The 84,109-nt window shown below is 58.7% G+C and carries 92 protein-coding genes, 1 tRNA gene, 1 pseudogene and 2 riboswitches (1 of these 96 running past the window's edge); of the genes and pseudogenes, 41 read left to right on the forward strand and 53 right to left on the reverse strand.

The features are described 5' to 3' along the window. Nucleotides 1-112, reverse strand: the beginning of a protein-coding gene (locus tag J7394_RS15615; protein ID WP_209254267.1) for an NAD(P)H-dependent oxidoreductase subunit E. It extends 1,592 nt beyond the left edge of the window; the window shows 112 of its 1,704 coding nt (coding positions 1-112); the start codon lies at nucleotides 110-112; its stop codon lies beyond the left edge, outside the window. A gap of 85 nt (nucleotides 113-197) precedes the next feature. Beyond that, nucleotides 198-1,079 carry a LysR family transcriptional regulator gene (locus J7394_RS15620; RefSeq protein ID WP_209254424.1) on the reverse strand — a complete coding sequence of 294 codons (882 nt, stop codon included), beginning with the start codon at nucleotides 1,077-1,079 and terminating at the stop codon, nucleotides 198-200. Nucleotides 1,080-1,238: 159 nt separating this feature from the next. Here J7394_RS15620 and J7394_RS15625 point away from each other — a divergent pair, with 159 nt between their 5' ends. Next, nucleotides 1,239-1,595 carry a nuclear transport factor 2 family protein gene (locus J7394_RS15625; RefSeq protein WP_209254269.1) on the forward strand — a complete coding sequence of 119 codons (357 nt, stop codon included), beginning with the start codon at nucleotides 1,239-1,241 and terminating at the stop codon, nucleotides 1,593-1,595. A gap of 22 nt (nucleotides 1,596-1,617) precedes the next feature. Here J7394_RS15625 and ychF read toward each other — a convergent pair whose 3' ends face one another. Further along, nucleotides 1,618-2,715, reverse strand: a complete 1,098-nt coding sequence (gene ychF, locus J7394_RS15630) for a redox-regulated ATPase YchF (protein WP_209254271.1) — start codon at nucleotides 2,713-2,715, stop codon at nucleotides 1,618-1,620. A 199-nt stretch (nucleotides 2,716-2,914) separates the two neighbouring features. On the opposite strand from ychF, the gene J7394_RS15635 reads away from it, so the two are divergent. From J7394_RS15635 to J7394_RS15665, 7 genes are all read left to right on the forward strand, one after another. After that, a complete protein-coding gene (locus J7394_RS15635) occupies nucleotides 2,915-3,403 on the forward strand; it encodes an acyloxyacyl hydrolase (protein WP_209254273.1) in 489 nt (162 codons plus the stop codon). A gap of 79 nt (nucleotides 3,404-3,482) precedes the next feature. Further along, nucleotides 3,483-4,274, forward strand: a complete 792-nt coding sequence (gene trpA / locus J7394_RS15640; RefSeq protein ID WP_209254275.1) for a tryptophan synthase subunit alpha — start codon at nucleotides 3,483-3,485, stop codon at nucleotides 4,272-4,274. Between the two features lie 134 nt (nucleotides 4,275-4,408). Further along, nucleotides 4,409-5,575, forward strand: a complete 1,167-nt coding sequence (locus J7394_RS15645; protein WP_209254277.1) for an alpha-hydroxy acid oxidase — start codon at nucleotides 4,409-4,411, stop codon at nucleotides 5,573-5,575. A 234-nt stretch (nucleotides 5,576-5,809) separates the two neighbouring features. Continuing rightward, entirely contained in the window at nucleotides 5,810-6,463 is a 654-nt protein-coding gene (locus tag J7394_RS15650) for a 50S ribosomal protein L25/general stress protein Ctc (protein ID WP_209254279.1), read from the forward strand. 137 nt (nucleotides 6,464-6,600) lie between these two features. Next, on the forward strand, nucleotides 6,601-7,284 hold the full coding sequence (pth, locus tag J7394_RS15655) for an aminoacyl-tRNA hydrolase (protein WP_209254281.1): 684 nt from the start codon (nucleotides 6,601-6,603) through the stop codon (nucleotides 7,282-7,284). A gap of 81 nt (nucleotides 7,285-7,365) precedes the next feature. Beyond that, nucleotides 7,366-8,529 (forward strand): serine hydrolase, encoded by a 1,164-nt coding sequence (locus J7394_RS15660; protein ID WP_209254283.1) that lies wholly within the window; start codon nucleotides 7,366-7,368, stop codon nucleotides 8,527-8,529. Between the two features lie 10 nt (nucleotides 8,530-8,539). Further along, the gene (locus tag J7394_RS15665) at nucleotides 8,540-8,917 is read left to right on the forward strand and encodes a DUF2237 family protein (protein WP_209254285.1); all 378 of its coding nucleotides are present in this window, start codon (nucleotides 8,540-8,542) and stop codon (nucleotides 8,915-8,917) included. A gap of 137 nt (nucleotides 8,918-9,054) precedes the next feature. Here the strand turns inward: J7394_RS15665 and trpB are convergent, their stop codons facing one another. From trpB to J7394_RS15710, 9 genes are all read right to left on the reverse strand, one after another. Beyond that, nucleotides 9,055-10,302: a tryptophan synthase subunit beta gene (gene trpB, locus J7394_RS15670; protein ID WP_170377715.1), complete on the reverse strand. Its 1,248-nt coding sequence runs from the start codon at nucleotides 10,300-10,302 to the stop codon at nucleotides 9,055-9,057. Nucleotides 10,303-10,370: 68 nt separating this feature from the next. Then, nucleotides 10,371-10,706, reverse strand: coding sequence for a hypothetical protein (locus J7394_RS15675; protein ID WP_209254288.1), 336 nt, complete (start codon nucleotides 10,704-10,706; stop codon nucleotides 10,371-10,373). A gap of 46 nt (nucleotides 10,707-10,752) precedes the next feature. Continuing rightward, on the reverse strand, nucleotides 10,753-11,394 hold the full coding sequence (locus tag J7394_RS15680) for a phosphoribosylanthranilate isomerase (RefSeq protein WP_209254290.1): 642 nt from the start codon (nucleotides 11,392-11,394) through the stop codon (nucleotides 10,753-10,755). A gap of 9 nt (nucleotides 11,395-11,403) precedes the next feature. Next, complete coding sequence (locus J7394_RS15685) at nucleotides 11,404-11,754, reverse strand: lipopolysaccharide assembly protein LapA domain-containing protein (protein WP_170489348.1); 351 nt, start codon at nucleotides 11,752-11,754, stop codon at nucleotides 11,404-11,406. Nucleotides 11,755-11,761: 7 nt separating this feature from the next. Beyond that, entirely contained in the window at nucleotides 11,762-12,046 is a 285-nt protein-coding gene (gene ihfB, locus J7394_RS15690) for an integration host factor subunit beta (protein WP_008758048.1), read from the reverse strand. A 269-nt stretch (nucleotides 12,047-12,315) separates the two neighbouring features. After that, entirely contained in the window at nucleotides 12,316-13,992 is a 1,677-nt protein-coding gene (gene rpsA / locus J7394_RS15695; protein WP_170377709.1) for a 30S ribosomal protein S1, read from the reverse strand. Nucleotides 13,993-14,222: 230 nt separating this feature from the next. Next, nucleotides 14,223-15,119, reverse strand: coding sequence for a hypothetical protein (locus J7394_RS15700; RefSeq protein WP_209254292.1), 897 nt, complete (start codon nucleotides 15,117-15,119; stop codon nucleotides 14,223-14,225). Between the two features lie 287 nt (nucleotides 15,120-15,406). Then, a complete protein-coding gene (locus tag J7394_RS15705; protein ID WP_209254294.1) occupies nucleotides 15,407-17,092 on the reverse strand; it encodes a tryptophan halogenase family protein in 1,686 nt (561 codons plus the stop codon). A gap of 263 nt (nucleotides 17,093-17,355) precedes the next feature. Then, nucleotides 17,356-17,892: a hypothetical protein gene (locus J7394_RS15710; RefSeq protein WP_209254296.1), complete on the reverse strand. Its 537-nt coding sequence runs from the start codon at nucleotides 17,890-17,892 to the stop codon at nucleotides 17,356-17,358. A 218-nt stretch (nucleotides 17,893-18,110) separates the two neighbouring features. Between J7394_RS15710 and J7394_RS15715 the strand changes: the two genes are divergently transcribed. After that, entirely contained in the window at nucleotides 18,111-18,587 is a 477-nt protein-coding gene (locus J7394_RS15715) for a YHS domain-containing (seleno)protein (protein ID WP_209254298.1), read from the forward strand. 23 nt (nucleotides 18,588-18,610) lie between these two features. Here the strand turns inward: J7394_RS15715 and cmk are convergent, their stop codons facing one another. The 11 genes from cmk to miaB all read right to left on the reverse strand — a co-directional run bounded on the left by cmk (nucleotide 18,611) and on the right by miaB (nucleotide 30,251). Further along, nucleotides 18,611-19,225 carry a (d)CMP kinase gene (gene cmk / locus J7394_RS15720; RefSeq protein WP_170701536.1) on the reverse strand — a complete coding sequence of 205 codons (615 nt, stop codon included), beginning with the start codon at nucleotides 19,223-19,225 and terminating at the stop codon, nucleotides 18,611-18,613. Continuing rightward, nucleotides 19,222-20,568 carry a 3-phosphoshikimate 1-carboxyvinyltransferase gene (aroA, locus tag J7394_RS15725; RefSeq protein WP_209254300.1) on the reverse strand — a complete coding sequence of 449 codons (1,347 nt, stop codon included), beginning with the start codon at nucleotides 20,566-20,568 and terminating at the stop codon, nucleotides 19,222-19,224. The genes cmk and aroA overlap by 4 nt, the downstream gene beginning before the upstream one ends. A gap of 85 nt (nucleotides 20,569-20,653) precedes the next feature. Further along, nucleotides 20,654-21,727: an amidohydrolase family protein gene (locus tag J7394_RS15730; RefSeq protein ID WP_209254302.1), complete on the reverse strand. Its 1,074-nt coding sequence runs from the start codon at nucleotides 21,725-21,727 to the stop codon at nucleotides 20,654-20,656. Between the two features lie 85 nt (nucleotides 21,728-21,812). Then, a complete protein-coding gene (trmB, locus tag J7394_RS15735; RefSeq protein WP_170527546.1) occupies nucleotides 21,813-22,526 on the reverse strand; it encodes a tRNA (guanosine(46)-N7)-methyltransferase TrmB in 714 nt (237 codons plus the stop codon). A gap of 108 nt (nucleotides 22,527-22,634) precedes the next feature. Further along, nucleotides 22,635-23,816, reverse strand: a complete 1,182-nt coding sequence (gene metK, locus J7394_RS15740) for a methionine adenosyltransferase (RefSeq protein ID WP_209254304.1) — start codon at nucleotides 23,814-23,816, stop codon at nucleotides 22,635-22,637. A 5-nt stretch (nucleotides 23,817-23,821) separates the two neighbouring features. After that, a riboswitch (SAM-SAH riboswitch) is annotated at nucleotides 23,822-23,870 on the reverse strand. A 41-nt stretch (nucleotides 23,871-23,911) separates the two neighbouring features. Beyond that, a complete protein-coding gene (gene lnt / locus J7394_RS15745; RefSeq protein WP_209254306.1) occupies nucleotides 23,912-25,417 on the reverse strand; it encodes an apolipoprotein N-acyltransferase in 1,506 nt (501 codons plus the stop codon). Further along, entirely contained in the window at nucleotides 25,414-26,295 is an 882-nt protein-coding gene (locus J7394_RS15750; protein WP_209254308.1) for a hemolysin family protein, read from the reverse strand. The genes lnt and J7394_RS15750 overlap by 4 nt, the downstream gene beginning before the upstream one ends. Nucleotides 26,296-26,331: 36 nt before the next feature. Then, the gene (gene ybeY, locus J7394_RS15755; protein ID WP_209254310.1) at nucleotides 26,332-26,826 is read right to left on the reverse strand and encodes an rRNA maturation RNase YbeY; all 495 of its coding nucleotides are present in this window, start codon (nucleotides 26,824-26,826) and stop codon (nucleotides 26,332-26,334) included. 34 nt (nucleotides 26,827-26,860) lie between these two features. Next, complete coding sequence (locus J7394_RS15760; RefSeq protein ID WP_170691052.1) at nucleotides 26,861-27,883, reverse strand: PhoH family protein; 1,023 nt, start codon at nucleotides 27,881-27,883, stop codon at nucleotides 26,861-26,863. Between the two features lie 122 nt (nucleotides 27,884-28,005). Then, entirely contained in the window at nucleotides 28,006-28,758 is a 753-nt protein-coding gene (locus J7394_RS15765) for an outer membrane beta-barrel protein (RefSeq protein ID WP_209254312.1), read from the reverse strand. 170 nt (nucleotides 28,759-28,928) lie between these two features. Beyond that, nucleotides 28,929-30,251 (reverse strand): tRNA (N6-isopentenyl adenosine(37)-C2)-methylthiotransferase MiaB, encoded by a 1,323-nt coding sequence (gene miaB, locus J7394_RS15770; RefSeq protein ID WP_209254314.1) that lies wholly within the window; start codon nucleotides 30,249-30,251, stop codon nucleotides 28,929-28,931. A 122-nt stretch (nucleotides 30,252-30,373) separates the two neighbouring features. On the opposite strand from miaB, the gene J7394_RS15775 reads away from it, so the two are divergent. After that, nucleotides 30,374-31,237, forward strand: coding sequence for a hypothetical protein (locus tag J7394_RS15775; RefSeq protein ID WP_209254316.1), 864 nt, complete (start codon nucleotides 30,374-30,376; stop codon nucleotides 31,235-31,237). A gap of 61 nt (nucleotides 31,238-31,298) precedes the next feature. On the opposite strand, the gene J7394_RS15780 is transcribed toward J7394_RS15775, so the two are convergent. Further along, a complete protein-coding gene (locus J7394_RS15780) occupies nucleotides 31,299-32,096 on the reverse strand; it encodes a phytanoyl-CoA dioxygenase family protein (protein ID WP_209254318.1) in 798 nt (265 codons plus the stop codon). A gap of 84 nt (nucleotides 32,097-32,180) precedes the next feature. On the opposite strand from J7394_RS15780, the gene J7394_RS15785 reads away from it, so the two are divergent. Continuing rightward, nucleotides 32,181-33,104 carry a LysR family transcriptional regulator gene (locus tag J7394_RS15785; RefSeq protein ID WP_209254320.1) on the forward strand — a complete coding sequence of 308 codons (924 nt, stop codon included), beginning with the start codon at nucleotides 32,181-32,183 and terminating at the stop codon, nucleotides 33,102-33,104. Here J7394_RS15785 and irrA read toward each other — a convergent pair. After that, entirely contained in the window at nucleotides 33,073-33,498 is a 426-nt protein-coding gene (irrA, locus tag J7394_RS15790) for an iron response transcriptional regulator IrrA (protein ID WP_170378119.1), read from the reverse strand. The two genes, J7394_RS15785 and irrA, sit on opposite strands and share 32 nt — an antisense overlap. A gap of 187 nt (nucleotides 33,499-33,685) precedes the next feature. On the opposite strand from irrA, the gene fabA reads away from it, so the two are divergent. The 4 genes from fabA to J7394_RS15810 are packed head-to-tail and all read left to right on the forward strand — an operon-like array spanning nucleotide 33,686 to nucleotide 36,508. After that, the gene (fabA, locus tag J7394_RS15795; RefSeq protein WP_170378117.1) at nucleotides 33,686-34,195 is read left to right on the forward strand and encodes a bifunctional 3-hydroxydecanoyl-ACP dehydratase/trans-2-decenoyl-ACP isomerase; all 510 of its coding nucleotides are present in this window, start codon (nucleotides 33,686-33,688) and stop codon (nucleotides 34,193-34,195) included. A gap of 47 nt (nucleotides 34,196-34,242) precedes the next feature. Then, the gene (gene fabB, locus J7394_RS15800) at nucleotides 34,243-35,472 is read left to right on the forward strand and encodes a beta-ketoacyl-ACP synthase I (RefSeq protein WP_170701522.1); all 1,230 of its coding nucleotides are present in this window, start codon (nucleotides 34,243-34,245) and stop codon (nucleotides 35,470-35,472) included. 5 nt (nucleotides 35,473-35,477) lie between these two features. After that, nucleotides 35,478-36,269, forward strand: coding sequence for an enoyl-ACP reductase (locus J7394_RS15805; RefSeq protein WP_209254322.1), 792 nt, complete (start codon nucleotides 35,478-35,480; stop codon nucleotides 36,267-36,269). A 59-nt stretch (nucleotides 36,270-36,328) separates the two neighbouring features. Further along, entirely contained in the window at nucleotides 36,329-36,508 is a 180-nt protein-coding gene (locus tag J7394_RS15810) for a hypothetical protein (RefSeq protein ID WP_170640503.1), read from the forward strand. 12 nt (nucleotides 36,509-36,520) lie between these two features. Here the strand turns inward: J7394_RS15810 and J7394_RS15815 are convergent, their stop codons facing one another. Next, nucleotides 36,521-36,949 (reverse strand): peptidylprolyl isomerase, encoded by a 429-nt coding sequence (locus J7394_RS15815; RefSeq protein WP_209254324.1) that lies wholly within the window; start codon nucleotides 36,947-36,949, stop codon nucleotides 36,521-36,523. 249 nt (nucleotides 36,950-37,198) lie between these two features. Further along, nucleotides 37,199-37,401, forward strand: a riboswitch (cobalamin riboswitch). A 173-nt stretch (nucleotides 37,402-37,574) separates the two neighbouring features. Between J7394_RS15815 and J7394_RS15820 the strand changes: the two genes are divergently transcribed. From J7394_RS15820 to J7394_RS15840, 5 genes are read left to right on the forward strand one after another with little or no spacing between them, the layout of a single operon-like run. After that, nucleotides 37,575-38,312, forward strand: coding sequence for a DUF4198 domain-containing protein (locus tag J7394_RS15820; protein WP_247748263.1), 738 nt, complete (start codon nucleotides 37,575-37,577; stop codon nucleotides 38,310-38,312). A gap of 6 nt (nucleotides 38,313-38,318) precedes the next feature. Beyond that, nucleotides 38,319-38,930: a cobalt transporter CbiM gene (gene cbiM, locus J7394_RS15825; protein WP_209254328.1), complete on the forward strand. Its 612-nt coding sequence runs from the start codon at nucleotides 38,319-38,321 to the stop codon at nucleotides 38,928-38,930. After that, the gene (locus J7394_RS15830; protein WP_209254330.1) at nucleotides 38,927-39,505 is read left to right on the forward strand and encodes a cobalt ABC transporter permease; all 579 of its coding nucleotides are present in this window, start codon (nucleotides 38,927-38,929) and stop codon (nucleotides 39,503-39,505) included. Before cbiM ends, J7394_RS15830 begins: the two co-directional genes overlap by 4 nt. Further along, nucleotides 39,505-40,287, forward strand: coding sequence for a cobalt ECF transporter T component CbiQ (cbiQ, locus tag J7394_RS15835; protein ID WP_209254332.1), 783 nt, complete (start codon nucleotides 39,505-39,507; stop codon nucleotides 40,285-40,287). The genes J7394_RS15830 and cbiQ overlap by 1 nt, the downstream gene beginning before the upstream one ends. Then, nucleotides 40,284-40,934 carry an energy-coupling factor ABC transporter ATP-binding protein gene (locus J7394_RS15840; protein WP_209254334.1) on the forward strand — a complete coding sequence of 217 codons (651 nt, stop codon included), beginning with the start codon at nucleotides 40,284-40,286 and terminating at the stop codon, nucleotides 40,932-40,934. Before cbiQ ends, J7394_RS15840 begins: the two co-directional genes overlap by 4 nt. Before the next feature lie 100 nt (nucleotides 40,935-41,034). Here J7394_RS15840 and rplQ read toward each other — a convergent pair whose 3' ends face one another. The 12 genes from rplQ to dgcN all read right to left on the reverse strand — a co-directional run bounded on the left by rplQ (nucleotide 41,035) and on the right by dgcN (nucleotide 51,085). After that, nucleotides 41,035-41,454: a 50S ribosomal protein L17 gene (gene rplQ, locus J7394_RS15845; RefSeq protein WP_170334079.1), complete on the reverse strand. Its 420-nt coding sequence runs from the start codon at nucleotides 41,452-41,454 to the stop codon at nucleotides 41,035-41,037. A 117-nt stretch (nucleotides 41,455-41,571) separates the two neighbouring features. Then, entirely contained in the window at nucleotides 41,572-42,588 is a 1,017-nt protein-coding gene (locus J7394_RS15850; protein ID WP_170377644.1) for a DNA-directed RNA polymerase subunit alpha, read from the reverse strand. Nucleotides 42,589-42,703: 115 nt separating this feature from the next. Then, nucleotides 42,704-43,093 carry a 30S ribosomal protein S11 gene (rpsK, locus tag J7394_RS15855; protein WP_008757289.1) on the reverse strand — a complete coding sequence of 130 codons (390 nt, stop codon included), beginning with the start codon at nucleotides 43,091-43,093 and terminating at the stop codon, nucleotides 42,704-42,706. Between the two features lie 15 nt (nucleotides 43,094-43,108). Then, nucleotides 43,109-43,477, reverse strand: a complete 369-nt coding sequence (gene rpsM, locus J7394_RS15860) for a 30S ribosomal protein S13 (protein WP_170377641.1) — start codon at nucleotides 43,475-43,477, stop codon at nucleotides 43,109-43,111. A 208-nt stretch (nucleotides 43,478-43,685) separates the two neighbouring features. Next, entirely contained in the window at nucleotides 43,686-44,702 is a 1,017-nt protein-coding gene (locus J7394_RS15865) for a DUF1214 domain-containing protein (protein ID WP_247748253.1), read from the reverse strand. 79 nt (nucleotides 44,703-44,781) lie between these two features. After that, nucleotides 44,782-45,426 (reverse strand): adenylate kinase, encoded by a 645-nt coding sequence (locus J7394_RS15870; protein ID WP_170377639.1) that lies wholly within the window; start codon nucleotides 45,424-45,426, stop codon nucleotides 44,782-44,784. Beyond that, nucleotides 45,423-46,787, reverse strand: a complete 1,365-nt coding sequence (secY, locus tag J7394_RS15875) for a preprotein translocase subunit SecY (protein ID WP_170555668.1) — start codon at nucleotides 46,785-46,787, stop codon at nucleotides 45,423-45,425. Before secY ends, J7394_RS15870 begins: the two co-directional genes overlap by 4 nt. Before the next feature lie 109 nt (nucleotides 46,788-46,896). Then, nucleotides 46,897-47,370: a 50S ribosomal protein L15 gene (gene rplO / locus J7394_RS15880; protein ID WP_209254335.1), complete on the reverse strand. Its 474-nt coding sequence runs from the start codon at nucleotides 47,368-47,370 to the stop codon at nucleotides 46,897-46,899. Between the two features lie 206 nt (nucleotides 47,371-47,576). Continuing rightward, nucleotides 47,577-47,792, reverse strand: coding sequence for a DUF1127 domain-containing protein (locus tag J7394_RS15885; protein ID WP_170472137.1), 216 nt, complete (start codon nucleotides 47,790-47,792; stop codon nucleotides 47,577-47,579). Nucleotides 47,793-48,180: 388 nt separating this feature from the next. Continuing rightward, entirely contained in the window at nucleotides 48,181-49,041 is an 861-nt protein-coding gene (locus J7394_RS15890) for a D-amino-acid transaminase (RefSeq protein WP_209254336.1), read from the reverse strand. Between the two features lie 10 nt (nucleotides 49,042-49,051). Continuing rightward, nucleotides 49,052-50,017: an N-acetyl-D-Glu racemase DgcA gene (dgcA, locus tag J7394_RS15895; RefSeq protein ID WP_209254337.1), complete on the reverse strand. Its 966-nt coding sequence runs from the start codon at nucleotides 50,015-50,017 to the stop codon at nucleotides 49,052-49,054. Nucleotides 50,018-50,083: 66 nt separating this feature from the next. Further along, complete coding sequence (gene dgcN, locus J7394_RS15900; protein WP_209254338.1) at nucleotides 50,084-51,085, reverse strand: N-acetyltransferase DgcN; 1,002 nt, start codon at nucleotides 51,083-51,085, stop codon at nucleotides 50,084-50,086. Between the two features lie 296 nt (nucleotides 51,086-51,381). On the opposite strand from dgcN, the gene J7394_RS15905 reads away from it, so the two are divergent. Next, the gene (locus tag J7394_RS15905; RefSeq protein WP_209254339.1) at nucleotides 51,382-52,356 is read left to right on the forward strand and encodes an L-malyl-CoA/beta-methylmalyl-CoA lyase; all 975 of its coding nucleotides are present in this window, start codon (nucleotides 51,382-51,384) and stop codon (nucleotides 52,354-52,356) included. 42 nt (nucleotides 52,357-52,398) lie between these two features. On the opposite strand, the gene J7394_RS15910 is transcribed toward J7394_RS15905, so the two are convergent. Then, nucleotides 52,399-52,977, reverse strand: coding sequence for a PA14 domain-containing protein (locus J7394_RS15910; RefSeq protein WP_209254341.1), 579 nt, complete (start codon nucleotides 52,975-52,977; stop codon nucleotides 52,399-52,401). A gap of 107 nt (nucleotides 52,978-53,084) precedes the next feature. Further along, nucleotides 53,085-53,537 (reverse strand): Lrp/AsnC family transcriptional regulator, encoded by a 453-nt coding sequence (locus J7394_RS15915; RefSeq protein WP_209254343.1) that lies wholly within the window; start codon nucleotides 53,535-53,537, stop codon nucleotides 53,085-53,087. Between the two features lie 73 nt (nucleotides 53,538-53,610). Between J7394_RS15915 and J7394_RS15920 the strand changes: the two genes are divergently transcribed. Next, a complete protein-coding gene (locus tag J7394_RS15920) occupies nucleotides 53,611-54,207 on the forward strand; it encodes a LysE family translocator (RefSeq protein ID WP_209254345.1) in 597 nt (198 codons plus the stop codon). Here the strand turns inward: J7394_RS15920 and J7394_RS15925 are convergent, their stop codons facing one another. Further along, a complete protein-coding gene (locus J7394_RS15925; protein WP_209254347.1) occupies nucleotides 54,208-55,041 on the reverse strand; it encodes a GyrI-like domain-containing protein in 834 nt (277 codons plus the stop codon). It lies immediately after the preceding gene. A gap of 123 nt (nucleotides 55,042-55,164) precedes the next feature. Here J7394_RS15925 and J7394_RS15930 point away from each other — a divergent pair, with 123 nt between their 5' ends. Beyond that, nucleotides 55,165-56,127 carry an acetyl-CoA carboxylase carboxyltransferase subunit alpha gene (locus tag J7394_RS15930; RefSeq protein WP_170639227.1) on the forward strand — a complete coding sequence of 321 codons (963 nt, stop codon included), beginning with the start codon at nucleotides 55,165-55,167 and terminating at the stop codon, nucleotides 56,125-56,127. A gap of 4 nt (nucleotides 56,128-56,131) precedes the next feature. Here J7394_RS15930 and J7394_RS15935 read toward each other — a convergent pair whose 3' ends face one another. The 3 genes from J7394_RS15935 to J7394_RS15945 form a co-directional block, all read right to left on the reverse strand. Next, the gene (locus J7394_RS15935) at nucleotides 56,132-57,262 is read right to left on the reverse strand and encodes a lytic murein transglycosylase (RefSeq protein ID WP_209254349.1); all 1,131 of its coding nucleotides are present in this window, start codon (nucleotides 57,260-57,262) and stop codon (nucleotides 56,132-56,134) included. 112 nt (nucleotides 57,263-57,374) lie between these two features. Then, complete coding sequence (locus J7394_RS15940) at nucleotides 57,375-58,022, reverse strand: GntR family transcriptional regulator (RefSeq protein WP_170766395.1); 648 nt, start codon at nucleotides 58,020-58,022, stop codon at nucleotides 57,375-57,377. Nucleotides 58,023-58,052: 30 nt separating this feature from the next. Next, nucleotides 58,053-58,748 carry a M48 family metallopeptidase gene (locus J7394_RS15945; protein ID WP_209254351.1) on the reverse strand — a complete coding sequence of 232 codons (696 nt, stop codon included), beginning with the start codon at nucleotides 58,746-58,748 and terminating at the stop codon, nucleotides 58,053-58,055. A gap of 100 nt (nucleotides 58,749-58,848) precedes the next feature. Between J7394_RS15945 and J7394_RS15950 the strand changes: the two genes are divergently transcribed. The 16 genes and pseudogenes from J7394_RS15950 (at nucleotide 58,849) to J7394_RS16020 (ending at nucleotide 70,300) form a co-directional block, all read left to right on the forward strand. Continuing rightward, on the forward strand, nucleotides 58,849-59,175 hold the full coding sequence (locus tag J7394_RS15950) for a TIGR02300 family protein (protein ID WP_170640531.1): 327 nt from the start codon (nucleotides 58,849-58,851) through the stop codon (nucleotides 59,173-59,175). Nucleotides 59,176-59,315: 140 nt separating this feature from the next. Next, a tRNA-Ala gene (locus J7394_RS15955) sits at nucleotides 59,316-59,391 on the forward strand. A 230-nt stretch (nucleotides 59,392-59,621) separates the two neighbouring features. After that, nucleotides 59,622-59,756 (forward strand): annotated as a pseudogene (locus J7394_RS22900) (cytochrome c); the annotation flags it as partial. Nucleotides 59,757-59,766: 10 nt separating this feature from the next. Further along, nucleotides 59,767-60,108: a copper resistance CopC family protein gene (locus J7394_RS15960; RefSeq protein WP_209254354.1), complete on the forward strand. Its 342-nt coding sequence runs from the start codon at nucleotides 59,767-59,769 to the stop codon at nucleotides 60,106-60,108. A 2-nt stretch (nucleotides 60,109-60,110) separates the two neighbouring features. Continuing rightward, nucleotides 60,111-60,977, forward strand: a complete 867-nt coding sequence (locus J7394_RS15965; RefSeq protein WP_209254356.1) for a copper resistance D family protein — start codon at nucleotides 60,111-60,113, stop codon at nucleotides 60,975-60,977. Nucleotides 60,978-60,988: 11 nt separating this feature from the next. After that, nucleotides 60,989-61,423, forward strand: a complete 435-nt coding sequence (locus tag J7394_RS15970; protein WP_209254358.1) for a c-type cytochrome — start codon at nucleotides 60,989-60,991, stop codon at nucleotides 61,421-61,423. 346 nt (nucleotides 61,424-61,769) lie between these two features. Next, nucleotides 61,770-62,456, forward strand: a complete 687-nt coding sequence (locus tag J7394_RS15975; RefSeq protein ID WP_209254359.1) for a haloacid dehalogenase type II — start codon at nucleotides 61,770-61,772, stop codon at nucleotides 62,454-62,456. Then, on the forward strand, nucleotides 62,456-63,283 hold the full coding sequence (locus J7394_RS15980; protein ID WP_209254360.1) for an alpha/beta fold hydrolase: 828 nt from the start codon (nucleotides 62,456-62,458) through the stop codon (nucleotides 63,281-63,283). Before J7394_RS15975 ends, J7394_RS15980 begins: the two co-directional genes overlap by 1 nt. After that, on the forward strand, nucleotides 63,280-64,254 hold the full coding sequence (locus J7394_RS15985) for a threonine/serine dehydratase (protein ID WP_209254361.1): 975 nt from the start codon (nucleotides 63,280-63,282) through the stop codon (nucleotides 64,252-64,254). Before J7394_RS15980 ends, J7394_RS15985 begins: the two co-directional genes overlap by 4 nt. A gap of 55 nt (nucleotides 64,255-64,309) precedes the next feature. Then, nucleotides 64,310-65,098, forward strand: a complete 789-nt coding sequence (gene pcaD, locus J7394_RS15990; protein WP_209254362.1) for a 3-oxoadipate enol-lactonase — start codon at nucleotides 64,310-64,312, stop codon at nucleotides 65,096-65,098. Between the two features lie 11 nt (nucleotides 65,099-65,109). After that, nucleotides 65,110-65,823 (forward strand): alpha/beta fold hydrolase, encoded by a 714-nt coding sequence (locus J7394_RS15995; RefSeq protein ID WP_209254363.1) that lies wholly within the window; start codon nucleotides 65,110-65,112, stop codon nucleotides 65,821-65,823. A 97-nt stretch (nucleotides 65,824-65,920) separates the two neighbouring features. Next, complete coding sequence (locus tag J7394_RS16000) at nucleotides 65,921-67,120, forward strand: TCR/Tet family MFS transporter (protein WP_209254364.1); 1,200 nt, start codon at nucleotides 65,921-65,923, stop codon at nucleotides 67,118-67,120. Between the two features lie 81 nt (nucleotides 67,121-67,201). Then, nucleotides 67,202-68,293: a Zn-dependent alcohol dehydrogenase gene (locus tag J7394_RS16005; protein ID WP_209254366.1), complete on the forward strand. Its 1,092-nt coding sequence runs from the start codon at nucleotides 67,202-67,204 to the stop codon at nucleotides 68,291-68,293. Nucleotides 68,294-68,297: 4 nt separating this feature from the next. Then, nucleotides 68,298-68,666, forward strand: a complete 369-nt coding sequence (locus J7394_RS16010) for a hypothetical protein (protein WP_209254368.1) — start codon at nucleotides 68,298-68,300, stop codon at nucleotides 68,664-68,666. A 1-nt stretch (nucleotide 68,667) separates the two neighbouring features. Then, complete coding sequence (locus J7394_RS16015; protein WP_209254370.1) at nucleotides 68,668-69,900, forward strand: mandelate racemase/muconate lactonizing enzyme family protein; 1,233 nt, start codon at nucleotides 68,668-68,670, stop codon at nucleotides 69,898-69,900. A gap of 112 nt (nucleotides 69,901-70,012) precedes the next feature. Then, a complete protein-coding gene (locus tag J7394_RS16020) occupies nucleotides 70,013-70,300 on the forward strand; it encodes a helix-turn-helix transcriptional regulator (protein WP_209254426.1) in 288 nt (95 codons plus the stop codon). Nucleotides 70,301-70,335: 35 nt separating this feature from the next. Here the strand turns inward: J7394_RS16020 and J7394_RS16025 are convergent, their stop codons facing one another. Further along, entirely contained in the window at nucleotides 70,336-73,332 is a 2,997-nt protein-coding gene (locus tag J7394_RS16025; RefSeq protein WP_371812049.1) for an ABC transporter transmembrane domain-containing protein, read from the reverse strand. 216 nt (nucleotides 73,333-73,548) lie between these two features. Between J7394_RS16025 and J7394_RS16030 the strand changes: the two genes are divergently transcribed. After that, a complete protein-coding gene (locus J7394_RS16030) occupies nucleotides 73,549-73,938 on the forward strand; it encodes a DUF3307 domain-containing protein (protein WP_170462468.1) in 390 nt (129 codons plus the stop codon). 4 nt (nucleotides 73,939-73,942) lie between these two features. Here J7394_RS16030 and J7394_RS16035 read toward each other — a convergent pair whose 3' ends face one another. From J7394_RS16035 to J7394_RS16070, 8 genes are all read right to left on the reverse strand, one after another. Then, on the reverse strand, nucleotides 73,943-74,674 hold the full coding sequence (locus J7394_RS16035) for a hypothetical protein (protein ID WP_209254384.1): 732 nt from the start codon (nucleotides 74,672-74,674) through the stop codon (nucleotides 73,943-73,945). 55 nt (nucleotides 74,675-74,729) lie between these two features. Beyond that, a complete protein-coding gene (locus J7394_RS16040; protein WP_209254386.1) occupies nucleotides 74,730-76,034 on the reverse strand; it encodes an FAD-binding oxidoreductase in 1,305 nt (434 codons plus the stop codon). Beyond that, complete coding sequence (locus J7394_RS16045) at nucleotides 76,031-76,705, reverse strand: TetR/AcrR family transcriptional regulator (RefSeq protein ID WP_209254388.1); 675 nt, start codon at nucleotides 76,703-76,705, stop codon at nucleotides 76,031-76,033. Before J7394_RS16045 ends, J7394_RS16040 begins: the two co-directional genes overlap by 4 nt. Further along, on the reverse strand, nucleotides 76,706-78,259 hold the full coding sequence (locus J7394_RS16050) for a trimethylamine methyltransferase family protein (protein WP_209254390.1): 1,554 nt from the start codon (nucleotides 78,257-78,259) through the stop codon (nucleotides 76,706-76,708). Next, nucleotides 78,259-80,661, reverse strand: coding sequence for an FAD-dependent oxidoreductase (locus J7394_RS16055; RefSeq protein WP_209254392.1), 2,403 nt, complete (start codon nucleotides 80,659-80,661; stop codon nucleotides 78,259-78,261). Before J7394_RS16055 ends, J7394_RS16050 begins: the two co-directional genes overlap by 1 nt. 112 nt (nucleotides 80,662-80,773) lie before the next feature. Continuing rightward, entirely contained in the window at nucleotides 80,774-81,403 is a 630-nt protein-coding gene (locus J7394_RS16060; protein ID WP_209254394.1) for a glutathione S-transferase family protein, read from the reverse strand. A 20-nt stretch (nucleotides 81,404-81,423) separates the two neighbouring features. Next, nucleotides 81,424-82,572 (reverse strand): acetate/propionate family kinase, encoded by a 1,149-nt coding sequence (locus tag J7394_RS16065; RefSeq protein ID WP_209254396.1) that lies wholly within the window; start codon nucleotides 82,570-82,572, stop codon nucleotides 81,424-81,426. Between the two features lie 53 nt (nucleotides 82,573-82,625). After that, on the reverse strand, nucleotides 82,626-83,123 hold the full coding sequence (locus J7394_RS16070; RefSeq protein ID WP_209254398.1) for a class I SAM-dependent methyltransferase: 498 nt from the start codon (nucleotides 83,121-83,123) through the stop codon (nucleotides 82,626-82,628). Between the two features lie 231 nt (nucleotides 83,124-83,354). Between J7394_RS16070 and J7394_RS16075 the strand changes: the two genes are divergently transcribed. Next, on the forward strand, nucleotides 83,355-84,109 hold a 755-nt coding region (locus J7394_RS16075; protein ID WP_209254400.1), incomplete at its 3' end, for an ABC transporter ATP-binding protein.

Consider the following 84,109-nt stretch of genomic DNA (forward strand, 5'->3'; position numbering starts at 1 on the left):
CCTGCGCCTCATCCGTGAACTGACGGCCTTTGGGCGTGTGCCGCCCTTTGCCTTTACCTGACTTCCAAACGCCCTTAGGTGCGCCTGATGGCTTGGTATCTAATGGTGCCATGATGCCCTCCGATTGAGGCTCCGTGTCTCATCAGAGGAGGATATCGTCAAATCGTCTTACACAATCGCACGATAACGACACCTTATCACCGCAAAGACGTCACAACCGCCCTCAGGGCCTCGACCGTTGGCAATTCCGGATCTCGGGTCAGGGTCGCCAGACAGATCGGTTTGCTGACCACAGGGTCAACCAAGGGCAGCACTTTGGTCCCCTTCAGATCGCCCAGAGATCGCAGCAGAACACGTGGAACCACAGTGGCCGCCAACCCTTCACGCGCCATCACCATCGATGCGGTAAAGCCACTAGTTTCGGCCACCACATCCGGGTGCAGCCCCTGATCCAGAAAGATCCGATCCAGAATACGCCGGTTTTGCATCTGCGGCACCAGCAGGCTGAGGGGGAAATCAGCGACCTTGGCCCAAGGGATCGGACCGGTATCCTCGACCATATGCGCAGGGGCGAGGAGGACATAGGTTTCTTCGTAGAGAGGCTGCACCTGCCGCAGATCGGTGCCGATACTGTCGCCGTAAGTCACGCCCGCATCCAGGCTGCCTTCGTCCAACCGATGCTGAATGGCCGAGGCCGACATGGTCTCGATCCGGGTCACGATCCGCGGATGCGCCTTACGCAAATGTTTCGTCAGTCGTCCGGTAAAGGCGATGGCGGTAGGGATCACGCCCAGCATCAACGTTCCGGTGATCTCACCCTTTGCGGCCTGCACCTGCTGCTCCAGCGCCTTGGCATCATCGAGAATGCGCCGCGCCCGTAGGACGATCATCTCACCCTCTTCGGTCAGACCCTGAAACCGGTTGGCGCGCCGAACAATCGAAACGCCTAACCGGTCTTCAAGATTGCGGATGCGCATCGAGAAGGCGGGCTGAGAAATCCCGCATTCCTCAGCCGCTTTGGCAAAATGTCGATGCCGTGCGAGGGCGCTGAGGAGTTGGAGGTCTCGGATTTCGATCATGCGCTGGTCGTCCACTTTGAGGCTCAAGGTCGCTCAACCCGTTGTAGCCTAAAGAAAGAGCGCCGTCTGCTCGTCCGTCGATGGGACGGAATTGCGTTGTTGTCGCGCAGGTTCACGGAGACTTATATTGAAAAGGATTGCAAATTGGCGAGGTTCAAAATGGAAGCCAAAGACCATTTTCAACAGGTGTTTGACGGATACGTTCAAAGTTACCGGTCGAAGGATGCAGCAGGATGTGCGTCGTACTTTACGGACAATGCGGAACTCTATTCGCCTTATGGCCCGGCAGCCATTGGTCGGCCGGCAATCGAGACGACGCATAAGGAGTGGGTTGAAGAAGAAGGCGAGGACAAAGCAATCGAGGTCTTGCACGCGGATGCTGAAGGCCGCTTTGGCTGGTGTCTCGCTCGCTTTAGTGAAGGAAGTGCCGCCAGCGGCACATCCCTAAACGTTTTGTATCAACAGGCAGATGGCAAGTGGTTGATCGCCCAGTGCAGCTTGAACGAAGCGCTTTGAAAACCTACCGTGACCTAGTGACTCACGTGTTGAAAAGGAAGTGCATGACATCGCCGTCCTTGACGATGTAGCCCTTGCCCTCAGCCCGCATCTTGCCTGCCTCTTTTGCGCCCTGCTCGCCATTGGCAGCAATGTAGTCGTCATAGGCGATGGTCTCGGCGCGGATGAAGCCCTTTTCGAAATCCCCATGGATCACACCAGCGGCCTGCGGTGCGGCGGTGCCGGTGCGGATGGTCCAGGCGCGGGCCTCTTTTGGGCCGACGGTGAAATAGGTCTCCAGCTTGAGCAGATCGTAACCGGCGCGGATCAGACGGTCGAGGCCGGGTTCTTCCAGACCCATTTCGCTTAAGAACATCTCAGCCTCGTCCTCTTCCAGCAGGCTGATCTCTTCTTCGATCTTGGCGCTGATGATGACGTGGGAATTGCCCTGCGCCGCGGCCATTTCGGCCACCTTGGCGGAGTACTCGTTGCCCTCAGCCGCTTCTTCCTCGGACACGTTGCAGACGTAAAGCACAGGCTTTGTTGTCAGAAGCTGTAGCATCTTCCAGGCCTTGGCGTCTTCGTCCGAGACCTCAACCAGACGCGCGGGCTTGCCGTTCTCCAGCATTTCCTGCGCAGTGGCCAGCAGGCGGTCCTGCTGTTGCGCCTCTTTGTCGTTACCTTTCAACTTGCGCACCAGATTGGCGCGGCGCTTTTCGATGCTTTCCAGATCGGCCAGCATCAGTTCGGTCTCGATCGTGTCGGCATCGGCAACCGGGTCAACGCGACCATCCACATGGGTCACATCGCCGTCTTCGAAACAGCGCAGCACATGGGCGATAGCGTCAGTCTCGCGGATATTGGCCAGAAACTGGTTGCCCAGCCCTTCACCTTTCGAGGCCCCCTTCACCAGACCGGCGATATCCACAAAGGTCATCCGCGTCGGGATGATTTGCTTCGAGGCCGCAATCGCCGCCAGTTTGTCCAAGCGGTCATCAGGGACAGCCACGTCGCCCACATTGGGCTCGATGGTGCAGAACGGGAAATTCGCGGCCTGAGCGGCTGCGGTTTTGGTCAGCGCGTTGAAGAGGGTCGACTTGCCCACATTCGGCAAACCCACGATTCCCATTTTAAAGCCCATGACGGTCTCCTGATGCTTTTCGCGGCTGCTTCTAGGCGGGTCAGGGTGAATGCGCAAGCCAATGTGGGTGAAGGGCACCTTTCGCCCTCACGCTGTGTTCACAATTTTGTTCCCCCATCGTGTCCTCAGGTGCATTGAAAAGAGGCCTCTGGAATAAACACCTGAAAAGGAACATCAAAGACCAAGCGGAAATGCTCCCATGAAGAAAATCCTCGCTCTATCGGCTGCTCTGGCCTTAAGCGCCGGAATGGCGCATGCCCAATCCATTATTCTTGGGGCTGGATTCGCAGACTTCTCGGACAGCGATGCGGATGATCATGCATTGATCGCGCTGGAGTATCAGCACCGCCCGTTTCATCAGGCCACCCGGTTTAGCGTTGGGTGGGGGGCAGCCCTGTCGATCGACGAAGCGGGCGATACCCATATCGGCGCGGGTCTGGTTGGTCTCTATTCTCTGAACGACCGCTGGTTTCTGGAAGGCAGCGTTATGCCCGGCTACTTTTCCGAAGCCGATGAGCTGAACGATCTGGGCGGCAGCTTTCAGATCCGAAGTCTTCTTGGGGTAGGTTACACGCTGGACAACGGCAACAAGGTGTCGCTGGCCATCACCCACAAATCCAACGCCAGCACGCAAGAGGATAATCCGGGCGTCAACGCCCTGCTTTTCCGCTATCACTTCGCGTTCTGAGAGTTTGCGGCCGCGGCGGGATTGATTTTCGGCAAAACTTTCTGCACATCAGGTCCGAACCTGACTGCAAGGACATGCCATGACCCGTATCGACGCCAAGTTTGCCGCTCTGAAAGCCGAGGGGAAAAAGGCCTTTGTCGCCTATGTGATGGCAGGCGACCCAGACTATGAAACCTCGCTTGAGGTTGTCAAAGGGCTGCCGGGTGCGGGCGTGGACGTGATTGAGCTTGGCCTGCCCTTTACCGACCCGATGGCGGATGGACCGACGATCCAGCTTGCAGGTCAGCGCGCCTTGGATGGCGGTATGACTCTGCAGCGCACGCTGGATCTGGCGCGCACGTTCCGGGAAACCGATGACACGACGCCGATTGTCCTGATGGGCTACTACAATCCGATCTACAACCGCGGCGTCGAAACGTTTCTGGAAGATGCCAAAGCTGCAGGCATAGACGGGCTGATCGTCGTCGACCTGCCCCCGGAAGAAGACGAGGAGCTTTGCCTGCCAGCCCAAGCCGCCGGTCTGAACTTCATCCGCCTCGCGACACCAACCACCGACGACAAACGCCTGCCGCGCGTGCTGCAGAACACCTCGGGCTTTGTTTACTACGTCTCGATCACCGGAATCACCGGAGCGGCTGAGGCGCAGGCCACCAATGTTGGCCCCGAGGTTGCCCGGATCAAATCTGCTACCGATCTGCCTGTCATTGTCGGCTTTGGCATCAACACACCCGAGAAATCGCAAGCCATCGCCTCGGTCGCGGATGGCGCGGTTGTTGGCTCGGCTATCGTCAGCCAGATCGGCGCGGGCAAGCCAGTGGCCGAGGTGCTGGATTTCGTGAAGTCCCTCGCGGATGGTGCACATTCCGCATAAGCCCTGACGATCAGGTTGCTTTTGAGACGCGGCTGACCTGGAACAGCCGCGTTTTTTTGATCTCGCGATAGCGTTGCGAAACAGCCCTCTGGCCGGTTACACAGTTCGGGACAACTCAAGGAAGGTTCCCGAACATGCCCGTGATTACGACGATTGAAGACCTGCGCCGGATCTACGAACGCCGTGTGCCGCGCATGTTCTATGACTATGCGGAAAGCGGTAGCTGGACCGAGCAAACCTTCCGCGAAAACAGTTCGGATTTCGAGAAAATCCGCCTGCGCCAAAGGGTGGCCGTAGATATGGCAGGCCGGTCGACCGCGTCGCAGATGATTGGAGAAGACGTGGCGCTTCCGGTTGCGCTTGCCCCTGTCGGCTTGACCGGCATGCAACACGCGGACGGGGAAATGAAGGCCGCCAAGGCAGCCGAGGAATTCGGCGTTCCTTTCACTCTTTCCACAATGTCGATCAACTCAATCGAAGATGTAGCGGAATACACTACCAAGCCGTTCTGGTTCCAGCTCTACACAATGAAGGACGAAGACTATGTCAGCCGCCTGATCCAGCGGGCCAAGGATGCCAAATGCTCCGCACTGGTGATTACGCTGGATCTGCAGATTCTGGGTCAACGCCACAAAGACCTGAAGAACGGCCTTTCAGCCCCGCCGAAACTCACACCCAAAACCATCGCCAACCTGATGACAAAATGGTCGTGGGGAATCGAGATGCTGCAAGCCAAACGGCGTGAGTTTGGCAACATCGTCGGCCATGTCGAAGGTATCTCCGACGCCTCATCCTTAGGCGCGTGGACGGCTGAGCAATTCGACCCCAGCCTCGACTGGAAAAAGGTCGAAAAGTTGATGGAGCAATGGGGCGGCAAAGTGATTCTGAAAGGCATACTCGACGCCGAAGACGCCAAGATGGCCGCCAAACTCGGCGCGGACGCCATCATTGTGTCGAATCACGGGGGCCGCCAATTGGACGGTGCGCTGAGTTCAATCCGCATGCTGCCCGAGATCATGGACGCTGTCGGCGGCGATGTCGAAGTGCACCTGGACAGCGGCATCCGTTCAGGTCAGGACGTCCTCAAGGCTTTGGCACTGGGGGCAAAGGGCACCTATATCGGCCGCGCTTTCGTCTATGGGCTAGGCGCGATGGGTCAATCCGGCGTGACGACCGCCTTGGACGTCATTCAGAAGGAGCTTGATACCACGATGGCCCTGTGCGGCGAGCGCAATGTCGCAGATCTGGGTCGCCATAACCTGCTTGTGCCCGATGATTTCGGCGGGCGCTGGCAAAGCTGAGCCGTCCAGGGGGCGCTGCCCCCGCCGCCCCTGAAGGGGCGACTCCCCCGAGGTATTTTTGAACAGAAGAAGCAACGGGGGCTTCGCATCTTCTTCTGTTTGAAAATACCTCGGAGCGCGAGGCAGAGCCTCGCAAAATACTGCTTTCCAAACCGTAAGAAACAAGCTAAGGACGCGGCTTCACGCGGGCATACAGCCTTGGAGGATGCCCGCCCTAACATTGGAGAATATATCATGGCTGGAGAGATTCCTGATCTCGTAGCTCTGGAACGGACGGGGACAGGCAAGGGCGCCGCTCGTCAGACCCGCCGCGAAGGCATGGTTCCGGGCGTTGTGTTTGGTGGCGACAAAGATCCGCTGGCGATCAAAATCCCGTTCAACGAACTGTTCAAGCGCCTGAAAGCAGGCCGGTTCAAGTCGACCCTGTGGAACCTGAAGGTTGAGGGCCACGAGGACGTCCGCGTCATCTGCCGCGACGTTCAGCGTGACGTCGTCAAAGACCTGCCGACCCACCTGGACCTGATGCGCCTGCGTCGGACCACCAAGATCGCGCTGTTCATCCCGGTTGAGTTCGTCAACGAAGAAGCGGCCCCCGGCATCAAGAAGGGCGGCGTTCTGACTGTTGTCCGCCCTGAGGTCGAACTGGTCTGCACCGCCGGTGATATCCCTGAGAAGATCACCATCGACCTGACCGGTCTGAACATCAACGACGTTGTCACCATCTCGTCGGTCGACCTGCCTGCCGGTACCAAGCCAACCATCGACCGTGACTTCGTGATCGCCAACATCTCGGCTCCGACCGGTCTGTCGGCCAGCGACGACGAAGACGGCGAAGAAGTGGCCGCAGACGAAGTTGAAGTCGTCGGCCAGGAAGAAGCTGAAGAATAAATCCGAACTCGAATTGTCGGATTGTGAAGCGGGGCCTAATATCGGGCCCCGTTTTCTTTTGGCACCGGGCTGGAAAACGGATGCCATTTCATGCCATCACCCCTCTGCGCTGAAGGCATGCGAAAGAGGATTGAGGCATGAAGCTATTTGTCGGATTGGGGAACCCGGGATCGAAATATGCCCGCAACCGGCACAATATCGGCTTCATGGCGCTTGACCGGATTGCCGATGATCACGGTTTCTCCCCTTGGAAATCCAAGTTTCAGGCCGAGATTGCTGAAGGGCGTCTTGGGCACGAAAAGGTGCTTCTGATCAAGCCGCAGACTTACATGAATCGCTCGGGTCAATCCGTGGGCGAGGCGATGCGGTTCTACAAGCTCGACTCAACCGACGTGACCGTTTTCCATGACGAGTTGGACCTTGCGCCCGGCAAGGTGCGGGTCAAGGCGGGCGGTGGTCATGCCGGGCACAACGGGCTGCGATCCATTCATGAACATATCAGCCCGGCCTATGATCGGGTGCGTTTGGGCATCGGGCATCCCGGACGGAAAGAGATGGTCTCGCCCTATGTTCTGGGTGATTTTGCCAAAGCCGATGGGGACTGGCTGGAGGACGTGTTGCGCGGCGTTGCAGATGGCGCGGGCCATCTTGCGGATGGTGACGGCGGCAAGTTCATGAATGCGGTGGCTTTGCATACTGCGCCGCCCCGCTCTTCCACCTCGCCAAAGCCCGAAAAATCGGCCCCAAAACCCGAGGCGAAGCCTGTGCCCGAAGACGATAACCGCTCGGCCATGCAAAAGCTGTTGGACAAGTTCAAATAGCCTGCGCCCTTGGTGCCGTAAGGTCTTGATTGCGGAATGCGGCGTCTCGCGCTCCTATACCAACGGAGAGGGAGGCATTTCATGAAAGCTCTGTTCAAATGGGTGTTGCGGATTACTCTGGCACTGGTGCTGGCCGCAGTGGTTGTCGGCGTCTGGAAACGCGAAGAAATTCAGCGCCTCTTGGCCGTGAACTCTTTGTTTTCCGAAGAGAAGATCGTCCAGAATTTCTCTCATATGGATGAGGCTTTCCTGACCGCCAATCTGCCCCGAGGCAATGGCCCAACGTGGGAGCTGCCCTACGGCCCCGGCTTTGACCTTCCCGAAGGGACCGATGACTGGATCGAGGATCGCGCGGTGACCTCGCTTCTGGTGATGCAGGACGGTCAGATCAGGTTCGAAGAATATTATCTGGGGACAGGTCCCGACGACCGCCGGATCTCCTGGTCGGTCGCCAAAAGCTATCTTTCGGCGCTTCTGGGGATTCTGCTGGACGAAGGCGCGATCACATCGCTGGACGACCCGGTGGTGAAATACGCGCCCTACCTGACCGACAGTGCCTATGAGACAGCCTCGATCCGCAATGTGCTGAACATGGCCAGCGGGGTAGTCTTTGATGAGGACTATTTTGACCCGAACTCCGACATCAATCGGATGGGCCGCGTTTTGGCGCTCGGCGGTGAGTTGGATGATTTTACCATAGCGCTAAAGGACAGCTTCGCCGAACCCGGAGAGCGCTGGCAATATGTGTCGATCGACACCCATGTCATCGGCATGGTGATCCGGGGGGCCACCGGGCGCAGCGTCACGGAGCTGATGACCGAGAAGATCGTCCAGCCCTTGGGGCTGGAACGTGACGGTTACTATGTCACCGACGGGGCTGGCGTGGCTTTTGTACTGGGTGGTCTGAACTTCACCACGCGCGACTTCGCGCGGTTCGGCCAGGTGATCCTGCAAGGCGGAGAGCATGACGGCGAGCAGCTGGTGCCCGCGGAATGGATCAAGGAATCGACCTGGCCCAGCGCCCCAACCGAGCCGGGAAAAATCGGTTACGGCTATCAGTGGTGGATTCCCGTTGGCGCGCATGAAGGAGAATTTCTAGCCCGCGGGGTCTATGGGCAATATATGTATTTCGACCAGCCTCGTGGCGTTCTGATCATGACAACCGGCGCGGATCGCAAATTCCGTGATCCAGGCGTCAACGAACAGAATGTCGAAATGTTCCGCAGTATTGCGCAAAGCCTGTAAGGTGAGCCTTATGGAGAAAGAAGACAGCATCAATGTTCTCGGCGGGGTTCTAGCCGATTGCTCGAAAGACCCGTTAACTGGGTTCTTCCGGGACGGCGCCTGCAACACCTGCATCGAGGATCAGGGCAGCCACACTGTCTGCGCCGTCATGACGGCTGAGTTTCTGGCTTATTCGAAATACGTTGGCAACGACCTCAGCACCCCTCGACCCGAGTTCAACTTTCCGGGCCTCAACCCCGGGGACAGCTGGTGTCTTTGCGCCGGTCGCTTCCTTCAGGCGCATGACGAAGGCTGTGCGCCCAAGGTCCATCTTGAGGCCACGCATCAGCGCGCACTTGAGATCGTGCCGCTGGACATCCTGCGTCAACACGCAGCGCGCGCCAATTAAGGGCGGAAGGGGACCACGAAGACATCATACGAGCGGGATGGCACCGCCGCAGATCGAGCGGTTCAAAACCGTCCTGCAAGAGGGCTAAAGAAAAACCGGCCCCTTCTCGGGGCCGGTTCCATTCTGTTGATCGAAGACTAGTCTGCCGTGCGGCCTTCGGTGTCCGACATGTCGAAGTTCAGGTATTTGGCGACGGTCTGCACATCCTTGTCGCCACGTCCGCACATATTCATGCAGATCAGGTGATCCTTCGGCAGATCCGGTGCGATCTTCATCACATGGGCCAGCGCGTGGCTGGGCTCCAGCGCCGGGATGATGCCTTCGGTGGCACAGCAGAGCTGGAACGCCTCAAGGGCTTCTTTGTCGGTAATGGCGACATAGTTCGCGCGACCGATATCGTTCAACCATGAATGCTCGGGCCCGATGCCCGGATAATCCAGACCGGCCGAGATCGAATAGCCTTCTAGGATCTGGCCGTCATCGTCCTGCAACAGATAGGTCCGGTTGCCATGCAGCACGCCCGGACGACCACCAGTCAATGAGGCGCAATGCTCCATCTTCTCGTTCACGCCTTTGCCACCGGCTTCGACGCCGATGATGTTGACCTCTTTGTCGTCGAGGAACGGGTAGAACAGGCCCATCGCGTTCGAGCCTCCGCCGATGGCAGCGATGATCGTGTCGGGCAGACGGCCTTCGGCCTTCATCATCTGCTCTTTGGCTTCCTTGCCAATGATCGACTGGAAGTCGCGAACCATAGCCGGGTACGGGTGCGGACCGGCCACTGTGCCGATGCAGTAGAACGTATCGCGCACATTCGTCACCCAGTCGCGCAGCGCGTCGTTCATCGCGTCCTTCAGCGTCCCACGGCCTGAGGTCACCGGAATCACCTCGGCCCCCAGCAGACGCATGCGGAATACGTTGGGCGCCTGGCGCTGCACGTCATGAGCACCCATGTAGACGATACATTTCAGGCCAAACTTGGCGCAGACGGTGGCCGTGGCCACACCATGCTGCCCTGCCCCGGTTTCCGCGATGATCCGGGTCTTGCCCATGCGGCGCGCCAGAATGATCTGGCCCAGCACGTTGTTGATCTTATGCGCGCCCGTGTGGTTCAGCTCATCACGTTTGAGGTAAATCTTCGCCCCACCCAGATGCTCGGTAAGGCGCTCGGCGTAGTACAGAGGCGACGGGCGGCCCACATAGTTTGCCCACAGATCGTCCATCTCGGCCCAGAACGTCGGATCATCCTTGGCTTTGTCATATTCCTCTTCCAGCGACAGGATCAGCGGCATCAGCGTCTCGCTGACAAAACGCCCGCCGAAAATGCCAAAACGCCCCTGTTCGTCAGGGCCGGACATGAAGGAATTGAAAAGATCGTTGGCCATGGAAGTCTCCCGCGTCGTATCCGTTGTTCATAGGAGGTAGCGGCAGGTTTTGCCATGGGCAAAACGCCTCATTCAGCAGCCAGGGTATGATGCCGCCAAAGTTCAAGCGCTTGCTCAGTCGTTGGGACCCCTATGCAAGGGAAATGGTGGAACTGGTTCACATCCGCCAAGCGGTTCGCCTCCTGCATCAGGCGACGGTATGGGCCTGATTGGGCGAAGGTCAGCATCGCCTCGATATCGTGCCAAACGCTAAGCGAGAAATAGAGACCGTCTTGACGGAAAGTTGCCGCGTGCAAGCATAGCGGATCGCCCCGCGCTTGCCGCAAGGCCTGCCCTGCTCGCCAGAAAAATTCTGGCGCGTTGTACCAGTGTTTCAGAGAAACGCCGCCTATGGCCGCCAGCATGTTTGTACCCCTCCGTCGAGAGATACGGCTCGTATGCGAGATCAGATCACCGCGTCGCGTCGATAAATGCCTTCATCAGGGCGCCATCTTTCACCCCCGGCGCGCTTTCAACGCCGGATGCGACATCAACCTGACGCGCGCCGGTCATGCGGATCGCCTCGGCCACGTTGTCGGGGGTCAGGCCACCGGCCAGCATCCACGGCTTGCGCCAATATTTGCGACCCGCCAGCAGACGCCAGTCAAAAGCCAAGCCATTGCCTCCGGGCAGAACAGCATTCTTTGGCGGCTTGGCGTCGATCAATAGCTGATCCGCCACGTCACTGAACGCATCAATGGTAGCCAGGTCAGCCTCATCGGCCACCCCGATCACCTTCATCACCGGCAAGCCATACCGGTCCTTGATTTGTTGCACGCGCTCGATCGACTCGCCCCCATGCAGCTGCAGGATATCGAACGGAGCGTTCTGCGTGATGTCGTCCAGTACCTCATCCGAGGCATCCACCACCAAGGCCACCTTGGCCACGCCCGCCGGCACATGGGTCGCCAACTCGGCGGCCTGCTGGGACGAGACATAGCGGGGGGATTTGGCGAAAAAGTTGAACCCCAGATACCGTGCGCCTGCATCAACAGCAGTGCGCACGTGATCAGGGGCGGTCAAACCGCAGATTTTGACAGACACATCAGGCATTGCTTTGACTCAGCTTGCCTCATCCAGAATGGCGAGAACCTCGTCCTTGCCTTCATTCTGCTTCTTCTTGAGCTTCTTGACCTCGCGCTCAAGCTTGCGCACTTCGCCTTTTTTGACGGTCGCATCACGGCGATGCTTATGCTCGCGCATCCATTCCCACAAGAACCCGATGACCAGACCGGCCACAACGCCGCCCAGCACCACCAGAAACAGCGGTAGCGAGGTAGACAGGTTGAAACCCAGCAGCTCGGCCAGAGGGTCGGGCATCAGCTTGAGTTCAACGGATTCCACATTGGCAAGGGAGACCGAGATCAGGATGATCCCCAGCGCCCCCAGAAAAGCATATCGAATGTAGCGCATCATAAGGTCAGGCTTTACCGTTCAATCGGTCCCTAAGCAACTTACCCGTCTTGAAAAACGGCACACATTTTTCTTCGACCTGCACAGTTTCGCCAGTGCGCGGGTTGCGACCCACACGGGCGTCGCGCTTTTTCACCGAGAACGCGCCAAATCCGCGCAGCTCGACCCGGTCGCCACGCGACATCGCGTCGGTGACTTCCTCGAAAACTGTATTCACAATCCGCTCGACATCGCGTTGATACAAATGCGGGTTTTCATCAGCAATTTTTTGAATCAATTCAGAACGGATCATGCGCGCTACCCTCCCAGGCGACCGGTTTACCATCTCTAGTGTTCTGGACAGTATAGAAAAAAACCCGGTTCGGGGGAACGTAAACTCTGTGTGTAGAAGCTGCTATTTCGGGCAAACTCGCATGATTTTTAGCTTGAACACCCAAAATCCCGTTCATGCACATAGTATGTACATTTTAACGCCCAGTTTGGGAACTTGTTGATTCGCAACAAAAACGGCCCCGCACACATGTACGGGGCCGTTGATTTGTATCGGGTCAGAGACCGGGTTTAGTCGCCGGATTTCAGCGCTGCACCCAGGATATCGCCAAGCGATGCGCCCGAGTCGGAGGAACCGTACTGTTCCACGGCCTCTTTCTCTTCGGCGATCTCGCGTGCCTTGATCGACAGGCCCAGACGGCGGGTCTTGCTGTCGACATTGGTGACGCGGACGTCAACCTTGTCGCCAGTGTTAAAGCGCTCAGGACGCTGCTCGGCGCGGTCGCGGCTCAGGTCCGAACGACGGATGAACGACTTCATGCCTTCGTATTCGACCTCGATGCCGCCATCTTCGATCGCGGTGACTTCAACAGTGATGACCGAGCCACGCTTCACGCCGCCCACGGCTTCGGCGAACTTGTCACCGCCCAGGGCTTTGATCGACAGCGAAATACGCTCTTTCTCAACGTCAACTTCCGAGACGACGGCCGAAACCATGTCGCCTTTGCGGTAGTTTTGGATCGCATCCTCGCCGCGCTCGTCCCAGGACAGGTCGGACAGGTGAACCATGCCGTCGATGTCGCCTTCGAGGCCAATGAACAGACCGAATTCGGTGATGTTCTTGACTTCGCCTTCGACCTCGGTGCCCTCGGGGTGAGTTTCTGCAAACACTTCCCATGGGTTGCGCTGAGTCTGCTTCAGGCCCAGAGACACGCGACGCTTGGCGCCGTCGATTTCCAGAACCATGACGTCGACTTCCTGGCTAGTCGAAACGATCTTGCCGGGGTGGACGTTTTTCTTGGTCCAGGACATCTCGGACACGTGCACCAGACCTTCGACACCGGCTTCCAGCTCGACGAACGCGCCGTAGTCGGTGATGTTGGTGACGCGACCCTGATGGACCGAGCCCAGCGGGTATTTCGCAGCAACCAGATCCCACGGATCTTCCTGCAGCTGCTTCATGCCCAGGCTGATGCGGTGGGTCTCTTTGTTGATCTTGATGACCTGAACCTTGATGGTTTCGCCGATCGTCAGGATCTCGGACGGGTGGTTCACACGGCGCCATGCCATGTCGGTGACGTGCAGCAGGCCGTCAACACCGCCCAGGTCAACAAATGCACCGTACTCGGTGATGTTTTTGACAACACCCTCGACGGTCTGACCTTCGGACAGGTTGCCGATGACTTCGGCACGCTGTTCGGCACGCGATTCTTCCAGGATTGCGCGGCGCGACACAACGATGTTGCCACGGCGGCGGTCCATTTTCAGAATCTGAAACGGCTGCTTCAGACCCATCAGAGGGCCAGCGTCGCGCACGGGGCGGACATCAACCTGCGAGCCGGGCAAGAACGCAACTGCGCCACCCAGATCGACGGTGAAGCCACCTTTGACGCGACCGAAGATTGCACCTTCGACGCGCTGGTCGTCGGCATATGCTTTTTCCAGACGGTCCCATGCCTCTTCACGGCGGGCCATCTCGCGCGAGATGACAGCTTCGCCACGGGCGTTTTCTGCGGCGCGCAGGTAAACTTCAACCTCGTCGCCTACAGCAATTTCAGGGGCTTCGCCGGGATTTGCGAATTCTTTCAGATCAACGCGGCCTTCCATTTTGTAGCCTACGTCGATGATGGCTTGGCCGGCTTCGATCGCCAGAACCTTACCTTTGACAACAGAACCCTCTTCGGGTGTGTCCATTTCGAAGCTTTCGTTCAGGAGGGCTTCGAATTCCTCCATGGATGCGTTAGCCATGTGGCGTTGTTTTCCTTTACATACGTTTTTACTGGCCGAGCGGTTGTCTCCGCCGGTCTTGTTTGACGCCCATCTAAGATGGGACTAGTTGGTCTCGGTTACCGCAAAACAAAGAGGGTCGGTTGTTCCGACCCTGCTCGCTCTCTCTATTTTCCGGTGTTTTCACCTTGTGGACGCTGCGTCTATAGAGACTTCGTCCCAAACAGGCAAGGCCTCAAGCGATGTTCTGCCTACAGCGGAATTTGCAAACCGACAAAGACCGAGAATGCGTCCACGTCACTGTCCAGAGATCCTGTCTCACCAATCGATGCGCGCGTAACCGAGTTGTAGTTGGTCGTGTCCATAACGTTGAACAACTTGGTATAGGCAACACCAAACTCGAACGCGCCGCCCGCCAGGACCCGGTCGATCGGAACGGCAACACTCGCCGTCAGGTCCAACGAATAAACTGTCTGGCGATCGCTGCGCGAAAGGTCCCCCACTTCGGACGTCCAGACATCGTCGATATTAAGATCCCTATCCCCAGTGTATACGCCAGCAAAACCTTCGAAACGCAAAACGGTTGCGCCTGAAATAGCGAAATCCTTGCGCGCACCCAAGACGAGACCGACACCTGTGTAGTCCGTCTCTCGCCGCTGAGCAGACAATTCTCCGGGAAAGAACATCATTCCACGCGAAACGGAAGAAAAGTCGAGAACCCCCAATCCTCCCATAACCTCCACACCACTGGAAGGCAGTTCTCGGGTCGCCAAAACTCTTATTTGAGAAAAGCGAGTGGCATTTGCAGTTTCAGCACCTTCCATACAAAATTCATGAGACAATGAAATGACGTCTAAGGTACTGCACCGACCGCCGTCACTGTAGTTATCACTGTCAGTTATACGGTTGTATGAGAATGAAATCTCACCCCCGTATCCGCCCCACAAATCCTTCCTTGAAAGACCGACATAGCCGTAGATACCATCCCCATAGCCGGAATCTATCAGCGTTTGGTCCAATTCGTCATAGGCGTACGGGTAGTTCGAGCCAGAGGTACTGTACCCGCCTCGAAGCGTCAGCTTCGTCTCTGCCCAAGCGCTTGATGCAAGGACCAACGCGCCAAAGGCGCACAATAACAGCATTCTCATAACAACACACACTACCGACAACAGAAACACCGCTAGGTGTATATCAGTGGAATCAGCCTGGGCCGCGCGATAGTTCACATTTGGTTAACTAATGCTCAGCCGTGGTAGACGCGCAACACTGGCGACCGGGTCCCACAACCACTCAACGACACCCTTTTGGCGGACCGAAGGAACTTCATTCGTGCTTTTCTGCATAGTGGCCTCAACTCACGTTCCGGGCAAAAAAACGCATAATTTGGAGCAGGCTCCTGCCTTGGAACTGCCCCATCAATCGGTTCCGACATTCCCTAGAACAATTGCAGGTCCTTCGCACCGCTTTGGATTTCGGCCAGGTTCGGCATGTTCTGAACCACAACCGGAGCAGGTTTTGCGCCCGGCGTGGCCACAGTGGGCTTGACTGCTGCCCCCTTGCCAAAAGCTGGCTTCTTCAACTCACCCCGGATATCGCGCAGCAGTGTTTTGTGGTCCGGCATAGTGTTGATGACTTGCACCAAGTCTGCCTTGGCCTGCTTCATGCCTTTAAACCAGATCGGTTTTTTCAATGGACGCAGGCGATCTCGGATGCCTTCGCCATAGCCCGTGTCATAGACCTGTTTGCCCAAAAGCACTGTTTGGTAGACGCGATCATCGAACAGCGTTGCAAACTCGGTATCGTGATTCATAGGTAGACGGTACTGCCACAGCTCCAAATTCTCGGCCAAACGGTCGGGCACTTTCATCTGAGTCCGCGCATCTATCCAATAGGGATCATCAGTGCGGTTCCCCAACCGATAGTGCAGACAGATAAAGTTCAGTACCTCATCATAAAGCTTGTTCACTTGCCGATTATAACGATTCCGCAGAGCGGGCTCGATATCTCGGGTGGGTAGATGTTCGGCAAACCAGCGCACCGCGTTGTCGATCATGAGGATCGCGGTACTCTCGAGTGGTTCAATGAAACCGCTGGACAGGCCCACAGCCACACAATTCTTGACCCAGGCGTTTCGCGCGCGGCCAATGCGCATCGGAATTACGCGCGGTGTCAGACCCTTGCCACTGTCACCCAGCCATTCAAGATATTCATCTGCCGCCTGATCATCAGTACGATGCGCAGAAGAGTAAACATAACCCGTACCTACCCGATTGTAGAGCGGCACGCGCCACGTCCACCCCGCACCAAGCGCCGTCGACCGTGTCAGGCTTTCGATTTTTTCAGGGTCAGGGTGTTCGATTTGCAGCGCCATAGCGCGATCGTTGGGCAGATAATCTGAATAGTCCAAAAACGGCTCGCCAAGCGCCTGGTTGATGATCAGCCCGCGGAACCCGGTACAATCCACGACCAATTCGATATCATGACGGCCTTTGCGTTCCAACATCAAATGGCTGACATTGCCCTGCTCATCCAGCTCGACTGAACGCACCTCATCCTGGATATGCTCTACTCCGCGCTTGGTGCAAACCTTGCTCAGCATATCCGCGAATTTTACCGCATCTAGATGATAGGCGTAGCCAAAGCGCTGCTCAAATTCGGGCTGACCCAACTGACGCGCACCTTTGCAAAGGCGGCCAAGGTCATCATGAGGCGAGATCGATTGCGTAAAATCTCTGTCTCCGTTGCCAAAGCGCAAGAAATACTCAGCAGCATCCAAACCGTATAATGGCTGGCCGTGGGCAAACGGGTTCACATAGTCGATGCGATTTCCTTTTGCGTCCTTGTTCCAATTGCAAAACTTCACACCCAGTTTGAACGAAGCATTGGTTTCGCGGAAAAAGTCACGCTCGGATATGCCCGCCTCACGCAGCGTGCGCGGCATACGCGGTACAGTGGCCTCACCCACACCTACGGTCGAGATATTAGGACTTTCGATAAGGCATAGGCGCGGCCGATCTTTGGGTGCAGAACTCCGGGAAAACAACATATCCAAAAGCAGCGCGGTCATCCAGCCTGCTGTACCACCACCCACGATGGTGATCTTACTTATTCTATTATTCATTCTTATCTTGTCCCTGTTGGCTTAAGGAATTTTTTGGCCACTTCCCCCTTTTTCGGAGGTTTCCAGCAGCCTTCCCTTTTTTGCTTGTGAGGGGAGCATAACAGTTTTGTGACATCTGGCTAGAGTTCCATCAGACAGTCTTTTTTACTGTTACAAAACAAACCATTAGCGGCAATGAAACCACATTTCAGCGCAGCTTGAAAACGCCAGATACCATACCGATACCAAAACGTATCAAACTGATAGCCGAACACCTTCTGACGTCATATCTCCTCGCCTTTTTTTAAAAGGTCGTCGATCAGAGCACGCTGCAGATCACCACTGTCACCCCCTCCGAACTCAGCCGCTCCGCCCGAATAGAGAGTGCCATATGTGTTGGCGATGTTTACGGTTTGCGCCAGGCCCGAGATCAGCTGATCTTTTTTCAGCGGCGACAGAGGGTGGATGAACACGGCCCAAAGGGTTCCGTTAGCAATCGCATAGCGCGCGTCCAGCGTGCTGTCGAAATTGGCCTGCATCATCCGTTGCAGATCCTCCGCAGACAGATCTGCCGTGCTGCTGATGGGCACCATGGCGCGCATTCGATCGGCCACGACATCGGTGATCACCAGAACCGGCACATCCGCAATGGTGATCTGGAACCCTGGCCCGCTGGGCTGCGTTTCCGGATCCAACGCAAAAAGGATCCTGCCCAACCGCTCATACGTCATCGGAGGTTCGCCCTCAGGCACGGGCGGTTCGGCCTGTTGCGCGCTCACGCTGCCGGCGATGAGGAACAAAATCACAGCTAGTCGGATCATGAGGCCACTCCCAAAGTTGCCCCCTACCTTAGAAAGCAACCGGGTCACTGGCCAAACAAAGCTGTGTGAAGTGATTTTGCGTGTAATCCGATTGTTTGAACGATCTGCACGGTTTCATGGCCTATCTGCGATTACACGTACAAAACTCCTGTCCTAACTTTGTCACATCGGCCGAGGGGATACCTCAGCCCGGATCTGAAAATGAAAGGATGACCCAAATGAAATCGCTCGTCTTTACTGCTTTTGCTGCTGCGCTTGCCCTGTCTGCCCCGGCCTTTGCTGCGGATGAAATCAATGTCTCCAAAGGCATCTCGGCGGCTGGCGCGCCGCTTGCCGCGCATGGGGTTGATCTGGTCGCACTGGTCAACAGCGGCAACCCGGTCGAGGGTTTTGCCACCCACTCAGCCACCTATGATGGCGCGTCCTACTACTTTACCACCGCCGAAAACCGCGAGGCGTTTGAGGCGAACCCGGCGGCCTACCTGCCCCAGCACGGCGGCTTCTGCTCATTCGGTGTCTCGGTTGGCAAGAAGTTCGACGGCGACCCGGATCAGTACCTGATCGCGGACGGCAAATTGTTCCTGTTCCTGAACGCCGAAACCCGCGCCGCCTTCCTGAAAGACGTGGTTGGCACTGCCAAAACCGCTGATGACCAGTGGGCAAACATCAAGAGCATCGCCGTCGGCGAACTCTGATCCGCTCAGACAACGGCCCGCAGCTACGCTGCGGGTCTTTTCTGTGTGATGATTTCGACGGCCTGTGCCAAAGCGTCGTCGATGCTCAGTTCGGACGTGTCCAGCAGAACGGCGTCTTCAGCGGGTTTCATGGGGGCGGTGCTACGCTCCGCATCGCGCGCATCCCGTTCGCGCACATCGGCCAGAACCTGATCACGCGTCACATCAGACCCTTTGGCGCTAAGTTCCAAAAACCGGCGTTCGGCCCGAACCTCAGCGCTGGCGGTGACGAACAGCTTCACCTCAGCCTCGGGGCAGATCACCGTCCCGATATCGCGCCCATCCAATACGGCCCCGCCCGCGCGCCGGGCAAAGGCACGCTGAAAATCGACCAGCGCCGCCCGCACCTCGGGGATGACAGCAACTTTTGACGCCGCCTGCGCGATCTCAGCGGTGCGCAGATCGCCTTGCTCCAGTTCCTCTGCGGTCAGAGCTTGGGCCGCAGCGACGGGGTCGACCCCGTCCAACACGCGCCGCCCAACCGCGCGATACAGAAGCCCCGTATCCAGATGCGCAAAACCGAAATGCGCCGCGACGCCCTTCGAGATCGTCCCCTTGCCAGCCGCCGCAGGGCCATCAATGGCGACGGTAAAGCTCATGTCCGTTCGACCTTGGCACCCAGCGAGGCCATCAGCGGCTCGAAAATCGGGAAAGAGGTCGCGATCGGGCCGCCATCATCGACCGAGACGGGCGTTTTCGCGCCCATGCCCATCACCATGAAGGACATTGCGATCCGGTGGTCCAGGAAGCTTTCGCAGGTGCCGCCGCCGGGAACGTTGCCGATGCCCAGCCCTTCGACCGACCACCAATCGTCACCTTCGTTCACGGTTACCCCATTGGCCCGCAACCCGCGCGCCATCGCGTCGATCCGGTCGCTTTCCTTGACGCGCAGCTCTTTCACCCCGCCCATCATCGTGGTGCCGGTCGCATTGGCGGCAACCACGGACAGAACCGGGTATTCGTCGATCATCGAAGCGGCGCGCTCGGCCGGGACCTCGATCCCCTTCATGTTGGGCGAGTATTTGGCACGCAGATCGGCAACCGGCTCGCCGCCCTCTTCGCGTTCGTTTTCATAGGTCAGGTCCGCGCCCATCTCACGAAGTGTTGTGAACAAGCCCGCGCGGGTCGGGTTCAGGCCAATGCCGGGCACCAGCACGTCCGAACCGGGGGTGATCAGCGCCGCGCAAACCGGGAAAGCGGCACTCGACGGGTCACGCGGCACGGCAATGACCTGAGGTTTCAGCTCGGGTCGACCGGTCAGCGTGATCACGCGACCTTCATCTGTATCTTCAACGGTGATCTCGGCCCCAAAACCGGCCAGCATCCGTTCCGAATGGTCACGGGTGGCCTCTTTCTCGACCACAACAGTCTTGCCGGGGGCGTTCAACCCCGCCAGCAAAACGGCCGATTTCACCTGCGCCGAAGGAACCGGAACCTCATAGCGGACCGGGGTCGGATCCGACGCGCCTACGATGGTCATCGGCAGGCGTCCACCCGAGCGCCCAACTGACTGCGCGCCGAACAGCGCAAGCGGATCGGTAACCCGCGCCATCGGACGTTTATTCAGGCTGGCATCACCCGTGAAGGTCGCCGTGATCGGAGAGGTTGCCATCGCGCCCATGATCAGCCGCACGCCGGTGCCCGAGTTGCCACAGTCGATCACCTGATCGGGTTCGGCAAAGCCACCGACACCGACACCATGCACGGTCCATTCACCGCCGCCATGGTCGGTCACCTCGGCCCCAAAGGCACGCATTGCCTTGGCAGTGTCCAAAACATCCTCGCCCTCAAGCAAGCCCGAGATCTTGGTTTCCCCAACCGCCATCGCGCCAAGGATCAGCGACCGGTGCGAGATCGATTTGTCGCCGGGCACCTCAGCCGTTCCATTCAACGGGCCGCAGGGATGCGAGGTCATCGGGATGGGCGTGCCGTGTCCGGACATGGGGGCTCCTGTTTTCGCTATCAGTCCATGCCGATTAGCGAATTGGGGCCAGTTGGTCCAGCGGCAATGAGGGGAAGGGGGCCTCTCAGGTCTCTCCCAGCCATTTTGCCGGGTTTTCCTCGGCGATTTGGCGAAAGATCTCTTCGCCCAGAACGTTGCGCAACCGGATACAGACCGCCTTTTCTGACAGCGCCTCTTGCCGGGTCATGTAGTAGTCCGACCCGAACAAAACGCGCGACCTTAGGCGTTCGCTTTCCTCATCCTCACCCATCAGGAATAAACGCAGGAACGGCGCATAGTCTTCGAACTGGAAAAGAGTGTAGGAGATATCCGTCCACAGGCCTTCGTGGTCTCCGCTGCCGATCAAATCACGAATGGATCTCAGCCAATTGCGGTTGAATGTATCGTCCAAAGGGTCGCTGTGATCGGGATTGACATAGGCATGCCAGTCTCGCTGCCCACCAAAATGTGCCAGACAAATCCGCAGGTTGGGAAAGGCGCGCATCACCGGGATAAACGCCTCAGGCTCTGTATAGCGGTCGGCCCAATAGTCGGAAAGATGCCGCCCCTGAACACCGCCTCGCGAACAATGCGACATTACCGGCAGGTTCTTGTCCTGCAAGCGCGGATAGACATGCTGCATCAGGACCGGGTCATTCGGCGCAAAGCCCAAACGGGGATAGAGCTTAACCCCGCGAAACCTCAGATCGTCAATGGCGCGCCACAGCTCGGTGGCATTGGGATCAGCCCGCGGGTCGATCGTTGCGAAGGGAATCACCGAGGGGCCAACCTCAGGGTCAGTGGCCAGCTGCGCCAGTTCGTCATGCTGGTCGCGCAGGGGCACCTCAGGCGCGCCGAAGCCAAAGGCTGACAGATCCATCGGCAAGACGACAAAACGGGTATTGCTGGGGTAATGTCGCTGCAGGTTGTCCAGAATCTCGCGCTGGCTGCCCTCATCCGTTTCCTGCTGAAAACGATAGAGCCGATCCAGTTTATCGGCGACACTAGCCTGACCTGCTAAACGGGCGCTTAACGCCAGCGCCTTGATCAACCATGGCATCTTCTTGAACGGTTTGAGCGCCGGATAGGGGTAGTCCTCGGGCACGTGGCCCGAATGAAACAGATGCGTATGGCAATTGGTAATCCGAATATCAGACATGGTAATCCTTGAAATAAGCTATGCTGAAAACGCGTAACGCGCAAAGCCTAGCATAGCGTGCAGGATTACAGAAATTTGAAACGGATCAGGCGTCTGTCCGGCGGAATGTCAGATAGTGCGGTGTCCGCCCTTCCCGCAGGGCCTTTTGCTCATAGCGGGTCGAGATCCAGTCGTCCCAAGGCTCGCGCCAATCGGCAGGGCGTTCAGCCAACCATTCGAAACCAGCGCGGGGGACTTCCTCAAGCGTCTGGCGCACGTAGTCGGGAATGTCGGTGGCCACGCGGAAGATCGAGCCGGGCTTCAGGACGCGGGCCAGAGGCTCCAGATGCTCAGGCGTCACGAAGCGGCGACGGTGGTGGCGCGTTTTGGGCCACGGGTCGGGATAGAGCAGGAAGGCCCGTGAAATGCTGGCCTCGGGCAGCACATCGAACAGGTCGCGCGCATCACCGGGATGCACCGCGAGGTTTTCGACCCCAGCCTGACGGATCTTACCAAGCAGCATGGCAACGCCGTTGATGTAAGGCTCGGCCCCGATGATTCCGATATCGGGGTTGTTCGCGGCCTGATGCACCAGATGTTCTCCACCGCCAAAGCCGACTTCAAGCCAAACATCCTTACCGCCAAACAGCGCGTCGAGGTCCAGCGGGTGGCGTTCGGGGTTCGTCTCCCAATCCACGGCACCGGGCGACAAGGCGTCGAGGTCTTCGTTCAGATACGTCTTCTGGCTTTGCTTCAGGGTTTTGCCCTTGAAGCGACCATAGAAGTTTCTGCGGGGGCGTTGGGGTGTCTGGTTGCTCATGGCGGTGCCCTTACTGTGGCGCGCGCCGTGTGACAAGGGGCTGACCCTCGGAGTATCTCGAAAAAGAGAAAGGGCGCATCCTGCGAGACGCGCCCCTTTTGTCTTGGATCAGGCTGCCGCTTTCAGGGCTTCGATGAGATCAGTGCGTTCCCAACTGAAGCCGCCATCGGCTGCGGGTTCACGGCCGAAATGACCGTAAGCTGCGGTGCGCTGGTAGATCGGCTTGTTCAGTTGCAGATGCTCACGAATGCCGCGCGGGGTGAGGTCCATGACCTGACCAACGGCTTTTTCGATCACGGCATCTGCAATCTGGCCGGTTCCATGGGTGTCGGCGTAGATCGACAGCGGTTTGGAGACGCCAATCGCATAGCTTAGCTGGATGGTGCAGCGTTCCGCCATACCGGCGGCAACCACGTTCTTAGCCAGGTAGCGCGCGGCATAAGCAGCCGAACGGTCCACCTTGGTCGGGTCTTTGCCCGAGAACGCCCCGCCGCCATGAGGGGCTGCGCCGCCATAGGTGTCGACGATGATCTTGCGGCCGGTCAGGCCCGCATCTCCGTCCGGGCCTCCGATCACGAACTTACCGGTCGGATTCACGTGCCATTCGGTATCGGCGCTCAGCCACCCTTCGGGCAGGGTCTCAGAGATGTAGGGCTCGACGATTGCACGGATGTCGTCCGAGGTCAGCGCTTCATCCAGATGCTGCGTGGACAGGACGATCGAGCTGACGCCAACCGGCTTGCCATCGCGGTAAACGACGGACAGCTGCGATTTCGCGTCCGGGCCCAGCGCAGGTTCGGTGCCGTTTTTACGCACTTCGGCCAGACGACGCAGGATCGCGTGCGAATACTGGATCGGGGCCGGCATCAGCGCAGGGGTCTCAGTCGTGGCGTAGCCAAACATGATTCCCTGATCGCCTGCGCCCTCATCCTTTTCGCCCGAGGCATCAACACCCTGAGCGATATGAGCGGACTGTTCGTGCAGCAGGTTCGTCACTTCGACCGTTTCGTGGTGAAACTTGTCCTGCTCGTAGCCGATATCCTTGATACAGGCGCGCGCGATCTCGTCGATGCGGCCCATATAGTCGTGCAGCTTTTCCTGATCAGACAGACCTACTTCTCCACCGATGACGACCCGATCGGTCGTAGCAAAGGTTTCGCACGCCACGCGCGCTTCGGGTTCTTCATTCAGAAATGCGTCAAGTACAGCGTCCGAAATCCGGTCACAGACCTTATCGGGGTGCCCTTCGGAAACTGATTCCGAAGTAAAAGTGTAGTTCTGTCGGGACATAAATGTGCTCCATTGAAGTTCCTCTGCCACGCCAGGAAGCCGTTGTGACAGGCACCACGGGCATACGCGCGTTGCGAAATGACGTCAATCGGAAACTAGGTGCTGCGCGGCCGTGATATGCGCCACAGAAACACGGCCAACAAGAGCAAGACGGCGAACACGGGCAGATCACCCATGCGGGAATAAACCGTCGGCGCGAGAGGCAACGGCAGATCGGCGTCCACAAACCCCGCCTGCCCCAAAGGAAGCGACGTGGTAATCCGCCCCAAAGGGTCGATCATCCCCGAAATGCCGGTATTGGCGGACCGCATAAATGGCAGCCCCTGCTCAATCGCCCGCATCTGGGCCTGGGCAAGGTGCTGGTAAGGGCCGGAACGGGTTCCGAACCACGCATCATTGGTGATCTGCAAGATGAAATCGGCGCGTTCAGGCGCGCCGTTGACGTCCTGCGGAAAGACGGCCTCATAGCAGATCAGCGGCAAAGCCTGCCCCAGCTTACCCGCCTGCATCACCGCAGGCCCCGGCCCCGAACTGAACCCATGACCAGCCGTTGTGGCCATGCCGTGAATACCGAAACGGGCCATCAGGTTTCCGAACGGGACATATTCGCCAAACGGGGCCAGATGGTGCTTGTCATACAGGCCCGTCTGCTGCCCGTTCTCATCCAAATAGATCATCGAGTTGTAGATGCGCGGCCCGTCCCCTCGCTGAATGCCCAGAACTACCGGAACACCCTGAGCCGCGTCCGTGGCGGCCTCAAGATAAGGATCGGCGCTGCTGAGCCATGCGGGAACTGCAGTCTCGGGCCAGACGATCAGGTCGGGACGTGGCTCCGCCGCGGTGAACTCGATCTGGCGCGCGAAGAAAAGGGGCGCATATGCAGGATCCCATTTCTGATGCTGAGGCGCATTCGGCTGGATCAATCGGACCGTATTTTCACCATACTCAATGATCGGCCTGCTGGAGGCGTAGACCACGGCAAGAACGGCGGCACCGGCGAACCCAGCGACCGGTACCAGAAGCGAGCGGAGAGCTACAGGTTGCGCCATCGCGGCCCCAAGCGGAAACGTCACTGCGAAGGTCAGCGCAACCAGTCCATAGGGGCCGATCAAAGACAAAAGTTGCGCAACCGGCGTGTCGACCCAGACCTGCGCAACCCCGGCCCAGGGGAAGCCGGTCAGAAGATAGCCACGCCCAAACTCGGCCAGTGACAATGTCAGGGCCAGCAACACAGCCTGTCGTACAGCCGGAGCATCAACCCGCCGCGCCGCCCAGAATGCCGCCGCCCAGAACAAAGCCAAGCCGCCAGCCATGAAGACCAGCGCAAACGGAGCCATCCACGCATGGCGCTCGGCGTCCACTTGGAAAGGCTCGATGATCCAACTCAGCGCATGGGCGAAGTAGCCGGTGGCAAAGGCCCAGCCCAACCACGCGGCCCGCGCGCGGGTTTTACAGGCGAGAAAGAACGCGGGAATCAGGGTCAGCGCAATCAGCGTCAGCGGCCAGTAGCCAAACGGCGCCAAACCATAAGCGCCCAGCGCCCCCAAGGCAGCTGCGGCACCAAGTCTAAGCCAGAAAGGCCAACCCCGGACAGGGATCATGCAGCGACGTCCGGCAACATGACGCGCAGACGCTTGATGCGGCGCGGGTCGGCATCGATCACCTCGAACTCCGGGCCTTCGGGATGCAGTACAACCTCACCCCGCGCCGGAACACGACCCGACAGCATGAAGACTAGACCGCCCAGAGTTTCGATCTCTTCCTCGTCCACATCCTCGTGGCTGGTCAGAGAACGTCCGATCTCGGCCTCGAAATCCTCAAGCGGAACGCGGGCCTGAACGACGTAGCAACCCGGCTTTTCCTGCAGCCAAAGCTGATCTTCGTGCGCATCATGCTCATCGGCGATTTCGCCGACGACCTGCTCAATCAGGTCTTCGATGGTCAACAACCCGTCAACGCCGCCATATTCATCGATCACCAACGCCATGTGACGGCGTTCGGTCTGCATCTTGGTCAGCAAAACGCCGATCGGCATCGAGGGCGGAACGAATAGCAGCGTGCGCAGCATCGAGGTCAGGTCGAACTCGGCCCCGCCGCCATTGAACCCATGGGTCAGGGCAAAATCCTTGAGGTGGACAAAACCCAGCGGCGTATCCAGCGTACCTTCATACACGGGTATCCGCGACAGGCCGCTTTCGCGAAAGACCTGCGCCAGTTCATCCTTGGAAATCGTTGAGGGGACTGAGACGATTTCGACGGTCGGAATGGCGACATCCTCAACGCGCTTGCGACGCAGGTTAACCATGCCGCGATGTTGATTGTCGGCTATTTCATGCCCGTTGACCGGAGCACTTTGCTCCTCTTCGGTCCCCGAGATGGCATCCATAATCCGCGAAAAGAAACCGCTTTTCTCTTCAATGTCCAAATTCTCAGACTGCGCGCTTTGCGCCGCCCTAGAACTGCCGTCTGTATCGCCCATTGTCCTCTTCCAATTGATCGGGTGAAATAACCCGCTTCATCTATTATATGGGTCATTGATACCCAGTTTGCCAAGTATCTTGACCTCAATCCCTTCCATCAAGGTAGCATCGGGGTCACGAATGTGATCATACCCCAGCAAATGCAACGTTCCATGAACTATCAGATGAGTCACGTGATCAGACATGGATTTGCCCGCCTCAGCAGCCTCGCGCGCGCAGGTGTCGTATGAGATCGCGATATCCCCAAGCGCGATTTCACCTGTGAAATCGGGTTCCGGCAGTTCGGGCGTTTCACCCGCAACTTCCGCTGCGAGGTCTTCGGCGGGCCAGCTCAGAACATTCGTCGGTGTCGGTTTTTCCCGGAACTCGGCGTTCAGTTCGGCAATTCGGGTGTCATCGCAGGCCAGCAGGCTGACCTCACACAAATCCGGATCTAGCTGGCAATGGTGCAGCACAGCTTCAACCGCGCGCGAAGACAGAGGCTCCAGCCCCTGCCAGCGGTCGTCTTCCACGGTAAGTTCAAGGTTCATCCTGTCGCCTCAAAGCCTGATGTCGGGCCTTGAGTTATCCTGTCTCGCGCCCTGAATCGGCCTCATACGCTTCGATGATTGCGGCGACAAGCGGGTGCCGCACCACATCCTTCGAAGTAAAGTAGTTAAAGCTGATATTCGGGATCGTTTTCAGCAGACGTTCGGCATCTGCCAGCCCGGACTGGACCCCTCGTGGCAAATCGACCTGAGACCGGTCACCCGTGATAACCATGCGGCTGCCCTCGCCCAGACGGGTCAGGAACATTTTCATCTGCATGGTCGTCGCGTTCTGCGCCTCGTCCAACACCACAAAAGCATTGGCCAACGTCCGCCCTCGCATGAACGCCAGAGGAGCAATCTCGATTCGCTTTTCCTCGATCAGTTTGGCGAGCTGTTTGCCGGGCAAAAAGTCGTTCAGCGCGTCATAGAGCGGCTGCATATACGGATCGACCTTGTCCTTCATGTCGCCCGGCAGATAACCCAGCTTTTCCCCGGCCTCGACCGCAGGACGGCTGAGGATGATGCGGTCTACGTGGCCGCCGATGAACATCGACACGCCAACGGCAACGGCCAGATATGTCTTACCAGTACCCGCCGGGCCGATCCCGAAGGCCAGCTCATTCTGGAACAGCGACTGCACATAGGCTTTTTGCGCATCCGTGCGGGGTTCGACCAGCTTTTTGCGGGTCTTGATCTCAACGGTACCGCCTTTGAACATCTCAAGCTGGTCGCCGTCCCGACTGCCAGTTCCTTGTTCTGAGCCTCCCATACGCAGCTCCCGGTCCACATCGGCGGCTTCAACCTCGCGCCCGCCTTCCAGACGGGTGTAGAGGGCCTGCAAAACCTCGATGGCGTTTTTCTGCGAATCCTCTTCGCCCATCACCACTAACTGATTGCCGCGGCGCACAATCTGGACCGAGAGCTTCTGTTCGATCTCGGTCAGGTTGCGGTCATATTCGCCACATAAATCAATCAACAAGCGGTTGTCGGGGAATTCTACAAATGCCTCGCGCTGGGGCATCTCATCTTGCGGTGGGGTCAGGGCACCGATGGCCAATCCGTTCTCCTGTCTTGGCGTTTCACCCTGAGCGTAGACAAGAACTCGGACCGGGTGCAAGCCACAGTTTCAAAAATTCGCACGGCGATGACAAAAGCGCCGATTGGGCGCTTTGCTCCGGTTTAGAACTTGTAGTTCAAACCGAACCTCAGACCGCGATAGTTCGGAGTGGATTTTGTCGAAAAACCCGATGAGAATTCAATATCCTTGGAGTCGAACTGGACGTATTCATACTCACCGGTGATCGACCAGTTTTCCGTCAGATAGTGTTCCGCACCTATGCTAAGCGAGAAACCGTTGCGTCGATCCGAGGCCTCAAATGACTGCGTGCCAGTGGTGGACGAAATACTGTTAGTGGTCTCCACGTCACCCCAAACGTAACCGACACTGACGAAATAAAGGATTCGCCCGCTACGGTTGGTCAGGCCATTCCGAAATCGCAAGGTGACAATATCCGAGACCTCTGACCCGCCCTGAACCGTCTCAGAGCCGACAACGGTGGTCACACTGTCGTCCAGCGATCCGAAATCATATCCCAGTTCAAATCCGTAGACATAGTCACGACCACCCCGAGCCGGCAGGACGCCGCGCCAGCCTCCGCGTACACCGCCATAGCTTCCGCTAATGTCCTGATCGCCGATTGCAAAAGTATCGGTTGGCGTTGTCAGGCCGAACCGATCATCGCCCCCGCCGCCATACCCTGCCGTCACACCGAGATAGAAGGCACTGACATCGTCGCTGAAGCGCTTGTCGCTGATCACCTCGGGATCCGATATGTCCCCCGTTTGATCACTCGCCCACGTCGCGCTGGCCCCAAAAGCCACCAAAGTTGCGACCGACACAGACCAGAGACCCTTACACTTCAGAACTGCCACTCAATACCCTCCATCGACGCCACGCTTGTGATCGGCAAAATCAAACTTTCCGCAAGCGGTCGAGGCCCGTCAGAAAACTTGGCTTCTCTCGGAACATAGTTCCAATTCATAAATCAAGGGTAAATTTTAGATATATTCGTACTCACACGACATGCCCGCGAAGAACCGCCTTATTGCAACAGCTCCCCGGCCAGTGAGTTCGCGCCAGATTTCACGATACGCACCTTCCGCAGATCTCCCACGTTCAGGTCAGGCCCTATCACGTGGACAGAGTGAAGATAGTCTGATTTTCCAACCATCTGCCCTTCGAGCCGCCCGGGCTTCTCGAACAGAACGCCGACAGTACGACCGACCATGGAGTCCTGAATTTCGCGCTGATGCCTGGTGATCAGGGCTTGCAAGCGTTGTAAGCGGTCATCCGCCGCCGCCGGATCAACCTGCGCACGTTCCGCCGCCGGAGTGCCGGGACGGGTCGAATATTTGAACGAGTAGGCATAGCCGTATTTGACCTGCTCGACCAAATCCAAAGTCGCCTGGAAATCCTCTTCGGTCTCCTCCGGGAAACCGACGATGAAATCCCCCGACATCACGATATCGGGACGCGCCGCGCGGATACGCTCAATCAGCCGCAGATAGCTGTCCGCCGTATGGCTACGGTTCATCCGCTTGAGGATCCGGTCAGATCCCGCCTGTACCGGCAAGTGTAGGTAAGGCATCAGCTTGTCACAGGTGCCATGCGCCTCGATCAGATCATCTGCCATGTCGTTGGGGTGCGAGGTGGTAAAACGGATACGCTCCAGCCCGTCGACCTTGTTCAACTCCCAGATGAGCCCGGCCAGCGTCATGTCGCCATTGGGACCGGCACCGTGATAGGCGTTGACGTTCTGACCTAGCAGAGTGATCTCGCGCACGCCGCGTTCGACCAGATCCTGCGCTTCACGAATAATGCGGTCGGCAGGGCGGCTTACCTCGGCCCCGCGGGTATATGGCACAACGCAGAAAGCGCAGAACTTGTCGCAGCCCTCTTGCACAGTCAAAAACGCCGTCGGGCCGCGCTTGGCTTTGGGGCGGTTCTTGAGCTTTTCGAACTTGTCCTCTTCGGGGAAATCCGTGTCTAATGCTTTGGCACCTTCACGGGTCTTGGCCTCCATCTCCGGCAAACGGTGATAGCTTTGCGGCCCGACCACCAGATCGACCAGAGGCTGACGGCGCATGATCTCTTCGCCTTCGGCCTGCGCAACACAACCTGCTACACCAATTTTGAGATCGGGCTTTTCCGCCTTCAAACCCTTGAACCGGCCAAGCTCGGAATAGACCTTCTCGGCGGCTTTTTCGCGGATATGGCAGGTATTCAGCAGGATCATGTCTGCATCGTCCGGCGACTTGGTCTCGACATATCCCTGCCCACCCAAGGCCTCGGCCATACGCTCGCTGTCATAGACATTCATCTGACAGCCATAGGTCTTGATAAACAGCTTTTTGGGTTCAGACATGGATCGGGCCTTTGCAGTCGCTGGATCGGCGTCATCTATCTGCTTCGGACACCGCTTGCAATGCCGGCGCAATTACCCGAATTTGGCGAAACTTTCCAGCAAGACGCGAATGAAAACCAGCGATGCAGTACGAATCCCTCGACAGCTTTCTGAATTCAGGCCAATCCGCCCTGTCCAAAGGCCCCGTGGCCCTGATTTTCGCCGAAGACGAGACCGAGGTCGAAAGCACGCTGCACCACCATCTAGGCCTCGGGTTCAAGTCCGTCGTGGCTTTCATGCCCGCCGAATTCACCCTCAGCGACGACCTGTCCGCTCGCGTCCACCGTGTGACGCTCAGATGCGCACCCCGGACCGTGGTGTTCGACGCGATCAACCGCATCACGAAAGCCGCGCCCAGTGTCTGGATGTACTACTGCTACAACGCCGAATACCTGTTCTACCCGTTCTGCGAAACACGCAGCATAGGGGAATTGCTGGCCTTCCACACCGAGGAACGCCGCAATGCAATGCTGTGCCACGTGATCGACCTCTATGCCGGTGATCTGACCCAGTTCCCGAACGGCGTAGCCCCCGATCAGGCCATGCTCGACAGCACCGGGTACTATGCCCACACCCGCCACGATCCCGCGGGCCACCCTGTCGAGCGCCAATTGGACATGTCCGGAGGCCTGCGCTGGCGGTTCGAAGATCACATCCCCTATGAACGCCGCCGGATTGACAGAATCGCCCTGTTCAAAACCCGCAAAGACCTGATCCTGCAGCCCGACCACACGTTCAACGAGGCCGAATACAACACCTATGCCTGCCCATGGCACCACAACCTGACGGCTGCGATCTGCTCATTTCGGGCGGCCAAAGCTCTGAAAAGCAACGCTGGTTCAGCCTTCGACATCTCCAGCTTCCGCTGGCACAATTCCGTCTCGTTCGAATGGACATCGCGCCAACTGCTCGATCTGGGATTGATCGAACCCGGCCAGTGGTTCTGATCCGCTCTTCATCTGGCTGAAAATATCCCGGGGGAGGCGCCGCAGGCGGCGGCAGAGCCCCCTATCGCGACAGCAGCATCGGGAACCAGTCTTCCCGCAAACGCTGCCCGGGTGTCATGTCATGCCCCGGAAACGGAGGCGACGTGCGGCCCGGACGCTCAACATAGCGCGCATCATCCCCGACCAGACGCAACGAAAACGCCCGACGTCGACTGTCCGAGTGATTCCCCCGCGCCCCGTGCAGGATACGATAGTTGAACGCAACTGCATCGCCCGGTTCCATTTCGAACTCGACCACTTTCATCCCTTCCGCATCCGGATCGGGGACCGGAATGTACTGGCCTTCATCAGCAAAGAACCCCTCTTCGCTGACCCAGCGGGTCGGCAGCACCTCTTTCTCCCACCTGTGCGATCCCGCTACACAGCGCAGGGTGGCTTGCTTCACCGGATCCAAGGGCGACCAAAAGCTGATCGTCTGCTGCCCTTCGACAAAGTAATACGGCCCATCCTGATGCCAGGGCGTCGCCATCGAGGTGCCAGGCTCTTTCACCAGCACATGGTCGTGAAACATCTGCACGGTTTTCGACTGCATCAGATCCGCCGCGACCTCAGCCGCCGGAGAGGTCTCGATCACCTCGCGGAACTGCGGGATACGCGTCCAGTTGCAGTAATCATCAAAGAACAGCCCGGTCTGCCCCTCTTTCTTGTTGTCCGAGGCATAGGGTCCCGGCTCGGCCATATTGGCGGCAACCCCGTCGCGCAGCGCGTCCACGTGATCAGCAAAAAGCCCTTTGATCAGAACAACCCCGTCCGTCTGGTAGGTGTCGATCATGTCCTGAGAAACAAGAGGGTGTGGCATGGCGTGCTCCTTGTGCTTGCCCCCGTTTAAAGGACAACAAAGCCTTCTGTTCAAATCATATCTTTCGAAGTAATAATTAACGTGATGTTATATATCTCACTGCGCCAATACGAGTATGTCTGCGCCATCGGCCGCCATGGCAGCTTGTCTGCCGCAGCCCATGCGCTGAACGTTTCGCAACCTGCCCTATCGACGGCTCTGACACGGGTTGAGTCGCTTCTGGGATATCCACTGTTCATGCGTCGACGGGGGGCGGCGATGACCACAACCCCTCAGGGCCGCCTTTTCATCGAACAGGCGGAAAAGCTGTTGCACTCTGCCGCGCAGATCGAACATCCGACAGATGCGCCGCACGGGTCTTCACACCTGCGGCTGGGCTGTTTCATCGACCTGGCGCCGTTTCATCTGGCCTCGGCCTTACGCAGTCTGCAAACTGCCCTGCCCGATGTGACCATCACCTATCACGTGGACAGTTTCGAGGGCTTGCTGGACGGTCTGATCAACGGTCAAACAGATATCGCGATCACATATGACCTTGGCATGGATGCAGGGTTTACCCGGCAAGAGCTGTTCGACAGTGTCCCGCATGCTTTGGTCCCACCCGATCACCCGCTTGCAACAGCCCACAATGTGACTTTGGCCGATCTGGAACTGGAACCCCTGATCCTGTCTAAAGAGGGGCTGTCTGCGCAGCACGTCCTGAACCTGTTTCGGCGCAAGTGCCTTAACCCAACGGTCGCCCACAGGGCCGCTACGCTTGAGATTCAGCGCAGCCTCGCAGCCCATGGGGAAGGAATCGCAATCAGCTATGCCAGCCCCAACAATTCGATGAGCTACGACAATCGAACGCTTGTGCGTCTGCCAATCCTAGACAAGGACGCTGCTGAACCTGTCGTCTTGGCGCGCCACGGAACCGGCCCCGTCGAAGCCACATTGGCCTCAGCGGAGCGTGTCCTGTTTAATACGTTGTCCGAAACTAGACCTGAGGTTTCTTGCGAAGACGGATAACAACGTCGACCGAGGCAATCTCGACCCCTTCCGGTGCCTGCGGAAGGCGCTGGATCACCAACTCTTCGGACGGAGCATCGCTCAGCCGGCTTTCGTCTTCCCAATAGAAATGCGGGTGATCATGGGTGTTGGTGTCAAAATAGCTTTTCGACCCATCCACCGTGATCTCTTGCAGCACGCCCGCATCGCAGAACGCGCGCAGCGTATTGTAAACCGTCGCAAGCGACACCGCGTCGCCCTTGGTTTTGGCGGAGTCGAACAGGCTTTCCGCTGTGACATGCCGGTGACGACCATCGCCCACAAGCAACTCGGCCAGCGCAACGCGCTGACGCGTCGGGCGCAATCCGGCGCTCTCCAACCAGTCTGTAGCTATCTTACGGCTCTGAGGTGTCATGAATCCGATACCCATTTTTGCTGCTTCTATATATAGGGGCGCAAAGATACCAATTTCAAATGAAATTCATTCGCAAAGACAACCGGGCCGCAACATCATCTGACCGCCGCTCTTGCAGGACCTTGCATACGGGTGCTAGGTGAGGCCAAATGTAATGAACGGACCCAAGGCAGAAGAGGCGGCAAGAATGGCCCAATTCCCAAGCAGTTTTGACAAAGAGGATCTGCTGAAATGCGCGCGAGGCGAACTTTTTGGCCCCGGCAATGCGCAATTGCCTGCCCCTCCGATGCTGATGATGGACCGGATCACCGATGTTTCGGGTGACGGAGGCGCACATGGCAAAGGCCATGTTGTTGCGGAATTCGACATCACGCCTGATCTTTGGTTTTTTGACTGCCACTTCCCCGGCAACCCGATCATGCCGGGCTGTCTGGGTCTGGATGGCCTGTGGCAGCTGACGGGATTCAACCTGGGCTGGCGCGGCTGGCAGGGGCGCGGCTATGCGTTGGGCGTGGGCGAAGTCAAGCTGACCGGCATGGTCCGCCCGGATCGTAAGATGCTGACCTATTATGTTGATTTTACCAAAGCCGTACAGACACGCCGTCTGACCATGGGGGTCGCGGATGGCCGTGTCGAAGCGGATGGTGAAGTGATTTACCAAGTCAAAGATATGAAGGTTGCACTGTCCGAAAGCTGACGCCAGCGGACACTACGCCAACAGGAACGGAACACAGGAGAACGCATATGCGTCGCGTCGTCGTCACCGGTTTGGGGATCGTCTCCTCGATCGGGAACAATGCCGAAGAGGTTCTCGCCTCGCTCAAAGCAGGCAAATCCGGCATCGAGGCCAATGAGCAGATGGTCGAACACGGCTTTCGCAGCCAGATCGCCGGGTCGCTCAAGATCGACGTGTCCGAGCACGTGGACAAACGCACCCTGCGTTTCATGGGGCCGGGTGCGGCCTACGCGCATATCGCGATGGGACAGGCAATTGCCGATTCCGGACTGACCGAGGAACAGGTCGTCAATCCGCGCACCGGACTCGTTGCCGGGTCCGGCGGGCCGTCCACGAGCGCGATGCTGACCGCGCATCAGACGGTGCTGAAGAACGGTGCGACCAAGCGGATCGGGCCTTTTGCCGTGCCGAAATGCATGTGTTCCACGATTTCCGCGAACCTTGCCACCGCCTACAAAATCAAGGGTATCAACTACTCGATCACCTCGGCGTGCTCGACCTCGCTGCATTGCATCGGCAACGCCGCGGAACAGATCATGCTGGGCAAGCAGGACGTGATGTTCGCAGGTGGCGGAGAAGAGTTGGACTGGACCCTCTCCTGCCTGTTTGACGCGATGGGCGCGATGTCGTCGAAGTATAACGACACGCCGCAGAAAGCCTCGCGCGCGTTCGATCAGGACCGCGACGGCTTCGTGATCTCGGGTGGTGGCGGCATCGTGGTGCTTGAGGATCTGGACCATGCGCTGGCGCGCGGCGCCAAAATCTACGCCGAGGTGACCGGCTATGCCGCAACCTCGGACGGTCATGACATGGTTGCCCCGTCTGGCGAAGGCGGTGAGCGCGCGATGCGTCTGGCTCTGTCGACCCTGCCCGAAGGCCGCAAGGTTGGTTACATCAACGCGCACGGCACCTCGACCCCGGTCGGGGACGTGGGCGAAGTTGAAGCAGTGCGTCGCATCTTTGGCGAAGGTCAGGTACCTCCGATCTCATCCACAAAGTCGATGACCGGGCACGCACAGGGCGCGGCCGGCGCGCTTGAGGCGATCTTCTGCCTGCTCATGCTGGACAATGATTTCATAACGCCGTCGATCAATGTCGACACACTAGCCGAAGGCATCCAGCCCGGTGAAATTGCAACTCAAGTGGTTGAAAATGCAGGTTTGGATTCGGTCATGACCAACAGCTTCGGCTTTGGTGGCACGAACGGATCCATGGTCCTGTCAAAGTATAACGGGTGAACGAGATGTCAGAAGTTCTAAAAGGGAAACGCGGCCTGATCATGGGTGTCGCCAATGACCGTTCGATTGCCTGGGGTATCTCGAAAGCGATGCACGAAGCAGGGGCTGAGCTGGCCTTCACCTATCAGGGCGACGCGTTCGGGAAACGTCTGCAGCCATTGGCGGAAAGCCTTGGAAGCGACTTCATGGTGGATGCGGATGTCACCGACGACGCCTCGCTGGACCGCGCCTTTGGCGAGTTGGGCGAACGCTGGCCCACCATCGACTTTGTCGTCCATGCAATCGCCTATTCGGACAAGAACGAGCTGACAGGCCGGTTTCTGAACACTACACGGGCGAATTTCAAGCACTCGATGGATGTGTCGGCCTACTCGTTCATCGAGGTCGCCCGCCGCGCCTATCCGCTGATGAAGAACAATGGTGGCTCGCTGCTGACGCTGACCTACCAAGGCTCGAACCGTGTGGTTCCGAACTACAACGTCATGGGCGTTGCCAAAGCCGCGCTGGAATCGGCGACCCGGTATCTGGCCAACGACCTCGGCCCCGAAGGCATCCGTGTGAACGCGATTTCGCCCGGTCCGATGAAGACCCTGGCCGGGGCTGCAATCGGCGGTGCGCGCAAGACCTACAAGTTCTGCGACCAGAATGCGCCCATGCGCTCGAACGCTACGCTGGAGGCCGTTGGCGGCACAGCGGTTTACCTGACCTCGGACGCCGGGGCTTGCACCTCGGGAGAGATCATCCGGGTGGATGGCGGTTTCCACGTGCTTGGAATGCCACAGCCGGATTTCATGTGACCATATCTTTCCCAGACGCCGCCAAGATTTGACCATCTTTCGGCGTCAGGGATATGGGCATGAGCAAAACCGACCAGATCCTTGCCAGCAATACGCGTGGCACCCAGACCAAACGGAAAACGGGGTTCCTAAGCCCCCGCGCCCGTGTTCTGCTTTTGACGCTGACCACATTGCTGGTGTTGTTCGTGTTCTTCACGCAACCGCAGGTCCGTGCAGCGCTTGACGGGCTTTGGGGCTAAAACCCCAAGCCTTCAGTTCACCGAGACAACCTCGATATCGAAAATCAGGTCCTGCCCAGCCAGTGGGTGATTGCCATCCAGCGTCACCGTGGCCTCGTTCGCCTCAACAACCGTGACCGGCAGCGCCTGACCATCGGGGGTCTGCATCTGCAACTGAGTTCCCGGCTCTAGTGGGATGTCATCCGGAATACCCTCACGCGGGATGTCCTGCCGCATCGCCGGGTTGATCGGGCCATAAGCGTCGACACAGGCAATCTCGACCCGCTTCTTGTCACCAACCGCCAGTCCTGGCATCGCACTGTCCAGGCCGGGTATGATCTGGCCCGAACCGACAACGAACTCCAACGGATCGCGCCCGTCCGAGCTGTCAAAGACGGTCTCGTCCAGCAGCGTGCCAGTATAATGGATGCGAACTGTGTCGCCTTGTTTGATCTCAGACATTAGGCCTCCGGGGCTTGTGGGGAATAGGGCGCCGAACACAAGCGCGCTACGCCGGAGTCTGACGCAGCGCAGGATGCATGCATCTGCTTCTGTTGTCCAGATTACGTTGTAAGCGCGCGCATTCTCTTGTCGTCGCTTGCACGCGTGCCTGCAATGCCCAGTGGGCAGAACGGTAACATCCCATCCTATCGACAAGATGTTATCGCTACAGTCTTAAATAGAGATTGACCGGTGATGGGAATCTCTGCCATCAGCGTCCTCATGTCCGGTTCCGGGTTCGCCCGGAGAAAAGGGAATGCGGTGCGGGGAATTCTGATCCACCCAATGCCGCAACTGCCCCCGCAACTGTAGGCGGTGAGCAGGGCTGACACGCCACTGGGTTTCACCCGGGAAGGCCAGCCCCATGCTTTGACCCGCAAGTCAGGAGACCTGCCGGATATGCACCCTCGGAAAGGGTGTGTCACCGATGCCGGGGTGCGCATTGGGCCGATGCCCTCATTTGGGGCAAATGGCTCCGTTCGTCCCGAAGTCAAATAAGAAAACGTGCCGGGGTTGGCACGAAGGACGAAGGAAAGACCTTTTGAAGAAACTATTCTGCACGGCTGCTGCACTGGCATTACCAGCGATGGCACAGGCGCATTTTCTGCTGGAATACACCACGGACACGCTGATTGAGGCACCGGGCGACGTGCCGGTCAAGCTGATCTTCTGGCACCCGTTTGAAAACGGCCATGTCATGGATCTGGAAAAACCGCAGGAATTCTACGTGATCCACAATGGCGAAAAGACCGACCTACTGGACACGCTGGAACCGATCCGGTTTTCCAGCCCCGAAAACGAAGGCGCGGCCTTTCAAGGTTCTGTCCCGGTCAAGCGTTCGGGCGACTATGTGATGGTCACGGTGCCTCAGCCCTATTATGAGGAATCCGAGGATATCTATATCCAGCAGATCACCAAGGCATTCCTGAACCGCAACGAACTGCCGACCGACTGGATGAACCCCGCAGGTCTGGCGACCGAGATCGTGCCGCTGAACAAGCCTCACAACGTCATCGCCGGCTCGACCTTCACCGGACAGGTTCTGGCAAATGGCGAACCGGTTGCCGGCGCTGAGATCGAGATCGAATACATGGCCGCCAAGCCCAGCTTTGACAGCCAAGCCTCGTCCGAACCTACCGTTTCGCCGATGCCAGGTGGCGCCGTTGTCGCCATTTCCGACGCCAATGGCTATTTTTCCTTCGGCGTCCCAAAAGCCGGATACTGGGGCTTTGCCGCGCTGGGTTCTGGTCCGGAAACCGAACATGAAGGCAAAGAGCTGAGCCAGGACGCGGTGATCTGGATCCGCGCCTGGGACATGGAGTAACCCCCAATGCACATCGTCGACGGAGCCCTGTCCAACCCGGTCGTCATCGGCGGAGCCGTTGCCGCCGCTGGTGGGGTTGCCATGGGCCTCAGGTCGCTGGATCTGGACCGCATCCCGACAGCAGGGGTGCTAGCGGCCAGTTTCTTCGTGGCCTCTCTGATCCACGTGCCGATTGGGCCGTCGTCGGTGCATCTTATTCTCAACGGTCTGGCCGGGCTTCTGCTCGGCTGGGCCGCCTTCCCGGCCCTGTTTGTAGGTCTACTGCTGCAAGCGGTCTTTTTCGGCTTCGGCGGGCTGACGGTGCTGGGGATCAACGCGCTCAACATCGCCTTTCCGGCCGTTCTGGCGGGGCTGCTGTTCCGGCCCCTGATCGGGCGCGGCTCGCCGATCCATGGCGCGATCTGGGGCGGCATAGGCGGTGCCTTTGCCATTGCGGCCACGACCGTCATGGTGGGCATCTCACTGGCCCTGTCAGGGGACGAATTCCTCCCCGCCGCCAAGCTGGTCTTCTTTGCGCATATGCCCGTGATGGTCATCGAGGCCGTCCTGACCGGATTTGCCGTCCTCCTGGCGCGAAAGGTCAAACCCGAATTGTTCCAGACAAGGCCCGCCACATGAGACAGCTTGCCCTCATCCTGGCCCTGTGCGCGGCCCCTCTGCCCGCGCTGGCCCACAAGGTGATTGCCGGGGTCTTTGCATCCGGTGACGCGATCGAAGGGGAAATCGGCTTCTCCAACGGCACCATGGCGACCGATACCGAGGTTGTGGTGACTGATCCAAACGGGGTCGAGCTGGGCCGGGCCACGACCGACGCCGACGGGTTTTTCATCTACATACCCACCGCACCCGTTGCCCATACCTTCTTTGCCGACCTTGGCGCCGGTCACGTGGCCGAGGTCACCATGCCCGCCGATGACGTTGCCAAGATCATGGGCGTCGCCGTCCAGAACACGCCTGCAGCGTCACCCAAGCCTACGCCCGCCTCGGAGGGCGTCACAGTGGCCTCTCTCAGTGATGAGGAGCGTCAAGCTATCGCAGCAGCCGTCCGTGACGAAATACTCCCCCTGCGCCGGGAAATGGCCGCCTATCGCGAACATAACGACCTCCAGACCATTCTAGGCGGCATCGGTTACATCTTTGGCCTGTTCGGGCTGGGCTTCTACCTCGCGGCTCGGAGGAAACTGGCAGGCTGATGGCACACGTACTGGGACCTCAGGAACGGACGCTGGCCGAAGCTGGCACGGTCGGTCAACGGGGGATGATCACCTCGCTTGATCCGCGCGTGCGCATCGTCATGTCCGTTTTGTTTGCGGTCGTTGTAGTCTCCCTATCCACCCTGCCCGCTCTTGCGGCGGCGTTGATGATCGCGCTGGCTCTGCTGATGCTGTCCCGACTACCTTGGCGCAAAACGCTCAAACGGATGGCGATGATGGACAGTTTCATCATCTTCATGCTGGTCCTCCTGCCCTTCACCATGCCCGGCGACCCGATATTTACCATCTGGGGGTTTCCAGCCAGCTGGCAGGGGCTCTGGAAAGCCGTGGAAATCGCGCTGACCGCCAATGCCGTGATCCTGACCCTGATGGTTCTGGTCGGCACGATGGAGCCTGTCACCCTGGGCCATGCCCTGCACCGGCTGCGCTGTCCGGAAACACTCGTGCATCTTTTGATGTTCACAATCCGCTACATCGACGTCCTGCATGAGGAATACCAACGCCTCCGCGCAGCTATGAAAGTCCGAGGCTTCCGCCCCGGTACCAACTGGCACACCTATCGCAGCTTTGGCTATCTGGTTGGGATGATGCTGGTCCGGGCCATCGAACGATCTGAACGTATCCTCGGCGCGATGAAATGTCGGGGGTTTTCGGGCAAGATGCTGTTGCTGCAGGACTTTACCCTGACCCGCCGGGATATCGTTTTTGCTGCCGGGCTAGGGGCCCTCTGCCTCGCCTTGATCCTAGTGGACTTCGCATGACACTCATCGCGCTGGACGACATCTGCTTTGCCTATCCCGGACAAGCACCGGTTCTAAACGGTGCTAACCTGCGGCTGGAGGCCGGACAACGCCTGTCATTGACCGGGCCGAACGGGGCCGGGAAATCGACGCTTCTGCGTATCACACTTGGGTTGCAGCGGCCGTCTTCGGGTGCGGTGACCGTCTTTGGCAAACCAAGACAGGCCGAGGCAGATTTCCATGAAGTGCGCCGCCATATCGGGCTTGTCTTCCAAGACCCCGACGACCAGCTGTTCTGCCCCACAGTAGCCGAGGACATTGCCTTTGGTCCACTGAACCTCGGCAAGACGCGCGACGAGGCCTTGGCTATTGTAGATCGCGTTCTCGGTGATCTCAACCTCATGCATCTGAAGGAACGGACCACGCATAAACTGTCAGGCGGTGAAAAGCGTCTGATCACGCTGGCAACGGTTCTGGCGATGGAGCCGCAGGCCCTGCTGCTGGATGAGCCGACCAATGCTCTGGACACCAAGAACGAGGCGCGGCTGCTTGAGATCCTTCAGTCGCTGCCTCAGGCTATCCTTCTGGTCAGCCATTCTCCTGCATTTCGCGATGCGCTTGCCCCAGACAGGCTGGAATTGCGAGACGGCAAGCTTGTCGCTGTATGAGAAAGCCCATCTTGGTCGCGCAGAGCAAACAGTTTGTACTGCGCAAAGAAAAACCCCGCGTCGAGGACGCGGGGTTCTTTTTTGAAAGCTGTAGGCTTTCTTATTCTTCTGCGGCCTCTTCGGCTGCAACGCGGGCCTTGTCGGCCGCGCCTTTGGCATCGACGTCACGATCAACGAATTCGATGATCGCCATCGGAGCCATGTCGCCATAACGGAAGCCAGCTTTCAGGATGCGGACATAACCGCCCTGACGCTCGGCGTAGCGGGGGCCCAGAACTTCGAACAGCTTTGCAACGTCTTTGTCTTCTTTCAGCTGTGCTGCGGCCTGACGACGAGCGTGCAGGTCGCCGCGCTTGCCCAGAGTGACCAGCTTTTCGATGATCGGGCGCAGTTCTTTTGCCTTGGGCAGAGTTGTTTTGATTTGCTCATGCTCGATGAGCGAGCCAGCCATGTTTGCAAACAGAGCCTTGCGGTGCTCATGAGTACGGTTCAGGCGGCGGTAACCACGTGCGTGACGCATTTTTCAATTCCTATCTTGCGTTTTGCTTTGTCTGGCCGGCGATGCGTGTCACCGGCTCTCCTTGGGGCGGAAGTGCCCGTATAGTCCCCGGCAGCCCGGGCATTGGGGAAGACGCGCTTAGAACGCGTCTTCGAATTTCTTCGCCAGATCTTCGATGTTGTCGGGCGGCCAGTCCTCGACATCCATGCCCAGGTGCAGACCCATGCCGGACAGCACTTCTTTGATCTCGTTCAGCGACTTGCGGCCGAAGTTCGGGGTGCGGAGCATCTCGGCTTCGGTCTTCTGGATCAGATCGCCGATATAGACGATGTTGTCGTTCTTCAGGCAGTTTGCCGAACGGACCGACAGTTCCAATTCGTCCACTTTCTTCAGCAGCAGCGGGTTGAACTCCAGACCATCGTCTTCGTCCTGGCGGCCAGCCGATTCCGGCTCGTCGAAGTTTACGAAGATCGACAGCTGGTCCTGCAGGATACGCGCAGCATAGGCCAGCGCGTCTTCCGGCGTGATCGAACCATCGGTTTCGATCTTCAGGGTCAGCTTGTCATAGTCCAGAACCTGACCTTCACGGGTCGGCTGAACGTCATAGGCAACCTTTTTGACCGGCGAGTAGATCGCGTCGATCGGGATCAGGCCGATAGGTGCATCTTCGGGCTTGTTCTTCTCAGCCGAGACGTAACCTTTGCCGGTGTTGACGGTCAGTTCCATGAACAGGTCGGCGCCATCATCCAGGTGGCAGATGACGTGATCGCGGTTCAGAACCTCGATACCAGCGCTTTCGCTAATATCACCAGCGGTGACAACTGCGGGGCCTTTGGCATTAATCGACAGGCGCTTGGGCCCTTCGACTTCCATGCGCAGGGATACGCCTTTGAGGTTCAGGATGATGTCGGTGACGTCTTCACGTACGCCCGCCACGCTCGAGAACTCGTGCAGGACGTTGTCGATCTGAACGCTGGTGATGGCCGCGCCTTGCAGCGAGCTCATCAGGACGCGGCGCAGCGCGTTGCCCAATGTCAGACCGAAGCCACGCTCCAGCGGTTCAGCAACCAGGGTTGCCTGACGCGCAGGGTCGTTGCCCGGCTTGCCGTCCAGCTGGGTCGGCTTGATCAATTCTGCCCAATTCTTGTGGATCATGTAATCCCTCCATTCCTGTCCGCGCCCCATGACCAACAAGGTGCAGACGCCCGAGGTTCAAAATGACATGCTGGGGCCGCGCAAAAAACGCAGCCCCAGCTGAATTCAAAATCGCTTAGACGCGGCGGCGCTTCGGCGGGCGGCAGCCGTTGTGAGCGATCGGAGTCACGTCGCGGATCGACGTGATGTTGAAGCCCACGGCAGCCAGTGCACGCAGAGCCGATTCACGACCCGAACCGGGGCCCTGAACTTCGACTTCCAGCGTCTTGACGCCATGTTCCTGCGCCTTCTTGCCTGCATCCTCTGCAGCCATCTGAGCAGCGTAGGGTGTCGATTTCCGCGATCCCTTAAAGCCCATGGTACCGGCAGACGACCACGAGATGGCGTTGCCCTGCACGTCCGAGATCAGGATCTTGGTGTTGTTGAAGGTCGAGTTCACATGGGCGACGCCCGATGCGATGTTCTTACGCTCTTTGCGCTTAACGCGAGTCTTATCACGTGCCATCAGTCAGACCCTCCCTTATTTCTTCTTACCAGCGATGGCCTTTGCGGGGCCTTTGCGGGTACGAGCGTTGGTGTGGGTGCGCTGACCGCGAACCGGCAGGTTGCGGCGGTGACGCAGACCGCGGTAGCAGCCCAGGTCCATCAGGCGCTTGACGTTCATCTGAACTTCACGACGCAGGTCACCTTCGACGGTGAAGTTTTCGTCGATGAATTCACGGATCTTCAGAACTTCGGCGTCGGACAGTTCGTTGACGCGACGGGTCGCTTCAATGCCCACGGCTTCGCAGATCGCTTTGGCCGAGGTGTTGCCGATTCCGGTGATATATGTGAGGGCGATTGGTACCCGCTTTGCAGTCGGGATGTTTACGCCGGCAATACGTGCCACGTGTCACTTTCCTTTTCGTTGCGGTTCCGTAACTCCAGAACCTTTTTTCACAACGCCTAACCGTGGCAGTGTCGCCAGAGGGCTCAGCATTTTATGATATGATCATGTGAACGGAATGCCCGCGCACAATTCGATTCTCTTCCGAGATAGCGTCCAATAGTGTTGCGCGACCCGCGCGTCAAGCGCAGATCGCATATTGATCCCGAATTCACTCCGCAGGCTCGATTTCGGGGAAGGTCCAGCTCCCGTCGATCACTTCGAGCGCGGGTTGATACAGGCGCACGGTATAGTTCCAGCCCTCCATGATCGGCAGGCAATTTACACGGCCGTCTTCACATCCACCGAAATGCACCGTCATCGACCCATCCGGGTTGCTGTCCCCCGTCACCGAGTTGATCACGTAGACACCCAGATCGTTCTCTTCAAAGAACCCCGCCGCGTTATACAGGCTGACCGACCAGAACGCGCCAACCGGCACCTTTGCGGGAACTTCAAGCTTGTACGCTCCCAGCTCCAGCCCAGGTTCGACGTTCAGATAAAAGGCCTGCGCCTCTGGCAAGCCACCCCAGCCGAACGCTGTTCCCAGCAGGTGGCGCACAGGGTCAACCGTCTCTTTCGAACCGAATGTGCCAGTACTGTCTGGCGAGAAACGGGCAAGCTCCAACGCGGCGCTCAACACCTCTTCAAACGCATCCTTGTCGTAATGCGGTTCGTCAAAAAGACGCGCGGAATTGGCCTGCAGCGTGACCCCGTCCTGCAACGCGGTCACTTCGGCTACATCTGCGGGGTCCTCCGAGTCGACGAGGTATCGAAACAACAGCGCCACGTAGGGCGTATCGAACTTGTCGACCGTCAGCTCATAAGTGCCACCGCCCAGAAACACATCATTGACGTAGTGATCCTGATTGACCACCTGCACCGAGACATAGCGATCCCAGGTCTCCGGCACGGTCAGCACAGCGCCGTCCGAGATATCGACGACTGCCATGCTATAGAGAGTATCCCGGTTCATGCGGATCGTTGGCTGCACATCCAGCGGTGTCGGCTCTCGCACATGAAACAGCGTGTTGACGCCGCCGGACTGCGCCAGATACTTCCGAAATTCGATATCTGTCGCCGCACGGACAAAGTTGTCGATGGTCACCGGCGTCGGTTCTGCACAAGCACCGATTGCTGCCATAGTCAGAGCGGACGTCATCGCGAGCGATTTAAGCGATAGGCTCATAGCTATCTCCCAACAAAAAATGCGCGCGTTGGCCGAAGTGATACCTCGTCAAACGAACGCATTCAATTGTCAAGATGTGTTACCTTAGGGCAGCTTCGATTGCGCCCTGAACCTCTTCGATTTCGCCCAGTCCGTTGATCTTGGTCAGTTGACCCTTGGCATAATAGTAGCCGATCAGCGGCGAGGTTTTCTTGTAGTACTCCATCAAGCGGGTCTTGAGGCTTTCCTCATTGTCATCCGCGCGGCGCTTGAAGTCGTTCTCTTTGCCGCAATTGGAGCATTTGCCGTCCGCTGGAATTGGCTTGGTGATGTCGTTGTAGACCTCGCCACAGCCGCCACATGTCGAACGCGCGGTGATCCGTTCGACCAGAGCGGCGTCGTCGACTTCCATCTCGATCACGGCGTCCAGGCTGTTGCCGGTGCTGTCCAGCAACTCACCTAGCGCGTCGGCTTGGGCCAATGTGCGCGGGAAGCCGTCAAAGATGAAACCGCCCTCTGCGCCCGCGTCCAGCTTTTCACGGATCAGACCGATCACGATCTCATCGGTTACAAGCTGCCCTTTGGCCATAACCTCGGCCACACGGTTGCCCATCTCGGTGCCGCTATCCTTGGCCTCACGCAGCATGTCACCAGTGCTGAGCTGCACCATACCGCGTGTTTCGACCAGGTGACGCGCCTGGGTACCTTTACCGGCACCCGGGGGGCCAAGCAGAATGATATTCATCGACGAGCAGCTCCCTTTCTGCCGCGTTTCTTACCTTTGCCGCGCAGTTGGGACTTTTCGATAAGCCCTTCATATTGGTGCGCCAGCAGGTGGCTCTGAACCTGTTGGATCGTGTCCATGGTTACAGAGACGATAATCAGAACCGAGGTGCCGCCGAAGTAGAACGGGATGGCAAATTGGTTCCGAACGATTTCGGGCAGCAGACAGACCAGCGCAAGGTAGGCCGAACCCAGAACCAGAACGCGATTGACCACGTATTCCAGATACTCGGCGGTTTTCTTGCCGGGGCGGATGCCGGGCACAAAACCGTTCTGCTTTTTCAGGTTGTCGGCCACGTCATCCGGCTTGAAAGATACGTTGAACGTATAGAAATACGCGAAGAACACGATCATCGACGCGAAGAACAGCAGATAGAGCGGCTGTCCCGGGCCGAAGTTCGCCAGCAGCCACGACATGACCGGACCGTTGGCCGCACCCGACGAGAAGGTCGAAATCGTCACCGGCAGCAACAGCAGCGAGCTTGCAAAGATCGCAGGGATAACGCCCGACGGGTTGACCTTGACCGGCAGGTGGCTCGAGCCGCCTTCGTAAACCTTCATACCGGCCTGACGGCGCGGGTATTGAATGTGGATCTTGCGCAGGGCCCGTTCCATAAACACCACAAAGGTGATCACGACAATGACCATGAGGATTACACCAACGATCACAGCAGGGCTGATTGCACCCGAACGACCCGAGGCAAAGAACTGCGCCAGAGCGGCCGGAACCTCGGCGATGATGCCGACGAAGATGATCAGAGAGATCCCGTTACCGATACCACGCGCAGTGATCTGCTCACCCAGCCACATCAGGAACATGGTACCGCCGACCAGAGTGATCATGGTCGACATGCGGAAGAACAAGCCCGGATCTGTCGCCAGATCACCCGATTCCAGTGAAACAGCCAGACCATAAGCCTGCACGGTGGCCAGCGCCACAGTACCGAAACGGGTATATTGGTTGATCTTCTTGCGGCCCTGCTCGCCCTCCTTCTTGAGTTGCTCGAGCGCGGGAACCATGGATGTCAGCAGCTGCACGATGATCGAGGCCGAGATATAGGGCATGATGCCGAGGGCAAAGATACCCATTCGACCCAGCGCCCCGCCGGTGAACATCGAAACCATGCCGCCGATGCCTTGCCCCGCTTGCTCCATGAACTCACGCAGCGCTTGTCCGTCGATTCCCGGCACCGGAATGAAGGTGCCAAGGCGATAAACGATCAACAAACCCAGCGTGAACAGGATGCGGTTGCGCAGATCGGTGGCTTTGCCAAGGGCAGACCAGCTTGTGTTGGCTGCCATTTGTTCTGCTGCTGATACCATAAATCGGTCTCTCTTGTGAAAACACCGCCCAGAACCGTTTTCCGGCTCGGGCGGCGTCTGGGAAAACTTAGTGCTCTATGTAAGCGGGTCTTCGCCCGCTCACAAGCGCTTACTCTGCCGCAGCAGCTTTTGTGACCGTCAGTGAGCCGCCCGCTTTTTCAACTGCCTCAACGGCAGCTTTCGAAGCACCTGTCACTTCCAGGTTCAGTTTGGCGTTAACCTCGCCTTTGGCCAGAACGCGGATACCGTCCAGCTTGCGACGAACCAGACCCGAGGCAACCAGAGCATCCTCGGTGATCGCAGCCGATGCGTCCAGCTTGCCGGCGTCAACGAATTTCTGGATCAGACCCAGATTGATAACGGCGAATTCCTTGCGGTTCGGCTTGTTGAAGCCACGCTTGGGAAGACGCTGGTACAGCGGCATCTGGCCGCCTTCGTAGCCATTGATGGCCACACCCGAACGGGATTTCTGACCTTTGATACCACGGCCACCCATTTTACCTTTGCCGGAGCCGGGACCACGGCCAACGCGGGTCCGTTTCGGTGCAGCGCCTGGGTTATCGCGCAATTCGTTCAGTTTCATATCGCTTCTCCTAAGCCGGATGTGACCCCCGAAGCGTGATGGGCCAAACACGGCGTTTCTTGGTTTTGATTCTCGTGGACGCAATGCCACCGGGGCGCTCTACAGCTTTGTGGCCCGCGTTGCAAGTGGCGCGTGGATGCGTGGCCCGCCAAACGCAAAAGAGACGCCCAGAAGGACGCCTCTTCGCGTGTGAGTGGTGGGGGTGTTCAGGCGCAGTACGCGTGCTTGTGCGCAATATCAGCGATATCGCAGCGACGGACTCCGATATCGTCCAGCTCGCGATTGCTGAGCCGCTGCAGTTCGGAGTAGGTCCGCTGGTATTCGGCAGCCCGAGCCCGCGCAACTTTGATGCGTTCAATAAGTGCGGAAACGCGTGCGCCGAAATTGAAGGTCGAGGGGGTGAGTGTTGCAGTATGTGCCATTTTCTTTCCTTTCAGACCGAGGCGTATTCCCCGGCAAATTTTGTGTTCCTTTTGGATACAGCGAGCAGATAGGAAAGGGCCGCGTGGCCGACAACGCCAGTTACGGTCTAGCCGCTATGCAAGGCGGACATATCCAACACTGATTTGAAGGTGATCGGAGAAAACCCCCTGCATTGACCAGCTGACCTTGCTGACCATGCAATTTGCGCAGGCTTACATGACCGCTGGACACTTCATGCGCGCAGGATAGCTGCAGAATGGAGGAAAATCGCGGATCGGGTCAGAGCTCAGAGCAATTAAAACTCATGCAATGATTGGTTGGCCCGACCTACGGCCAACCAATGTGTATTATTCAGAGCCTTACCCAAAAGGCCCTGATCCAGCGCGCTTAAATGGCTGCCTTGCGGCTTTCGTCCAGATAGATCTCGCGCAGACGTTTGGCGATTGGGCCGGGGGTGCCATCGCCCAGCGCTACACCATCAATCTCCACCACCGGCATAACAAAGGCGCTGGCCGAGGTGGTAAAGGCCTCGTCCGCCTCTTTCGCTTCGTCGATGGTGAACAGACGTTCCTCGACCTCCATCTGCGCCTCGGCAGCCATGCGCAGAACTGCCTTGCGGGTGATACCGTGCAGGATCTCATTCGACAGCGGGCGGGTGACGATCTTGCCGTTCTTCACGAAATAGGCGTTGTTGCTGGTGCCCTCGGTGACATGACCGTCTTCGATCATCCACGCATCGTCACACCCGGCCGCCTTGGCCATCATCTTGCCCATCGACGGGTAGAGCAATTGCGTGGTCTTGATGTCGCGACGCCCCCAGCGGATATCCTCGATCGAGATGATCTTGGCGCCCTTTTGCGCCGCAGGGCTATCCGCCAGACCCGGCTTGTTCTGCGTGAACAGAACCAGCGTCGGCTTGGTTTCGGCAGAGGGGAACACAAAATCCCGGTCCCCATCGCTGCCGCGCGAGACCTGCAGATAGACCAAACCTTCGTCAATCTCGTTCACCTCGACCAGCTTGCGGTGGATCTCCAGCAGTTCATCCTTGGTGCAGGGCTCGGCCATCTGCAGCTCGTCCAATGAACGTTTCAGGCGCACCGCGTGGCCTTCAAAGTCGATCAGCTTGCCATCCAGAACGCTGGTCACCTCATAGACGGCATCTGCCATCAGGAAACCACGGTCAAAGATAGATACCTTGGCCTCGGCCTCAGGCAGGTATTCGCCATTCACGTAAACGGTGCGGGTCATGTCACTCTCCTCAGCCCCAGAGGTCCACGCTAGGCGGATGCACTCCGGCGTCGTCAAAAATCAGCGGGTTGGTGCGGTCTTCGGCCAACAGAAGCGGGCCGTCAAGGTCTGTCACCATCGCACCCTGCGCCAGCAATGTCGCAGGGGCCATGGCCAGAGAGCTGCCGACCATACAGCCGACCATGACTTTGTAGCCCTCAGCCAACGCCGCCTCACGCAGCAGCAAAGCCTCAGTCAGACCGCCGGTCTTGTCGAGCTTGATGTTCACCACATCATACTTGCCCTTTAGTTTGGGCAGGCTGGTCCGGTCATGGCAGGATTCGTCCGCGCAGACAGGCACCGGACGTTCCATGCCAATCAGCGCGTCATCCTCACCTGCGGGCAGCGGTTGTTCGACCAGTTCTACACCCAGCCGCACCAGATGAGGTGCCAGATTCGCATAGACCTCAGCCGACCAACCTTCGTTGGCATCGACAATGATCTTGGATTTCGGCGCGCCCGCGCGCACGGCCTCCAACCGGGGCATGTCGTCCGGGGTGCCCAGTTTGATCTTCAATAGCGGGCGATGCGCGTTTTCTGCTGCTTGCTTTTGCATCGCCTCGGGCGTCGCCAAAGACAGGGTATAGGCGGTGATTTCAGGCTCCGGAAGCGGCAAACCGGCCACGTCCCAAGCGCGCTTGCCCGCACGTTTGCACTCCAAATCCCAAAGAGCGCAGTCCACAGCGTTCCGCGCGGCCCCGGCGGGCAGCAACTCCATCAGCGATTGCCGCGTGAACTCGGCAGGCAGCGCCGCGATTTCAGCCTCGACCGACTCAAGCGTCTCATCATAACGCGCATAAGGCACGCATTCGCCCCAACCCTGATGGGCTCCATCCGAGAGTCGAACCGTCAGAACCTTTGCTTCGGTCCGCGACCCGCGCGAGATGGTAAACACCTGCGCCAGCCGAAACACATCACGAGAGACCTCAACCTGCACGCGCCTGCTCCTTCATCTTTTCAAAAATACGCCCGCCGGAGGCGATCCTCCGGCGGGTTTCTTTGATCACAGAGCGGACAGAGCATCCACCAGTTTTCCAGCACCAAAGCGGTAAGGGTCGGTAGTGGGCAGGCCCATCTCTTCCTCGACCTTGGCCAGATAGGCCTTGGCCTCGTCCTCGCTCAGGTGCTGAGTGTTGACCGAGATGCCGGCAACCTGACAGGCCGGATTACCAACCCGTGCCAGAGGCAGAGCCGTGTCGCGCAGCTGCTGCAGCGTCGGCAGCGAATACTCGGGCAGGCCGCGCATATGGGTCCGTGTCGGCTCATGGCACAGGATCAGCGCATCGGGCTGACCGCCATGGACCAGCGCCATGGTGACGCCCGAATAGGACACGTGATACAAAGAGCCCTGCCCCTCAATGTGATCCCAGTGATCATCGTCATTGTCAGGCGTCAAGTACTCGACCGCACCCGCCATGAAATCCGCAACAACCGCGTCGAGCGGAACACCTTGGCCGGTGATCAGAATACCGGTCTGACCGGTGGCGCGGAAAGTGGACTTCAAGCCGCGCTTGCGCATCTCGGCATCCATCGACATCGCCGTATACATCTTGCCCGCCGAGCAATCGGTGCCAACAGCCAGGCAACGCTTGCCGCTGCGTTTTTTGCCGTTTGCGATGGGGTATCCAACGGTCGGCACGCGCACATCGTGGAGGGTGCAGCCGTGGGTCTGGGCGGCCGCGACCAGATCGCCTTCGTCCCGCAAAAGGTTGTGCAGGCCCGACGCGATGTCATAGCCCATTTCGAGCGCCTCGATCAGAACGGTTTTCCAGGCCTCGCTGATCACGCCGCCGCGGTTGGCAACACCGATCACCAGCGTCTTTGCACCGGCCTCTTTGGCCTCGGCCAAAGTCATGTCGGTCATACCCAGATCGGCCTTGCAGCCCTCCATACGGTACTGGCCTACAGCGTTTTCCGGACGCCAATCACGGATGCCGATAGCAACTTTGGCGGCCAACTGGTCAGGCGCATCGCCCAAAAACAACAGATACGGTGTCTCGATCATTGCGTCGCACTCCTTTGATTCCGCGCCAAACTAAAGAACCACGTGAACGAGCGTTTCGCGAATTTTCACTACATACATCCCCTCACCGATATTTTTTCGCGCATTTTGACGCGTGATCGCAAAATTCTTCGAAGTTTTTAAACTGAACAATCTTTAAGCACTCGCAAACTGTACCTTGCACAAGAAATGCTGCGCACGCATTGCCGCATCTGCACAATGACCCTTGCGCCGCATTGCGCAATTTAATATCCCGAACGAGAACCAAAACGTAACTTCATTACTCTTGCGAGGTCCCGATGAGTTTCCGCATCCAACCCGCCGCTCCGGCGCGGCCAAACCGTTGCCAGTTGTTCGGCCCCGGCTCGAACACAAAGCTGTTCCCGAAAATGGCGGCCTCTGCTGCGGATGTGATCAATCTGGACCTTGAGGACTCGGTTGCACCCTCAGACAAGGACGTCGCCCGCGCCAATGTCATCGAGGCGCTGAACACTGTCGATTGGGGCAACAAATACATGTCCGTGCGGATCAACGGGTTGGATACGCCCTATTGGTACCGCGATGTGGTGGACCTACTGGAACAGGCCGGAGGCCGCCTAGACCAGATCATGATCCCCAAGGTCGGCTGCGCGGCGGATGTCTATGCCGTCGACGCTCTGGTCACCGCGATCGAGCGCGCCAAGGGCCGGAGCAAGCCGATCTCGTTCGAGGTGATCATCGAATCCGCGGCCGGTATTGCCCATGTCGAGGAAATTGCAGCCTCATCGCCCCGAATGCAAGCGATGAGCCTTGGTGCTGCAGACTTCGCGGCCTCCATGGGCATGCAAACCACCGGGATCGGCGGCACGCAAGAGAATTACTACATGCTGCGCGAAGGCGAGAAGCATTGGTCAGACCCGTGGCATTGGGCGCAAGCCGCCATCGTCGCCGCGTGCCGCACCCATGGCGTTCTGCCAGTCGATGGGCCGTTTGGGGACTTTAGCGACGATGAGGGCTATATCGCACAGGCCAAACGCTCGGCCACTTTGGGTATGGTCGGCAAATGGGCGATCCACCCTAAACAGATCGCGTTGGCCAATCAGGTTTTCACCCCGTCGGACGAGGCAGTCTCTGAGGCCCGCGAAATCCTGGCCGCGATGGAACAGGCCAAGGCCAATGGTGAAGGAGCCACTGTTTATAAAGGCCGCCTGGTCGACATCGCTTCGATCAAACAAGCCGAGGTCATCGTGGCGCAATCTGAACTGATCGCAGCGAACGGCAAAGCCAAAAAATGAAAGAGCGCCTATTAGGCGCTCTTTTTACTGCGGTTCCTGCTTTCAGCGGCCGAATGCGCTATCAGGTGTCCAAGTAAAGTCTTCGCCCTGCTTGCCCCATTTCATCATCAAACAAGAGGTGCCGAGCTTCTGAAAGTAGACGATGTGAAGTGGGTACCATCCGGCTTTTGGAACCTCGACTTCGGTTCTTTGGTTGGCCTCGCAACCCTGAATGCCCCTTACGTACCCGATTTGTTGCCCCCCAACAAATGCCTCAATCCCATCATTGGACCAGGTTTCAAGCTCATAAATGCCAGGGGAATCAAAGCGAATGTAGCCGTTTATGTCGGCCGCGACGTTGAAGGCTTCCGCAAAGGTCAGAACAGGTTCACCCTTGTTGGTGTCACGGTAGTCCAATCCAAGCAGAGGTGTCCCGGCCTCGGCCTTAGGCAGCAAGGATTTGGCGTGGCTCAAGTCGCGAATTTTGCGGCTATTTCCGTTCCAAGCGTATTTTACGTTTAGGCCGGATTGCACATTTCCAGGTTGCGGGTCAGCCGGTTCCAGCTTGAGCGGGGCCGCTCCGACGTGCCCAGCAAGAATGGTGAGCGCGGCCGCGATCAACCCAATTTGAAGTTGGTTCATGTTGGTCTCCCAGTAAACGCGCCCTTTTTGTTTTGGGCGTCTTTGATGACGACCCTAAGACCTGAGCTTTTACCCCGCAAGGGTGTGATGCCAGCGCGAGAGGAAAGCTAGGCCCGCAAATCCTTGGGCGACCCCATGACCACGTAAGACGTGATCGACGTGACATGAGGCAATGTTCCCAGCACATCGGTGTGAAAAATCTTGTACGAAGGAAGGTCCGCGCATTCCACGCGCAATAGATATTCGATCGTACCGGTGATATTGTGGCATTCAACCACCTCGGGCGCGCGCTGCAAGGCCCGTTCAAACCCTTCCTGAGCGGCTTTTGTATGCTCTCCCAGACCAACGCCGATATAGGCGACAAACCCCTTGCCCAGCGCGTTCGGGTCCAGCACGGCGCGGTATCCGGTGATGACCCCGGCCTTCTCCAACTCTTGTACGCGGCGCAAACAGGCCGAGGGGGACAGCCCGACACGATCCGCAAGCTCAAGGTTGCTGATGCGCCCATCTGTTGAGAGTTCGCGCAATATTTCGCGGTTTATTCGATCCATTTTAGTCATTAGTTGTCAAACTAGATCATTTGCGCACAATAACGCAATTTCATTTGTGCCATTTGCGGTAAACATCCCTCGCATGACCTACGATATCCTTCTGGCCCTGATCGCCTTTGCCTTCGTCTCGTCCATTACGCCGGGACCGAACAACCTGATGCTGATGGCATCTGGCGCCAATTTCGGCTTTCGGCGCACGATTCCGCATATGCTGGGAATCGGGCTTGGTTTTACCTTCATGGTGCTGCTGGTTGGCGCGGGTCTGGTGCAGGTGTTCAACCAATACCCGGTCAGCTACACGGTGCTGAAGGCGGCCTCGGTCGGGTATCTGTTGTATCTGGCATGGAAGATCGCGCATGCCGCACCGGCCGAGAAAGGCGCTGACGTGGGTACGCCGATGAGCTTTCTACAGGCCGCCGCCTTTCAATGGGTCAACCCAAAGGCCTGGGCGATGGCGCTGACCGCGACAACGGCCTATGCGCCGGGTCAAACGCTCAATGTCATCATCATCGTTGCGCTTGTGTTCGGAGCAGTCAACTTGCCCTCAGTCAGTACCTGGACGGTTCTGGGGCAACAAATGGCGCGGGTCCTTACGAATCCGCGCCGGTTGGTGGTGTTCAACTGGACAATGGCAGCCCTGCTCGTGGCCTCGCTCTATCCGGTATTGTGGCCGAGCTGATCACTTCAGCGGCAGGCAGATCTCGGTCAACAGATCTTCGGGCGCAGTGTCGCGCGGGTCGTTGAGGTAGATCTCATAGCAGGGTTGATCTGCTGGCTCTTCCCCTGACTCGGGCAGCCAATTTCCGAAAAGACTGTGGTAGGCGGCCTCTAGGCCAGAATAGGGCCCTTTGTAGGTTAACACCGCCGTCTTTCCCCCCGCGATCTGCACGTCTTCCATCCCATCGGGGGTGCCGCCCCCACGGAATTCGGCCCCGGCATAGCTGCGCAACTGATCCTCTGGCACCTCATCGGGGCTGTCAAAGTAGATACCAACTACAGGGCCAACTTGCGGCCAAAGCTGACGGGATTCGCACAGTGCGCCGAACGCTTCAAAGCTCTTGCCAATTTCGGAATATGCGCCTTTGTGCGGCAAGGCGATCACGCGGCGGGCGGGTTCGGTTCGGGTGGTCACGGCATGCATCGGATATCCTCCGGTTTTGAAGTTTGGATGTGCTGGCAGAAACTGACCGGCTTTGCGAAAGGCCGCGGGGCTGCTGCCATAGGCCTCGGTAAAGGCCCGGATGAAAGAGTTCGGGTTGGGGTAGCCAACGGAATGCGCAACCTGCGAAACCGAGCTGTCTGACCTGACCAGTTGGACCGCCGCACGGTGCAACCTGATCCGACGCACTGCCTGGGCACAGGTCTCACCTGTCAAAGCGCGGAACACGCGGTGCCAGTGGAACCGCGACATCGCGGCGACATCGGCCAGCGCATCCAGCGACAGATCCCCATCGGGGTGATCGTGGATATAGGTCAACACCCGCAGGATGCGGTCCTCGTAACTGGTTGCCATCTGGCATCCCTTCCTTCTCTCTGCCCAATCGTGGTCGCATAATCGCCTCTCACAAATCTTGCTGAGTTGCATCCCAAGCGACCACGCGTCATATAGCAGGGAACTTCCGCGTTGAGAGGCGTCATGACCCAGTATCTGGATTTCGAAAAACCGCTGGCCGAGATCGAAGGCAAAGCAGAAGAGCTGCGCGCCCTAGCCCGCGCCAATGAAGAGATGGATGTGGCCGAAGAAGCCTCAGCTCTGGATGCCAAGGCCGCCAAGCTGCTGGATGAGCTCTATGCCGATCTGACCCCCTGGCGGAAATGTCAGGTCGCACGTCACCCCGAGCGCCCCCATTGTCAGGATTATGTCAAAGAGCTTTTTACCGAGTTCACGCCGCTGGCCGGAGATCGCAACTTTGCCGACGATCTGGCTGTGATCGGCGGGTTGGCCCGGTTCAACGATCAGCCGGTGATGGTGATCGGGCATGAGAAAGGTTCAGATACCAAGTCGCGGATCGAGCGGAATTTCGGCATGGCCCGCCCCGAAGGATACCGCAAAGCCGTCCGCCTGATGGAGATGGCCGGGCGGTTTGGTCTGCCGGTCGTGACCCTGATTGACACCGCCGGGGCCTATCCCGGCAAGGGCGCGGAAGAACGCGGTCAATCCGAAGCGATTGCCCGGTCGACCGAGATGTGCCTTAAAATTGGAGTGCCTCTGGTTTCGGTCATCATCGGCGAAGGTGGCTCTGGCGGGGCTGTGGCCTTTGCCACCGCGAACCGCGTCGCGATGCTGGAGCATTCGGTCTATTCGGTGATTTCTCCCGAAGGCTGCGCCTCGATCCTGTGGAAAGACGCCGAGAAGATGCGCGAGGCCGCCGAGGCGCTGCGGCTGACCGCGCAGGACCTGTACAAGCTGGGCGTCTGCGATCGCATCATCACCGAGCCCAAAGGCGGGGCACATCGGGATCGTCCGGCCGCGATTGAGTCGGTCCGTGCCGCCATCGCCGCCATGCTGAAAGAATTGGACGGTAAGGATGCTGCGGCCCTGATCAAGGACCGCCGTCAAAAGTTCTTGGACATCGGCTCAAAAGGGCTGGCGGCGTAAACCGTCAGCTGCCCAACTGGCGCAACAGCTCAACCGAAGGCTTGCCGGTGACCGGCAGACCATTGGCGCGCTGGTAACCGCTGATAGCCGCTTCGGATTTCTTGCCAATCACCCCGTCCGCGCCTTCTGTATCGAACCCGGCCGAAGTCAGGCGGCGTTGCAACTCTTTGCGATCTTCCAGTGTGAGCCCTGTTTCATCCGGTCCGAACGACGCCTTGAACGGCGCGCCGCCGGCGATCCTGTCGGAAAGATGGCCCACGCCGATCGCGTAGCTGTCCGAGTTGTTATAGCGCTTGATAACGTTGAAATTGCGGAACACGGCGATCTTTGGGCCGGGAACCTGCGGCTGCAAGACCGCGACGGGCGTGCCGGAAACGGTGCCGACCTCTCCGCCCCAGGGCTGACCACGCACCCAACCGGCCCGAGACAGGTAGGCAGCGGTTGAGGCCAGCGAGTCCGACGGATCCTCGGACCAGATATCGCGTCGCCCATCACCGGTGAAATCGACCGCATAGGCCAGATACGAGGTCGGAATGAACTGCGTATGCCCCATCGCGCCCGCCCAGCTGCCGGTCATGTTGTCCGCCGAGGTGTCGCCCGCCTGAATGATCTGCAAGGCCGCGATCAGTTGCTTTTCGAAAAACGCACCGCGCCGCCCGTCATAGGCCAGGGTCGAGGTTGCCGAGATCACCGGCACATCACCGCGACGCGCGCCATAGCGGCTTTCCAGACCCCAAACGGCCACGACGACCTCTTTGTCGACGCCATATTGCGCCTCAATCTGCGACAGAACACCGTTATGGCGTTGCAGCATCTGTTTGCCGGTACTGATCCGCTCATCCGAGGCGGCGATGGCCAGATAATCCTCAAGCGAGCGTTTGAACTCGACCTGATTGCGGTCCCGTTCGATCACGCCGGGCAGATAGCCTGCCCCCTGAAAGGCGCGGTTCAACGTGGATTGTGAGATACCTTGCGAGGAAGCGCGGGATTTGAAACCTGCCACCCAGGCATCATAGCCCGCATTGGAAACAGGCTGCATTCTGGATGCAGGCGCGCGCGTCGGAGTGGTCGCATCACTGCACGCCGCCAAAAATGCCGCACCGAGGCCGAGTGAAAAACTGCGTCTATTGATCATGGCTGAAATCTGCTCTGGTTTGTGATTTGCCTTAGCGTAGCGCAGTCCGTGCGCGCAAACCAGAACGACAAGCCACGATTGGACTTGATCGAGACGCTCGGCGGTTGGTTGCTCAGCTCACCAGCAACCGCAAGCCCTGCGTCACATCTGACCGGACCGCGAGGCGCAGGCCCGGCTCGTCCCCCGCTTTCAGCGCAGCGATGATCAGTTTGTGGTAATGCGGCGGTTCTGTTCGCCGCAAACGGCCATAAAGCGCGCGCATGGTCGGGCCAAGTTGTAGCCAAACGGTTTCCGCCATGGCCAGCATCGCAGGCGCTTGCGCACGCAGGTAGAGCGTTCGGTGAAATTCCAGGTTCGTCCGGATATAGCCCACCGCGTCACGCTTGGTCACCATCTCGGCGACATTCATATTTATGCTCTGCAACCGGTCGATCAGCGCGATGTGCGCCCGGGGCAAAGCACGGCTGGCCAGCTCAACCTCCAACAGCGCCCTCAGGGCCGCCAGCTCTTCTATCCGGTCATTTGTCAGCTCAGGCGTCGAGACGCGCCCCGATGACGACAAAAATAAAGCCCCCTCAGCCGCCAACCGGCGCACCGCTTCGCGCGCAGGCGTCATCGAGACACCGAATTCCTTGCCGATTCCCCTGAGGGTCAAAGCCTCGCCCGGCGCAATCTCTCCGTGCAGAATGCGCGATCTCAGGGTGCGATAGACCCGATCATGCGTTGCAATGCTCGAGTCCGTGGGCCGTGTGGTTATCATGCCCTCATGTGATCACAAAATTCGGTGACGTCAACTCGCTGGCCCTTCAAATCGGAAACGATGCAACGCGGCTCCGTTGTCTCTCAGCCAGCGACGCGGGGCATCGTAGGGGCCGAATATACGCTCCACCTGCGCCCAGAAGGCCGGCGAGTGGTTCATCTCGGCCAGATGCGCCACCTCATGGGCAGCGACATAGTGCAGAACCTCTGGCGGGGCGAGAATCAAGCGCCATGAGAACATCAGCCCGCCGTGGGAACTGCACGACCCCCAACGCGACCGCGTGTCCCGCAGCGACAGGGTCGTGTAGGACCGGCCCAGAATTGCTGCGTAGTCATCACAGGCCCCGCTCAGGCGATCCCGCGCAAGTTCTTTGAGGAAACGGGCCAATCGACGCCCCTCAGCCCCTGCGGGGACGGCCACCGTGTCCGCGCCCAACTGAACGCGCCGACCGGTTGCCGGGACGATTCGGCGTTCAACGCCTTCGACCGGGATCAGACCACCGACGCGAACGTCTTCCCTCTCGGGCTGACCCGCCAGATGCTGGCGGATCCAGTCCTCCTTGCTGCGCGCGAAGTTCAACGCCTCGATCTCGGGCACGCCGTTTGGATAAGTCAGGGTAACCCGCCCGTCCAATTGGGAAATCCGCAGACTGATCCGCCGCGCCCGCGCGGATTTGCGCAGCGTCAGCGGCACTGGCGGCCTGCCCGGCAAAGCGTGTTCCCCCATATCCCGTCCTCTTCCGCGCAAAGGCTTTGACAGCACCCGCCGCCTGTGGCAGGTGAACTGAATCTTTTAGACGACTCACCTGATATCAAGGGGATTTGACATGCCCAAGGAAGAATGGGGCGTAAAGCGCGTTTGTCCGACCACCGGTAAGCGGTTTTATGACCTGAACAAAGACCCGATCGTCAGCCCCTACACGGGCGAGATCGTGGAACTTGAAACCGGCAAGAGCCGGATGATCGCCGCCGATGCCGAAGATGCGGCAACCAAGAAAGCGCGCGAAAACGCATCCGAGGATGATCTGGTTCTGGATGATGACGACAATGTCGACGTCGATCTGGATGACGATCTGCTGGATGATGACGACGACAGCAATGATGATGTTTCGCTGGACGACATCAAGGACATGTCGTCGGAAGACGAAAACTGATCCGATACGGGGGCGGCCAGTGGTCGCCCTTTTTCATTGTGCGGGGCGGTGCATAGTTTTTCGCAGATTTCAAATTTTGCTCTTGCACTCGTGCGCGCTGTCTCATAAACGTCCGCCCACTGCTTCGGCAGTACCCGGAAGGGGCCTTAGCTCAGTTGGGAGAGCGCTTGCATGGCATGCAAGAGGTCAGGGGTTCGACTCCCCTAGGCTCCACCAAAACCCAACAATACAACTAGATAGCAAGCATTAGAGCGGTGTGACACACAGGTGTGACACAAAATGAAGCTGCATGCGTATCTTTCACTGTCCAGACACGGCATCTACTACTTCCGTTGGCCTCTGCCCGACACAACCTCAAAACCCCGGACTAGACCAAGCACTACACGTAAGGCCCTTCGGGTGTCATTGCGTACGAGATGCCCAAAAGAGGCTGGTGCTCTGGCACGGCGGTTTCGCAAGGTGTAAGTAGCCACCATTGGCAGTTTGGCGACATGCCGCCCGTGGATGGTCTGACGCGAGGTGACGTTGCTATGGTGATCGCGTACATTCGTGAAATTCAACGCGCCAACGGGATAAATTGAGGACGGAACCATGAAAAAGATCGTAACGCTCGCACTCATGGCTGCTCTTCCCAGCGGCGCATTGGCGCATTCCAAGGTCGAAGAAACAACCCCTGCCGACGGCGCCACAATAACCACTGTACCCGCTGAAATTGGCCTCAACTTCTCTAAGGACATCCGGCTGACACGGATAGAGATGGCTCATGAAGAGCACTCGGCAGTAAGCCTCGACTTGGGGGACCAGACAAGTTTTGGTCAAGAGTTCACGATCCCACTGCCGAGCAATGGAACGGGCACCTATGTCATTGAATGGCGAGGCTTAGGTGAAGACGGCCATGCGATGCAGGGCGAGTTTTCCTTTTCCGTGGAGTGAGCATGCCTGACATTTGGGGTATTGCCGCAGTCTTTGCAAAGCTAGGGCTCTACATCGGCTTTGCGGGCTCCACCGGGCTTGTGATTGTTAGCTGCCTCTATTCCGGCATTGTCGCACCGGTACACCGAGTGATGCAGCGCCAAGCTAGGGCCTTAGCGTGCCTTGCTCTCGCCGCAACGGCAATTGGCTTCATGCTTCGCGGCGCCGCCTTGACAGGCGGAGTTGACGGCATGGTCGATCCAGAGATGCTTGGCCTACTTTGGCAGACATCCGTAGGTGACGTCCTTGTTTACCGCGTTATAGGCGCGGTGATGATCCTCGTGGGGCTTTCTTTTCCTCACTTTGGTCTATGGATCGCATTGTTGGGCGGCACGGTGGCTTTGTGGTCCTTTGCTCAGATCGGCCACGTGCCCGAACTAGAGAGTGTTGGTGTCCAACTCTTGCTCCTGTTGCACCTGCTATGTGTCGCCTTCTGGGTGGGCATCTTTAACCCGCTGCGGAGTATGGCCCTCATGCCTGAACACCTGACAGATGCTGCTGAACTAGGTCATAGGTTTGGGCGAACTGCCGCGTTGGTTGTACCGGCTTTGATCGGTGCTGGCCTATGGATGGCTTGGTTACTTATCGGCAATCTCCAAGGGCTCTTGTTCACCGGCTACGGGCAGGCACTGTTGTTTAAAGTGTTCCTTGTGGGGTTGTTGTTGACCCTCGGCGCAGCGAACAAGCTCCGATTTGTTCCGGCGATGCAAAATGGAGAGGCTAAAGCAGCGCGACACCTCGCCCGATCTATCGAGGTTGAGGCAATAGTCGTATTGGTGGTTTTGGCGACAACAGCCACACTCACGAGCGTACTAACGCTTCCGAGTTAAGGTAGGCAGAGATGAACAAACACCTTTGCGCACTCGCCATATGCAGTATCGGTACTAGCGTCGCTGCGGATCATGAGTTTATTGACAGAGACCTAACGAATGGGCAGGAACTCTACGCAGAGCACTGTGCCTCATGCCATGGAGTTAATCTGGAAGGCCAACCCAACTGGCAGACACCCGGTGATGACGGAGTGTTACCTGCACCACCACATGACGTGACGGGACACACATGGCACCATGATAACCAGCTACTGTTTGAATATACCAAACTGGGTGGGGCAGACGCCTTGGCAGCACGCGGCATCAAAGACTTCAACAGTGGCATGCCCGGCTTTGAAAGCACCATGACTGACGAGGACATATGGGACGTGCTGGCCTACATACGTTCCACTTGGCCCGACGATGTTCAGCAGATGCAGGCTAGCCGCAACCTGCCGCACCAGTAGTAAGCAGTAGTCCGGTGTAGGTTTTGGGAATGTGCAGTTCGACGTAGCAGGTTGCACCCTTCAAAGTGTGACACATATAGAAAAACACGACAAACCAAAACACCCCAATAGTTTTTATTATCAGAGCACTAGGTGCCTCGCGGCGCTTCCCCTAGGCTTCATCAAATTCCTTGCAATTTTGACATTGCTCCTTGGTAAGGCAAACGGTGGAAGTCTTGCTACGCTGAAACCACTGCAGTAGGCGCCGCTATGGACTATCCCTCGCCTGACAAGGGTTGTTGAACCTTGGCTCTTTCCTGCACCGCCCTCTTGTGCCACCTTGCGCCAGAAAAAGGGGAGAGAGCAGATGGCAATCACGACCTGTGTTTTTGACGCCTATGGCACATTGTTCGATGTGGCCGCTGCGGCACGTCAGGCTGCTGCCGAGCCCGGCTTTGAGGCGCTCCGCGATACATGGCCGGACCTGGCAAATCACTGGCGGCTCAAGCAATTGCAATACACATGGCTGCGCGCCGTTGCGGATGCTCATTGCGATTTCTGGGATGTCACGCAAGACGGGCTGGACTGGGCGCTCGAGGCGACGGGGCTGCACGGGGATGCCAAGCTGCGCCAACGGCTGCTGGATCTTTACTGGGAGCTACGCGCCTATCCCGAGGTGCCCCAGATGCTGCAGACGCTGAAACAAGGAGGGTTGCAAACGGCGATTCTGTCGAACGGGTCGCCTCCCATGTTGGATGGCGCGGTGCAGTCGGCCGGTATTGGCGATGTTTTGGACGATGTACTGTCGGTCGAAAGCGTCGGTATCTTCAAGCCCCACGCCAAGGTCTATGATCTGGTTCAAGACAGGTTCGGATGTGCCCGAGATGAGGTTCTGTTCGTCAGCTCCAACGGTTGGGACGCTGCAGGGGCCAGCGGTTACGGCTTTGTCACCGCATGGGTCAATCGCGCGGGCGAACCGATGGATCGACTACCGTGGAAACCAGCGCATGTTCTGTCAGACCTAACCTCGATCCCCGAACTGGCCGGGCTCTAATGGCTGAATTCACGACGTCCGACGGGATTCGGCTGCATTATGAGGAGAGTGGCGCAGGAATTCCGCTTCTGTGCTTGGCAGGGTTGACGCGCAACCGGCGCGATTTCTCGCTGCTTGCTCCGCATGTGGCCGATGCCCGCCTGATCACAATGGATGCGCGGGGGCGTGGGCAGTCGGAGCATGACCCGAACCACACGAACTACAACGTCCTGCGCGAAACTCAGGATGTTGTCGAACTGCTGGACCATTTGGCCCTTGAACGAGTGGTGGTTCTGGGCACGTCGCGCGGCGGGATGATTGCGATGACGCTCGCGACCATGCAACCGGAACGGCTGGCAGGCGTGATCCTGAATGACGTGGGTCCGGTGATCGAACCCTCAGGTATCGCCCGGATCATGGACTACGTGGGCGTAGCACCCGACTCAAAGACCTATAATGAAGCCGCCGCCGTACTGAAGGCGGTGATGGAGCCTCACTTCCCGAGCGTCCCGTTGGACATTTGGCGCATACAGGCCGAGAACCAGTATAGAGAGACGCCGGAGGGGCTGGCCTTGCGCTATGACCCGGCCCTGCGCACGGCCCTAGTGGAGCAGGCCGCAGCTGGCCCCGTGCCGGACTTATGGCCCTTTTTCGAGGCGCTACAGGGCATTCCAACGGGCGTTCTGCGCGGCGCAAACTCGGACATCCTCAGCCAGGAAACACTGAAACAGATGCAGGCCCACCACCCTGGCCTGATCACGGCTGAAATCCCGGATCGCGGCCATGCGCCCTTTCTGGACGAGCCGCAATCCCTCACCGTTATTCGCAAGATTCTGGACCAAGCATGAGTACAATCGACCTGATCGAAGCCGCCGCCCATCGGCTGAAAGGGCATGTTCGCGAGACGCCCCTTCTGACCTCACCCTTTCTGGACGAAATCGCCGGGCGGCGGGTGTGGGTCAAACCCGAATGCCTGCAACACACCGGCAGCTTCAAATTCCGCGGCGCATGGTCGGCCATCTCGGCGCTGAGCGAGGCGGAAAGACAACGCGGCGTGATCGCCTATTCCTCGGGCAATCATGCGCAGGGGGTGGCCTTGGCGGCGGCGAAGCACGGGATCTCCTCGGTCATCATCATGCCTTCGGACGCGCCGCAACTGAAGATCGACAACACGCGTGCCTTGGGCGGTGAAGTTGTTCTGTACGACCGAGCCAAGGAAAGCCGCGAAGAGATTGGCAATGCGCTGGCCTCAGAACGCGGCCTGACCCTGATCCGCCCCTTCGACGAACCCCAAGTCATCGCAGGACAAGGCACCGCCGGGCTCGAGATCGCGCGCCAAGCCAAAGCCGCAGGCGTGAGCAATGCCGACGTTCTGATCTGTTGCGGCGGCGGCGGGCTGACCTCGGGCATCGCCCTTGCGCTTGAGGCCCACGCCCCTGGCCTGCGGGCCCGCCCGTGCGAACCGGACGGGTTCGACGATGTCAAACGCTCGCTCGAAGAGGGGCAGATCCGAAGCAACCCTGCAACTGCAGGCAACATCTGCGACGCAATCCTGACCCCACAACCGGGTGACATTACCTTTCCGATCCTCAACCGCCTCTGCGGCCCCGGCCTATCCGTGACCGAGGATGAGGCGCTCCACGCCATGGCGCTGGCCTTTTTGCGCCTCAAGATCGTGCTGGAGCCGGGCGGTGCGGTGTCGCTGGCCTCGGCCCTGTTCCGAAAGGGTCAGATCGTAGGGGATGACGTGATCGTTGTCGCCTCGGGCGGAAATGTTGATCCCGGCATCTTTGCGCGTGCGTTGGAATTCCTGACCTGACACCCATATCGGGTTTGTGCAATCTGCACGCAAAGCCCGAGCAAGGAACCAAAGCATGACGATCGCTGATCTGGGTGGCGTTCAGCTAAACTACCGGATTGATGGCGCGCCAGACGGTGCGCCCATCGTGTTTGCAAACTCGCTGGGCACCAATCTGCACCTGTGGGACGATGTGCTGACACACCTGCCCGACGGGTTGCGGATCATTCGCTATGACAAGCGAGGGCACGGACTATCCTCGGTCCCGCCTGCGCCTTACGCCATGGGCGCGCTGATCCGCGATGCCGAGGCGCTGCTGGATCATCTCGAAATCCGGGATTGCGTCTTCGTCGGCTTGTCGATTGGTGGTATGATTGGCCAAGGGCTGGCGGTGAAACGGATGGATCAGGTCCGCGCGCTGGTCCTGTCGAACACCGCTGCCAAGATCGGGATGCCGAAAATCTGGCAGGATCGGATGGAGGCCGTCCGCAGCGGCGGGATCGAAGCGCTGGCCGATGCGACGATGGAGCGCTGGTTCTCGCGCGATTTCCGGGCCGCCAACCGGCACCTCGCATGGCGCGAGATGATGGTCAGCCAGCCGGCCGAAGGGTATCTGGGCTGTTGTGCCGCCATTGCAGGCACCGATTTTTACACGCCGACCAGCGGCCTGCGCCTGCCTACCCTTGGGATCGCGGGCAATGAGGACGGCTCGACCCCGCCTGATCTGGTTCGCGAAACGGTGGACCTGATCCCCGGCTCGCGGTTCGAATTGATGCGCCGGGTGGGCCACCTGCCCTGCGTCGAAAAACCCGCTGAATACGCTGCCCTGTTGCGGCAATTCCTGACCGAGATCGGTCACATCTGAAGGAGCGTCCCTTGGCCGAATTTCTGTTGGTCCATGGATCCTGTCACGGCGCCTGGTGCTGGCGCGACCTGATACCCGAGCTTGAAGCGTTCGGGCACATCGCTCGTGCCATCGACATGCCCAGCCACGGCTCGGACCCGACGCCGATCTGCGATGTCACGCTGGAAAGCTGCCGAGACGCCGTGCTCGCGGCCTCAACACCAGACGCGATTCTCGTCGGACATTCCTGGGGCGGCTACCCGATCAGCGCCGCAGCCGAGGCCGACCCGCACGCCATGCGCGCGCTGATCTATCTTTGCGCCTATGTCCCTCAGGACGGGTTGTCTCTGGTCGACATGCGCAAACGTGGGCCTGAGCAAACCATTGGTGATGCGGTCGACAAATCCGCCGATGGGCTGGCCTACACCGTGCATCCCGACCGCGTTCATGACCTGTTTTATCATGATTGTAAGCCTGAGATTCTGCCCTATGCCTTTGCCCGGCTCTGCCCGCAGGCCATCAAGCCGCAGGACACACCGCTTTCTATAGGGGATCACTTTGACCAGGTCCAAAAGGCCTATATCCGCACCACCGAAGACCACACTATCCCTCCGGCCTATCAGAAAGACATGAGCGAGCGAATTCCAGCACATCTGCGGCGGCATATCGACAGCTCCCACTCTCCGTTCTTCTCGCACCCGCGCCATCTGGCGCAGATACTGGATGAGCTGTCGGACAAGCTGTAACTGACTGACCAGACGTCATCCGGCTTGGCTACACTGCGCCCTTCCCTCATCCCGCTGGCCCCTCTAGGGTAAGCACCGGGTCATATAGCCGGGTTCCATGCGTCTGCCATTTGTCTTTGTTCTTCTGACCGTCATGATTGACGCGATGGGTATCGGCCTTGTGATGCCGATCATGCCGCAACTGATCGTCGAAGTGCAGGGCGGAACGCTTGCCGACGCCGCACTTTGGGGAGGCGTCCTCAGCACGGCCTTTGCCGCCATGCAATTCGTGTTCGGGCCTATTCTTGGCAATCTGTCAGACGCCTATGGCCGCAGGCGCGTCCTGCTGGTTTCGTTGTTTGTGATGGCTTTGGACTATGTGGTCATGGCCATCGCGGGCAGCATCTGGTTGCTTTTGATCGGCCGTCTGGTCGGCGGGATCACAGCCGCAACCCACGCGACAGCGGCTGCCTTCATGGCCGATGTCTCGAAACCCGAAGACAAGGCCGCCAATTTCGGCCTGCTGGGCGCGGCCTTCGGCATGGGATTTGTTCTGGGTCCCGTAATCGGCGGCCTGCTTGCCGAATACGGGACGCGCGCGCCGTTCTGGGCGGCCGCGGCCCTTTCAGCCCTCTCATTCGGCCTCGGACTAATGGTCATGCCTGAAACGGTCACAGACAAAACTCGCCGAGCCTTCTGCTTGCGACGCGCCAACCCTGTCAACGCGTTAAGGGCCATCGCCGCCCTGCCCGGAGTTCGCCCGCTGTTGTGGGTCTATTTTCTCTATTCGGTGTCAATTTACGTCTACCCCGCGATCTGGTCCTATTTCACGACCGAGCGTTTCGGGTGGTCACCGCAGATGATCGGGCTGTCTCTTGGCGTCTATGGCATTGGCATGGCCGCCGTTCAGGGCGGTTTGATCCGACCGGCCACGCGACATCTTGGGGAACGCATGACCATTATTTGCGGTATGGGTTTTGAGGTCATCAGCTTCGCTCTGCTAGCCTTCCTGACCAATGGTACCATCGCCCTAATGTTGATCCCAATCACCGCCTTGGGCGCCGTGATCACGCCCGCGCTGCAGGCGCTGACCTCGCGCGCGACGCCGGACTCGCAACAGGGTGAACTTCAGGGCGTCCTGACGTCTCTGCACGCCTTGTCCATGGTGATCTCGCCTCTGTTGATGACCAGCGTGTTTGCGTGGTTCATCCGGCCTGACACGTCACTCTACCTGCCCGGAGCGCCTTTCCTCCTGGCACTGGTCCTTATGGCCGCAGGGTTCTTGCTGTTTCTGCGCGCGCGACCTGCCGTGGCGTAATACCGACATACCCGTGACGGTTTCCGTCTTGCGAGATGCCAATTCCCGCGCCACCGTAAACCAAACGAAGCGAGGGACGACATGCAAACCATCAAAGCCGCCGTATGCCGGGCGTTCGGGGAACCTTTGACCATAGAAGAGGTCCAACTGGCCGCCCCCGGCACCGGCGAAGTCGAGGTTACACTGGACGCGGTGGCCATCTGCCATTCGGACATCTCATATGCCGATGGCGCATGGGGCGGATTCCTGCCCGCTGTCTACGGGCATGAGGCCGCCGGAGTTGTCAGCGCAGTGGGCGAGGCCGCGGGGGATTTCAAACTGGGCGACCCGGTGGTCGTGACACTGATCCGGGCCTGCGGCTCCTGCCCGTCCTGTGCAGGTGGAAAACCTACGATCTGCGAAACCCCCTATGACACGGTCAAAGGGCCTTTGCGCACAAGTGACGGGGGGCCTTTGGAACAGGCGATGGCCTGCGGTGCCTTCGCCGAGAAAGTGGTCGTCAGCCACCGGCAAATCGTTCGGATACCCGAGAGCCTGCCCAAAGACCTCGCCAGCCTGTTGTCCTGTGGTGTGATCACCGGGGTCGGCGCGGCAGTCAACGCCGCAGGTTTGCGCCCCGGTCAGGATGTGGTGGTGATCGGCGCGGGCGGAGTGGGCCTTAACGCCATCCAAGGCGCTCGGATCGCTGGCGCGCGCCGTATCGTTGCCGTCGACATGACCGAAGAGAAGCTTGAAATCGCCAAGGAGTTCGGTGCCACCCACAGCGTCCTCGCCAGTCTGAAAGAACCTTGGAAAGCAGCCTACAAAGCATTGGGCGGGCGCGGCGCGGATGCAGTTTTGATCACTGTCGGCGCGATCCCCGCCTATGATCAGGCCCCACGGTATCTGGGTTTGGGCGGCAAAGCCGTGATGATTGGCATGCCACATTCCGGGGACGAAGCCAGCTATGAGCCGGTGATCCTCGCCGCGCTAGGACAGGGTCTGGTGGGGTCAAAGATGGGCGACGTGGTCATCCAACGCGACATCCCGTGGATGATCGACCTCTATGAGCAAGGGCGGCTGAAGCTGGATGAATTGGTCTCGGGACGCTGGTCTCTGGATCAGATCAATGAGGCGATTGCCGATACCAAGACCGGATCCGCCAAGCGCAACGTGATCCTGTTCGACAGGTAAGCCGATGCTGCGTTTCCTGACCGATCTCTTCAAACCCGAGGCGGCGAAACCTGCGCCTTCCACTTCGGAAACGTCGATGAATTTCGATTTGGCTGAGGTACCGCCTTTCCTGACAGGTCTCGCCAACAATCCCCGTTTTGGGCTGCCCGGAGCTCTGGTCACCCAGATCGCGGAGAACCTGTCGGATTTGCCCGTGGACCAAAGCAGCCGCTGGCAGATCGAGGGCAGTTTCGACGGCAAACCAGCGCTGATCGAAATTCAGGCCTTCATGGACGACGTCGACGCCCCGGACATGGCGTTCTTTGGCAGCGCCGAGGTGGTGGCCGAGATTGATCGCGAACTCATTGCCTTTGACCAAGCACGAGAGGGCTAGGATGAAACTGCAAGACCTCGATATTATCGTCACGGCCCCGCCCGCCCCCGGTTGGGGCGGTCGCTATTGGATTTTGGTCAAGCTGACTACGGATACCGGCATCACAGGCTGGGGCGAGTGCTACGCCTCCTCGGTTGGACCAGACGCTATGCGCCACGTGATCCGCGACGTTTTTGAACGCCACATGCAGGGCGAGAATCCGGAAAACATCGAGTTGATGTTCCGCCGCGCCTATTCCTCGGGCTTTACGCAGCGCCCAGACCTGACTGTCATGGGAGCGTTCTCGGGGCTTGAGATCGCGTGCTGGGACATTCTGGGAAAAGACCGCGACCGCCCGGTCTATGCGCTATTGGGCGGTAAGATGAATGACCGTATTCGCGCCTATACCTACCTCTACCCCCTGCCCCAGCATAACCTGACCGACTTCTGGACCTCGCCCGAACAGGCGGCTGAGGCTGCGGCAGATGCGGTCCGTCGCGGTTATACCGCCGTCAAGTTCGACCCCGCCGGGCCCTATACGATGCGGGGCGGACACATGCCTGCAATGTCCGATATCTCTCTGTCCGTTGCGTTTTGCAAAGCGATCCGCGAGGCGGTGGGCGACAAGGCTGATTTGCTGTTTGGCACCCATGGCCAGTTCAACACCGCAGGCGCTATCCGCTTGGGTCAGGCGCTGGAACCATACTCTCCGCTTTGGTTCGAAGAACCCACTCCGCCCGACAATATCGAGGACATGGCCCGCGTCGCCCGCAACGTCCGCATACCTGTCGCGACCGGAGAACGCATGACCACCAAAGCCGAATTTGGCGCGGTTCTACGCGCGGGCGCGGCGGAGATTTTGCAACCGGCTTTGGGGCGTGCAGGCGGCATTTGGGAAATGAAGAAAGTCGCCGCAATGGCCGAAGTGTTCAACGCGCAGATGGCCCCGCATCTTTATGCCGGGCCGGTGGAGTGGGCTGCGAATATCCATCTGGCGGCCTCTATCCCGAACCTGTTGCTGCTAGAAACCATTGAAACGCCATTCCATGACCAGTTGATCAAGGGCTCAATCCGGGTTGAGGACGGGTTCGTGATCCCTTCAACCACCGCCGGACTTGGGATTGAAGTGGACGAAAATCTGGCTCGCGCGCATCCCTACAAAGGCGACGGGCTTCACCTTCAGATGCAGGAAGAGCCGTGCGATTATGCCAATGGTAACGCCTTTCAGGGTGGGGCTCCCGCATCTGAGGGGTGACATTATAACGTTTCTCAGGGCATAGTGTCAGAAGACTTAGTTGAAGAACGGTTGACCGGTGACACTGAAAGACAGCACCACTCAAGCCCCGGCATCGGACGGATTGGCGGAAATGAAAGACAACGCAGCCCGTGCCGCCGCGTTTCTGAAAACGCTGGCGCATGAGGGCCGTCTGATGATCCTGTGCCATCTTGAAGACGGAGAAAAGTCGGTGGGCGAGCTGGAGGCGCTTTTGCAAATCCGGCAAGCCGCCGTTAGTCAGATGCTGGCCCGCCTGCGTGAGGATGGTTTGGTCTCGACCCGGCGCGCTGGGAAAACGGTGTTTTATTCGCTTGAGGATGGCAACACGAAACAGGTGATCGAGTTGCTCTATCAACAGTTTTGTCAGCCGAAAGACTGAAAAGTATAGCGTTTCAGGCTTATCCCGAAACGGCCCTAGTTCGAGACATATCCCGCAACCACCTGCAACAACTTGAACGCCGTCGCCGCGTCGTTTTCGACCACGGCCAGGAATTCCTCTTCTCCGATGCGAAGGCAAGACAGGTCGGTTTCGGCCACCATGCTCAACGCGCGGGGCTCCTTACGGATCAAGCCCAACTCTCCTACCAATGCCCCCGGCCCGACGCGTAGGATCAGTTCATCCGGCGTGCCTGATTTGGGCAGATACAACCCCGCCTCACCTTCGAGAACAACGTAGGCACCATCCGTCGGTTGGTCATCCTTGAGGAAGATCACCTGCCCGGCAGAGGCATCAAACCAACGCGCACCAAAGGCCAGCAGGCGCAACTGCCGCCGATCAAGACCCGAAAACAGCGGCGTCTGCTCTAGGGCGCGCAGCTTGCGGGCCAAGTCGGCCGAGGCGGCACTATCCTCTTCCACATCCCCCGGTCCTTCGTCCGTGACGACACGACCTTGCCGGATCTCGACATACATGTCGAAGACATCGGGGTTTTGGAACTGGTCGTTCAGATAGATGACCGTGGTCTCGGGCAACAGCGCGCGCAGGTTTTTGTAGACCGCGACCTGCGTCTGCATGTCATAACTGGCCAGCGCATTTTCCAAAATCAGAATGTCGGGTTTCTTGATCGTCGCACGGGTAAACGCCAGGGGTTCGGCGAAGACCGCGGGCAGGTTCTGACCGCCGAGTGCCACGGGTACATCATAGATCAGTTCAACGACCAACGGACGCGCGCCGTGTTCGGCCAGAACATCAACGATCAGCTTGCGCACCTCGTCCGAGCGCGCGCCGCCGATCTCACTGACCTTGCCGAACAGAGCGTTCTCCATCACGGTCAGGCCGGGCGCGACGGCTTCGGGGTCCAGAGGCACGAACACGTCCATCAACGGCCGCATGAGCTTTTCCGAGTGGCTGTGGCGCAGCTCCAGAATACGATCCTTCAACTCATCCGAAAAGGCCGGGCCGATCTGTTCAGCCGAGACGACCAGAGGCACCGCCAGCAAGGTGGCCAGTTGTTCGTCATCCAGCCCCTCGGCGCCTTCCTTACGGGTGCGCTCGACCAGTTCGACGGCTGTTTCATAGGTCTGCGCCTCAAGTCCCAGCTTGCGGAACAGCGGGTGATCCGTTCCGTCCAGACCGAAGATCTGGCGCAGCATATCGATCACATCACGGGTCAGGGCAATCAGAGTCTCGTCCAACCCCAGTTCGCGCAACTGACCCAGAAAGACCCTCTGCTGTGCCAACAGCGCTTGCGTGACCGGCACGCGGGGCGTGGCAAATAGCAGGTTCTCAGCCACAGGCAAGGCCGTGTTGTAGGTGGACTTGTCGAAGATCAGCGCCTGCTGCTCAAGCCCTGCCTTCTTCACCGCCTGCTGCACCAACGGTCGCAGCTTGACCAGTTTCTGCGCCAGATCCGGATGCAGTGCCGCGTCGAAAACCTGCTCGGCCCCGCGCTGGAACAAGGCTGCGCCTGACCCCATTCCATCAATCAGTTGCAGCCACCAATCCCGCAGTGCATCCGCCGAATCCAGCCCTGCCAAAGACGGGTCCAGCCACTCGGCCTTGAAAGGGTCGGTACTGTTGCCCGCCCGCAATGTCTCAGTAAATCCGGGATCGTCGCCCCCCTCCGACAGGGGCTTGTAGCGCATCGGCATCATCACGTTGTCGCCCAACGATCCCTGAAACATCACCGGTCGCGATGACGCATAGCCGATCCGCGCGGCGACGACGCCCTGATGCAGTTCGGCCAGATTCTGCTCGCCAATGCGGACACGCCCAGCGCTCGGCAGGATTTCACGGGTCAGCAGCTCGGCAATGGCGCGGCGGTCTTCTTCGCTGGGCGCAGCGATGCCGATTGTTTTCCCATGCGGGAAGGTCAGGTTCAGATCGTCCAGAATCTGGTTTCCGTCCATATCGCGCACCGACACCCGATCCAGTGCGATGTCGCCATCAAGATGCGGGCGGGTCTTAGGCTCACCCTCAAATAGCGCCTCATCCTGCATTCCAGCCGGCGCAAACCGTTCGATCACCACATCCCAACGCAACGACATGTCCTGCGTCTGGTTGTAATAGGTCAGCAGTTCCTTCCACGGAGAGCTGAGATCCTTATACGCCGCCAACGCCGCCACCAGCGCGCCCAACGAGACCGAACCCTGCAGGACCAGCAGACCACCCACCAGATAAAACATGAACGGCGTCAACTGTGAGATGAAGTTGTTTATAAACTTCATAAAGAACTTCTTCTGGTAGATCTCGAACCGGATCCCGAAGAGCCGCCCCAGCTGATCGGAAATCATCGCCCTGCGATACCGCCAGCCCCCATTTGCGCGCAGGGTCGAGGCGCCGGCCGCGTTCTCGCCGATCTGAGCGGCAAGGATACGCACCTCCTGGATGCGCTTTTTGTTGAGAAGGTTGATCTGGCGTTGCAACTTGGGAATCAGCCAGGCCTGCACGGGGATCAGCGCCACCGCAGCCAGACCAAACCAGACGCTTTGCAAGAACAGAAACGACAGGATGGTGATCATCTGCCCCGCTTGCAGAACCGGCTGGCTGATCGCATCCCCCATCAACCCGCCCATCGGCTCGCTTTCGGCGGTGATCATCGAGACCATCTCACCCTGGCTGACACGCTCGAAATAGGGCTGGGGAAAGCGCAGGGCGCGGCTGATCAACTGATAGCGAAAGCGGCGCAACATACGCTCGCTCAGGACACCTTTCATGGTGTTGATACGCATTTTCATCAGGCCGTGTGCCAGCACCGCCGCCAGAAAGGCAAAGCACAGAATAATCAGGAAATTCGTCTGCTGCAGGCTATAGCCCCAAACCTGAACCACGCTGCTCGAGGCACCAATCGCGTCATTGATAATGCGCTTGGGCAGCTCAAGCGTGAGATAGAGCAGCGGAAACAACGTCGAGGTCACGGCCAGCAGGATCAACTGGTCGCGCTTGGAATATTTCCAGATGAAGCGGAAAATCGTGCGTTCTATGGAACCTGTCCCTGCTTTTGATCAATGATCCGGTTTCGAAACGATGCACGGAAAATTAACAGTCTGAATTTACAGTAATCTTGCTTTGCTAGGCAAATAGTTTCCGACAAAGTGCCAATCTTTGCGCATGTGTGAACTAGTTCATTTGCCTACACGCATTTTAGCGCCTAGAGTTCCCTCTAGGACGATATCGGGAGGATACGTTTGCCCGAAAGCTATGGTGCCGTGTTGCTGTTGCTCTGCTTGTTGCAGATCAAACATATGTTCGCGGACTTCTATCTACAGACGCCCAAGATGCTGACCGGGCGTGGCGAGTATTTTCATTTGGGACGCGCGCAACATGCAGGGGTGCATGTTGTGGGCTCGGCCCTTATTTTTTTGCTGTTTGGCGCACCAATCAGCTTTATCCTGATCATCTCGGCCCTAGAATGGATCATCCATTTCAATATTGATTTCGCCAAGGCCAGCTATTCCGACAAGAAGAAGCTACAGCCAAATCAGGCAGCGTTCTGGCGGGCAACCGGGTTAGACCAGCTGATGCATAGCCTGACCTATATTGCGATGGTTTGGGCCTGGATCGCTTTCGCCGCCTGAGGCCTTAGGCGACGCGGTCCATTGGTGCGATCTGGTAGGCGGACATCCAAAGACGGTCCACTGAATCCAGTTCCTCCGGATCAAACTGCTGCTCGGACTCCCAATACCGCCCGGATGGCACATAATAGCCGAGGCGCGCTTCGGCCTCCAACGCGTCATGCGCTACACCGGTCGACGGCATTGGCGCGTCTTCCATTCGTGACACGTGCAGCGAGGGATAGAGCAGCCTGCTTTCACCCTCGGACAAGCGCGCCATACGACAGCCCTGCGCGGCAGCGAACACGCCCAATCTGGCAGATTTCGCCTCAAGCGACCGCAATGAGATGTCGGCACGCAGCGGATCAGCGGTTCCATTGCCATAAAAATGCGTCTTCCCCGATCCGGGATAGACCATATCGCAGCCGAAATAGGCAATCACCGACGGCGTAAGGGCGGACAGCGCCCAATAACCTGCGGTAAACGCCATGGTGCCGCCCGCATAGACAAAACCGCCATAAGCGTTTTGCCGAGGCACGTAGTCTTCGGCTGTCACGATCCTTTGGTTTTTCGACAGGGTTGCGGGTCGGTTTTCCGGCGGAAAATCCTCAGGGTGGATCAGGATGTCCCAATCCGGACGAATACGCCATGCGTTGTTGATGGCCACGATATGCGTGAACGGTGTCCGGTCCCAATCCCGGGCAACTACTGCTGACGGCGCACTGCCAAGGATCAGGACTTTGTTTGGCGTCTGAGGCATCACGCATCCGCTCCTTTTCGCGTCTACGTGATGTTAGGGCCAATTGTCGGGCTGACTACCCCAGGACCGAAAAACTGCTTTCTTCGTTGATCGGGCGGTTGCGCGAATAGAACCCAACATCAATCACGCGCTTGATGTAAGGCAGTTCGAACTGCAGCGGTTCGGCATCGTGGTCTGCACCGCCCTCGCAATAGTCGATCAGAGCAGTCATCATCTTGCCCGCAATCGGCGCGTTCTTGTATTGGTTCCCGCTGGTGCCGCAGGCCATGTAGAACCCCGGCAGGCTGGACTTATCGTAGATCGGAATCCAATCGGTCGACGCATCGTAAAGGTCAACCACACCCCGCGTTTTGGACGGAATACCTAAGCTCGGCACCCGCTGCGCGTAGCGCATCGCCTGCGTCGTCCACTGATCGGTGAAATCGCGGTTATAGGTCTTGTCATCCTCGCACCATTGATGCGGATCGCATTCGGGATCCTCGGACCCCACCAGGATGTGGTTGCCATGCTCGGGGCGGCAATAGCAGGCGATGTCACTATCCGAAACGATGGTCCCGTTGTTTTCGAAATCGAACCCTTCAGGCGCGGGAACATGGACCACTTCCTGCCGCAGCGGGCGGGTTTCGATGGTCATATCGTCCAGAACGCCCGCCATGCCGTTGACAATGGCCGATCCCGGCCCGGCCACGTTTACCACGACCTTGGCACGAATTTCTTCGCCCGTAGCCAGTTTGACGCCCGCCACGCGCCCGTCCTCAATCAGGATCTCAACAACCTCGGCCCCAGTGCGCAACTCGGCCCCGTTTTGGATTGCCGCATCCATCAGGTTCTGCGCCGAAAGTGCCGGGTCAGTGACATAGCCTGCCTGAGGCCAGAACACGCCGCCCTGCATCTTACGCCCGTTCGGTTGCCCGAACTCCGGGTCGTCCATCCGGCGGGCGGGGGCGAAGCTTTCCAAAGAATAGACCGGCAGGCGTTCCGTGACCGTCGCGGGCGACCATTCCTCGAACGGGCAGTCCAGATCCGCACTGTTTTGCATATGCTTTTCCAGCATCCCGTTGGCGTCTGTTTTCATCACCAGACACCCAGTCTCGCGGAACTGCGCCAGATTGGCATCTGCAGGCAAGCCCAGATACGCGGCCCAATCGCGCCAATAATGGTAGCCCTCCCACGCGAAAGCCGTGCCATCGAACGTCGAATAGTGCATGCGGATAATCGCGCAGGACCCTGCGGTCGAGCCATGGCCAACCTGCGTATTGCGGTCCAGCGAAAGGGTTTTCCATCCGGCCTTGGCCATCTCGAACGCGATGGCCGCGCCAATGACGCCTGTCCCGATTATGATTGCATCTGGTTGGCTCATTCTGTCTTTCCTTCCCAAAAGCGCTTGGAATAAGCGCGAAATTCTTCAATTTCCTCGGCCCGAGGCTGAACCCCTGTGAAAGCATGCAGGTAGTGGGGCACCAACGAAAGCCGCGTTTCCATCGGCTCATTCAGCTGTGCCAGATCATACCCGATCTGCATGTAATAAAGGACGCGCGCCCGGGTTTCGGCCTCAATGTCCGAATAGCCAAACCGCGCGAACATCGCATGCAGCGCCTTGAGGCGTCGCGCGTCGGACTGATCCAGCGCATTGCGCACCTTTCCCGATTTGCGAGCCCAGTCCCGGATGGCAAAATCCAGTGCCGTGTCGAACAGATCCGTGTTCACCACGCATCTCTGCACGTTGCAGACCGCGCTGGTAATTGTCTCGGCCGGGACCTCGGCCTGCGCGATCAACGCCGCCGTATTGGTCGCCTGCCACCGCGCCAGCAAAGCATCCAGAAGCTCCTGTCGCGATTTGAAATACCAATAGAAAGACGAGCGGGACACAGCCATACGCTCGGCCAGGTTCATGACCTTGATCTGATCCACCCCGTCCGAGATCAGCACGTCCATCGCCACATTCAGCCAGTCATCCCGCGTGACTTTGACATTGCCGACCAGAGGCTCGGCTTTGGGGTCATCGCGGTGCAGTATCGGTTTGGTATTCATTCAACTCTCCGGCGGAGCGCCGCCTTCTGCGGTTCGCTTCGCGATGAAATCGCGCAAGGCGCCCAGACGATCACTATCACCTGCGGGTGGTTTGAAATCGTTCAGGATACCTTTCCAGACATCTGTTGCACGTTGATTGGCATCGACAGATCCACGCTCGGTCCAGGTGCCGAAATTGGCGTAGTCGTGGACATGCGGCTGGTAGAATTCGGTATTGTAGCGCTCCATCGTCTGGGTCGAGGCAAAGAAATGCCCGCTGGGGTCAACCTCACTCAGGGCGGTGTCAAAGCCGATCTCGGCCTGTCCGGCCTGCGCACCAGCACAGAGCTCGGCCACCATGTTCAGTACTTCGGCGTCGCAGATCATCTTCTCAAACGACACGCTCAGCCCGCCTTCGAGCCAGCCTGCCGAGTGGATGATCACCGTCGCCCCGGCCATCAAACAGCCCCAGAGGCCAAACTGGTTTTCGTTCGCCGCCTGCACGTCGTTGATGTTCGAAGCCGACCCGGCCGCCGACCGCCATGGCAGGCCCAGGAACCGTGCCAGTTGGCCTGCCGCCAAAGACGCCTGAAAATGCGAGGGCGTCCCAAAGGCCGGAGCGCCGGATTTCATGTCGACGTTGCTGGTGAAGGTTCCATAGCAGACCGGCGCGCCCGGGTTCGTCAATTGCGTCAGGGTCACGGCCGCCAGAGCCTCCGCATGGGACAGCGTGATGGCACCCGCGACCGTGATCGGAGCCATCGCTCCCATTAGGGTGAACGGCGTTACGATCGACATCTGACCATGTCGCGCAAAGTCGATCAGCCCTTGCGCCATCGGGATATCAAGCGTGCGCGGGCTGTTGGTGTTAATGATCGTATAGCAATGCGCGTTGCCCCGGAATTCATCATCCGAAAGCCCTCGTGCGATAGACAGCATCTCAAAACTGTCCAACACCTGTGGGGTGCCGCGCGAGAAGAAGAAGGGGAACTTATCCGTCAACTCCATCTGCGCCTGCGTTGTGAAATAGTGGCGAAGATGGGTCGGCACATCCTGCGGCTCGACCTGAGGCGAAATCATCTGGAAGACGTCGAAGTGATGCGTCAGCTTCAGGAATTCAATGTAATCCTGACCCGACGCTGGCCGCCTGCCCCGTTCCAGATCGGTTGCGTTCGGGGCACCTGCACCCGGTTGAAACACGAGCGAACCCAGTTCGAGGATAAAATCGCGGTCCCGCGCCCCGGCGCGACACGCGATAGATTTGGGGGCCGAGGCCACGGCGGCCTCAACCAGATCGCGCCCTATAAAGACCATCTCAGTGTCTTCGTCCACACGCGCACCTGCCGTGGCAAAGATGCGGCGGGCTTCGGGCAGCAGGACTTTCACCCCAAGTTCCTGCAAGACGCGCAGCGCCGTCTCGTGCATGTCCGCGATCTGATCTTCGGGGAACACCTCCATCTGCGGGAAGGGATTGCGCAGCTGGCGGTAATTCACATCGCGTGAGGGCGGTGGGGCCGCTTCTGCACCCCGCCCGCGCCGTCGCCGACCACGCTCGGATGTTTGTGAGATCACCATCAGCCCCTCATCGCCTTGCCCTGCGGATCGTAAGGAGAGGGTGTCACCACCCGCGCAGGCCGTTCCACACCAACCACATGCACGGTCAGCTCCGTCCCCGGTTCGGCCTTGTCGCGATTGATCAGTGCCATCGCCAGAGACTTGCCCGTGTAGTGGCCGTAGCCACCCGAGGTGACAAAGCCCACGCGTTCGCCATTGGACCAGATCGGCTCATACCCGCTGGCGTCGGCGTCCACGGCATCGACCTCAAGCGTCACCTGAAGCTGTGCCGGGCCATTGCCGTCACGCTCGGCCAAGGCGGCGTCTTTCCCGACGAAATCCTTGTCCCAGTCGATCCAGCGATCCATTCCGGTCATGCCCGGCGTATAGGCTTGGGTGAATTCAGCGGACCAGATGCCGAAACTTTTCTCCAACCGGGTTGAGAGCATCGCATTGAACCCGCATTCGCGGATGCCTTCGTCAGCCCCGGCGTCCAACAGCATCCGTCGCAGCTTGATGTGATCGCCGTACCGGCAGTTGATCTCATACCCCTTTTCACCAGTCACCGACATGCGGGCGACGCGGGCGCGGACCAAACCGATATCGAAATCTCCACAACCCATGAATTTCAGGTCCGAGATATCCTGTTCCGCCAACTTCTCGATCACAGCCTGCGATTTCGGGCCGACCACGGCGAAACCGCAATATTCCTCGCCCAGATCACGGACTGTCACACCCTCCATCATGTGATCGTCGAACCAGCGCATGTGCCACGCACGAAGGTAGTAGCTGCCCATGATCCACCATGTTCCGTCACCCCAGTTCAGCACGGTCAGGTCGCCTTTGAGCCGCCCCGTCTCACCCAGCATTGGTGCCAGCTTCGCGCGCCCCGGTCCCGGCAGTTTCGAGGCCATGACCTTGTCCAGCCATGCTTCGGCATTTGGCCCGCTGACCTCGAACCGCGAGAAGCCCGAGATATCCAGCAGGCCCACACCTTCGCGGATCGCCTTGCATTCCTCGGCCACGATGTCATGGGCGTTCGAGCGCTTCAGCGTCGGCGTTTCTTCAAACCCCTTCGGCGCAAAGTACAGTGGTACTTCCAGATCCCAGCTGACACCCCACTTGCACCCGGCCTCGGTCATCGCATCATGCGCCGGGGCCATCTTCAGCGGACGTCCAGCGGGCAATTGCTCATTCGGGTAGGTCATCACGAAACGGCGCGAGTAGAACTGACCGGTTGTTTCGCGGATATAGCGTTTGTTCTGCGCGAAATCGCCATAGCGGGCGACGTCCATAGGCCACGCGTCGGCCTCGGGCTCGCCATGGATCATCCACTCGGCCAGCGTTTTGCCAACGCCGCCGCCCTGCAGGAACCCGGCCATCACAGCGCAGGCCGACCAGTAGCCGCGCTTGCCCGGAACCGGCCCGACCAGAGGGTTGCCGTCGGGCGAGAAGGTAAACGCGCCATTGACCCATGTTTTTATGCCGACATTCTGGATCGAAGGATACCGCTCAAAGCCCAGCGTCAGCTCATTCTCGATGCGGTCGAGCTGTTCCTGAAACAGCTCCTCACCATAGTTCCAGGGCGCGCCGTCCATGGCCCAGTGTTCGTGGTCGACCTCGTAGATGCCAACCAGAACGCCCTTCTGGTCCTGCCGCATATAGGTGAAGCCTTCGAGGTCGACGGTCATCGGCATCTCAAACTCTGCCTCGGCAACCTCGGGGACCGTGTCGGTGATCAGATAGTGGTGTTTGAGCGGAGAGACCGGCAGTTCCACCCCCGCCATCCGGCCCACTTGCTTGGCCCAAAGACCCGCCGCATTCACCACATGCTCGCAGGTGATCGTGCCCTTGTCGGTTACGACTTGCCAGCCATCGGCGGTTTGCGTCAGGCTTTCGACCTTGGTTTCCTCATAATACTCCGCGCCACGCTTCTTTGCCGCCGTCGCGTAGGCCTGCACAGTGCCGGTTGTGTCGATATAGCCTTCGCGATCCGCCCACATCGCGCCCAAAACGCCATCGGTGGACATGATCGGACAACGTCTCTGCGCCTCTTCCGGGGTCAGAAGCTCGCAATCATCAATGCCGATGGATTGGAAGATGCGGTAGTTTGCCTGCAGCCATTCCCAGCGTTCCGGGGTGCCCGCCAGCGTCAAACCGCCAGTCATGTGCAAGCCGATATTCTGGCCCGATTCCTTTTCGATCTCGCTCAGCAAGTCAATGGTATAGGCCTGCAAGGACGCCATATTCGGATCCGCGTTCAGCGCGTGAATACCACCCGCCGCGTGCCAGGATGACCCCGAGGCCAGCCTCCGCCGCTCCAACATGACGACGTCCGACCAGCCAAACTTGGCCAGATGATACAAGACCGAGGCCCCAACGACCCCGCCCCCGATGACCACAACGCGATACTGAGATTTCATCCTGCCCTCCGCTGCACGACTCGGGTGAAACGCTAGAGGCACTGTTCACTTCTGTCTAGACATTTCTGTACAGTGTCGAGCACAAGCTGGCCGCAGCCTATTCAGGTAACTTTTAAAGGCTGGCGCTGGGCCGAGATTTGATCGCGTCGAACCAGGCTTGGGTCGCGGCATTTGCTTCCGGGATACGCATTTTGATCACGCGGGCGAAATCGATAAAGACGAACCCGGTGATATCGGCGAGGGAAAAATCCTCGCCCGCTAAAAACGGACTGTCTTGCAAATGGTCCTCGAGCAAATCGAAGAACGACGCCACCCTGTCGCGGCCCCGCTGCGCTAGCTCGGGGATCTGCGGATAGTTCTCTGGTCCCGGAATGGGGCGGTCCTTGAAGGCTGGGTGACCGTTGCGTAGGGCCTCAGCAATCGGCATGCCGCCTTGCTGCTCGGCGATTGCGTTCCACATCAGAACACGGCCCTTTTCATCCGGCGTCTTGCCCATCAACGGGGGTTCCGGGCTCTGCGCCTCAAGATAGGCAGCAATCCCAAGGTTCTCAGTCAGAACCGTGCCTTCATCGGTCACCAGAACAGGGATCGTGGCCCGAGGGTTAACAGCGCGAAACGCATCGCTCAACTGCTCTCCCTCCGCGATCGAGATTTGCCGGGTTTCGATCTCCAAGCCTTTTTCGGCAATGAACATGCGCGCGCGGCGCGGGTTCGGAGCGGTGGCACAGTCGTAAAAGATCATCCGTTTTCCCTCTGTCGTGTTTAGCTCAAAGCCTTGCCGACCGCCCGCGCGATCACCCGTTCTTCGTCGGTCGGGATCACGAGCACGGGTATACCGCCATCTGATATCACCGTCGCGTTTTGGGCGTTGGCCTCGGCATCCAGATGGATGTTGAGAAATCCCATCCCATCCAGCACGCTCTGGCGAATAGGCGCAGCGTTCTCACCAATGCCGCCGCAGAACACCACCGCATCCACGCCACCCAAAACAGCCGCCATCGCACCCAGCTCCCGCCTGATCCGGAAGACATAATAGTCTATCGCCTCACGCGCGCGGGGATCATCGCTTTCCAGCAATGTGCGCATATCGTGGCTGATCTCGCTGAGGCCTAGCAGGCCACTTTTCTTGTAGAGGATATGCGTGATCGCCTCAGTAGAGTGACCTTGCTCCATCAGATAGAGCAACACGCCGGGATCAAGCTGACCGCAACGGGTCCCCATCGGCAGCCCATCAAGCGCGGAAAAACCCATGGTTGAGCCGATACTCTTTCCATTGGCCACAGCGCACATCGACGCCCCGTTGCCCAGATGCGCGATCACCACCCGGCCCGCGGCCAGATCCGGGAAATCCTCGGCCATCTTGCCGGTAATGTAGTCGTAGGACAGTCCGTGGAACCCATAGCGCCGAACGCCTTTTTCATAAAAGCGGCGCGGGATAGCGAAGGCATCGTTTACAAACGGATGGCCGACGTGAAAGGAGGTGTCAAAACACCCAATCTGTTGCGCACCCGGGAAAGCCGTTCGTGCAGCGCGGACAGCCGCCAGATTGTGGGGCTGATGCAACGGGGCCAGTGACGAGAGCGTTTCAAGTTGGGCCAGCACGTGATCATCCAGAACCGTGGGCCCTTCGAAACTCTGTCCGCCGTGGACAATGCGGTGGCCTACACCGACGATTAGATCCGACTGAAGCAGAGGCTCAAGGGCCAACAAGATCGCCGTGACCCCGGCTGCGTGGTCGGCAGGCCCGATCTCCCGCGTCTCATGAAACCCGTCGCCGTTGATTTGCAACTGGGCGACCGGCCCCAGATTGTCCACCTGCCCGTGCCAAAGCAACTCGGGTTCGGCTTCGGCGCGGTAAACTCCGAATTTGATGGTCGAACTTCCCGCGTTCAGCGTCAGGATGGCCTGCATTGCGTTCCTCCGGTTTGTTTAGCCTTTTGGTGGACCCGGACGCGCCTAAGGCGTCACCGCCGGTAGATGAAACAGCGCCCCTCGACCGCGCCCTCGGGCAAGGGCAATTCTGTCAGCGCATCGAAATACATCCGATCACTGGAAACCATCAGGCCACCCGGCGCCAGAAGCGGTTCAATCAAAGGCGAAACAAACCGCGCGAAGGCGTCGTTCTTTTCGCGATTGTGCCCACCTAGGTCCGCATGAATCAGGCTGGCCGTTGCGCCAAACCGATCCACCGAGGCTGGCAAAGTGTCCCGCACATCGCCCAAAATCACCCGACCCTCGGGCGGGGTAGAGTCGGGATGTGAAGCCACCGCGCGTTCGAACACAAAAAGCGGGCGGTTCTGGATGTACTGGATCATGTGGTGATAGGTACGACCGTTGCCCAAGCCCAGCTCGAACACCGGGCCGGACATGCCTTTTGTCTGCTCGATTGCGAAATCTAGGCAGGCGCGTTGCGACACCATACGGTCAATAAACAGATCCAGTCGGCTTTGGTTTTTGGGCACAGGGGATTCTCTCTTTGATACTCAACGCCAGCTTAATTGGTGCTGGTCACGAACTTGATGGCAAAAACTCAACTGTTTGTGTAGTTGTAGAGGCGAAAGTTTCACATTCCCGCGACATTTCAGCCTAAGAACGGGTTTGACGAGTCGGGTGAAACCGCGCGACAGTAAGTCAAAAAACGGGGAGAATGAAAAGCCGATGCTCATCTACGGCCAAACGGGTGGAAAACCCGAATGACTGCGTTGTTGTCCGTCAGGGATCTCAGCATCGGTTTCGGCACGGCAGATTCAGTCGTGCGAGACGTGAATTTCGATGTGGAGGCCGGACAGACACTTGCTTTGGTGGGTGAGTCGGGCTCGGGCAAAACAATCTCCTGCCGGGCCGTGTTGCGTATCCTACCGCGCGTGGCGCAGATTCGCAGCGGCTCGATTATTCTGAACGATTCCAAGGGCAAGGCCGACCTGGCGCGAATCAACGAGCGGGAGATGCGCAGCATTCGCGGTAACCGCGTCTCGATGATCTTTCAGGAGCCGATGCGATCTTTATCGCCACTGCACAAGATCGGCAATCAGGTCAGCGAGGTCCTCTGGCTGCATCGCGGCGCGTCCGAGGCGCAGGCCCGCAAAGAAGTCCTGACCCAATTTGAACGCGTGGGCTTTCCGGACCCGCAGCGAGCCTATGACTCCTATCCGTTCGAGCTGTCGGGTGGTATGCGCCAGCGCGCCATGATCGCCATGGCGATGGTGTCCAAACCCGAACTGCTGATTGCCGACGAGCCTACTACTGCGCTGGATGTAACCACACAGGCTCAGGTTTTGGGGCTGATCAAGGAACTTCAGCGCGAAACCGGGATGGCGCTGATCCTTGTTACGCACGATCTGGGCGTAGTTGCGAATATGGCCGAGCAGGTCGTCGTTATGCACAAGGGTCGCGTGATGGAGGCGGGCCCCGCCGCCCCCATCCTCACCGCCCCCGCGCATCCCTATAC

Source organism: Ruegeria sp. R13_0, assembly GCF_017743995.1.
Classification (GTDB): domain Bacteria; phylum Pseudomonadota; class Alphaproteobacteria; order Rhodobacterales; family Rhodobacteraceae; genus Ruegeria.

What these genes read in the sequence shown, in the direction of transcription:
- J7394_RS15620 (WP_209254424.1), bottom strand. Translation starts at nt 1,079, where the DNA reads ATGATCGAAATCCGAGACCTCCAACTCCTCAGCGCCCTCGCACGGCAT.
- J7394_RS15625 (WP_209254269.1), top strand. Translation starts at nt 1,239, where the DNA reads ATGGAAGCCAAAGACCATTTTCAACAGGTGTTTGACGGATACGTTCAA.
- ychF (WP_209254271.1), bottom strand. Translation starts at nt 2,715, where the DNA reads ATGGGCTTTAAAATGGGAATCGTGGGTTTGCCGAATGTGGGCAAGTCG.
- J7394_RS15635 (WP_209254273.1), top strand. Translation starts at nt 2,915, where the DNA reads ATGAAGAAAATCCTCGCTCTATCGGCTGCTCTGGCCTTAAGCGCCGGA.
- trpA (WP_209254275.1), top strand. Translation starts at nt 3,483, where the DNA reads ATGACCCGTATCGACGCCAAGTTTGCCGCTCTGAAAGCCGAGGGGAAA.
- J7394_RS15645 (WP_209254277.1), top strand. Translation starts at nt 4,409, where the DNA reads ATGCCCGTGATTACGACGATTGAAGACCTGCGCCGGATCTACGAACGC.
- J7394_RS15650 (WP_209254279.1), top strand. Translation starts at nt 5,810, where the DNA reads ATGGCTGGAGAGATTCCTGATCTCGTAGCTCTGGAACGGACGGGGACA.
- pth (WP_209254281.1), top strand. Translation starts at nt 6,601, where the DNA reads ATGAAGCTATTTGTCGGATTGGGGAACCCGGGATCGAAATATGCCCGC.
- J7394_RS15660 (WP_209254283.1), top strand. Translation starts at nt 7,366, where the DNA reads ATGAAAGCTCTGTTCAAATGGGTGTTGCGGATTACTCTGGCACTGGTG.
- J7394_RS15665 (WP_209254285.1), top strand. Translation starts at nt 8,540, where the DNA reads ATGGAGAAAGAAGACAGCATCAATGTTCTCGGCGGGGTTCTAGCCGAT.
- trpB (WP_170377715.1), bottom strand. Translation starts at nt 10,302, where the DNA reads ATGGCCAACGATCTTTTCAATTCCTTCATGTCCGGCCCTGACGAACAG.
- J7394_RS15675 (WP_209254288.1), bottom strand. Translation starts at nt 10,706, where the DNA reads ATGCTGGCGGCCATAGGCGGCGTTTCTCTGAAACACTGGTACAACGCG.
- J7394_RS15680 (WP_209254290.1), bottom strand. Translation starts at nt 11,394, where the DNA reads ATGCCTGATGTGTCTGTCAAAATCTGCGGTTTGACCGCCCCTGATCAC.
- J7394_RS15685 (WP_170489348.1), bottom strand. Translation starts at nt 11,754, where the DNA reads ATGCGCTACATTCGATATGCTTTTCTGGGGGCGCTGGGGATCATCCTG.
- ihfB (WP_008758048.1), bottom strand. Translation starts at nt 12,046, where the DNA reads ATGATCCGTTCTGAATTGATTCAAAAAATTGCTGATGAAAACCCGCAT.
- rpsA (WP_170377709.1), bottom strand. Translation starts at nt 13,992, where the DNA reads ATGGCTAACGCATCCATGGAGGAATTCGAAGCCCTCCTGAACGAAAGC.
- J7394_RS15700 (WP_209254292.1), bottom strand. Translation starts at nt 15,119, where the DNA reads ATGAGAATGCTGTTATTGTGCGCCTTTGGCGCGTTGGTCCTTGCATCA.
- J7394_RS15705 (WP_209254294.1), bottom strand. Translation starts at nt 17,092, where the DNA reads ATGAATAATAGAATAAGTAAGATCACCATCGTGGGTGGTGGTACAGCA.
- J7394_RS15710 (WP_209254296.1), bottom strand. Translation starts at nt 17,892, where the DNA reads ATGATCCGACTAGCTGTGATTTTGTTCCTCATCGCCGGCAGCGTGAGC.
- J7394_RS15715 (WP_209254298.1), top strand. Translation starts at nt 18,111, where the DNA reads ATGAAATCGCTCGTCTTTACTGCTTTTGCTGCTGCGCTTGCCCTGTCT.
- cmk (WP_170701536.1), bottom strand. Translation starts at nt 19,225, where the DNA reads ATGAGCTTTACCGTCGCCATTGATGGCCCTGCGGCGGCTGGCAAGGGG.
- aroA (WP_209254300.1), bottom strand. Translation starts at nt 20,568, where the DNA reads ATGTCCGGACACGGCACGCCCATCCCGATGACCTCGCATCCCTGCGGC.
- J7394_RS15730 (WP_209254302.1), bottom strand. Translation starts at nt 21,727, where the DNA reads ATGTCTGATATTCGGATTACCAATTGCCATACGCATCTGTTTCATTCG.
- trmB (WP_170527546.1), bottom strand. Translation starts at nt 22,526, where the DNA reads ATGAGCAACCAGACACCCCAACGCCCCCGCAGAAACTTCTATGGTCGC.
- metK (WP_209254304.1), bottom strand. Translation starts at nt 23,816, where the DNA reads ATGTCCCGACAGAACTACACTTTTACTTCGGAATCAGTTTCCGAAGGG.
- lnt (WP_209254306.1), bottom strand. Translation starts at nt 25,417, where the DNA reads ATGATCCCTGTCCGGGGTTGGCCTTTCTGGCTTAGACTTGGTGCCGCA.
- J7394_RS15750 (WP_209254308.1), bottom strand. Translation starts at nt 26,295, where the DNA reads ATGGGCGATACAGACGGCAGTTCTAGGGCGGCGCAAAGCGCGCAGTCT.
- ybeY (WP_209254310.1), bottom strand. Translation starts at nt 26,826, where the DNA reads ATGAACCTTGAACTTACCGTGGAAGACGACCGCTGGCAGGGGCTGGAG.
- miaB (WP_209254314.1), bottom strand. Translation starts at nt 30,251, where the DNA reads ATGTCTGAACCCAAAAAGCTGTTTATCAAGACCTATGGCTGTCAGATG.
- J7394_RS15775 (WP_209254316.1), top strand. Translation starts at nt 30,374, where the DNA reads ATGCAGTACGAATCCCTCGACAGCTTTCTGAATTCAGGCCAATCCGCC.
- J7394_RS15780 (WP_209254318.1), bottom strand. Translation starts at nt 32,096, where the DNA reads ATGCCACACCCTCTTGTTTCTCAGGACATGATCGACACCTACCAGACG.
- J7394_RS15785 (WP_209254320.1), top strand. Translation starts at nt 32,181, where the DNA reads ATGTTATATATCTCACTGCGCCAATACGAGTATGTCTGCGCCATCGGC.
- irrA (WP_170378119.1), bottom strand. Translation starts at nt 33,498, where the DNA reads ATGACACCTCAGAGCCGTAAGATAGCTACAGACTGGTTGGAGAGCGCC.
- fabA (WP_170378117.1), top strand. Translation starts at nt 33,686, where the DNA reads ATGGCCCAATTCCCAAGCAGTTTTGACAAAGAGGATCTGCTGAAATGC.
- fabB (WP_170701522.1), top strand. Translation starts at nt 34,243, where the DNA reads ATGCGTCGCGTCGTCGTCACCGGTTTGGGGATCGTCTCCTCGATCGGG.
- J7394_RS15805 (WP_209254322.1), top strand. Translation starts at nt 35,478, where the DNA reads ATGTCAGAAGTTCTAAAAGGGAAACGCGGCCTGATCATGGGTGTCGCC.
- J7394_RS15810 (WP_170640503.1), top strand. Translation starts at nt 36,329, where the DNA reads ATGAGCAAAACCGACCAGATCCTTGCCAGCAATACGCGTGGCACCCAG.
- J7394_RS15815 (WP_209254324.1), bottom strand. Translation starts at nt 36,949, where the DNA reads ATGTCTGAGATCAAACAAGGCGACACAGTTCGCATCCATTATACTGGC.
- J7394_RS15820 (WP_247748263.1), top strand. Translation starts at nt 37,575, where the DNA reads ATGGCACAGGCGCATTTTCTGCTGGAATACACCACGGACACGCTGATT.
- cbiM (WP_209254328.1), top strand. Translation starts at nt 38,319, where the DNA reads ATGCACATCGTCGACGGAGCCCTGTCCAACCCGGTCGTCATCGGCGGA.
- J7394_RS15830 (WP_209254330.1), top strand. Translation starts at nt 38,927, where the DNA reads ATGAGACAGCTTGCCCTCATCCTGGCCCTGTGCGCGGCCCCTCTGCCC.
- cbiQ (WP_209254332.1), top strand. Translation starts at nt 39,505, where the DNA reads ATGGCACACGTACTGGGACCTCAGGAACGGACGCTGGCCGAAGCTGGC.
- J7394_RS15840 (WP_209254334.1), top strand. Translation starts at nt 40,284, where the DNA reads ATGACACTCATCGCGCTGGACGACATCTGCTTTGCCTATCCCGGACAA.
- rplQ (WP_170334079.1), bottom strand. Translation starts at nt 41,454, where the DNA reads ATGCGTCACGCACGTGGTTACCGCCGCCTGAACCGTACTCATGAGCAC.
- J7394_RS15850 (WP_170377644.1), bottom strand. Translation starts at nt 42,588, where the DNA reads ATGATCCACAAGAATTGGGCAGAATTGATCAAGCCGACCCAGCTGGAC.
- rpsK (WP_008757289.1), bottom strand. Translation starts at nt 43,093, where the DNA reads ATGGCACGTGATAAGACTCGCGTTAAGCGCAAAGAGCGTAAGAACATC.
- J7394_RS15865 (WP_247748253.1), bottom strand. Translation starts at nt 44,702, where the DNA reads ATGAGCCTATCGCTTAAATCGCTCGCGATGACGTCCGCTCTGACTATG.
- J7394_RS15870 (WP_170377639.1), bottom strand. Translation starts at nt 45,426, where the DNA reads ATGAATATCATTCTGCTTGGCCCCCCGGGTGCCGGTAAAGGTACCCAG.
- secY (WP_170555668.1), bottom strand. Translation starts at nt 46,787, where the DNA reads ATGGTATCAGCAGCAGAACAAATGGCAGCCAACACAAGCTGGTCTGCC.
- rplO (WP_209254335.1), bottom strand. Translation starts at nt 47,370, where the DNA reads ATGAAACTGAACGAATTGCGCGATAACCCAGGCGCTGCACCGAAACGG.
- J7394_RS15885 (WP_170472137.1), bottom strand. Translation starts at nt 47,792, where the DNA reads ATGGCACATACTGCAACACTCACCCCCTCGACCTTCAATTTCGGCGCA.
- J7394_RS15890 (WP_209254336.1), bottom strand. Translation starts at nt 49,041, where the DNA reads ATGACCCGCACCGTTTACGTGAATGGCGAATACCTGCCTGAGGCCGAG.
- dgcN (WP_209254338.1), bottom strand. Translation starts at nt 51,085, where the DNA reads ATGATCGAGACACCGTATCTGTTGTTTTTGGGCGATGCGCCTGACCAG.
- J7394_RS15905 (WP_209254339.1), top strand. Translation starts at nt 51,382, where the DNA reads ATGAGTTTCCGCATCCAACCCGCCGCTCCGGCGCGGCCAAACCGTTGC.
- J7394_RS15910 (WP_209254341.1), bottom strand. Translation starts at nt 52,977, where the DNA reads ATGAACCAACTTCAAATTGGGTTGATCGCGGCCGCGCTCACCATTCTT.
- J7394_RS15915 (WP_209254343.1), bottom strand. Translation starts at nt 53,537, where the DNA reads ATGACTAAAATGGATCGAATAAACCGCGAAATATTGCGCGAACTCTCA.
- J7394_RS15920 (WP_209254345.1), top strand. Translation starts at nt 53,611, where the DNA reads ATGACCTACGATATCCTTCTGGCCCTGATCGCCTTTGCCTTCGTCTCG.
- J7394_RS15925 (WP_209254347.1), bottom strand. Translation starts at nt 55,041, where the DNA reads ATGGCAACCAGTTACGAGGACCGCATCCTGCGGGTGTTGACCTATATC.
- J7394_RS15930 (WP_170639227.1), top strand. Translation starts at nt 55,165, where the DNA reads ATGACCCAGTATCTGGATTTCGAAAAACCGCTGGCCGAGATCGAAGGC.
- J7394_RS15935 (WP_209254349.1), bottom strand. Translation starts at nt 57,262, where the DNA reads ATGATCAATAGACGCAGTTTTTCACTCGGCCTCGGTGCGGCATTTTTG.
- J7394_RS15940 (WP_170766395.1), bottom strand. Translation starts at nt 58,022, where the DNA reads ATGATAACCACACGGCCCACGGACTCGAGCATTGCAACGCATGATCGG.
- J7394_RS15945 (WP_209254351.1), bottom strand. Translation starts at nt 58,748, where the DNA reads ATGGGGGAACACGCTTTGCCGGGCAGGCCGCCAGTGCCGCTGACGCTG.
- J7394_RS15950 (WP_170640531.1), top strand. Translation starts at nt 58,849, where the DNA reads ATGCCCAAGGAAGAATGGGGCGTAAAGCGCGTTTGTCCGACCACCGGT.
- J7394_RS15960 (WP_209254354.1), top strand. Translation starts at nt 59,767, where the DNA reads ATGAAAAAGATCGTAACGCTCGCACTCATGGCTGCTCTTCCCAGCGGC.
- J7394_RS15965 (WP_209254356.1), top strand. Translation starts at nt 60,111, where the DNA reads ATGCCTGACATTTGGGGTATTGCCGCAGTCTTTGCAAAGCTAGGGCTC.
- J7394_RS15970 (WP_209254358.1), top strand. Translation starts at nt 60,989, where the DNA reads ATGAACAAACACCTTTGCGCACTCGCCATATGCAGTATCGGTACTAGC.
- J7394_RS15975 (WP_209254359.1), top strand. Translation starts at nt 61,770, where the DNA reads ATGGCAATCACGACCTGTGTTTTTGACGCCTATGGCACATTGTTCGAT.
- J7394_RS15980 (WP_209254360.1), top strand. Translation starts at nt 62,456, where the DNA reads ATGGCTGAATTCACGACGTCCGACGGGATTCGGCTGCATTATGAGGAG.
- J7394_RS15985 (WP_209254361.1), top strand. Translation starts at nt 63,280, where the DNA reads ATGAGTACAATCGACCTGATCGAAGCCGCCGCCCATCGGCTGAAAGGG.
- pcaD (WP_209254362.1), top strand. Translation starts at nt 64,310, where the DNA reads ATGACGATCGCTGATCTGGGTGGCGTTCAGCTAAACTACCGGATTGAT.
- J7394_RS16000 (WP_209254364.1), top strand. Translation starts at nt 65,921, where the DNA reads ATGCGTCTGCCATTTGTCTTTGTTCTTCTGACCGTCATGATTGACGCG.
- J7394_RS16005 (WP_209254366.1), top strand. Translation starts at nt 67,202, where the DNA reads ATGCAAACCATCAAAGCCGCCGTATGCCGGGCGTTCGGGGAACCTTTG.
- J7394_RS16010 (WP_209254368.1), top strand. Translation starts at nt 68,298, where the DNA reads ATGCTGCGTTTCCTGACCGATCTCTTCAAACCCGAGGCGGCGAAACCT.
- J7394_RS16015 (WP_209254370.1), top strand. Translation starts at nt 68,668, where the DNA reads ATGAAACTGCAAGACCTCGATATTATCGTCACGGCCCCGCCCGCCCCC.
- J7394_RS16020 (WP_209254426.1), top strand. Translation starts at nt 70,013, where the DNA reads ATGAAAGACAACGCAGCCCGTGCCGCCGCGTTTCTGAAAACGCTGGCG.
- J7394_RS16035 (WP_209254384.1), bottom strand. Translation starts at nt 74,674, where the DNA reads ATGCCTCAGACGCCAAACAAAGTCCTGATCCTTGGCAGTGCGCCGTCA.
- J7394_RS16040 (WP_209254386.1), bottom strand. Translation starts at nt 76,034, where the DNA reads ATGAGCCAACCAGATGCAATCATAATCGGGACAGGCGTCATTGGCGCG.
- J7394_RS16045 (WP_209254388.1), bottom strand. Translation starts at nt 76,705, where the DNA reads ATGAATACCAAACCGATACTGCACCGCGATGACCCCAAAGCCGAGCCT.
- J7394_RS16050 (WP_209254390.1), bottom strand. Translation starts at nt 78,259, where the DNA reads ATGGTGATCTCACAAACATCCGAGCGTGGTCGGCGACGGCGCGGGCGG.
- J7394_RS16055 (WP_209254392.1), bottom strand. Translation starts at nt 80,661, where the DNA reads ATGAAATCTCAGTATCGCGTTGTGGTCATCGGGGGCGGGGTCGTTGGG.
- J7394_RS16060 (WP_209254394.1), bottom strand. Translation starts at nt 81,403, where the DNA reads ATGATCTTTTACGACTGTGCCACCGCTCCGAACCCGCGCCGCGCGCGC.
- J7394_RS16065 (WP_209254396.1), bottom strand. Translation starts at nt 82,572, where the DNA reads ATGCAGGCCATCCTGACGCTGAACGCGGGAAGTTCGACCATCAAATTC.